The organism is Sporosarcina sp. Y1009, assembly GCF_057669865.1.
Window position 1 is genome coordinate 1 of record NZ_JBYHFO010000013.1, and the last position, 92,421, is coordinate 92,421.

Annotated in this window: 83 protein-coding genes, 1 tRNA gene, 1 riboswitch and 1 other annotated feature; of the genes, 64 read left to right on the plus strand and 20 right to left on the minus strand. The window is 40.0% G+C overall.

Annotated elements, in window-relative coordinates:
- Positions 1-58: 58 nt before the first annotated feature.
- Positions 59-265 (minus strand) — a binding site (T-box leader).
- A 91-nt stretch (positions 266-356) separates the two neighbouring features.
- Positions 357-1,055, minus strand: coding sequence for a DUF3169 family protein (locus AC25Y1_RS14440; RefSeq protein ID WP_488148702.1), 699 nt, complete (start codon positions 1,053-1,055; stop codon positions 357-359).
- A 2-nt stretch (positions 1,056-1,057) separates the two neighbouring features.
- A complete protein-coding gene (locus AC25Y1_RS14445; RefSeq protein ID WP_488148703.1) occupies positions 1,058-1,264 on the minus strand; it encodes a helix-turn-helix transcriptional regulator in 207 nt (68 codons plus the stop codon).
- Positions 1,265-1,582: 318 nt separating this feature from the next.
- Positions 1,583-1,766: riboswitch (cobalamin riboswitch) on the plus strand.
- A gap of 184 nt (positions 1,767-1,950) precedes the next feature.
- On the opposite strand from AC25Y1_RS14445, the gene AC25Y1_RS14450 reads away from it, so the two are divergent.
- The 14 genes from AC25Y1_RS14450 to AC25Y1_RS14515 all read left to right on the plus strand — a co-directional run bounded on the left by AC25Y1_RS14450 (position 1,951) and on the right by AC25Y1_RS14515 (position 18,800).
- A complete protein-coding gene (locus AC25Y1_RS14450) occupies positions 1,951-4,173 on the plus strand; it encodes a ribonucleoside-diphosphate reductase subunit alpha (RefSeq protein ID WP_488148704.1) in 2,223 nt (740 codons plus the stop codon).
- Positions 4,161-4,589 carry a flavodoxin gene (locus AC25Y1_RS14455; protein ID WP_488148705.1) on the plus strand — a complete coding sequence of 143 codons (429 nt, stop codon included), beginning with the start codon at positions 4,161-4,163 and terminating at the stop codon, positions 4,587-4,589. Before AC25Y1_RS14450 ends, AC25Y1_RS14455 begins: the two co-directional genes overlap by 13 nt.
- The gene (locus tag AC25Y1_RS14460; protein ID WP_488148706.1) at positions 4,577-5,614 is read left to right on the plus strand and encodes a ribonucleotide-diphosphate reductase subunit beta; all 1,038 of its coding nucleotides are present in this window, start codon (positions 4,577-4,579) and stop codon (positions 5,612-5,614) included. Before AC25Y1_RS14455 ends, AC25Y1_RS14460 begins: the two co-directional genes overlap by 13 nt.
- Before the next feature lie 616 nt (positions 5,615-6,230).
- The gene (locus AC25Y1_RS14465; RefSeq protein WP_488148707.1) at positions 6,231-9,917 is read left to right on the plus strand and encodes a nitrate reductase subunit alpha; all 3,687 of its coding nucleotides are present in this window, start codon (positions 6,231-6,233) and stop codon (positions 9,915-9,917) included.
- A complete protein-coding gene (narH, locus tag AC25Y1_RS14470; protein ID WP_488148708.1) occupies positions 9,907-11,514 on the plus strand; it encodes a nitrate reductase subunit beta in 1,608 nt (535 codons plus the stop codon). Before AC25Y1_RS14465 ends, narH begins: the two co-directional genes overlap by 11 nt.
- Entirely contained in the window at positions 11,507-12,076 is a 570-nt protein-coding gene (locus AC25Y1_RS14475) for a nitrate reductase molybdenum cofactor assembly chaperone (protein WP_488148709.1), read from the plus strand. Before narH ends, AC25Y1_RS14475 begins: the two co-directional genes overlap by 8 nt.
- Entirely contained in the window at positions 12,063-12,749 is a 687-nt protein-coding gene (narI, locus tag AC25Y1_RS14480) for a respiratory nitrate reductase subunit gamma (protein ID WP_488148710.1), read from the plus strand. Before AC25Y1_RS14475 ends, narI begins: the two co-directional genes overlap by 14 nt.
- Before the next feature lie 51 nt (positions 12,750-12,800).
- Positions 12,801-13,265 (plus strand): GAF domain-containing protein, encoded by a 465-nt coding sequence (locus tag AC25Y1_RS14485; RefSeq protein WP_488148711.1) that lies wholly within the window; start codon positions 12,801-12,803, stop codon positions 13,263-13,265.
- A complete protein-coding gene (locus AC25Y1_RS14490; RefSeq protein WP_488148712.1) occupies positions 13,262-14,341 on the plus strand; it encodes a sensor histidine kinase in 1,080 nt (359 codons plus the stop codon). The genes AC25Y1_RS14485 and AC25Y1_RS14490 overlap by 4 nt, the downstream gene beginning before the upstream one ends.
- On the plus strand, positions 14,338-14,985 hold the full coding sequence (locus tag AC25Y1_RS14495; RefSeq protein ID WP_488148713.1) for a response regulator: 648 nt from the start codon (positions 14,338-14,340) through the stop codon (positions 14,983-14,985). Before AC25Y1_RS14490 ends, AC25Y1_RS14495 begins: the two co-directional genes overlap by 4 nt.
- 18 nt (positions 14,986-15,003) lie before the next feature.
- Positions 15,004-15,531: a hemerythrin domain-containing protein gene (locus AC25Y1_RS14500; RefSeq protein WP_488148714.1), complete on the plus strand. Its 528-nt coding sequence runs from the start codon at positions 15,004-15,006 to the stop codon at positions 15,529-15,531.
- A gap of 129 nt (positions 15,532-15,660) precedes the next feature.
- Positions 15,661-17,151, plus strand: coding sequence for an MFS transporter (locus AC25Y1_RS14505; RefSeq protein WP_488148715.1), 1,491 nt, complete (start codon positions 15,661-15,663; stop codon positions 17,149-17,151).
- A gap of 95 nt (positions 17,152-17,246) precedes the next feature.
- The gene (locus AC25Y1_RS14510) at positions 17,247-18,266 is read left to right on the plus strand and encodes a ThiF family adenylyltransferase (RefSeq protein WP_488148716.1); all 1,020 of its coding nucleotides are present in this window, start codon (positions 17,247-17,249) and stop codon (positions 18,264-18,266) included.
- Positions 18,267-18,281: 15 nt separating this feature from the next.
- Positions 18,282-18,800: a MogA/MoaB family molybdenum cofactor biosynthesis protein gene (locus AC25Y1_RS14515; protein WP_488148717.1), complete on the plus strand. Its 519-nt coding sequence runs from the start codon at positions 18,282-18,284 to the stop codon at positions 18,798-18,800.
- Positions 18,801-19,028: 228 nt separating this feature from the next.
- Here AC25Y1_RS14515 and moaC read toward each other — a convergent pair whose 3' ends face one another.
- The gene (moaC, locus tag AC25Y1_RS14520; protein WP_488148718.1) at positions 19,029-19,523 is read right to left on the minus strand and encodes a cyclic pyranopterin monophosphate synthase MoaC; all 495 of its coding nucleotides are present in this window, start codon (positions 19,521-19,523) and stop codon (positions 19,029-19,031) included.
- 65 nt (positions 19,524-19,588) lie between these two features.
- Here moaC and AC25Y1_RS14525 point away from each other — a divergent pair, with 65 nt between their 5' ends.
- The 26 genes from AC25Y1_RS14525 (at position 19,589) to AC25Y1_RS14650 (ending at position 47,366) form a co-directional block, all read left to right on the plus strand.
- Entirely contained in the window at positions 19,589-20,836 is a 1,248-nt protein-coding gene (locus AC25Y1_RS14525; RefSeq protein ID WP_488148719.1) for a molybdopterin molybdotransferase MoeA, read from the plus strand.
- Positions 20,833-21,330, plus strand: coding sequence for a molybdopterin-guanine dinucleotide biosynthesis protein B (gene mobB, locus AC25Y1_RS14530; RefSeq protein ID WP_488148720.1), 498 nt, complete (start codon positions 20,833-20,835; stop codon positions 21,328-21,330). Before AC25Y1_RS14525 ends, mobB begins: the two co-directional genes overlap by 4 nt.
- A gap of 1 nt (position 21,331) precedes the next feature.
- A complete protein-coding gene (locus AC25Y1_RS14535) occupies positions 21,332-21,778 on the plus strand; it encodes a molybdenum cofactor biosynthesis protein MoaE (RefSeq protein WP_488148721.1) in 447 nt (148 codons plus the stop codon).
- A complete protein-coding gene (moaD, locus tag AC25Y1_RS14540; protein WP_488148722.1) occupies positions 21,775-22,008 on the plus strand; it encodes a molybdopterin converting factor subunit 1 in 234 nt (77 codons plus the stop codon). Before AC25Y1_RS14535 ends, moaD begins: the two co-directional genes overlap by 4 nt.
- Positions 22,005-22,574, plus strand: coding sequence for a molybdenum cofactor guanylyltransferase (gene mobA / locus AC25Y1_RS14545; protein WP_488148723.1), 570 nt, complete (start codon positions 22,005-22,007; stop codon positions 22,572-22,574). The genes moaD and mobA overlap by 4 nt, the downstream gene beginning before the upstream one ends.
- Before the next feature lie 4 nt (positions 22,575-22,578).
- Positions 22,579-23,589: a GTP 3',8-cyclase MoaA gene (moaA, locus tag AC25Y1_RS14550; protein WP_488148724.1), complete on the plus strand. Its 1,011-nt coding sequence runs from the start codon at positions 22,579-22,581 to the stop codon at positions 23,587-23,589.
- A 29-nt stretch (positions 23,590-23,618) separates the two neighbouring features.
- Entirely contained in the window at positions 23,619-24,581 is a 963-nt protein-coding gene (locus tag AC25Y1_RS14555) for a 2-hydroxyacid dehydrogenase (protein WP_488148725.1), read from the plus strand.
- Positions 24,578-24,865 carry a hypothetical protein gene (locus tag AC25Y1_RS14560; protein WP_488148726.1) on the plus strand — a complete coding sequence of 96 codons (288 nt, stop codon included), beginning with the start codon at positions 24,578-24,580 and terminating at the stop codon, positions 24,863-24,865. Before AC25Y1_RS14555 ends, AC25Y1_RS14560 begins: the two co-directional genes overlap by 4 nt.
- Before the next feature lie 687 nt (positions 24,866-25,552).
- The gene (gene ilvB / locus AC25Y1_RS14565; protein ID WP_488148783.1) at positions 25,553-27,268 is read left to right on the plus strand and encodes a biosynthetic-type acetolactate synthase large subunit; all 1,716 of its coding nucleotides are present in this window, start codon (positions 25,553-25,555) and stop codon (positions 27,266-27,268) included.
- Positions 27,265-27,780, plus strand: coding sequence for an acetolactate synthase small subunit (gene ilvN, locus AC25Y1_RS14570; protein ID WP_488148727.1), 516 nt, complete (start codon positions 27,265-27,267; stop codon positions 27,778-27,780). The genes ilvB and ilvN overlap by 4 nt, the downstream gene beginning before the upstream one ends.
- 35 nt (positions 27,781-27,815) lie before the next feature.
- Positions 27,816-28,844 (plus strand): ketol-acid reductoisomerase, encoded by a 1,029-nt coding sequence (gene ilvC, locus AC25Y1_RS14575; RefSeq protein WP_488148728.1) that lies wholly within the window; start codon positions 27,816-27,818, stop codon positions 28,842-28,844.
- Positions 28,831-30,381, plus strand: a complete 1,551-nt coding sequence (locus AC25Y1_RS14580) for a 2-isopropylmalate synthase (protein ID WP_488148729.1) — start codon at positions 28,831-28,833, stop codon at positions 30,379-30,381. Before ilvC ends, AC25Y1_RS14580 begins: the two co-directional genes overlap by 14 nt.
- 37 nt (positions 30,382-30,418) lie before the next feature.
- Complete coding sequence (leuB, locus tag AC25Y1_RS14585; protein WP_488148730.1) at positions 30,419-31,519, plus strand: 3-isopropylmalate dehydrogenase; 1,101 nt, start codon at positions 30,419-30,421, stop codon at positions 31,517-31,519.
- 17 nt (positions 31,520-31,536) lie between these two features.
- Positions 31,537-32,946, plus strand: a complete 1,410-nt coding sequence (leuC, locus tag AC25Y1_RS14590; RefSeq protein ID WP_488148731.1) for a 3-isopropylmalate dehydratase large subunit — start codon at positions 31,537-31,539, stop codon at positions 32,944-32,946.
- Positions 32,947-32,967: 21 nt separating this feature from the next.
- Positions 32,968-33,561, plus strand: coding sequence for a 3-isopropylmalate dehydratase small subunit (gene leuD, locus AC25Y1_RS14595; protein WP_488148732.1), 594 nt, complete (start codon positions 32,968-32,970; stop codon positions 33,559-33,561).
- Between the two features lie 15 nt (positions 33,562-33,576).
- Positions 33,577-34,587, plus strand: a complete 1,011-nt coding sequence (locus AC25Y1_RS14600) for a threonine ammonia-lyase (protein ID WP_488148784.1) — start codon at positions 33,577-33,579, stop codon at positions 34,585-34,587.
- 138 nt (positions 34,588-34,725) lie between these two features.
- The gene (gene nadX / locus AC25Y1_RS14605) at positions 34,726-35,523 is read left to right on the plus strand and encodes an aspartate dehydrogenase (RefSeq protein WP_488148733.1); all 798 of its coding nucleotides are present in this window, start codon (positions 34,726-34,728) and stop codon (positions 35,521-35,523) included.
- A 129-nt stretch (positions 35,524-35,652) separates the two neighbouring features.
- The gene (locus AC25Y1_RS14610) at positions 35,653-36,342 is read left to right on the plus strand and encodes a hypothetical protein (RefSeq protein ID WP_488148734.1); all 690 of its coding nucleotides are present in this window, start codon (positions 35,653-35,655) and stop codon (positions 36,340-36,342) included.
- Between the two features lie 19 nt (positions 36,343-36,361).
- On the plus strand, positions 36,362-37,387 hold the full coding sequence (locus tag AC25Y1_RS14615; RefSeq protein WP_488148735.1) for a hypothetical protein: 1,026 nt from the start codon (positions 36,362-36,364) through the stop codon (positions 37,385-37,387).
- Positions 37,388-37,531: 144 nt separating this feature from the next.
- The gene (locus AC25Y1_RS14620) at positions 37,532-40,816 is read left to right on the plus strand and encodes an ATP-binding protein (protein WP_488148736.1); all 3,285 of its coding nucleotides are present in this window, start codon (positions 37,532-37,534) and stop codon (positions 40,814-40,816) included.
- A 14-nt stretch (positions 40,817-40,830) separates the two neighbouring features.
- Complete coding sequence (locus AC25Y1_RS14625) at positions 40,831-41,532, plus strand: response regulator transcription factor (protein ID WP_488148737.1); 702 nt, start codon at positions 40,831-40,833, stop codon at positions 41,530-41,532.
- 91 nt (positions 41,533-41,623) lie between these two features.
- On the plus strand, positions 41,624-42,106 hold the full coding sequence (locus AC25Y1_RS14630) for a DUF4870 domain-containing protein (protein ID WP_488148738.1): 483 nt from the start codon (positions 41,624-41,626) through the stop codon (positions 42,104-42,106).
- 52 nt (positions 42,107-42,158) lie between these two features.
- On the plus strand, positions 42,159-43,160 hold the full coding sequence (locus AC25Y1_RS14635; RefSeq protein ID WP_488148739.1) for a hypothetical protein: 1,002 nt from the start codon (positions 42,159-42,161) through the stop codon (positions 43,158-43,160).
- 178 nt (positions 43,161-43,338) lie between these two features.
- Entirely contained in the window at positions 43,339-44,832 is a 1,494-nt protein-coding gene (glpK, locus tag AC25Y1_RS14640; RefSeq protein WP_488148740.1) for a glycerol kinase GlpK, read from the plus strand.
- A gap of 28 nt (positions 44,833-44,860) precedes the next feature.
- Positions 44,861-45,508 (plus strand): hypothetical protein, encoded by a 648-nt coding sequence (locus AC25Y1_RS14645; RefSeq protein WP_488148741.1) that lies wholly within the window; start codon positions 44,861-44,863, stop codon positions 45,506-45,508.
- Between the two features lie 28 nt (positions 45,509-45,536).
- Positions 45,537-47,366, plus strand: a complete 1,830-nt coding sequence (locus AC25Y1_RS14650) for an SEC-C metal-binding domain-containing protein (protein ID WP_488148742.1) — start codon at positions 45,537-45,539, stop codon at positions 47,364-47,366.
- Between the two features lie 262 nt (positions 47,367-47,628).
- Here AC25Y1_RS14650 and AC25Y1_RS14655 read toward each other — a convergent pair whose 3' ends face one another.
- Positions 47,629-48,504, minus strand: coding sequence for a TetR/AcrR family transcriptional regulator (locus AC25Y1_RS14655; RefSeq protein WP_488148743.1), 876 nt, complete (start codon positions 48,502-48,504; stop codon positions 47,629-47,631).
- 162 nt (positions 48,505-48,666) lie between these two features.
- On the opposite strand from AC25Y1_RS14655, the gene AC25Y1_RS14660 reads away from it, so the two are divergent.
- The 6 genes from AC25Y1_RS14660 (at position 48,667) to AC25Y1_RS14685 (ending at position 56,388) form a co-directional block, all read left to right on the plus strand.
- Positions 48,667-50,154, plus strand: coding sequence for a DHA2 family efflux MFS transporter permease subunit (locus AC25Y1_RS14660; RefSeq protein WP_488148744.1), 1,488 nt, complete (start codon positions 48,667-48,669; stop codon positions 50,152-50,154).
- 96 nt (positions 50,155-50,250) lie between these two features.
- Complete coding sequence (locus tag AC25Y1_RS14665; protein WP_488148745.1) at positions 50,251-51,285, plus strand: SEC-C domain-containing protein; 1,035 nt, start codon at positions 50,251-50,253, stop codon at positions 51,283-51,285.
- A 231-nt stretch (positions 51,286-51,516) separates the two neighbouring features.
- Positions 51,517-52,995 (plus strand): aldehyde dehydrogenase family protein, encoded by a 1,479-nt coding sequence (locus tag AC25Y1_RS14670; protein WP_488148746.1) that lies wholly within the window; start codon positions 51,517-51,519, stop codon positions 52,993-52,995.
- Between the two features lie 73 nt (positions 52,996-53,068).
- Complete coding sequence (locus tag AC25Y1_RS14675; protein ID WP_488148747.1) at positions 53,069-54,226, plus strand: saccharopine dehydrogenase family protein; 1,158 nt, start codon at positions 53,069-53,071, stop codon at positions 54,224-54,226.
- A 134-nt stretch (positions 54,227-54,360) separates the two neighbouring features.
- The gene (locus AC25Y1_RS14680) at positions 54,361-55,608 is read left to right on the plus strand and encodes a serpin family protein (protein WP_488148748.1); all 1,248 of its coding nucleotides are present in this window, start codon (positions 54,361-54,363) and stop codon (positions 55,606-55,608) included.
- Between the two features lie 81 nt (positions 55,609-55,689).
- Positions 55,690-56,388: an AIM24 family protein gene (locus AC25Y1_RS14685; RefSeq protein ID WP_488148749.1), complete on the plus strand. Its 699-nt coding sequence runs from the start codon at positions 55,690-55,692 to the stop codon at positions 56,386-56,388.
- An 87-nt stretch (positions 56,389-56,475) separates the two neighbouring features.
- On the opposite strand, the gene AC25Y1_RS14690 is transcribed toward AC25Y1_RS14685, so the two are convergent.
- Positions 56,476-57,357, minus strand: a complete 882-nt coding sequence (locus AC25Y1_RS14690; protein ID WP_488148750.1) for an SDR family oxidoreductase — start codon at positions 57,355-57,357, stop codon at positions 56,476-56,478.
- Positions 57,358-57,500: 143 nt separating this feature from the next.
- Entirely contained in the window at positions 57,501-59,156 is a 1,656-nt protein-coding gene (locus tag AC25Y1_RS14695; RefSeq protein WP_488148751.1) for an EAL domain-containing protein, read from the minus strand.
- Between the two features lie 105 nt (positions 59,157-59,261).
- Here AC25Y1_RS14695 and AC25Y1_RS14700 point away from each other — a divergent pair, with 105 nt between their 5' ends.
- Entirely contained in the window at positions 59,262-60,185 is a 924-nt protein-coding gene (locus AC25Y1_RS14700) for a DMT family transporter (protein ID WP_488148752.1), read from the plus strand.
- A 39-nt stretch (positions 60,186-60,224) separates the two neighbouring features.
- Here AC25Y1_RS14700 and AC25Y1_RS14705 read toward each other — a convergent pair whose 3' ends face one another.
- Positions 60,225-60,404 carry a hypothetical protein gene (locus AC25Y1_RS14705; protein WP_488148753.1) on the minus strand — a complete coding sequence of 60 codons (180 nt, stop codon included), beginning with the start codon at positions 60,402-60,404 and terminating at the stop codon, positions 60,225-60,227.
- 155 nt (positions 60,405-60,559) lie between these two features.
- On the opposite strand from AC25Y1_RS14705, the gene AC25Y1_RS14710 reads away from it, so the two are divergent.
- Positions 60,560-61,057: a YndM family protein gene (locus tag AC25Y1_RS14710; protein WP_488148754.1), complete on the plus strand. Its 498-nt coding sequence runs from the start codon at positions 60,560-60,562 to the stop codon at positions 61,055-61,057.
- A gap of 41 nt (positions 61,058-61,098) precedes the next feature.
- Here the strand turns inward: AC25Y1_RS14710 and AC25Y1_RS14715 are convergent, their stop codons facing one another.
- Genes AC25Y1_RS14715 through AC25Y1_RS14730 form a run of 4 tightly spaced genes read right to left on the minus strand, consistent with a single transcriptional unit; the run spans position 61,099 to position 63,827 of the window.
- Positions 61,099-61,815, minus strand: a complete 717-nt coding sequence (locus AC25Y1_RS14715; protein WP_488148755.1) for a hypothetical protein — start codon at positions 61,813-61,815, stop codon at positions 61,099-61,101.
- Positions 61,815-62,567, minus strand: coding sequence for a hypothetical protein (locus AC25Y1_RS14720; RefSeq protein WP_488148756.1), 753 nt, complete (start codon positions 62,565-62,567; stop codon positions 61,815-61,817). Before AC25Y1_RS14720 ends, AC25Y1_RS14715 begins: the two co-directional genes overlap by 1 nt.
- The gene (locus AC25Y1_RS14725) at positions 62,554-63,447 is read right to left on the minus strand and encodes an ATP-binding cassette domain-containing protein (protein WP_488148757.1); all 894 of its coding nucleotides are present in this window, start codon (positions 63,445-63,447) and stop codon (positions 62,554-62,556) included. Before AC25Y1_RS14725 ends, AC25Y1_RS14720 begins: the two co-directional genes overlap by 14 nt.
- Positions 63,444-63,827 carry a GntR family transcriptional regulator gene (locus AC25Y1_RS14730; protein ID WP_488148758.1) on the minus strand — a complete coding sequence of 128 codons (384 nt, stop codon included), beginning with the start codon at positions 63,825-63,827 and terminating at the stop codon, positions 63,444-63,446. Before AC25Y1_RS14730 ends, AC25Y1_RS14725 begins: the two co-directional genes overlap by 4 nt.
- 238 nt (positions 63,828-64,065) lie before the next feature.
- Between AC25Y1_RS14730 and AC25Y1_RS14735 the strand changes: the two genes are divergently transcribed.
- Positions 64,066-65,808, plus strand: coding sequence for an ABC transporter ATP-binding protein (locus AC25Y1_RS14735; protein WP_488148759.1), 1,743 nt, complete (start codon positions 64,066-64,068; stop codon positions 65,806-65,808).
- Positions 65,789-67,618: an ABC transporter ATP-binding protein gene (locus AC25Y1_RS14740; RefSeq protein WP_488148760.1), complete on the plus strand. Its 1,830-nt coding sequence runs from the start codon at positions 65,789-65,791 to the stop codon at positions 67,616-67,618. Before AC25Y1_RS14735 ends, AC25Y1_RS14740 begins: the two co-directional genes overlap by 20 nt.
- A 72-nt stretch (positions 67,619-67,690) precedes the next feature.
- Here AC25Y1_RS14740 and AC25Y1_RS14745 read toward each other — a convergent pair whose 3' ends face one another.
- Both AC25Y1_RS14745 and AC25Y1_RS14750 read right to left on the minus strand, forming a co-directional pair.
- The gene (locus AC25Y1_RS14745) at positions 67,691-68,173 is read right to left on the minus strand and encodes a YusW family protein (RefSeq protein ID WP_488148761.1); all 483 of its coding nucleotides are present in this window, start codon (positions 68,171-68,173) and stop codon (positions 67,691-67,693) included.
- 99 nt (positions 68,174-68,272) lie between these two features.
- The gene (locus tag AC25Y1_RS14750) at positions 68,273-69,289 is read right to left on the minus strand and encodes a DUF2804 domain-containing protein (RefSeq protein WP_488148762.1); all 1,017 of its coding nucleotides are present in this window, start codon (positions 69,287-69,289) and stop codon (positions 68,273-68,275) included.
- Positions 69,290-69,356: 67 nt separating this feature from the next.
- On the opposite strand from AC25Y1_RS14750, the gene AC25Y1_RS14755 reads away from it, so the two are divergent.
- The 3 genes from AC25Y1_RS14755 (at position 69,357) to AC25Y1_RS14765 (ending at position 70,893) form a co-directional block, all read left to right on the plus strand.
- Positions 69,357-69,429, plus strand: a tRNA-Ala gene (locus tag AC25Y1_RS14755).
- A gap of 242 nt (positions 69,430-69,671) precedes the next feature.
- On the plus strand, positions 69,672-70,160 hold the full coding sequence (locus tag AC25Y1_RS14760) for a DUF7878 domain-containing protein (protein WP_488148763.1): 489 nt from the start codon (positions 69,672-69,674) through the stop codon (positions 70,158-70,160).
- A 247-nt stretch (positions 70,161-70,407) separates the two neighbouring features.
- Entirely contained in the window at positions 70,408-70,893 is a 486-nt protein-coding gene (locus tag AC25Y1_RS14765) for an amidase domain-containing protein (RefSeq protein WP_488148764.1), read from the plus strand.
- Positions 70,894-70,935: 42 nt separating this feature from the next.
- On the opposite strand, the gene AC25Y1_RS14770 is transcribed toward AC25Y1_RS14765, so the two are convergent.
- Positions 70,936-71,781, minus strand: a complete 846-nt coding sequence (locus AC25Y1_RS14770) for a DegV family protein (protein ID WP_488148765.1) — start codon at positions 71,779-71,781, stop codon at positions 70,936-70,938.
- A 439-nt stretch (positions 71,782-72,220) separates the two neighbouring features.
- Positions 72,221-73,618, minus strand: coding sequence for a dipeptidase (locus AC25Y1_RS14775; RefSeq protein WP_488148766.1), 1,398 nt, complete (start codon positions 73,616-73,618; stop codon positions 72,221-72,223).
- Between the two features lie 174 nt (positions 73,619-73,792).
- Here AC25Y1_RS14775 and AC25Y1_RS14780 point away from each other — a divergent pair, with 174 nt between their 5' ends.
- The 3 genes from AC25Y1_RS14780 to AC25Y1_RS14790 all read left to right on the plus strand — a co-directional run bounded on the left by AC25Y1_RS14780 (position 73,793) and on the right by AC25Y1_RS14790 (position 77,226).
- Entirely contained in the window at positions 73,793-75,025 is a 1,233-nt protein-coding gene (locus AC25Y1_RS14780) for a hemolysin family protein (protein ID WP_488148767.1), read from the plus strand.
- A gap of 108 nt (positions 75,026-75,133) precedes the next feature.
- Positions 75,134-75,679 carry an RNA polymerase sigma factor gene (locus AC25Y1_RS14785; RefSeq protein ID WP_488148768.1) on the plus strand — a complete coding sequence of 182 codons (546 nt, stop codon included), beginning with the start codon at positions 75,134-75,136 and terminating at the stop codon, positions 75,677-75,679.
- Positions 75,680-75,789: 110 nt separating this feature from the next.
- A complete protein-coding gene (locus AC25Y1_RS14790) occupies positions 75,790-77,226 on the plus strand; it encodes a phospholipase D-like domain-containing protein (RefSeq protein ID WP_488148769.1) in 1,437 nt (478 codons plus the stop codon).
- A 259-nt stretch (positions 77,227-77,485) separates the two neighbouring features.
- Here AC25Y1_RS14790 and AC25Y1_RS14795 read toward each other — a convergent pair whose 3' ends face one another.
- Entirely contained in the window at positions 77,486-77,671 is a 186-nt protein-coding gene (locus tag AC25Y1_RS14795; protein WP_488148770.1) for an SE1832 family protein, read from the minus strand.
- A 26-nt stretch (positions 77,672-77,697) separates the two neighbouring features.
- The gene (locus AC25Y1_RS14800) at positions 77,698-78,726 is read right to left on the minus strand and encodes a PseG/SpsG family protein (protein ID WP_488148771.1); all 1,029 of its coding nucleotides are present in this window, start codon (positions 78,724-78,726) and stop codon (positions 77,698-77,700) included.
- Positions 78,727-78,894: 168 nt separating this feature from the next.
- Here AC25Y1_RS14800 and AC25Y1_RS14805 point away from each other — a divergent pair, with 168 nt between their 5' ends.
- Complete coding sequence (locus AC25Y1_RS14805; protein ID WP_488148772.1) at positions 78,895-80,763, plus strand: cation:proton antiporter; 1,869 nt, start codon at positions 78,895-78,897, stop codon at positions 80,761-80,763.
- A gap of 52 nt (positions 80,764-80,815) precedes the next feature.
- On the opposite strand, the gene AC25Y1_RS14810 is transcribed toward AC25Y1_RS14805, so the two are convergent.
- From AC25Y1_RS14810 to AC25Y1_RS14820, 3 genes are all read right to left on the minus strand, one after another.
- Positions 80,816-81,448 (minus strand): hypothetical protein, encoded by a 633-nt coding sequence (locus AC25Y1_RS14810; RefSeq protein ID WP_488148773.1) that lies wholly within the window; start codon positions 81,446-81,448, stop codon positions 80,816-80,818.
- The gene (locus AC25Y1_RS14815) at positions 81,432-81,935 is read right to left on the minus strand and encodes an RNA polymerase sigma factor (RefSeq protein ID WP_488148774.1); all 504 of its coding nucleotides are present in this window, start codon (positions 81,933-81,935) and stop codon (positions 81,432-81,434) included. Before AC25Y1_RS14815 ends, AC25Y1_RS14810 begins: the two co-directional genes overlap by 17 nt.
- Before the next feature lie 322 nt (positions 81,936-82,257).
- On the minus strand, positions 82,258-83,532 hold the full coding sequence (locus AC25Y1_RS14820; RefSeq protein ID WP_488148775.1) for a tetratricopeptide repeat protein: 1,275 nt from the start codon (positions 83,530-83,532) through the stop codon (positions 82,258-82,260).
- Between the two features lie 382 nt (positions 83,533-83,914).
- Between AC25Y1_RS14820 and AC25Y1_RS14825 the strand changes: the two genes are divergently transcribed.
- From AC25Y1_RS14825 to AC25Y1_RS14855, 7 genes are all read left to right on the plus strand, one after another.
- Complete coding sequence (locus AC25Y1_RS14825) at positions 83,915-84,160, plus strand: hypothetical protein (RefSeq protein ID WP_488148776.1); 246 nt, start codon at positions 83,915-83,917, stop codon at positions 84,158-84,160.
- Between the two features lie 247 nt (positions 84,161-84,407).
- Positions 84,408-85,085 carry an ABC transporter ATP-binding protein gene (locus AC25Y1_RS14830; RefSeq protein WP_488148777.1) on the plus strand — a complete coding sequence of 226 codons (678 nt, stop codon included), beginning with the start codon at positions 84,408-84,410 and terminating at the stop codon, positions 85,083-85,085.
- The gene (locus AC25Y1_RS14835) at positions 85,085-87,517 is read left to right on the plus strand and encodes an ABC transporter permease family protein (protein ID WP_488148778.1); all 2,433 of its coding nucleotides are present in this window, start codon (positions 85,085-85,087) and stop codon (positions 87,515-87,517) included. The genes AC25Y1_RS14830 and AC25Y1_RS14835 overlap by 1 nt, the downstream gene beginning before the upstream one ends.
- A 98-nt stretch (positions 87,518-87,615) precedes the next feature.
- Positions 87,616-88,374 carry a Fic family protein gene (locus AC25Y1_RS14840; protein WP_488148779.1) on the plus strand — a complete coding sequence of 253 codons (759 nt, stop codon included), beginning with the start codon at positions 87,616-87,618 and terminating at the stop codon, positions 88,372-88,374.
- A 309-nt stretch (positions 88,375-88,683) separates the two neighbouring features.
- Positions 88,684-90,843: a DNA topoisomerase III gene (locus AC25Y1_RS14845; RefSeq protein WP_488148780.1), complete on the plus strand. Its 2,160-nt coding sequence runs from the start codon at positions 88,684-88,686 to the stop codon at positions 90,841-90,843.
- Positions 90,844-91,017: 174 nt separating this feature from the next.
- Positions 91,018-91,515: a Cys-tRNA(Pro) deacylase gene (ybaK, locus tag AC25Y1_RS14850; protein WP_488148781.1), complete on the plus strand. Its 498-nt coding sequence runs from the start codon at positions 91,018-91,020 to the stop codon at positions 91,513-91,515.
- A 26-nt stretch (positions 91,516-91,541) separates the two neighbouring features.
- On the plus strand, positions 91,542-92,171 hold the full coding sequence (locus AC25Y1_RS14855; RefSeq protein WP_488148782.1) for a YczE/YyaS/YitT family protein: 630 nt from the start codon (positions 91,542-91,544) through the stop codon (positions 92,169-92,171).
- Positions 92,172-92,421 lie beyond the last annotated feature (250 nt).

Below are 92,421 nucleotides of genomic sequence, written 5' to 3' on the forward strand. Positions count from 1 at the left end.
TTGAGGTGGGCGTCTTACTGCCCGTTAATGCGGGATAAAAATAGCCTTCGCCTCAAATAAATGAGGCGAAAGCATAACTTCCGCGGTACCACTCAACTTCCCCGTGATGGGGCCACTTCCTCATAACGGCGAGACACCGACTTTTCCTAATGGATGCAGAAAAGCATCTCCGAAGTGCGGTTCACAAGCATCCTTTGCTAGGCTTTCACTGTCCCTAGTTCGCTAAAAAAGAAATGATTGCTACTCTCTTCATCCAAGATGTTGTAGTTGACTATAGCAAGCATTCGCTTTTACGTCAATATAGTTATTAGTCTTTTCTATAAACTCGATAGTTCTAAAACATATATTATGGGAATTTAGTGTGATTTTGCACCTTCGCGGTAGTAAATCATATACATGATGAACCAAAGTATACCGACTGCCAAGATTGCGACGTATTGTGGACTGGAAGCAATAGAGACAATAAATAGGGTGAGAAGTGTAGCGGGAAATAGTAAGTTCATGGCATAGAAGGCACTATACGCAACGCGATATTGCTCAAACTTTTCTCCTTCATCCAGATGTTCAAAAATTTCTTTGTATCCGTCTATTCGTTTCAAGTTTACGATTGCCGCAGGACTGTATTTGTTATGAAACTCAACAGCTCTCATTTGAGCAAAGATCGCAAAAATGAAAATTGTTAAAAATGAAGTAGTAATTACGCCTGCAAGTAAGTTATCACTTAAACCCCATTCTAGTCCGATGATGAAAAAACAGGTAGCCCCAACGATTAACAATAAAGAAGTAGAGCCGACAAATTTATGAGCAATTTTTTCCTTTCTAGCATCAAGTTCATCGATGTTGAATCCGGGACTTTCCTTTGCGTCGGCTTGATTCCAAATCAATCCGATACGAATGGACATGACAAGTAATATAGCGAACATTATAAAGGCCATCAATTCTTTTTCGAATGGCACGATGGGGCTAAGCGCATCCAATAATATAACAATCAAACCGAAAATAAACGCGATCCCAATAGCCGTAAAAAGGTTTAGTGAACCTTTCCTTTTCTTCATTTCTATTCCTCCCTTATTGAAAAAACTTCGTCCACAGGCAGTTGGAATACTTTCGCGATTTTCATCGCAATTAAAATTGACGGTAAATAATCGCCTCGTTCAATTAAACTGATTGTCTGTCTTGAGGATTCGGTTAACTTTGCCAACTCAGTTTGACTTAGCCCATCTCTAGCGCGTAATTCTTTCAAACGATTAAGTAATATCGCCATCGCATTTCCCCCTCTTACTTCAAATTGTATGCTTTTATAGTCATAATGACAACTATAATTGTCAAATTGACTATTTTAATAGTCGGATAGATGAAATGTAGAAGGACTTAATGCATAAAAAATAATATGAACAATTTTTTATGTGTTAATAACTATTATTTCTATGGCATCAAAGAGTATGTTGACAATTAACCAATTGTGGATAAACAACCTGTGGATATGTTGATAAGTGATTGACTTGCACACGAAAAACTTTTTGCCTATTTACGATTAAAACACCATATGTTAGGGTATATGTAGTTAACAAAGCACAACATATAGTACTTAACGATGGAATGGTACCGATATCGGTTTAAAAGGGAATCCGGAGAATCCGGAGCTGTCCCCGCAACTGTAAACGCGGACGACCGCCGAAAAAAGCCACTGTGGAGAAATTCATGGGAAGGTTTAGGCGGAAGTTTGATGCGTGAGCCAGGAGACCTGCCTTTCATCGTCAAGCAACACTTTCTTCGGGGGTTGAGAGGTGGAAGCGAGCGGGTTCCTTCCGTCTATCTTCTTACTCTTGAAGAATATACATGGGACCACATTCCGTTTCCAACTTAAAAAAATCCATGAGCGATAGCTCTGCCGAAGAGGCGGACCTATCGCTTTTTTATATGTACATTATTGGGAGGAGACGGAATATCATGACAACAAAAATTAAAACTACACAGATCGAACAATTACTACATGAATTGCAAAACGAGTATGGAGAGCAAAAAATAGCTCCGCTACTTAAAGTCAGTGATCGTTGGAATGCAAAACATCCTGAAGGACAACATTCAGAATGGGCGAAGGCAATGGTGCTGGAGGCAATCAGTTTTGTCGCAGAAGACGAAACCTATTGGACGTTTGTTGCTGCACGGATTTACCTTCATGAAGTCTATTCCGACGAAGAATTTCAGCGAGGCAAAGCGGTCTATTCCGATTTTGCTGGTCATGTAGAAAACCTGGTGGAAAAAGGCTTGTATACACCAGTTTTAACTGAAAAGTATACGACAGAAGACCTAAATCATCTTGGTAATGTAATCGATCCTGAACGAGACAAGTTATTTACATACATTGGTCTGAAAACATTTATTGATCGTTACGTTGCGGTTGATTTCAATAAAAAACCAGTTGAGCTTCCACAAGAACGTTGGCTCGTTATCGCGATGACGCTTATGCAGGACGAAACAGAAAATCGTCTTGAAAAAGTGGCAGAATCTTACTGGGCGATGAGCAATTTATATATGACCGTTGCCACACCGACATTGTCGAATGCAGGTAAACCACATGGTCAGTTGTCGAGTTGTTTTATCGACACGGTCGACGATTCTTTGCAGGGCATTTATGACAGTAATACAGATATCGCAAACTTGTCGAAATACGGCGGCGGCATCGGTGTTTATATGGGGAAAGTGCGAAGTCGCGGTTCCTCGATTCGCGGATTCAAAGGCGCGTCAAGCGGGGTCCTCCCGTGGATTAAACAATTGAATAATACTGCGGTAAGTGTCGATCAACTCGGTCAAAGACAAGGTGCAATTGCCGTTTATCTAGATGTTTTCCACAAAGACATTTTCACGTTCCTCGATTTGAAATTAAACAACGGGGACGAGCGCATGCGTGCACATGATATTTTCACAGGCGTTTGTTTACCGGATATTTATATGGAACAAGTCGAAGCACGCGGAGAGTGGCATCTATTTGATCCGCATGAAGTCCGAGAAGTTATGGGGTATTCACTTGAAGATTCCTACGATGAAAAACGCGGCGAAGGTTCATTCCGTGAAAAGTATGCGGAATGTGTAAATCATCCTGAACTAAGTCGAGAAACTGTCCCGGCAATTGATTTGATGAAGCGTATATTACGTAGCCAACTGGAAACCGGCGTGCCGTTCATGTTTTACCGCGATGAAGTGAATCGTGCCAACGCGAATAAACACGAAGGCATGATTTATTCGTCGAATCTTTGTACAGAAATCACGCAAAATATGAGCGCAACAGAATTTGAATCCGTCACACTTGAAGATGATATTGTCGTTACCCGTTCAAAACCAGGTGATTTTGTCGTTTGTAACTTATCTTCCATCAACCTTGGACGTGCAGTTCCAGCTGATGTCTTGGACCGTCTTATTAAAATTCAAGTGCGTATGCTTGATAATGTCATTGATTTGAATAAAATCCCAGTTGTACAAGCAGCGCGAACAAATTCAAGATACCGTGGAATCGGACTCGGGACATTTGGCTGGCATCATTTACTAGCACTTAAAAATATTCAATGGGAATCAAATGAAGCCGTAGATTACGCGGATGAATTATATGAACGTATTGCTTACTTAACAATTTCGGCTTCAATGGAATTATCAAAAGAAAAGGGGGCGTATCCTTTATTCGAAGGATCTGACTGGCAGACAGGGGATTACTTTGAAAACAAAGGATATACCTCAAAAGAATGGCGTGAACTGCGTTTCGAAGTTGCGATTAATGGCATGCGAAATGGCTATTTAATGGCAGTTGCTCCAAACTCATCAACGTCAGTCATCGCGGGTTCGACAGCTTCCATTGACCCGATTTTTAAACCATTTTTCCATGAGGAGAAAAAAGATTATAAGCTCCCAACAGTAGCACCTGATTTAGATCATAATACGTATGACATTTACAGACGATCGGCATATATTGTCGATCAACGTTGGTCAGTTAAACAAAATGCAGCAAGACAACGCCATATTGATCAGGCGATTTCCTTTAATATTTACGTCCCGAATACAATTCGTGCATCCGTACTACTCGACTTGCATATCCAAGCATGGAAGTCTGGCATGAAAACTACTTATTATACACGTTCAAGTGCGACCGATATTGCGGAGTGTGAATGGTGTCATTCTTAATCGCTTATGCAACTTGGAGTGGAAACACTGAGGAAGTTGCGGAACTTATTGAAGAGGTCTTCTTGAAATCGGATATCGAGGTAACCCGGTACAGAATTGGTACGGGACCGATTCCCGACGTAACCGAATTTGATGCACTCATTATTGGCTCATTTACATGGGACAAAGGTGCAACGCCAGATGAAGTGAAGGATTTCGTCGCTGAAGTAGGCTATAAACCACCGAATGTTTACGTTTTTGGAACAGGTGACACGCAGTTCGGCGGAGATGCATTATTTTGTAGTGCTGCAGTAAAGTTAGCACGCTTTTACGAGTCGAAATATGCAACGCTAAAAATCGAACAAAGTCCAAGAGGAACACAGGAAACCGATGTAATAAATTGGACGGAAGGGGTAATCAAACAATGGTCACACTAACACGAGTAAAAGTATTAAATCCAGCAAACCCAAATAAATCAACCGCTATTTTCGGCGGGAAAGCAAGTGGAATTCTAAATTGGAATGACCTTGCACATCCTCACTTTTATAAACTAAGACAACAAATCCGTTCCTTATTTTGGACGGCAAATGAAGTCGATATGACACAAGACGTCAAGCAGTTTTCCACGCTGACAACACGCGAACAGGATGCGTTCTTGAAAATAATCGGTTTATTGGCAACGCTAGATGGTCCACAAACGGATATCGCGCTAAAACTTTCACATTTTACAACCGATCCCTCCGTCAAATCACTAATGGCCACCATTGCTGATCAGGAAAGCGAACATAACCATAGCTACGCTTATGTACTTTCATCCGTAACAACGTTAGATAAGCAAATCGCGTCATTTGAAATGGGACGAACCGATGAGGTTTTAATGCGTAGAAATGAACGCATCGTCAACGTTTATAACGAGTTTGCAGAAAGACCAACGATTGAGTCTGCATTAAAGGCGATGGTGTATACGACTTTACTTGAAGGATTATTTTTCTATAGCGGTTTTGCATTCTTCTACAATTTAGCGCGCAACCAGAAAATGGTCGGAACATCAACGATGGTGTCGTATATTAACCGCGATGAACTCCAACACGGAAAAGCAATTAGCGACATATTCCGCGCAGCATTGGCGGAGAATCCAGAATACAATACCGACGAGTTTACCGAATGGATTTACGATCAATTCCGACACTCCGTCGAACAAGAAGTCGCATGGAGTCAATATGTGTTAGCTGATATCGAGGGGATTGACCTCGAAGAAATGGAAGGCTACATTAAATACCGCGCCAATAAAATGCTGCGCATGTTAGGACTCGACGAAATCTATCCTGAGTTCACCGACAACCCAATGAGATGGATTAAGGCTTATGTCGATAGTTTCGACGACACAAAAACAGATTTCTTCGAACAATCCTCTAGGCAGTATGTTAAAACTAGTGATTTAAACGGATTCGATGATCTGTAAAGCGACCTAATTGCAAAGGGCATCACTGTGCGAAAAGAGGACTTACTCTAGCAATGTAATGCAAAAACGTTGGACATGAACCGAATTGCGTCAAATTTTATAAACAACCGCCCTTTATTATTCTAGAGGGCGGTTTTTTGCATGAGAAGGAAACACTTCGTCCCGGCATGGCAACGCTTTAAGTGAAGAAAGAAACGTTCTCATGAGAAGGCGACGTTTCGACTAAAGAAGGAAACGCTCCATCCTGAGAAGGCAACGTTTTCCCGCCAGAAGGCAACGCTTTATGTAAAGAAGGAAACGTTCCCAAGAGAAGGCAACGTTTCATCCCGAGAAGGCAACGTTTTCCCGCCAGAAGGCAACGCTTTAAGTAAAGAAAGAAACGTTCTCGAATAAAGAACTTCCCACCACCACCACCACAAAATACCCCCGACTCGCTATCTACTATCAGTTGATAAGGAATTTTCAGTTATTTAAACAAAACTTGCATACTAGTAACCAAATAAGGGTATTCCCTATTAGAAATAGGACTTACCCTAATAGGAACCTGCTAGGTCATATCTTTATAATGAAAGATAGATGAATGTGTAAGTCATTCTAAAAGGAGTTGTTTGGTCCGATGCAAAAACAGAAAAAGAAAAGTTTTGGATTGAATTATTTTAAGCCGATTGAACGTTTCAATGGAAATTGGTCTATTTTAGAAGAAAAAAATCGTGATTGGGAAAACATGTATCGTCAACGTTGGTCCCATGACAAAGTTGTTCGAACAACGCACGGTGTCAACTGTACAGGCTCCTGTAGTTGGAAGGTATTTGTTAAAAACGGAATTATCACATGGGAAAACCAACAAATCGACTATCCTTCTTGTGGACCTGAAATGCCTGAATTCGAACCACGCGGTTGTCCACGAGGGGCATCATTTTCATGGTATGAATATAGTCCACTTCGTGTGAAATATCCATACATACGAGGAAAACTGTGGCGCATGTGGAATCAGTCTTTATCAGAACTAAAAGATCCTGTAAAAGCATGGGCAAGCATTGTCGAAGATCCACAAAAAGCAGTCGAATATAAAAAAGCTCGTGGAAAAGGCGGGCACGTTCGTGTGAATTGGCGTGATGCAACCATGCTGATTTCTGCCCAACTCATCTACACAATTCAAAAATATGGACCTGATCGCATCGCAGGTTTTACACCAATTCCAGCGATGTCAATGGTTAGTTATGCATCGGGTGCCAGATTTCTATCGTTACTTGGTGGAGAAATGCTTAGTTTCTATGACTGGTATGCAGATTTACCGCCCGCATCACCACAGATTTGGGGAGAGCAGACGGATGTACCAGAATCCAGTGACTGGTATAACTCCGGATACATTATCATGTGGGGTTCAAACGTTCCACTTACAAGAACACCTGATGCTCACTTCTTGACCGAAGTTCGTTACAAAGGAACAAAAGTCGTATCGGTTGCACCGGATTATGCAGAAAGTGTTGTCCATGCAGATGATTGGATTGCAGCAGATCCAGGTTCAGACGCCGCAGTAGCCCAAGCGATGACTCATGTAATTCTAGATGAGTTTTATGAAAAACGTCAAGAACCAATGTTTTTGAATTATGCAAAGCAATATACAGATATGCCTTTCCTAATTGCACTAGATGAATATGAAGACACGTATAAAGCAGGTCGTTTTCTACGCGCAAGTGATCTGGGAAGTAATTCCGAACATGCGGAATGGAAACCGGTTATTTTCGATGAAACATCAAATGAAATCATTGTACCGAACGGAACAATGGGGCAACGATGGGAAGAAGATAAGAAATGGAATCTGATTCTTGATAACGAAGATGGAACGCGCGTCGAACCAGCTTTATCGATTGCCAACCATGATGCAGAATGGACAGAAATAGTTTTTCCTTACTTCGATAATGTTGCGAATGGAACTTTCAAACGTCCAATCCCAGCGAAAAAAGTGAAAATGGCTGATGGATCAGAACGACTTGTAACAACTGTACACGATTTAATGTTAAGTCAATACGGCGTAAATCGAATTGGTAGCGAGCTTGAAGCATCGGGTTATGACGATGCGGAATCGTTTTACACACCGGCATGGCAAGAGAAAATTACAAATGTTAAACCAGAACTCGTCACGCAAATCGCTCGTGAATTCGCGCAAAATGCGCTAGATACTGGCGGTCGATCCATGATAATCATGGGTGCCGGGATTAACCACTGGTTTAATAGTGATACGATTTATCGTGCTATTTTAAACTTAGTCACATTAACTGCTTCTCAAGGTGTAAACGGCGGAGGCTGGGCTCATTATGTTGGCCAAGAAAAATGTCGTCCAATCGAAGGCTGGAGCACAATTGCATTTGCACGAGATTGGCAAGCACCGCCTCGACTTCAAAACGCGACATCCTATTTCTACTTCGCAACTGACCAGTGGAAATACGAGGAAATGGGCGCTGATCTTTTGATGTCACCAACAGAAGGAAAACCGCGTTATGAACATCCTGCAGACTACAATGTGCTGGCGGCAAGATTGGGATGGCTACCATCTTATCCGCAATTCAATAAGAACAGCCTAGCCTTTGCAGAAGAAGCGGCAAAAGAAGGGAAGACGTCTACTGAAGATATTGTCGCCCATACACTCGCGCAAATTAAATCTGGTGAAACGGAATTTGCAGTTGAAGATCCAGGCGCACCTGAAAACTTTCCGCGCTCTCTGTTCGTTTGGCGTTCAAACCTAGTTTCAAGTTCTGCTAAAGGACAAGAGTACTTCATGAAACATCTATTTGGCGCATCGGATGGTCTACTCGCTACGGTAAATGATGAATTAAAACCAGAGGAAATGACTTGGCGAGACGAAGTGGAAGGGAAACTCGATTTACTTGTCGCACTAGATTTTAGAATGACAGCAACACCGATGTATGCGGACGTTGTTCTCCCTGCTGCAACTTGGTATGAGAAACATGATCTTTCATCAACGGATATGCATCCATTTGTCCATCCATTTAATCCAGCTGTTGATCCATTATGGGAATCACGCTCGGACTGGGATATTTATAGATCGCTTGCGGAAACCTTTTCCAACATGGCAAAAGTTCATCTACCAGGCGTTTACAAAGATCTTGTAACAACGCCACTTGCTCATGATTCAATTCAAGAAATCGCGCAACCATATGGCGAAGTAAAAGACTGGAAAAAAGGCGAAGTTGAAGCAATTCCAGGGAAAACAATGCCAGCAATGACAATCGTTGAGCGAGATTACACACAAATTTACGATAAATACGTCACACTCGGTCCACTACTTTCAACAGGAAAAGTGGGTGCACACGGTGTAAGCTTCTCCGTTCAAGACGAATACGAACAACTAAAAGGTATCAACGGGGCCTATTTCGACGAGACAATAAAAAATGGACTACCGAAGCTTCACACTGCAAAACAGGCAGCCGAGGCCATGTTAACATTGTCTTCAGCTACAAATGGAAGAGTTTCTCAAAAGGCATTTATCGCTGCGGAAGAAGATACAGGTGTTGAGCTAAAAGACATCTCAGCTGACCGTGCTGCAGAGAAATTCACATTTGCCAGCATTACTGCACAACCGCGAGAAGTAATTCCGACACCTGTATTTTCAGGGTCCAATAAACTCGGACGTCGTTATTCACCATTTACGACAAATATCGAACGTCTAGTACCGTTTAGAACGTTAACAGGTCGACAACATTTCTATATCGATCATGAACTATTCCTAGATTTCGGAGAAGCATTACCTGTTTACAAACCGACGTTACCGCCAATGGTATTCGGACCGCGTGATAAACAAATTATAGGTGGAGTAGATTCGCTCGTATTACGGTATTTAACACCGCACGGAAAGTGGAATATCCATTCAACTTACCAAGATAACCAGCATATGCTCACATTATTCCGCGGGGGACCGACCGTCTGGATTTCAGATGTGGATGCAGCCGAACATGATATTGATGACAACCAATGGCTCGAAGTATACAACCGAAATGGTGTCGTCACAGCACGTGCCGTTGTCAGTCACAGAATGCCGAAAGGAACCATGTTTATGTATCATGCACAAGATAAACATATTCAAGTTCCAGGTTCAGAAATTACAGACGAACGCGGCGGAAGCCATAACGCACCAACACGTATTCACATGAAACCAACGCAAATGGTCGGCGGATATGCGCAACTAAGTTACGGATTCAACTACTATGGACCAATCGGAAATCAGCGGGACGTTTACGTCGCAGTCCGCAAGATGAAGGAGGTAAACTGGCTTGAAAATTAAAGCGCAAGTAGCAATGGTTATGAATCTAGACAAATGTATCGGATGCCACACATGCAGTGTCACATGTAAAACGACTTGGACGAACCGTGAAGGTGCAGAGTATATGTGGTTTAACAACGTTGAAACAAAGCCTGGAATTGGTTATCCAAAGAGATGGGAAGACCAAGAGCTTTATAAAGGCGGCTGGCAAGTCAATAAAAAAGGAAAACTCGAACTGAAATCAGGTTCAAAACTATCGAAAATTGCACTGGGGAAAATATTTTACAACCCGGATATGCCTGAAATGAAAGACTACTATGAACCGTGGACATATGATTACGAGAAACTAACGATGGCGGGCGATAGTGAACATACACCCGTAGCACGGGCAAAATCCGTCGTCACGGGCGAGTATATGGATTTGGAATGGGGCCCTAACTGGGAAGACCAGCTTGCAGGTGCGCATATTACAGGTCCGAAAGATCCAAACATCGAAAAAATTGAAGAGGAAATCAAATTCAATTTTGAACAAGCTTTTATGATGTATTTACCAAGATTATGTGAACACTGTCTCAATCCGAGTTGTGTTGCATCATGTCCATCGGGTGCGATGTACAAACGTGAAGAAGACGGAATCGTACTTGTCGACCAAGAAGCTTGTCGAGGCTGGCGTTATTGCATGACCGGCTGCCCATACAAAAAAGTATACTTCAACTGGAAAACAAATAAAGCGGAGAAATGCACATTCTGTTTTCCGCGCATTGAGTCAGGTTTACCAACAGTTTGTTCAGAAACATGTACGGGTCGAATTCGTTATCTTGGTGTCCTTTTATATGATGCGGACCGTGTTTTAGAAGCTGCATCAACACCAGATCCAAAAGATTTATACAAAGCGCAATGTGATTTATTCCTTGACCCATCTGATCCTGAAGTGATTGAACAAGCAAGAAAAGACGGGATATCGGAAGAGTGGATTGAAGCGGCACAAAACTCACCCGTTTATAAACTAGCAATTGAATATAAACTTGCGTTCCCGTTACACCCTGAATATCGCACATTACCAATGGTTTGGTATGTTCCACCACTTAGTCCAATTATGAATTATTTTGAAGGAAGAGATTCCATCAAAAATCCGGATATGATTTTCCCAGCCATTGAAGAAATGCGAATCCCAATTCAATATTTAGCTAATATGTTAACGGCAGGAGATACAGAAACCGTGAAACAAGCATTGCAACGAATGGCCATGATGCGTTCCTATATGCGCGCAGTTTCTTCGGGGAAAGACTTTGATGAAACGCGTCTCGACCGTGTTGGTTTATCTGCGCACCAGACGAAACAAATGTATCGACTGCTTGCAATTGCGAAATACGAGGATCGGTTTGTCATCCCGACATCTCACAAAGAAGGCCATATGAACGCTTATCGTTCACAAGGGTCAACAGGATACGAAGAAATGGGCGATTACAGCATGGGGAAAACGGATAGTCCATACAGCTATGCAGCGCCAATTAGTATAGAAGATGGAAGTTGTGATGGTTGCGGACCGTCAGAACCAACAAAAACAGGCAAACAAATTTATGAAGAGAACTTCTACGGGGGGATTTGGCGTGATTGATTTAGAGAGGCTGTATGATGAAAAACAAGCATTCGGCTTCTTCGCAAATCAACTTACGTATCCTGATAAATCCACTTATCATCCGTCGGTTTTGGAAGAGTCAATTGACTCTTCCCATCCGGCATACGCGGATGTAAAGAAGTATTGGGACTTAATGCATGAGTTCAGTTTCGATGAGATTCAGGAAATGTATACATATACTTTTGATTTCCAGAAGGAAACGACACTGTTTATGACTTATGTGAAATATGAAGATGCGAAAGACCGTGGGCAAATGCTTGCGAAGTTAAAAGTGCTTTATGAAATGTTTGGACTTGATATGCCTGGAGGTGAGTTATCAGACTTTTTACCGCTTATGTGTGAATTCATTTATGCAGCCGAGTGGATTGATGATGATAGAGCACCCAAAAGTTTCGGAATGCTTCTAGCTGTTATGGAAGACGGTTCGTATCATCTTTTAAAAGCGCTGGAGAAACATAATAGTCCTTATTTTCATCTGATTAAAGGAATGAGGGAAACCTTCAAGTCTTGTATTCGTCAGGAGGCGCATGAGCGTGAGTGATCAATTTCTATGGGTTATATTTCCTTACATTTGTATGGCGACATTTATTATCGGGCACATATTTAGATATCGAAATGATCAATTTGGTTGGACGGCAAAATCAAGTGAATTTATTGAGAAAAAACAGTTGATGATTGGGAGTTTGCTTTTTCATATCGGGATTATACCGGTTATAGCCGGTCATGTAGCCGGTCTTGGCATTCCGAAAGAATGGACACGCGCTGTTGGAATCAGTGACCATATGTACCATATGGGTGCAATTTGGGGTGGCGGTTTTTTTGGAGTTGTTACTTTTCTAGGGATGCTTATTTTAACTTCACGACGCTTTACGATTCGCAATGTCCGTAAATTATCATCGGCTTCAGATCTTATTGTTAACTCGTTACTTCTTTTTATTGTTTTTATTGGAATGTACAGTGTTATTGGAACGAGCATCACACAACCAGATTTCGATTATCGTGATTCGATTTCGATTTGGTTCCGATCGTTACTTATCTTCCGACCTGAAGCAGGTTTTATGTCAAATGTTCCGATGGCTTTTCAGTTGCACGTCTTATCGGGATTTCTCATTTTTGCAATGTGGCCGTTCACGCGACTTGTTCATGTTTGGAGTGTACCTTTGAATTACGTTGGTAGAAGCTATATTATATATAGAAGACACAAAAAGAAGTAATTACAATGGAAAAAGGGCATAACTGCCTTTTTTCTCATAGGGAGCATTACTATGAGCGGACATCAAATATATAACTTTCAAAAGGATATCGAACAGATAAAAAGCCTTTTTGATTTTGATTTTGTTGCATTGGCGCTAGTTCATCCAGCAGAAAAACGGTTTACAAGCAGATGGGAATATGTAACAGGGAATAACAGTAATCGCTATCAACGAATCAAATTACAAACAGGAAAAGGGGTCGCCGGCGTCGTATTAAAAACGGGTAAGCCATTACTGATTCGCGATGTGAAAACGGGGCTGAATGCAAGTTATTTATATAATTACCCAATTGTTGTTGCTGAAAACTTAAACAGTTTCGGTGCAATTCCTCTATATAAATACAATCGTGTTAAAGGTGTGCTGTTAGTCGCTTATCGAGATGACAAAGTACTAACTGAAGAAATATTTGAAGCGTTTAAAGAAACCGTAGGCTCGAGATTCGGCCCCTACTACAATAAGGAGATGGTGAAGCAGTGAACAAACTCGGGAGTTTTCAGTTAACGAATATGTTGATGAAAATGTACGACAATTCTGCTGAAGCCATCTTCTTTTTTAATCGTGAAGGGACAGTTATTGCGTTGAATGAATCCGCAAAACTCATCCTCAATCCGGATGTTTTAAGCCGCATGGCAGAAGGTGAAAAAAATGCTTTTTGTATTTCATGTCAAGGCTATACAAATGAACAGGAATTACTAACTTGTCAGTCTTGCTATCTCGTAAGCCCAGAAGATGATTTCAGCTCGTTTCAAGTCTATTTGGATACACATGGTAAAGGCATTATGCCGTATACAGCTAGCTTTCAGACAATTGATGAGGAAAATGGCATTCGCGTATTTATGCTGCGGGATTTAACGAAGCAGATTAAGACGCAAGTGAAGTTAAATGAAAATACCATGACGAAAAGCGTGATTAAAGCACAAGAAGATGAGCGGAAACGGATTTCTCGAGAATTGCATGACAGTGTTGCACAAGAAATGTTGAGTTCGCTTGTTGATTTAAGAGTGCTAAAATATATGAATATTAATGATGATGTGCTAAAGAAAATTCAACAAACAGAAGGCTCGCTTATGCGGTTACTAGATGATATTCGCTTTTTATCGGTTGAATTGCGACCTGCAACATTGGATGATTTGGGACTCGAGGCTGCATTCAGAACTCATTTTAAATGGATTGAAAAAAATTATGGATTTGTAATTGAGTTTACATCTGAACTACAAGCCAAAAGGTATGAAGATGAAATTGAAACCGTTGTTTATCGTGTTTGCCAGGAAGCTGTATTTAATGCTGTGAAATATGCAGGCGTAGATGTTATTACAGTGCGACTATTTGAAGAGTCTGAAAATCTAAATTTGACGGTCGCAGATAATGGAGTCGGGTTCGATTTAAATGCACGGAATTCAATTGGAACTGGCCTTGGATTATATGGAATGAGAGAACGTGCGGAATTGGTTGAAGGCAAGTTATCTATTCAAACTGAAATCGGAAAAGGAACAACTGTGTATTTGAAAATACCACTCACAAGTACTTTGATGGAGGAAGGGGGAGAATTGTGAAAATTATTATCGCGGATGACCATGCAGTGGTTCGTAGTGGCTTTATGCATATTTTAAATTTTCAAAGTGATATGGAAGTTGTTGCGACAGCTGCAGACGGACTTGAAGCGTATGAAAAAGTTGCAAAACACCGTCCTGATGTTTTGTTAATGGATCTAAGTATGCCGCCAGGAGAAAGTGGACTCATTGCCACTGGAAAGATTCATGAGGATTTCCCTGATACGAAAATACTGATATTAACGATGCATGACGATGAAGAATACTTATTCCACGTTTTGAAAAACGGCGCATCTGGATATGTCTTGAAAAATGCACCAGATGAAGAGTTATTATCGGCAGTACGAACAGTGTACAATGGCGATACGTATATCCACCCGACAATGGCAACATCGCTCGTTCGGGAATTTATAAAACAGGACACGACTGGTTCAGAGGACGATCCTTTTAAAGTTTTAACGAAAAGAGAACTTGAAGTGCTCCCTTTGGCGGCTAAAGGCTATGGGAATAAAGATATTGCCGAAAAGCTTTTTATCTCTGTAAAGACGGTAGAAGCGCATAAGTCTCGGATAATGGAAAAACTTAAATTAAAAAGTCGTCCGGAACTAATTGAATATGCTTTACGAAAAAAACTACTGGACTTTTAAGGGGAAGGTGTGTTTTCCATGGTGAATACAAAAAAATTCAAATTCGAATTGCCTGCGTTACGTGTATTGGAAAATGAGCATCAATATTTATCTTATTTGATGGATGGTTGGCACACGATTGTACTTGCGTTTGAGCGGGATATTTATACAGTTGAAGAGGGCCATGAGGCATTGCAATCATTGAGGAAACTGATTATTGATTTTATTGAACCGTTTAAGAATCACACAGACAAAGAAGAGAAGTATCTATTTCCAATGCTACAACAATACGTTGGGGATGAGCAGGGACCTGTGAATGCGACAGAAGAAGAACACGAAGAAATTGACGCATACATTGGGCATTTCCTTCATCATACACTTGGTGATGTGAGCCATTTATCGATGGATGAAATGAAAAAAGTGGTGAATGACGCAGCAGAAGCTTTCGAAGTAATTACCGTTCATTTCGTAAAAGAAGAATCGATATTATTCGCAATGGTTAACAATGTACTTCGGATTGAAGAACAAGACAAATTGTACGAACAACTTTATACACCGATTATCTAAAGTAAGGCATTATCCTTATAGGTTTAGGGTTTTCCCCTATTAATATAAGCATAGTAACAGCTTTATAATTAAATTAAGCAATCAGTCAAGACAGATTGCTCAAATCTATAGATAGAGTAGGTGGGTTGATTGATAAAAAAAGTACAACTACCATTACAAACATTAAACTGTATGGTCGGATTTATGGTTTGGGTTCTCATTTCTTCGTTACTTCCATTTATTGTGGAAGATATAACGATACCCCCTGAACAATTAGCAATTGTTACTGCAGTTCCAATTGTACTTGGATCTGTTTTGCGAATTCCATTTGGTTATTATGCAAATCTGATTGGTGCACGCTTGATCTTTTTAATTAGTTTTATTCTTCTGCTATTCCCAGTTTTCTACATAAGTGCGGCATCTTCAATGCTTGATCTTATCATTGGAGGAACTTTCCTTGGAATAGGAGGAGCGGTGTTTTCGGTGGGTGTTACATCTTTACCTAAGTATTATCCTAAAGAAAAACATGGGCTCGTTAATGGAATCTATGGTATCGGTAACATAGGAACTGCTGTATCAACTTTTGCAGCGCCAGTTATCGCAACACAAGTGGGTTGGTCAATGACTGTTAAACTTTATTTGATTCTATTACTCATTTTTGCAGCTTTGAATTTTTTTTTCGGTGATAAAAATGAAGTCAAGGTAGTCACACCGATTGGCGAACAAATAAAGGGCGTTTATAAAAATGAAAAGCTTTGGTTTTTCTCTTTGTTTTATTTCATTACGTTTGGTGCATTTGTTGCGTTCACAGTATTCTTACCCAACTTTCTCGTCAATTATTTTGGAATTGAAAAAGTAGATGCGGGTATGCGTACTGCAGGTTTTATCGCAGTCGCAACATTTTGTCGTCCAATTGGAGGATGGCTTGGAGATAAATTCCCACCATTAAATTTACTCATGGTAACTTTTGCTGGTCTAACGGGTGCCGCAGTCGTTCTTGCATTCTCGCCGTCTATTGGTTTGTATACGGTAGGAAGTATGATTATTGCAGTTTGTGCAGGGACAGGGAATGGCCTTATATTCAAGCTAGTACCGATGTATTTTAATAAACAAGCCGGTATTGTTAACGGAATTGTTTCAATGATGGGTGGATTAGGCGGTTTTTTCCCACCGCTTCTATTATCAGCTGTCTATTCCATGACAGGATCATACTCCATTGGATTTATGGCATTCTCTCAAGTTGCACTTGTCAGCCTTGTACTCGTCATCTGGCTATATTATATGGATAGACTCAAGGTTGCAGCAGAAGTATTCGATTCAACAGGTCAAGGTATTGTTGTAACAGATCCAACGGGTACCATTCAAACTGTGAACCCAGCATTTACGAGATTAACTGGCTATACGGAAGATGAAGTTGTCGGTAGAAATCCAAAATTTCGAAGTACTGGCAGGCAGTCCGCAGAATTTTACACAACAATGTGGGGGCAAATTGGTCAAGAAGGTCTGTGGCAAGGGAAGTTGTGGAATAAACGAAAAAATGGCGACGAGTATTTGGAGCTGTTGTCAATTAGCGCAGTGAAGGATGATTCAGGTGATGTCATACGTTACGTAGGGACATTTACTGATGTAACGCCGGAGTGAGTTTGATGTAGTTCAATATGCTTTGGTCCTATCAGATTTCCAAAGTGATTCTCTTAATTACCAAAACTTGAATTTCTAGAAAGGGGTGGGTGAGGATGCAAAACCGGTATTCAAGACAGACGCTTTTCAATCCAATTGGTGAAGAAGGACAACTCAAGATTCAACAATCGACGGCTTTGCTCATTGGATGCGGAGCGCTTGGGACGGTGATTGCAGAAACGCTCACTCGTGCTGGAATTGGGAAACTTATCATTGCGGACCGGGACTATGTGGAGCCTTCGAATTTGCAAAGGCAGCAATTGTTTACCGAACAAGATGCCATCGACGGAACCCCGAAAGTAGTCGCAGCAAAGCGGCAATTGAAAACCATACGACATGACATTGAAATTGAAGCGGTTCTTAATCACATCGATGGACCGTTATTAGAAGAACTTGCAGGAAATGCCGACATCATTCTCGATGCAACTGACAACTTTGAAACACGGTTAGTCATAAATGATATGGCATGGAAACTGAATATCCCATGGGTATACGGTGCTTGTGTAGGCAGTTCAAGTACTGTTTTCCCTTTTATACCAAGTGAAACAGCGTGTTTTCGTTGTCTTTTACCAGTGATGCCTGCAGTGAATGAAACTTGCGATACCGCCGGAATTATCGCGCCAGCTGTTCAAATTACAGCCGCACACCAAAGTGCAGAAGCGTTGAAATGGCTTTCGGGCAATTATGATGCGATGCGGAAAAAACTGCTTACATATGATGTTTGGAATAACACAAACGTCGAGGCGGGTATCGGGCGGCTGAAAAACGATCACTGTCAAACATGCGGCCCTAAGCCGATATTCCCATCATTAATGGCAGACAGCGGAACGAACTTCGCTGTGCTTTGCGGACGAGATACAGTTCAAGTAATTCCAGAGAAAGAGCGTGTTCTATCATTAGTAGATGCAGAAAGAGTAGCCAATCGACTGGGTAATCCTTATAAGAAAACGCCTTATTTCATTGAAATGACTTCAGACGGCTATCGCTGTATTTTATTTGCGAATGGTAGGCTTTTAATTCATGGATTGAAAGATATTCAGACTGGACGGAAGATGTATCATCATTTTTTCGGGTGAAGAGGAGAGGTAGTATTGGCAAAAGAGCATGAATATAATCAAGAAAAACAGCTCGTATTTTGCGTGCTAACGACGAGCGACACAAGAAACGTTTCAAACGACCGAGGCGGTTGGACGATTCGTCAAAAACTTGAAGCAGCGGGCCATAAGATTTTTGAAACGTGGATTTGTCAAGATGATAAAATGGAGATCGAGTCGATTATAGAGGAATGGTTACGGAATCCAAACGTCAATGGAATTATTACAACAGGCGGAACAGGACTTGGAATTCGCGACGTAACACCGGAAACCATCGAACCCTATTTCACGAAAAAAATTGCTGGATTCGGAGAACTTTTCCGCATGATTAGCTACACAGAAGACGTTGGATCGAAGGCATTATTAAGCCGAGCAGAAGCGGGGATTATCAATGACAAAGTCGTCTACATGCTCCCAGGTTCAGTAAAAGCAGTAGAACTAGCAATGGACAAACTAGTCATACCGGAATTGCACCATATTGTTCATGAAATTACGAAACACTTAATAGATGATTAAAAGCGACAGTCCGCTAAAATAGATTCGATGGAACTGCTTCCTTGAGGGTGAAGGATACTGAGAAACCCTCATTGTAAAGTGGAATCTGTAGTTGATTGGAGTGGAGGGCGGCGACGAGGAGGCTTGGCGCTCGCCCGCAGGAAAGCGTCCGCCCGCAACGGAAATCACCGATTTCGCACCGATTTTCAAGTTGAATAAAAAAATCACTTTACAAGCCTGATTAAGTTCTCAATCATCCAAACGCTTATAATCCCCGTTTTTACCACCCGTTTTTTCAATTAACATCGTTGGCCCAATCACCATTTCTTTACCAGCGGCTTTGCACATATCATAAATCGTAAGTGCAGCGGCTGAGGCGGCGGTCAATGCTTCCATTTCGACACCTGTCACCCCTTTTGTTTTCACTTCCGCGTAGATGATTACCTCATAGATAGATGCTCGTTCATTAATGACCCATTCAAACTGAACATCAATCCCTGTAAGTGGAAGTGGATGACACATCGGAATGATGGTTGAGGTGTTTTTAGCGGCCATAACAGCTGCAATCTGTGCAACACCCAAAACATCGCCTTTTTTATTAGTACCTTCTTTAATTTGACTGTAAATCGTTTCATTTAACATAATGGAAGATTTTGCGATCGCGGTTCTAACAGTGATTGCCTTATCCGAAACATCAACCATTTTAGCACGACCCTGTTCGTTGAAATGTGTTAGTTTAGACAAAATAATCATTCCTTTCAGCGTAACTTAACTTTATTATACCAGATGATAATTAGGGAGGAATTATAATGAGAAAACCTATTCCAGTAGCGAAAGCAATTGAACTCGTCATAGAACACGCACAACCGATGGGGGTAGAGAAAATTGCACTTGAACATACATATGGTCGGATTTTAGCCGAACCAATTATTGCAAAGCATGATGTTCCACCGTTCAATCGATCACCCTATGACGGATTTGCGGTGAGAGCAGCGGATACAAATGGCGCTTCGGGGGATAACCGAATAGCCTTCAATGTCATCGGTGAAATTGGCGCAGGGCATGTGGCAACACAGAAGATTAGCAAAGGCGAAGCGTATCGAATTATGACAGGCGCACCGATTCCGGAAAACGCGGACGCCGTTGTGATGTTAGAGCAAACAGTGGAGCAACAAAGCGGATTCACACTTCGAAAATCGTTTTCTTCGGGTGAGAATATATCGTATCAAGGTGAAGATGCAAAAGACGGTGAGACGCTAATTGAAAATGGCGCATTTATCCATCCCGGAACTATCGCACTCCTCGCAACGTTTGGCTATGCAGAAGTTCAAGTTGCCAAGCGTCCCGTAGTCAGTATATTGTCAACAGGCACTGAGCTTTTGCGTGTTGATGAAAATCTCGCACCCGGCAAAATACGAAATTCCAATGGACCGATGATTGCGGCTCAGCTAACGAGAATGGGACTCGAACATAAATCTTACGGCATGCTCGAAGACAATTTGGAAGCTTGTACGAATATGGTTAAGGAAGCGCTTGCCGAAACGGATATTGTCATCACGACAGGTGGTGTTTCGGTTGGGGATTATGATTATTTACCGGCTATTTATGAACGACTCGGTGCGAAGGTTTTATTCAACAAAGTAGCGATGCGTCCAGGTAGTGTAACAACTGTCGCCGTTCTTGAAGGGAAGCTGTTATTTGGGCTATCCGGGAACCCATCCGCTTGTTTCACTGGCTTTGAATTGTTCACGCGGCCAGCGATTCTCCGAATGATGGGTGCAGAAAAACCGTATATGCCGCGCATGAAAGCTGTACTCGGTGAAGATTTCACAAAGCCGAATCCATTTACACGTTTCGTTCGCGCAATTTGGGAAATGACCGAAGAAGGGCCTGTTGCAGTACCGGCAGGGTTTAATAAATCCAGTGCGGTTTCATCAATTGCACGCGGAAACTGCATGATTGTTCTTCCTAGTGGAACTCGAGGATATTCAAAAGGGATGGAAGTGGATGTCTTATTATTAGGTGTTGAACAAGGCGTCGACAAATGGGAGCTATGAAAACACTACACATCGTAGGCTTTAAAAACAGCGGTAAAACGACGCTCATCACGCGCTGGATTCGCTTGGCGAAAATGCAAGGGCTAACGGTTGCGGTGCTAAAACATCACGGGCATCCTAGCCCACTTGAGATGCCGAACTCGATGACTGATTCCATGCAATTCTTAACAAGCGGTGCAGACGTCTCAGCTGTCTCCGGCGGCGGAGCCGTTCAGTTTCATATGAATGAAGAACTCGATTTCCGGCGAATGAAAGAAATAGCGACAATCGGAAATCCTGACATTTTACTCATAGAAGGATATAAGGAAGAACTAGGAGAAAAAGTTGTGCTCAGTAGAAGTCAATCTGACTGGACTGAATTGAAAAACTTACCTAACATCCAACTTATTGTTGAGCAGAACGACACCAAAACTGATTTTCAACCAGTACTAGCTCGATCAGATAAAGAACAACTCGATAGCTGGTTCCTGAACTGGCTCGAGGAGGGGGTATAAAGTGAAACCATATGAAATTGTTGAAACACCAATTGACATACAAAAATATGCGGATTACGTCCTCCATGCAGGTGCAGGTGCCGTGACCATTTTTACTGGGAATGTACGTGAGTGGACACACGGGGTTCGGACCTTATACTTAGCTTATGAGGCTTATATACCGATGGCCGAGAAAAAACTAGCGGAAATTGGTGGAGAGATGGAAGAGAAATGGCCGGATATCAAAGTGGCTATTGTCCACCGCATCGGAGAACTGAAGATATCAGATATCGCAGTGCTAATTGCAGTCTCCTCGCCGCATCGAAAAGCAGCATATGAAGCCAATGAGTATGCTATCGAGCGGCTAAAAGAAGTCGTCCCGATTTGGAAAAAAGAAATTTGGGAAGACGGCGAAGAGTGGATTGGGTCTCAAAAAAAATATCCTAGTGAAGGGAAGATGCCGAATTGATTAATGTACATTATTTTGCACGTCTTCGTGAACTAACAGGGAAATCTGAGGAAACGATAAACCAGGAAACGATGACTGTTCAACAATTACTCGATTGGGCAGAAGACACGTATCCTGGATTTGGAAAAGACATGATCCATGTGGCAGTGAATGAAGAATACGCCTTAAAAGACGATGTCATTCAATCTGGTGATGTTTGTGCATTTATTCCGCCGGTGAGTGGGGGATGAAAACTGTAGGTATCGTCCTAGCGGGCGGATTATCCAGGCGTTTTGGTTCCCCTAAAGCATTCGCACGGGTTGAATCTAAATACTTTTATGAACGGGCAATCGAAGCTTTAGAACCTTTTTGTGATGAAGTCGTTGTTGTGACAAGGGAAGAACTGGTTGATCGTTTTCAAAGCGGTGTAAATACGATCACCGACTTGCCGATGGTAGCTGGATTAGGTCCGCTCGCGGGAATTTATTCAGCGATGGAAGCAATTGATGCAGACATATACGCAGTCCTTCCATGTGACATGCCTTTTGTGGATTATAGTATAATGAATAGAGTTAGACAGAATCATAAAGGGAGCGTAACGGCTGTTCAGGCAGCGGAAAAATATCATCCACTCGTATCGGTTTGGAATAAAGTAACGAAAAAACCGATACTGGACGCTCTATTAGCTGAACAGCTTAGTGTAATGAAATTATTGCAAGATCTGGATGTCACTTGGGTTAATGGAAATAACCTTGTAAGTAGTGGAAAACCTCTATTTACAAACATAAATAGGCCGATTGACTTGGAAAGGTGCTGAGAAGATGGAAGCAATTCTAGATAAGCTTGGCCGACCGATTCGAGATCTTCGAATTTCAGTTACAGACCGCTGTAATTTCAGATGCACGTATTGTATGCCGAAGGAAGTTTTCGGTGATGATTATGTTTTTTTACCGAAAACTGAACTGTTGTCATTTGAAGAGATTGAACGATTTGCGAAATTATTTGCATCGCTCGGCGTAGAGAAACTTCGTTTAACGGGCGGTGAACCTTTAATGAGAAGAGACCTACCAGTTTTAATTGAAAAGCTCTTAAAAATTGAAGGCATTAACGATATTGGATTGACGACAAATGGGGTTCTCCTCCGCCAATATGCACAGCCGCTATATGATGCGGGGCTGAGGAGATTAAATATGAGTCTGGATGCACTGGATCCTGAAATTTTCGGGAAGATGAATGGACGTGGCATTAAACCGGATTTCATTTTAGCGAATATTGAACACGCGCAAAAAATCGGGTTTGAAATTAAAGTGAATATGGTCGTACAAAAAGGTGTCAATGAAAGTGAAATCCTCCCAATGGCAGCTTATTTCAAAGCGCGTGGGATTATGCTCAGATACATCGAGTTTATGGATGTCGGAAATGATAATGGTTGGAGTTTTGAACAAGTCGTTACTAAAAAAGAAATATACGAAATGCTAAAAGAAGTCTATGAAATCGAACCAACCGACCAACATTATTACGGTGAAGTTGCAAAGCGGTATCGTTACAAAGACAATCATGCAGAAGTTGGTTTTATCACATCTGTTTCAGAATCATTCTGTTCATCATGTACGCGTGCGCGTCTTTCTTCAGACGGTAAATTCTTTACTTGTTTATTTGCTTCGGAAGGGTTTGATCTCCGTGAATTAATAAGAAATGGCCTAACAGATGACGAATTACTTGAGAAGATTACAAATGTATGGGAACGTAGAGTAGATCGTTATTCCGATGAGCGGACCGAACAAACCGCAAAAAACCGCAAAAAAATCGGTATGAGTTACATAGGCGGATAGAATATTTTAGAAAATAGGGGGAATATTTTTTGAAACCAATTATTTATATCACAAGAAAATTACCAGATGAAGCAGTTGCACCTTTGTTGGAAAAGTACACAGTTCGTATGTGGAAATCAGCGAGTGAGTCGGTTCCGCAGGATATCTTATTGAGAGAAGTTGCCGAAGCAGACGCACTATGGTCGGTTTTAGCCGATAATATAGATAAGGAAGTCTTCGAGGTAGCAACTAAACTAAAAGTTGTCTCTAACTTAGCAGTGGGCTTTAACAATATCGATGTTGAAGCTGCCAAAGAAAAAGGCGTCGTCGTAACGAATACGCCAGATGTTCTCACTGAAACAACAGCAGATCTAGCGTTTGCACTTATTTTAGCTACCGCGCGTCGAATTACTGAAGCAGAAACTGAACTCCGTAAAGGGAACTGGAAGTCATGGTCTGTTATGGACTTCACTGGCATGGATGTGGGCGGTGCTACATTAGGGATCATTGGTATGGGAAGGATCGGAGAAGCAGCTGCGCGCCGTGCAAAAGGTTTTAATATGCGTGTGCTCTATCAAAACCGTTCACGTAAAGTTGAAGCGGAAGAAGAACATGGTTTTGAGTATGCGGACTTAGATACACTACTAACAGAGTCCGATATCGTTCTTATTTTTGCGCCACTGACTCCGGAAACCAAAAACATGATCGCAGAAAAAGAACTTGCGAAAATGAAGAAAACAGCCATCCTCATCAACGTTGCACGAGGCGGCATCGTGAATGAAGAAGCCCTTTATCATGCGTTAAAAGAGGGGACAATTTGGGCAGCGGGTCTTGATGTATTTGAAGTTGAACCAATTTCAATGGATCATCCATTACTCACATTGCCGAATGTAACGGTCTTACCACATATCGGTAGCGCCAGCATCCGAACCCGCCACGCCATGATGAAAATGAATCTACAAGCCATTAAAGATGTATTAGAAGGACAAGAGCCGGAAAATAGAGTTGTTTGATTAGAAGTAAAAAATATAACCGAGTGCCTGAACGATTTATTGTTCAAGGTGCTCGGTTTTTTCTTGTTTACAACGTTTATTTTCGCGCCAATTATTCCCGTGAGCAATTGCTTGCACATTTAGGTAGTTTGCTTGCAGTAAGTAGAGACTTCCTTGCGCTCAAAGTATATTTCCTTGCAGGTAGTAGGGGTTTCCTTGCACTTAAATCAATTTGCTTGCAAGTCGTGACCTTCGACTCATCTGTAGCGCCACCACATTTGCATTGTTTTCTACATGACACTTAAATCTAATTAGGTATTCAACACTTATAACTCTCCGTCACAAATCATTCACAAAGTACAGCAACAATTCGAAATGAATACATTCCATTGGCCCAATCCTACAAAAAAGTGAAAAACATTGAAAAAAGATTGAAAATATTTAAGGGTGTCGCACCAACAATGAAAGCGGATACAGTCAGTTTTATTATTTAAAATTAACACGCAATTATAAAGAATCTGTTGACGTAATCAAAAATACGCGGTAAGATAACAACAATCCAATCGAGTTCGTGATTTAATTCACAAACAGTTGGGCCTTGAATTGTCAGGTAAGTCACTTAATTGAATAGTAAACCCAAATCGTTGATGAGGTAAAAGGAAATAGACCCATGTATTACTAGAGAGTCGGTATTGGTGGAAGCCGGCAATACATCTATTTGCGACATCCCCTCGGAGAGAACTGCTGAAAAGGAAACTGACTAGGTTGTTCCGGGCGTAATTTTACGCTCGTTATAAAAGGATAGCTACGGCTATTCAAGAGGTAGCGTTAGCGCTACGAACTAGGGTGGTACCATGAAAAGCTTTTTCATCCCTCGTAAAGAACATGTTTCTTTGCGTGGGATGAGAAAGCTTTTTTATATTAAATAAATTAGGTCAGGAGGAGTTTGGTAAATGAATACTGGAGGTCAAGCCATGCAAGAGCTTACTGAAATGCCAGCGGAAAAAGAAGTACAGCCAAAACAATTGAATGATGGGTCTGCAGTACTCATTCAAGCTTTGAAAGATCAAGGTGTCGAAGTGATTTTTGGTTATCCGGGTGGAGCAGTTTTACCGATATACGACGCCTTATACAAAAATCCGATTAAACATATTCTTGCCAGGCACGAACAAGGTGCAATCCACGCAGCAGAAGGATATGCGCGTGTATCCGGAAAAACCGGAGTCGTAATTGCAACATCAGGACCGGGAGCAACCAACTTGGTGACAGGTATTACAGACGCATATCTGGATTCATTACCTTTAGTCGTTTTCACTGGTCAAGTTGGGCAAGAAGTTATCGGAACAGACGCCTTTCAAGAAGCAGACATTATCGGAATTACACAACCAATTACAAAACATAATTATCAAGTAAACGATATAAAGGATTTTCCGAGAATCATAAAAGAAGCTTTTCATATCGCGTCAACAGGACGAAAAGGGCCGGTGGTCGTAGATATACCCAAAAACATCGCGGCCGGATTATTTGATGAAGAAAAGCATGTAGACGAGGAAGTGAACTTGCCGGGCTATCAACCGACGATAAGACCAAACTTCCTACAAGTTCAAAAAGCAGCACAGGCCATATCAAATGCGAAGAAACCACTTATATTAGCAGGTGCAGGTATTCTCCACGCTGGGGCGATGGATGAATTGAAAGAACTTGTTGAAAGACATCGCATACCTGTCACGAATACATTACTCGGTTTGGGTAGCATTCACGGAGAACATGAACTGTTTCTGGGAATGGCAGGCATGCACGGAACGTACACGGCGAATATGGCTATCACCGAATGTGACTTGCTTATCAATATCGGTGCACGATTCGATGACCGACTTACTGGAAACTTGAATTTATTTGCACCGAATGCAAAAGTTGTCCATATCGACATTGATCCAGCTGAAATCGGGAAAAACGTACCGACGGAAATTCCGATTGTAGCTGATGCCAAAGAAGCGCTAAAAGAATTAATGAAACAAGAAATTACATCACCGGTATCTGCAGATTGGATAGCTCATTTAAAAGGTGCACATAAAGAATATCCGCTTTGGTATATAGAAGATAAAGAACATCTTCTACCGCAGCAAGCGATTCAAATTATTCACCGTGTGACAGGTGGCGATGCCATTGTCACAACAGACGTTGGTCAACACCAGATGTGGACGGCACAGTATTATCCACTGAATAATCCAGATCATTGGGTGACATCAGGTGGGTTAGGAACTATGGGCTTTGGATTCCCAGCAGCAATTGGTGCACAGCTAGCAAAACCAAAAGAACGAGTTGTTGCAATTGTCGGAGATGCAGGTTTCCAAATGACTGCACAAGAACTATCTTTACTACAAGAACTCAGAATACCTGTAAAAGTCGTAATATTAAATAACCAAGGTCTAGGCATGGTACGCCAGTGGCAAGAAACGTTTTATGAAGAACGGTATTCCCAATCGCTAATCCCTGTACAACCTGATTTCGTTAAACTCGCAGAGGCATACGATCTAAAAGGGTATCGCATCAACACACTGGAAGAAGCAGAAGCCGTTTTCGAAGAAGCATTGTTATCCGACGAACCAGTTCTCATCGATTGTCGCGTGAAGCAATTAGAAAATGTATACCCAATGGTTATTCCAGGAACGGGATTACATGAAATGATTGGAGTGAGCGGTAAATGAAAAGAGTTATTGCTGTAACAGTCATTAACCAAAGCGGCGTACTGAACCGTGTGACTGGGCTGCTCATGAAGCGACAATTTAATATTGAAAGCATGACAGTTGGTCATACCGAACAAGAAGGAATGTCGAAGATGACCTTTGTCGTAAATGTTCCAGACGAAAGGAAAATCGAACAACTCGTTAAACAACTTCAAAAACAAATCGATGTCATTAAGGTAGACGACATAACGGACAAATCGATTGTTATGCGGGAACTAGCGCTTGTAAAAGTCATATCACCACCGCATATCCGAAGTGAAATGAACAGCATTATTGAACCGTTTCGGGCGACCGCCATCGATATCGGGAAAAACGTAGTGACTTACCAAGTGACTGGCAATCCTGAAAAGATTGAGGCATTTATCGATTTGATAAAACCGTACGGCATTAAAGAACTAACAAGAACCGGCGCTACAGCGTTTGTGCGAGAAACACAAAAGGTTCATTCACCTCAGTTATCAATATTAAAATAAAAAATAGAAAACAACCTACTAGGAGGAAATTTAAAATGGCTAAAATGTATTATAACAACGATATCGATGAGAGTGTTTTACAAGGAAAGAAAATTGCAGTAATCGGATATGGTTCACAAGGTCATGCACATGCACGAAACTTGAAGGATTCAGGATTTGACGTAGTCGTTGGTGTACGTCAAGGGAAATCTTTCGACCAAGCAAAAGAAGACGGGCTGGATGTTGCATCCGTTAAAGAAGCTGCAGAACAAGCAGATCTAGTGATGGTTTTACTACCAGATGAAAGACAAAAACAAGTATACGTAGATGAAATTGAACCAGCATTAAAAGCAGGAAAATCACTTGTCTTCGCTCATGGATTTAACGTCCACTTTGATGAGATTAAACCACCGGCAGACGTTGACGTATTCCTTGTCGCACCAAAAGGTCCTGGACATCTTGTCCGCAGAACATTTGAAGCAGGCGCTGGTGTTCCGGCATTGTTCGCAGTTTATCAAGATGCTTCAGGAAAAGCACAAGACGTAGCACTTGCTTATGCAAAAGGAATTGGTTCCGCGAGAGCAGGCGTTCTTGAAACAACATTTAAAGAAGAAACTGAAACAGATTTATTCGGAGAACAAGCAGTTCTTTGCGGTGGAACGACAGCACTTGTAAAAGCTGGATTTGAAATTCTTGTCGAGGCAGGGTATCAGCCAGAACTTGCTTACTTTGAAACGCTCCATGAACTAAAACTAATCGTTGATCTTATGTATGAAGGCGGTCTATCAGGAATGCGCTACTCGATTTCTGACACAGCGCAGTGGGGAGATTATGTTGCAGGTGACCGCATTATCGATGCAGGAACGAAAGACCGTATGAGAGAATTACTTTCTGAAATTCAATCAGGTGAATTTGCAAAAGGATGGATTGAAGAAAACGAAACAGGACGTCCAAACTTTAACGCAATCACTGAAAAAGAAGAAAAACATGAAATTGAGGTTGTCGGTCAAAAACTTCGTGAAATGATGCCTTTTGTGAACGCAGGTAAAAAAGAGAAGGAAGTGGTGACGAGTGCGAAAGATTGATGTATTCGATACGACACTACGAGACGGTGAACAAGCAGCGGGCATTAATTTAAACACAGCTGAAAAGCTAGAAATTGCTCGTCAGCTAGAAAAACTAGGGGTAACAATCATTGAAGCAGGATTTCCTGCTTCATCCCCTGGTGATTTCCAAGCTGTTCAGAAAATTGCGGATACGGTTAAGAACTCTACTGTAACAGGGCTTGCACGGACAATGAAAAGTGATATTGATACGACATGGGAAGCACTTAAAGGTGCAGAACAACCTCATATTCATACATTTTTAGCGACTTCACCCATCCATATGCAATATAAACTTATGAAAACACCAGACCAAGTGGTAGAGCTTGCGGTTGAAGCTGTCAAATATGCAAAGAAAAAGTTCCCGCTTGTCCAATGGTCAGCAGAAGATGCTTTCCGGTCGGATCCAGAGTTTCTTGTTCGAATTGTTAACAAAGTGATTGCGGCAGGTGCAACGACCATTAATATTCCAGATACTGTCGGATATGCAACACCAATGGAATACGGCGCACTGTTTAGATACTTGAAAGAGAATGTAACCGGAATCGACAAAGTTAAACTTTCGGCGCATTGTCACAATGATCTAGGGATGGCAACTGCGAATACAATCGCTGCGATTGAAAACGGGGCCGACCAAATCGAAGGAACAATAAACGGCATTGGTGAACGTGCTGGTAATGTTGCATTAGAAGAGATTGCGGTCGCACTTCACGTTCGAAAAGATTTTTATGGTTTTGAAACCGATATTAAGTTAAAAGAAATTAAGCGAACGAGCCAACTAGTTAGCCAGTTAACGGGAGTTGTAATTCAACCGAATAAAGCAGTCGTCGGTAAAAATGCATTCGCTCACGAATCGGGTATTCATCAAGACGGCATGTTGAAAAATCCAGAGACTTATGAAATCATTACGCCAGCATTAATTGGAGAAAGTGAAGTTCCATTGGCTCTTGGAAAACATTCCGGAAGACATGCATTTAAAGATCGCTCGATTAAAATGGGCTTCGAATTAAGTGATGACAAGTTAAACGAAGCATTTATCGAGTTCAAAAAGTTAGCTGACCGCAAGAAAGAAATTACAGAAGATGATCTATTTATACTCTTCACGGATCAACAAATTCAAAGTTCAGATACACCAGTTTATCAGTTAACAAATGTTCAAATACAATATGACAAAAACAACGTCCCAACGGCAACCGTATCAGCAATCGCGCCAAGTGGAGAAGAAGTGAATAAAGCAGCTACTGGTGCAGGATCAGTAGAAGCTATCTTTAATACCTTAGAAGAACTGGTTGAAGGTGAAGTGCACATACTCGATTATCGCGTGACTTCAATTGGAAAAGGCAGAGACGCGCTCGGAGAAGCAGTTGTTAACCTTAGTGTGGACGGTCAGGATTCAACGGGTCGTGATGTTGCGCAGGATGTACTTGAGGCATCTGCAAAAGCTTACTTAAATGCGATTAACCGTCAACTCATTAACGCAGGAGTTCGAGAAAAGAAAGAATCAGTTTCAATTAGTTAAAAATCTACGGACAAAAAAATAAGGAGGAGAGCTTGATATGAAAAAGAGAATAGCAGTTCTACCAGGTGATGGAATCGGTCCAGAAGTAACGGAAGCAGCAGTTAAGGTGCTACAAATTATTGGAAGACGATTTAATCATACGTTCGAGTTTGGCTACGGATTGATTGGCGGAGCAGCAGTCGACGAGCATAATTCCCCACTTCCAAACGAAACAATAGAGCTTTGTCAAACGAGTGATGCCATTCTTCTTGGTGCAGTAGGTGGCCCGAAATGGGATCAGCAACCCACTCATTTGCGACCTGAGAAAGGTTTGCTTGCCATTCGTAAGCACTTTGATTTATACGCGAATTTACGACCTGTAATGGCTGTTCCATCTTTACTTCATGCTTCTCCTCTAAAAGAAGAAGTGGCGAAAGATGTCGATATGTTAATCGTCCGTGAGTTAACGGGTGGTTTGTATTTCGGGCAACCGAGTCAACATAACGATAAGTCTGCGCTTGACACACTTGTTTATACAAGAGAAGAGATTGAACGTATTGTTGTGAAGTCCTTTGAATTAGCCAGATTACGACGTAGTAAAGTAACATCTGTCGATAAAGAAAACGTCTTGGAATCGAGCAAACTGTGGCGTGAAGTTGTAGAAGAAAAGAAAAAACAATATCCCGATATCGAAGTCGAGCATATGTTGGTTGACTCAGCGGCGATGCAGCTTGTCACAAACCCAAGTGCATTCGATGTAATCGTAACAGAAAATATGTTTGGCGATATTTTAAGTGATGAGGCATCTGTCATTACCGGTTCTTTAGGGGTACTTCCTTCAGCAAGTATTGGCCGCGATGGATTTGGGCTTTATGAGCCGGTTCATGGAAGTGCGCCAACGATTGCGGGCCAAGGAAAGGCAAATCCTGCTGCGACAATCTTATCCGCTGCAATGATGTTGAAATATTCTTTCGGTATGGAAACAGAAGCTGCAGCTGTCGAAAAAGCGGTCAATGTCGTATTTGAAGATGGATTCTACACAGCTGATTTGGCTTCAGAAGGTGATCGTGTTTTATCAACAGAAGATTGGACAAATAAAGTTGTTGAGGAACTTGATATACAGTCCGTCAGTAACAGCATCATGTTTACGTACAACTAATATAGAGGGGGAGCAAAATGGCTAAAACAATTATCGAAAAAGTTTGGGATCAGCACGTCGTTTACGAAGAAAGTGGTAAGCCGGACCTGCTCTATATCGACCTTCACTTATTGCATGAAGTTACGTCGCCTCAAGCTTTTGAAGGATTACGTATTGCAAATCGAAAAGTGCGTCGTCCGGACTTATGTTTTGCGACGATGGATCATAATATTCCAACACGAAATTTACCGACAATTAAAGATCCAATCGCGAGAAAACAGGTTAATACGCTACAAGAAAACTGTGACGAATTCGGAGTTCCGCTTGCCAATATGGATCATCCCGATCAAGGAATCGTACACATTATTGGCCCGGAGCTTGGCTTAACACAACCTGGAAAAACGATTGTTTGCGGCGATAGCCATACATCGACTCACGGTGCTTTTGGAGCGATTGCATTCGGAATTGGTACGAGTGAAGTTGAACATGTTTTATCCACACAGACATTATGGCAAGCTCGACCGAAAACAATGGAAGTACGTATTGCTGGAGAACTTGGATTTGGCGTAACCGCTAAAGATATTATTTTAGCGATCATTGCGAAATTTGGAATCGATATGGGAAATGGTCATATCATTGAATTTACAGGTGAAGCCATCCGTAATTTAACAATGGAAGAGCGAATGACAGTTTGTAATATGTCTATCGAAGCAGGTGCGAAAGCTGGCTTGATTAGCCCTGATGAGACGACAATTTCATATTTAAAAGGTCGTAAATATGTTCCGACAGGGAAAGAATTTGACGAAGCGGCAACGCAGTGGCTTTCATTCGCAACTGATGAAGGCGCACAGTACGATAAAGTCGTTGAAATCGATGCAAATGAAATCGAACCTTTCGTGACATGGGGAACTAACCCATCAATGGGTTCAGGTATTTCAAGTCATGTTCCTTACGCAACTGATTTTAGTTCGGATTCTGATAAAGAGTCATTGAAAAATGCACTTGAATATATGGGACTAGAAGAAGGAACGCCATTAACGTCAATCGCCATTCAAAATGTATTTATTGGGTCTTGTACAAATGCTCGGTTAAGTGATTTGCGTGCCGCGGCAAAAGTAATTGAAGGTCAAAAAGTTCATGAATCAGTGACGGCCATTGTCGTACCTGGGTCACGAACGGTGAAAAAACAAGCAGAAGACGAAGGGTTAGACAAAGTATTCCTTGAAGCAGGATTCGAATGGCGTGAATCGGGTTGCAGTATGTGTTTAGCGATGAATGATGATGTTGTTCCAGCAGGCGAGCGTTGTGCTTCAACATCTAACCGTAACTTTGAAGGAAGACAAGGCGCGGGTTCACGAACGCACTTGATGAGTCCATCAATGGCTGCCGCAGCTGCTGTAAAAGGACGTTTCGTAGATGTACGAGAAATGAATGCAGTTCATGCTTAAACTATAAAGGAGGTTAAACAAATGAAACCAATCAATAAAGTAGAAAGTGTCATTACACCGCTTGATCGAACAAACGTTGATACAGACCAAATTATATCTAAAGAATTTTTAAGACGAATTGAGCGAACAGGCTTCGGGAAATATCTATTTTATCACTGGCGTTTTGATGCAGATGGTAATGAAAAAAAAGACTTTGTCTTGAACGACAAACGGTTTAAGGATTCCAATGTATTAGTAGCTCACGAAAATTTTGGTTGTGGATCTTCAAGAGAACATGCACCGTGGTCTCTGTTGGATTATGGGTATAACGTTGTTATTGCACCGAGTTTTGCGGATATTTTTTATAACAACTGTATGAAAAATGGATTGCTACCCATTGCATTGTCAGTAGCTGAAGTTGAACAGATTCTTGAAAAAGGTCAAGATGCACCTTATGCAGTTCAAGTCAATTTAGAAAATCAAACGGTAACAACTGAGGACGGGGAAGCTTATTCTTTCTCAATTGATCCTTATTATAAACAAATGCTATTAAATGGTTGGGATGAAATTGAGTTAACTTTCCAATATGAAGACAAGATTAAAGCATATGAAGAGCAACAGAAGCAGTTGGTGTAAATCGGAACAAATAGCCTGACTAATAGAGGAGATGGTGTCGTTGGGGATTTATATAGCACAGCACGATTATTCGAGGCAGTTGAAAGATTAACGGACGTCGTTCATAGAACGCCCTGCAAAGAGTCACAAACCATAAATGAGTGGGCGGATTCTACGGTTTATATGAAATTAGAAAACCTACAAAGAACGGGTTCATTTAAAATTCGTGGCGCCTTTAACAAGATTTCACAATTAAGTGATGAGGACTGTGTGCGCGGATTAATTGCTGCATCTGCAGGAAATCATGCGCAAGGCGTTGCACTCGCAGGGCGTGAAAGAGGCGTACCGATAACTATTTTTATGCCTAAAACAACACCGGATACCAAAATTAATGCAACACGGAAATATGGCGCAAATGTAAAATTAGTAGGACAAAATTTTGATGAAGCCTATCTTGCAGCGCGCGAAGAACAATTGGTAACAGGTGCAAGTTTCATCCATCCATTTGATGATTTGGCGATTATTGAGGGGCAAGCGACTGTTGCCATGGAAATGCTGCAACAGCAACCTGAAATGGATACGATCGTCGTTCCGGCCGGTGGTGGCGGCCTACTCGCGGGAACAGCACTGGCAGTTAAAACAATCCGTCCTAGCGTGAAAGTAATAGGTGTTCAAGCATCCAATTCGCCAGCCATTGCTCACGTCTTCAAAGGGGTTCGCAACACGAACTTGCCATTCTTACCTACAATTGCTGAAGGCATTTGCGTAAAGGAACCTGGCAAGCTAACGATGGATATCATCCGTAATTATGTGGATGATGTCATTACAGTAACGGAACAAGAAATATCTTCAACGATTCTTTTCATGCTGGAAAGAGAAAAGTTACTCGTTGAAGGAGCTGCCGCTGCAGCAATCGCAGCAGTCGTGAACAAAAGACTGCCGGTTTCATCCAAGAAAACGGGTGTCATTGTAAGTGGTGGGAATTTTGATTTGAGTAAACTAAGTGAATGCATGGGGCAGCGTATAAGTATGGTTCAAAATTTTTAGTAGATGAATTGAAAACAAACTACCTAACAAAGAAATTATGCTAGGTAGTTTTTTTACGCTTATGAAAAATTGGAATTTAAGAATATATGATACACTAGACAAAGAATAGAATAAGCAGGTAGATGCAATCTAAAAGAGGTGTGTTACTTGAAAATCGGGTTGATTGGCTGTGGCGCAATTGGAAAGTTTTTATTGGAAAAGTTGAATCGTGAAAAAAAATTTTCTGGCTATCAAATCTGCGCAGTTTTAGATGAAAGACCTTCTTCGTCAGTGAAATTACAGCGTCTTTCTGAGACCTACGGCTTTACGAACTATCAGGATATAACTGAATTTCTACAATCAGATATTGAACTCGTTGTCGAATGTGCCAATATCGAAACAATCACAAACTATGCAACACAAATTATCAAGAAAAAAGATTTACTTCTAATCAGTATAGGAGCCTTGGCTGATTCATCGTTATACAGCGAATTAATAACAGTATCTAAAACAAATGATCGAAAAGTTTATCTTCCAGCAGGTGCAATTGGTGGATTGGACATTATAAAAAATGCGAATATTATGGGCGGCTTGCATAGCGTTTCCTTGGTGACACGGAAGCCTTTCACTGCTTTTTCAGATAAACTATTCGAAGAAGAATCAATATTGTTTGAGGGATCAGCTAAGAACGCGATTCGAAAATATCCACAAAATGCAAATGTAGCCATTGTCCTTTCTTTAGCGGGTATTGGAATTGAACGAACTTCCGTAACAATAATTGCGGACCCAAAAGTTACGAAAAATAATCATACAATCCATGCATTGGGTGATTTTGGTGAACTTGAGCTGACGGTTCAAAACAATCCTTCCCAAGACAATGCGAAAACAAGTTATTTAACTGCATTAAGTATATTTTCAGCGCTAAAATCATTAAATGACCAAATTGTCATTGGATAATAGGCATTCTTATACACCTTCAACGGGTGTATTTTTTTATCTAAAAATTAATTATAATATTCTTAACTTAACCGATTCTTAACCTTCATTGAATAGAGTAGGGATGAATAGAACTTTGGAGGTGCTTTTTTGAGGAAAATCAGTATATTATTAGCTGTTTTATTTTTAAGCATACTATTAGCGGGTTGTATATCAATTCCGCTTGGCGATGGTGGGAAATTAGAGGTGTCGAAAGACGGGGTAAGTATTGCAGAAGGTGAAGAAGAAGGAGTTGAAAGTGAAGTAGACGAGGTTGAAAGTGATGGAGGGGTGGACGCTGAAGCTGAAGTAGAAGGAACAAACGATGAGGAATCTACCGCAGATGGCGGAGAAACGGACGAAGGCGAGTCTGAAGAAGTAGTAACTGGTTCATCTAGTTGTGCTGAGCCGATTGAGGATACAAGAGGGAATGATAGGGCATTAAAACAACTTGCAGAATTAGCACCGCCAAATTTCCCGTTACCTGACTGTACGATAATAGGAACCATGACAGAGGGTTATTATGAAGCTTATGAGGCGGTCACCTTAGATGCCTATTTTACTGTGGAAGGTTACTGGGCAGACATATTTGACTTATATGTGGGTTATCTAGAGGATACCGGATTTGGACCCCTATCAAAGCATGAAAAGGCAGAAGCAATGACTGCATCGCTAAAAGGGAAATCGTCTGATTATGATGCGACATTAGAGTTCCGTCAACTAACTAGAGATGATGGAATAGAGTTGGTAGAGGTCAGATTGATACTTTATCATTACGACACACCGCAGGATGAAGAATGATGGATTGGAGGCACAGTAAATGAAAAGAATACTATCGTTAATGACGATATTTCTTGCGATTTTGTTAATAGCAGGTTGTGTTTCGATTCCAATGACTGACGGGGGAAGTATAGAAATTTCAGCAGATGGTCTTACAGTTATTCCAGGTGATGATAAAGAAGAAGAGGCTGATATTGTTGAAATCGAAGAAGAAAGTACTGGAGAAGCAAATGCGTCTACGAATGATCATGAGGGCACTGAAGATGAAGAGATAGTAGATGGAGACAACGGAAGTGAGAATTCAGAAACTAGTGATGAAAGTACAGAGTTTGCTAGTGGAGAAGGCTTGGGAGGTTGTGCACATGAATTCTATCTACTGAAAAACCGTCTTCCAGCTGGATTTCCAATTCCGGAGTGTGCGTATGTCACAAGTATCGGCATCGTTGAAGATCGAATGGATAACTCACGAGCGATTGCCGCTCAATATCAAAACTTTGGTCCACTTAAAGATGAACATGAGAATATGAAATCCTTTTTTTTAGGTGAAGGTTATACAGTTAAGACGGAAGAAGTCGGCGTTCTTTCTGTTGAAAAGAATGGTATAGAGATTACTGTCACCAATGAGGATGTAGGATCTGATTCCCTCTTAACAGGTATACAATATATCGAATCGCCTATTATCCAGTACCAAGTGACTGATTCTTTTCTAAATCTAACGTCAAAAGGGCATGGCAAATGTTCTGATGAATATTACACATCCTTAAGTTTGTTACCTGAAGGTTTTCCATTAGTGGAATGTGCCAAGACATTATTCATAGAAATCGAAAATTTCGATTCCGCGAGTAATCATGCAGCATTCTATGAAGTGGATGGGATGTGGGCAGACCATTACAATGCATTTGTAGCCTATGCAGAAGCAAATAATTTTGCAATCACTCAAAATGAAGGGGTAGCAACTCAAGGCGAATTGAATTATACAGACGGAAATACGAACGTAAATGTCGCTGTAGAGAAAATTGATAATACCAAAGCGAATATTCATCTGTTCATATCCAAAAGTCACTAGTCATAAGATTGAAAACCCTTTTCTAATTATAGGAAAGGGTTTTACTCATTAATATTTTAAATATTAGTTATTAAGACATCTGTTGTCATGTATAATAGATGTAACTTTCAGAATATTAAAATCAACTTGAGTGGGGGGGATTATATGTTTAGAAAAAGAATGTTTTCTATTCTTATGCTGTTTTTGATTGTCGCTCTCTTTACATTTAGTCACCCTACTTATTCATTTAATGGAGAAGAGCAACAGATTAGGCTAACTCCCAGTAGTAAAGAAGTAAAAGTTTACGAGAAAATGTTCATTCTACAGGACAAGGAAAAAGTATTAACAATTGATGATGTTGTTAAAGAAGAAACCTTTAGTCGGTTCACGCAAACAAAAAAAGGAATTCCGACCTTTGGGTATATCGATTCTGTTTATTGGGCGGCTTTTCAGCTAGAGAATACATCCGATATTGAAGATTGGTACCTAGAAATTAGTTATCCGCCTCTTGAAAAAGTGACTAGTTATAGCGAGACATCCGAAGGTAACTTTGAAGAAAATATACTCGGTCAAGCTTATCCCTTTCATCAACGTAAAGTATCCCATCGAAATCACGTCTTCGATGTGAAAATTCAACCTGGCGATTCAAGGCGAATCATCCTTCGAATCGAAACAGGGGGTTCCATGCAACTTCCTGTTATTTTATGGGGAAAAGATGAATTTATAAAGAAAACACAATTGGAATTTATTTATTTGGGTATTTTCTATGGTGCGCTAATCTCAATGGCATTGTATAACTTATTTCTATACTTAAGTTTGCATCATCGAAGTTATTTATATTATGTACTCGTAATCATGGGTTCAATCTTTGCGAATGCAGCAATGAACGGGCTAGGTTTTCAATATATATGGCCAGATATTCCTTGGTTTAATCATCGATCAGCCATTGTCTTTATAGGTTTCGGACTCATTTCGTGTATCTTATTTACCGAAAGCTTTCTCGATACGAAACGATATCTACCACAATTTAAGAAGATAGGTAGAATGCTTATCATATTAAATGCATTGAACCTATTTATCGTTTTTTTCATATCATATAAAATTGCGCTTAATGCAGTCATCCCACTTATGCTGATATCTATTTTTACAATTATAGGAGTCGGCTTAATTTGTATGCAAAAAGGAGCTAGACAGGCACGTTTCTTTTTGATCGCATGGATTATTTTTATTTTAGGTATAGCAATTTCTGCATTAGCTGACGGAGCCTATATCCCGCTAAACTTCTGGTCGAAATACGCTGTTCAAATCGCGGCCACGCTGGAAGTTATTCTATTATCATTAGCGCTAGCTGACCGTATTAATATTTTGCGACTCGAAAAAGAGACCGCTGAACTTCAAGCGAGAAGGAGCCAAGCAGAAGCTGTGGAAAGTTTAAAACGCGCTGATGCCATAAAAGATGAATTTCTTGCGATTACGTCGCATGAATTGCGAACACCCCTTTACGGAATTATTGGGATAGCAGAATCACTTCGAGACGGTGTAGAAGGAAAAGTAACAAATTCAATGGATCATCAATTGTCCATGATCAGTAGTAGCGGAAAGCGACTCACGAATCTTGTCAATGACATTCTTGACTTTGCGAAGTTAAAGCATAATTCAATTGAAATAAAAGTGCAGCGCGTCAAATTGCATGAAATGATCAATATCGTCCTTGCGATTTGTAACCCTTTAGTGAGAGGGAAGTCTATAAAGATTATAAATACCGTACAAGAATCATTACCTACTGTTCGAGCTGATCAAGATCGGCTTATTCAAATTCTATATAACTTGATTGGAAATGCCATTAAATATACAGACCATGGAATGATTACGATTACTGCGAAGCAGCTAGAAAATTACTTAGAAATATCGATTATAGATACCGGAAAAGGAATTCCAGAAAGCAATTTACCGTCAATTTTCAACTCTTTTCATCAAGTCAATAACACAGATCAGAGGGAGGTCGGGGGAACGGGCATAGGACTTAGCATCACAAAGCGACTTGTTGAGTTGTTAGATGGAGAGGTAATGGTGGATTCTAAACTAGGGGTTGGATCGACATTTAGCTTTACGCTGCCGATTTACGAAAAAGTAACGACGAATGACGAGGTTGCAAGTAGCCTTGCAGTCGACGGATTTGTCGCTGCATTTTTGCCGAGTGCCCCTATAGAGAAATTACCCTCCAAAACGGCTAAAGGAACCTTTTCAAAGATTCTAATTGCAGATGACGAACCCGTAAACTTACAAGTTCTGATTAATAATCTAACATTGGAAGGTTATGAAGTTGTCGCTGCATCAGATGGGGAAGAAGTCCTTTCGATTATGAGTAAAGGTGAATTTGATTTATTAATCGTCGATGTGATGATGCCGAAGCTTTCTGGTTTTGAAGTGACAAAAGAATTAAGAAAAAAATATAGCTTAATGGAACTCCCGATTCTCATGTTAACTGCAAAAACGCAGTTGTACGATAGGGTAACTGCTTTTGAAATGGGTGCCAACGATTATCTTGCAAAACCTTGTGATAAAGAAGAACTTCTTGCGCGAGTTGAAACACTTATTAGCCTAGGTAAATTGAATAATGAACTCACGGCTATTAATCGTTCACTCGAAGAAATTGTAAAAGAGAGGACATCTGCGCTTGAAGAAACGAATACGGATCTTATCCTTGTCAATGAAGAACTGAAAAATATGGAAGAGTCCAGAGCGTTGCTATTATCCAGTATTTCTCACGAGCTAGCGACTCCGATTACATTAATTCAAAACTATATTCAAGCCGTACAAGAAGGCGTTATTCAAGAGGATAATCCGCGCTATTTAGAAATGGTTCAAGAGAAATTAAATATGTTAAATCGATTGACAAAAGATCTATTTGAATTATCCAAGTTAAAGTCAGCGCACATCAGTATTAATTTGAAAGAGATGAGATTTGCTGAGTGGTTTGGACAGTTAACGAATGGGTTGTTATATGACTTACAACGAAGCGGGAGAGAATTCACGCACACGGAAATTGACGATAAAAGGGCAGTGATTACCGGGGATGTGGATCGATTAAGCCAAGCTTTTTCTAATATTATTTGGAATGCTGTAAAGCACACATTACCAGGGAAGGGCAAGATAACGCTCGTTGCAAAAATTATTGGAAACGAAATGATTGAATCTGATTGGAAAGTGTCTATTCGAATCTCGGACAATGGATTTGGAATTCCGACAGAAAGTTTGCCATTTATTTTTGAACGTTATTATCGAGGAAATGGGGGTCCGACAAGTTTAGATTCAAAGGGCACTGGATTAGGTTTAGCCATCACAAAGGAAATAATATTATTGCATAGTGGAACGATTGATGTCGAAAGTGAAATTGGGAAAGGGACCACATTTACTATCGAACTACCACTAAGGGCAAATAGGAAATGATTGGAGGGCTAGAAATGGCAGGGGAACGAATTTTAGTTGTTGATGATGAAGATGGAATACGTGAACTGATTCAACTCTACTTGATGAAAAAAGGCTATAGCGTCCTGGGTGCGGAGAATGGATCAGAAGCAATTGATGGGGTTCGCAGTCATGCTATTGACTTAGTATTACTTGACATTGAAATGCCTGGTATGGATGGTTTTGAGGCTTGTAAAGAAATTCGGACATTTTCTAATGTTCCTATATTATTTGTTAGCTGCAAAAAAGAATTGTCAGATCGAATTGAAGGAATTGAAATTGGTGCGGACGATTTTATCACAAAACCTTTTGACTTTCATGAACTGGAAGCGCGTATTGAAGCCGTCTTTAGACGAAAGAATTGGGTGAGAATGGATGTCGAAAATGTAGTCACTTCAATGATTCGGGTAGATGATATCCAAATTGACTTGTTGAAGTGTGAGTTAACTGTACGTGGCGAGAAAATTCCACTGTCAAATAAGGAATTTAAACTACTGGCCTTAATGGCGAAGGAACCAAATCGTATTTGGCCAGCAGAACAATTGTATGACCATATTTGGGGCTATTACTCAGATGGTAGTCCACAAACTGTAAAAGTGCATATTAGTAATTTGCGCAAAAAACTTGAGATTGACCCAACAAAACCGCAATACATTCAAACGGCTAGGGGTTTTGGGTATAAGTTCGCATTAGGTTGATTAAATTTAATAAAAGAAGTTTCGAGTCTTAACGTTAACTTAACCTTCAGACATTATACTTTTATTAAATGAACAATAAGGGGGAATTAAAGTGCCAGATAACGGACACTTTCAATCAGATGATGAAGTTTCTATCGGGAAACAAACCATTTTCAAAGAAGAAGCACCAACAGCTATGGAAGCAATTGCAGCCACCGCTGAAAAAAAATCAACGTCGTCAGGGCTTGAAGAAAATATTGCAGCTTTACTTTGCCATTTCCCAATCATTGGACTCATCTTTTTCTTTATGGAAAAGGAAAATAAGTTTGTTCGTTTCCATGCGTTACAAGTAATCATGTTGTCACTTGTTCTATTTGTTGCATCCATAGCAGTTGCGATCATTACAGGTATATTATCTGCGATGAAACTTGGATTATTGGGCTTAATCATAAGCGGACCCTATTACTTTCTTATTATGCCGGCCACTTTCATCTTGCTAATTTTCATGGCCTATCAAGCTTATCAAGGAAAAACATTCAAGCTTCCGATTGTTGGAAAGTTAGCAGAAGAGCACTCGGCACCGAAGCAACTATAAATGGAAAATTGTAAGTTGAAATTGATTTTGATGAGGAGAAGGAGGTTAATAGATGTCTGTCATGAAGTTAGTGAATCGGACATTGCCGTTTTTATTTGCCCGATTCGCTATCTACGGATTATTTGTTGTGGCAGCGATCATTTTTCTAGCGATTATGATCGGAATTGGTTTTTTGCTATTGAAGATATTTGGTGAAAGCTCGACTGCTTTTCTCATTGTGATGGTGCTGGCATTCGGTACGATCTATGGTGGACTAAAGTTTTTAGAGCGTTATGTATTATACATGGTGAAGGTGGCCCATATTTCTGTCGTTGTTGAACTCTTAAAAACGGGAACAATCCCAGAAGGAAAAGGGCAAATCGCATACGGAAAAGAACAAGTGAAACAAAATTTTGGTTCCGCAAACGTTGCCTTTGTGGTTGATAAAGCGATTCATGGTGCTGTTAAACAAATTCAAAGATGGACGTTACGCGTGGGGGAAGCGTTTAGTTTTGTCCCTGGCGCTAAAAATATCATCGGTATCATTAATGCAATCATGTCCGTGAGTTTGAATTATATAGATGAGGCTGTTGTTAGTTACATTATTTTACGGAAGAATGAGCAACGAGAAGAATCAGTTTGGAAATCAGCGTCAGATGGTGTTGTGTTGTATGCACAAAGTTGGAAAGGTATCCTAAAAACATCGACTGCTGCTGTCGTTTGTATTTACGCATTCAGCTTCATTACTTTTATCGTTTTCGCTTTACCATTCATGGGCATAACGAGACTAATTGCAGCCAATAATCCTGGTCTAGAAACCTTTCTTAGTTTTATCGCGTTAGCTGGAGCTTTTGTGTTTACCATATCTATTAAGCGGGCACTTGTAGATCCGATAGTCACCATCGCCATGGTTCGTTCTTATCAGATAAGTATTACCGGATTAGAACCTGCTATGGATTTACAGCAAAAATTACTAGGCGTTTCTGGACGATTTAGAAAATTATTTGAAAAAGGTAAAGAAACAGAAGTGCAAGTCCCACCGGTAGAAACTAGCCCAGTAGAAGTTCCAACATAATGGATTGTTCAAGTACTCACTGAGTTATCGTTTTTTAGGATCCCCCATATTATTGGTTTATATAAATGTAGCGACTTGGAATCTCCCATCCAAGTCGCTACTGTTTTTTTGTATTGTTGGACGAATTAGACGATAATAATAATAAGGTTTCTTATCCATGTGAAATGAGGGTGAAAATATGACGGAAAAATATATGCTAGCACTCGATCAAGGCACGACTAGTTCGCGGGCAATTCTATTTAATCAAAAAGGTGAAGTTGTCCATACTGCACAAAAAGAATTCAAGCAATATTTTCCTAACCCTGGTTGGGTAGAACATAATGCAAACGAAATATGGAGCTCTATATTGGCGGTAATCGCTAGTGTGCTATCAGAGAAAAATATTCTCGCAGAACAAATCGCAGGCATCGGAATTACCAATCAAAGAGAAACGACGGTAGTCTGGGATAAAAAAACAGGCAGGCCTATTTATCATGCAATTGTCTGGCAATCTCGGCAAACTGCAGATATTTGTGAAGAACTAAAAACTGCAGGTCATCATGATACATTTCGGAACAAGACAGGCCTGTTAATTGACGCCTACTTCTCAGGGACGAAAGTGAAATGGATCTTAGATAATGTGGAAGGTGCAAGAGACAAAGCCGATCGTGGAGAATTGCTTTTTGGAACGATTGATACCTGGCTTGTATGGAAATTATCCAGTGGAAAAGCACATGTCACAGATTATACGAATGCATCTAGAACGCTCATGTATAACATCTATGACTTGAAGTGGGATGAAGAACTACTGGAGATATTAGGGGTGCCAACTTCCATGTTACCGGAAGTTAAGTCATCGTCTGAAATCTATACGTATACGGACAACATCCATTTCTTCGGTCATGAAGCGCCAATTGCAGGGATTGCAGGTGACCAACATGCTGCATTATTTGGCCAGACGTGTTTTGAAAGTGGCATGGTGAAAAATACTTATGGTACTGGCTGTTTCATGCTGATGAACACAGGTGACAAAGCGGTAAAATCAGAACACGGCTTGTTAACTACCATTGCTTGGGGCATCGATGGGAAAGTTGAATATGCACTAGAAGGTAGTATTTTTGTTGCGGGATCAGCCATTCAATGGTTACGGGATGGACTGCGGATGTTCAGGAATTCAGCGGATAGTGAGCAATATGCCGAACGCGTTTCGTCAACAGAAGGTGTATATGTAGTGCCTGCCTTTGTTGGCCTTGGGGCACCTTATTGGGATAGCGATGTGCGGGGTGCTGTATTCGGATTGACACGGGGTACAACGAAAGAGCATTTTATTCGTGCGACATTAGAAGCACTCGCCTATCAAACGAAAGATGTGTTAGCTGCTATGGAAGCTGATTCAGGCATTACACTGAAAACTTTAAGAGTCGATGGTGGGGCAGTCAAAAACGACTTTTTGATGCAGTTCCAAAGTGATTTATTAAATGTTCCCGTTGAAAGACCGATGATCAATGAAACGACAGCCATCGGTGCAGCTTATTTAGCTGGACTCGCAGTTGGATTTTGGAAGGATCGTTCAGAAATAAAAAAGCATTGGCAATTAGATAAACAGTTCGAACCAGAAATGACGGACAGTTCCCGTGATGAACTCTATGCGGGGTGGCAAAAAGCCATTAAAGCTGCAACAGCCTTTAAATAATAATAGAAAATTGGAACGGAGGGGGCATATGATTTATTTTTTTGGCATTGGAAATTATTTCAGTAGGATGAAGAAACAATCCACTCAGATGGAACGCTACTATCCGAAAAATACATACGACCGTCTAGCCATACGGGAAATCAAAGTAATATTAACGAATTTTAATGATTTATTTTACAATGCATATCCAGAAGCATTACACAATGAAGAAAAGCTACTTGTACAAGATTACAATCCAACGCATCATTCAAGAAAGTACGATGTACAAAGAGCCATTAAACTTTGTAAAGCACAAAAAGTACGACGAAAAGATATCGTGAAAATTGAAGAGTACCTTAATCTACAGTATGTCATCGAAGAGCAGATAAAGTATTATGATCAGACTTTAAGAAAAGCAGAAAAGGTAGAGCGATTGCTATCAAATGAGACATACGCCTCATTCTTCCCAGAATTATATCAAGAAAGAATGAATGCGCTAAAAGAAGTTAAAAACGCAAGTAATAGGGCAATCGATAAACTGTATCATGACAAACAATTGTGTGAGAAAACCATTTATAATCTTATCCGTCGTGGAGAGGGTTTCTGGGGCGAAGCAAGTAAGTTAATCGGTAGCCTGGTTGCAGAATCTGTCAAGCAAGTTGTAGATGTTGCTGGCCAAACAATTAGACGAAAGTAATTAGGTGTACGCTGAAGGGGGAAGTTTTGTGATTGGTCGTAATGATCCCTGCCATTGTGGTAGTGGAAAAAAATATAAAAAATGTTGTGGTTCAAAGCAAACAGATCTAGTTGAATTGATTGTAAATGAAGAGCTAGACCGGATTTTGACCGGTTTTTTCGATAACTATCCAATTGGCTTGGAACGAGAAGAAATGACTACGCTGATGCGAAAATGGTCGACTCGACTAACCGATAGTTGGGAAAAAGAGGACGTAGAAGAGGCCTCTAGTGAGTTTTATTTATTCATCCAAAATAATAAAGGATGGTATTCGTATATTGGGCAACAACTTAGCTTGACCAAAAGAGAAGTTGTTCGAAACGTGTTGAAAGAGTGGGACGAGCCAATGATGTTGTTGGCAGAGATAACAGAAGCAGATGCGAAATTTATTTATGTAAAAACTCTTTTTGAAGAGAGTACTTTTAAAATGACACGAAACGAAGGCATGCCGACGGATATCGGCACGCTGTTATTTGGTGTTGTCCTACGTGATTCAAGAAAAGGTGAACAAGCCATCGCACCTGTTTCCTCTATGCTATTTCTAGCGAAATGGAGTAAACAAACGAAAAAGTCCTTGATTGAGCTACGGGATGCTGTGAGTGAGAAGACAATTGAACAATTTATTGTTGATCACACACTTGATATTTACGATTTGTTTATCAAAAGAAGTATGGCTTCGATGAATGAACTTGTAGAGGAAGTACTAGCGGACGAGCAATTAAATGCACTAACGATGTTAGACACTGCGCTTCGTACGTTAGAACAAACTGCAGACTCAAGAGAAATTATGCACAAACTAGGCGTGGCCTATTTTCTGAATGAAAGCCAGGGTGCTACAGTTGAGGAGGACTTTGTGGCAGCAGCCGTAAAAACAGGTATTGAAATCGGTGTCATACAAGGCACAGGCTTGGCCGATGAGGATATTATAGAGAAATTTGAGGCATCTGATCAGGGGACAACCGTTTATGCTAAAGAATTGGCTTCGTTATATGCGAATATGATGGACAGTGGTGATGAGCCAGTTGCTGCCCGCATTTATGATATTGGGACAGATCCACGACCAACTGAGAAGGCATTATGGGAAACATCAATGACAACAGGCGGCGTTGTTCAACCTGAAAGAAAACCAACAGTGTCGGGTAGTCGTGCGCAACTTCTTTCTTATGAAGCTTATCTAGCAGAAACCGAAGAAGCACGTCGAGCGCTTGCTAAAAGTGCATTTGAAATGGATAACAATAATGCTGACGCGTTGTTATTGAAGGCGGAGATAGAACAAGATCATGACCGTACTGTGGAGTTGTTCGAAAAAGCGATTAAGTATGCAAGTCGCACGTTTGAACCTGGTGAAAACCCGTGGCAAAACATCCCCAATCGTCCCTTTATGCGTGCAGCCTTTTCGTATGGTGTCAATTTGTTTAGTAACGGGGAATACGATGAAGCGGCTTCATTGTTTTTAGATTTATTGAAAATGAATCGCATTGACAATCAAGGTGCTCGGTACGAGGCGGTTGCTTCATTGCTACATGCAAAACGTTTTGAAGAAGCTGCCGAAATCCTGATTCGCTATGAAAAAGGGTCAGCGAATGATGCGGCGTACTTGTATCTTGATTGGAAACTGGAGCATGATGGGTCAGAAGGCGATTCATCGAATGCAGATGAAATGCTTCAAGCCGCGCGAAAGGCGAATGGTCACGTTTTACATTTACAAACTTTCAAAACAAAGCCGATTCCCTATCCAAAACTTCAAGAAGTCGTGCCAGGTAGCGAAGAAGAGGCGCGGTATATCTGGTTATTATTAAGTGGTGGGAATAAAAGATAGTTATTAATGGGTCAAGAAAAAAATATAGTAATTGCGATTACCTGAAAAGTCAGGTAATCGTTTTTTTAGAAAATTATAGCTTTTACGATGGGTGTAAGATCCCGACTTGCAAGCAAAAGCCGGGTAACTGCCAGCAAACTCCATTCAATTGCAACGAAAACACTCTAACTGCAAGCAAACCCCTGTGATGTGCAAGCAAAAACTTAGAAGTACTAACCTGAACATATTTAATAAGTGCAACCCCACTACATCCACAATTTATTTACTTCAATGTTTCCAAGTATCCCCAAATACTAGCTGCGAGTTCACGGGTTTCGAGATCATAGGGCGTTTTAATAAAAGATTGTCGAAAAGATCGTGTAATAGTTTCGAGCAGAACAACGCGCGGTTGTTCGCTAGAAATTTCCTCGATGATAAAGTCGATATACTGTTTTGAATCTGGATGAAGCGATTGGACTTTCTGATTGAACTGGACAAGTTTTTTTATTAACTGTTCCCTGTTAGGTGAATTTAATGTTCCGACATCAGCAAATGTAATGCCTGAAAGTAAATTATCGTTTTCTGCAATCATAGATGGAATAATTGAGTCGATTCGTCTTAATGCAAATCGTGAAAGGTCATTTGTATTGATATTTTCCACTAAATTAGCGGTTGTCCAAACATGAACCATATGGTGTATAATGCCAATTGTCATGACAGCACAATCGGTTGCGTAAGGGGCTGCTTTAGCTCCATATATATCGACAAAACGGTTCGATAGCCAGGATAACTCGGCTAGATGATATTTTTTCGCGAATTCGCGTAGCTCCGCGTCCCCCGAATGCAGAATCGCTTCGAAAATCGGCATTAGATTGAGATCCATGTTTACTTGTTGTCTTACCGAGATTTGATTTGCAAGGATTTCTTTATCTGCCTGATCTTTCCCCGCAAGTAATTCTTGTCGTCGTATGGCTGTTTCTTCTCTACCATTTTCTAAAATTGCTATTAAACATTCATTTTTCGAAGAGAAATAATTGTAAAATGTTCCTTTTGAAATTTTTGAAGCATCTAATATATCTTGAATGGATGTTGAATTGAATCCCTTTTCTGTGAATAATTGTTGAGCAACTTCAATCACTTTTCTTTTGCGTTCATTCATTATAACGACCACCTTTGGACTACGAGTATAATTTAAAATGAGTATCTAAATGCACTCATCACAGTAAATGTTTTATGTTGAAATGAAATGGTTGATATATTTATACAATGAGTATAACATATGTTAAGTGATTAAAAAACAAAGACATTGGGGGGAGAATAGATGGATATTAAAAAAATGCATGAGAAACCTCCATATGGTATGATTGCAATTCTTTTCGTAGGTGCATTTGTCGCATTCCTAAATAATACGTTATTGAATATTGCCTTACCTACCATTATGGATGAGTTTCAAGTTAGTCCATCTGCTGTACAGTGGTTAACAACAGGATTCATGTTGGTAAATGGTATTTTAATACCGGCAAGTGCCTTTTTCATACAAAAATTCACAAATAGAAGTTTGTTTATTACAGCGATGTCTCTTTTTTCAATAGGAACATTGATTGCAATAGTTACACCAACATTTGGTTTGTTAATCGTAGCGAGAATGATTCAGGCAGCGGGTTCTGCAATGATGATGCCATTATTAATGAATATAATGCTTGTCGCTTTTCCGGTAGAAAAAAGAGGTTCTGCGATGGGCCTTTTCGGTCTTGTGATGTTTACAGCACCAGCGATCGGACCAACGCTTTCAGGATGGATAATTGAGCAGTACTCATGGAGAACGTTATTTGGTATCGTTCTGCCGTTTGCGGTATTTACATTAGTTTACGCGATTATAAGATTAAAAAATATCACGCCAAATCGTGATGTGAAAATTGATCTATTCTCTCTTGTCCTTTCAAGTATTGGATTCGGAGGGCTACTATATGGGTTTAGTTCTGCAGGCGATAGAGGTTGGGCTGATCCAATCGTCTACGGAACAATTATTGTTGGGGCAGTTTCATTGATTACATTCGTCGTTCGTCAAATTCGTTTGGATGAACCCATGCTCGATTTTAAAATTTATAAACATCCGATGTTTGCATTGTCATCTGCAATCTCAGTCGTTCTTTCAATCGCGATGTTTTCAGCGATGATTCTAACACCTCTTTATGTTCAAAGCGTTCGTGGGATATCACCATTTGAAGCGGGGATATTGATGCTGCCTGGTGCAGTATTAATGGGGATTATGTCGCCAATTACCGGACGTCTTTTTGATAAATACGGTGCACGTACGATGGCAATTATTGGCTTAACGATCACAATCGTCACCACTTATTATTTAAGTGAACTTGGAATGGATTCAGGTTACTACTATATAATGATGCTTTATACAGTTCGAATGTTTGGGATTTCAATGGTTATGATGCCGGTTATGACAAATGGTTTAAACCAATTACCAATGATCTCCAATCCGCATGGAACTGCGATGAATAGTACGTTGCAACAAGTTTCAGGCGCAATCGGTTCTGCAGTTCTATTAACAGTTATGACTACAAGAATGGAGTCAACGGGTGATGCACTATTTGAAGAAGCGAAAGCAGCTGGTAACGTGCCAACAACCGAAGCAGGACTGAAAGTATTACAAGATCAACTTGAAAAACAAGCGATGCTCGACGGGATCAACTTTGCATTTTTCATTTCCACAATTGTTGCAGTAGGCGCATTAATACTAACGTTCTTCATTAAACGTGTCACACCACCTAAGGATGACTTAAAAACAAAATGAAATAGCTCATAGTGCTTCGCAAAGGTTGAGTTAACCAATGCGGGGCATTTTAAATTCTGTTATAGTAGGGTAAAGAGTGCAATAGGAGAGATTGGTATGACACAAAGAAATGAACCATGCCCGTGCGGTAGTGGGAAGAAATATAAGAAATGTTGCTTGAGTAAAAGTGAAGTGCCAATAGAGACGCTCGTTGAAGACGAGTTAAATCGTACGATTAGCGGAATGTATGAACAGCCAATCACATCTGCGATTAATGCAGAATACGAAATTTATAAAAGAGAGTGGCTGAGTAAACTCAGTGATTTTTGGAATGAAGAAGAGATAGATGTTGCAGCGAGCGAATACTACTTTTTCGTTGCCCGTAGAGATCTTTGGAAACGTTATTTAATAAAAGTATTAAATGCTCCTGTCCGAAGTGCAGTTCGTGAAATTGTAGAGAGTTGGCAAGAACCAATCGTTCTCTTTGGTAAAATAACCGAAGAAAAGAATGATTGGGTCGTAGTTAAAGAAGTGCTAGGAGAAGGAACTTATTACATCGAAAAAGAAAAAGATATGCCTGTCTATATAGGTGAGGCCGTGTTTGGTGTTGCCTTACCCGATAATCGGATTCATGAGAATGGCGTTCTGATAATTACTTCACTGCTTTTTGTTGAAAATGACAATAATAGCTTTACAAATGAAATGTCAAAACTAGCAGAATCAAGTGGTTTTCATAATAGTAATGATTTTTATAAAATGCATATGATTGATATCTATCATGGTATCCTTTCCGGATCTAAAGGTGCTACCGAAGATTTCGCGGAAACAGAATTGTCGGATATTCAACAAGAAGCATTGGATATCTATTATAAAAACTTAGCTTTTTTGAGTATTCAAGCAGTCCAGCCTGAGAAGGTTGAGAATATAATCCTCACTTATTTAGTTGAGAAACAACCTAAATTCAAGAAGCCAGAAGTAATGGCAGCCGCATTTTTACACGCATTCCTTGAAGTTTCTGCGTTTGATGACCACATAATGAGCCAAACAGAAATCGCGAAGTTATTTAATGTCTCCGTTAGCTCCATGACCAATCAATCCAATAAACTTCATGAATTTATCGTGGAAATGGATGGGGAAGTTGAAAGTAATTAAGGTTATTCAAATACTTGGCGGTTCCCACTTTAATCAATAAATTCAAGTCTGAACAGTAAAACCTTCTAGTCGTCGAAGTACGATGACTAGAAGGTTTTTTGATATTTAACGAATGATCACGAAGAAATTTCCAGTTAAAAAAAGGATTATCAGGAATGCTGTCGAAAGGGTATCGTTGTAAGCGTTTTCGAGAGACTGGGTCAAGATAGAAAAGAGAGGGGAATGTTTAACATGCAATTGAACAACTATATTAATGGGAAATGGCAAGAAGCGGGGAATGGAAACTACACGGCAGTAAAAAATCCCGCAAACAGTGAAGAAGTTGCACAAGTTAGGTTGTCAACTAGCGAAGATGTTGATCAGGCAGTAATGGCTGCGAAGAAAGCGCAAAAAGAGTGGGCGCTTGTCCCCGCACCAAAACGTGCTGATTTCCTATATGAAATTGGTCGGATTATGAAAGAGAAAAAAGAACATTTAGCCCAGGTGCTTACGACTGAGATGGGGAAAGTCATTGAAGAGGCACGCGGTGAAGTCCAAGAAGGAATTGACATGGCTTTTTATATGGCGGGTGAAGGTAGACGACTTTTCGGAGAAACCGTACCGTCAGAGCTGCAAGATAAATTCGCAATGAGTGTGCGCGCACCAATTGGTGTTGTGGGTTTGATTACACCATGGAATTTCCCGGTGGCCATTGCAACTTGGAAGTCGTTTCCAGCAATCGTAGCGGGCAATACATTTATTTGGAAACCTGCAACTGAAACACCGATGATGGCCTATGAGATGGGGCTTATTTTTGACGAAGTGGGACTTCCAGAAGGGGTTGCGAATATCGTCTTTGGCTCAGGGTTAGAAGTGGGAAGCGCATTGATCGAACATCCAGATGTACGCGTCATTTCATTTACAGGGTCAACGGAAACAGGTAGACATGTTGCTGAAACAGGTGGACGCCATTTGAAAAAGGTCTCGCTTGAAATGGGTGGAAAAAATGCGGTAATCGTCTTAGAAGATGCAGATATTGATCTAGCAGTAGAAGGTATACTTTGGAGCGCATTTGGTACAGCAGGTCAACGCTGTACAGCTTGTAGCCGAGTCATCGTGCATAAAGATGTCAAAGAAGAGCTTGAACGAAAATTATTGGAAGAAATGAAACAACTAACGATTGGAAATGGTTTAGATGAATCTGTCAAAGTAGGGCCGGTCATTAACGAAAAAGCTTTAGAGAAGATTTCAAGTTATGTAGAAATTGGAAAAGAGGAAGGCGCAAAGCTATTAGTCGGTGGGAATGTATTAACCGATGGGGATTTAGCGAAAGGGCATTATTTCGAACCGACATTATTCACAGATGTTAAGTGGGATAGCCGTATTGCGCAAGAAGAAATATTCGGACCAGTTGTTTCACTCATTGAAGTTGCGAGTTTAGAAGAGGCCATCGAAGTAAACAATAGCGTCATTTACGGACTTTCAAGTTCAATTTTCTCACGTGATGTCAATAAAATATTCCAAGCACAACGGGATCTTGACACGGGAATTGTCTATGTAAACGCCGGTACAACAGGTGCGGAGATCCACTTACCTTTTGGTGGGACAAAAGGGACTGGAAATGGTCACCGTGATTCTGGTGTAGCTGCACTCGATGTGTTCACAGAATGGAAAAGTATTTACGTAGACTTTAGTGGTAAATTACAACGAGCACAAATTGATAATTCATAACAGACGAATGAGTGTCGTTTTCTTGGTGGTTTGAATAGGGATACTAAACAGACAGACGTAAGGGGATGGGGAAATGAAAGTAGTCGTACTGGGAGCAGGTTTAATGGGGAAAGAAACAGCACGTGATTTGGTGAAAAGCGATGACGTGTCAAAAGTATATTTAGCAGATTTAAATGTTCGACAAGCGGAGGACTTTGCAGAAGAACTCATGTCTGACAAACTCGATATATTACTGCTCGATGCGACAAATGATGAGCAGTTAAGTGATGTAATGGCGCTTGGGGATGTCGTTGTAAACGCGCTTTTCTATACATTTAATGAAAAGGTTGCTAGAACGGCTATCGAAAGAGGCGTTCACTCGATTGACCTAGGGGGGCATATCGGAGGGGCGACAGAAGTTGTGCTTGCCTTAAAGGAAAAAGCGATTGAAAAAGGGGTGACGATTATACCGGATTTGGGTGTTGCTCCCGGTATGATCAATATACTTACAGGTTATGGTGCTGAAAAACTAGACAAAGTTAAATCGATTAAATTATATGTTGGTGGAATACCCGTCAATCCGGAACCACCTTTAAATTATAATGTCGTCTTTTCATTAGAAGGTGTTTTCGACCATTATACCGATTCATCACATGTGATTAGAAATGGTGAATTAAAGGAAATCGCATCGCTATCTGAAATTGAAATGATTGAATTTGACAAGTATGGGGAACTTGAAGCCTTTCATACATCAGGCGGTACATCAACGCTGACAGAATCTTTTTCTCATGTAGAAACATTGGAGTATAAAACGATTCGCTATAAAGGCCATGCGGAAAAATTCCAGTTACTTGTCGATTTAGGGCTACTCGCACGGGATAACGAAGTAACAGTTGAGGGCAAAAAAGTGAAAGTAAGAGATGTGATGAGAGAACATCTCTCTCCGCAACTTCGACTGGGTGATAAATCGGATGCAGTACTTTTACGGGTACTCGTTATAGGGGAAAAAGATGGTGTCATGGTGACCTATGAATATGATTTAATCACCGAAAAAGATACGTCGAAAAATGTCACGGCAATGGCACGTGCAACCGCAAATACAATGTCGATTGTTGCGCAAATGATTGGAACGGGTAAAATTACAAAACGTGGGGCTTACCCGCCAGAAAAAATGGTGCCTGGTGACCTTTATATTGCAGAACTGAAAAAACGTGGTGTTGTAATTGAAGAGTTCGTAAAGGAATTTGTTTAAGAACACAAACTATAGGTAATTGAATAATTACAGCTGATCCTAATTCACCTCACTGGTATTGGATCAGCTTTTCTATTTTTATGTAACTTTTCCAACTGATAACAGTCTAATCGTCAAAAGGGAAGGTGAATACAGTGAAAAAAATACTGATTCTATTTATAGTAAGTTTGCTAGTAGTGATTACAGGATGTGGAACAGAAAATAAGTCAGGGGGACTAGAAATTTCAAAAGACGTGGCGTTTGAGGAAAAAGACTATGAAAAGATTGTTTCACCGAATAATGAACTAGGTTTCAAGCTTTTACAAGAAGTTGAACCTGATGAAAACAATAATATGTTCATCTCGCCTACAAGTTTATTTATGGCGTTGTCAATGATCTATAACGGTGCGGATGGTACAACAAAAGAAGAAATTGCTGAGGTTCTACAAGCAGAAGGGATTTCAGTTGAAGACCTAAATAAAGCGAACGCTTCAATAATGTCTAGTCTTGATAAAGAAGAAGATGACTTACAGTTAAACATCGCAAATTCTATCTGGCTTAGTGATCAATTTTCATTTCAAAAAGAGTTTTCCAGCAACACGACAGATTACTTCAATGCAGAAATCACTGAAATAGACATAACAGACAGTAAATCACCTGATCAAATCAATGATTGGGTGAAAAAATCAACAAACGACAAAATTGAAGAGATTGTAGATTCTCCGTTAGATGCTAATTTAGTGGCAGTTCTGATTAATGCCATTTACTTTAAAGGCAGTTGGACGCAAGAGTTCGATAAGAACGAAACAACAGATCGACCATTTCAGCTACCAGGGGGTTCTGTAAAAGACGTCCCATTAATGACGATGAAAGCTGAATTTGACTATCTTGAAAATGAAGCGTTCCAAGCCATTCGCTTGCCGTATGGAGACGGTGAAATGAGTATGAAGGTATTCTTACCGAAAGAAAATTCAAGTCTCGAAGAATTTAGGTCAACACTAACGAACGAGAACTGGACAGCTTGGCAAAATGAATTTGAAGTGGAAGAAGGCACAATTTACCTGCCAAAATTTCAATTGGAATTTGAAGCTTCTTTAAACGAGGCACTCAAAAGCTTAGGCATGAATTCAGCATTTGATGGAAATGCAAATTTCTCAAAGATGATCAACGAAGATGACCAATTATCCATAACAAACGTAAAACAAAAAACTTATATTGATGTTAGTGAAGAAGGGACCGAAGCGGCGGCTGTAACGGGTATCGAAATGGGGATTACGTCCGCACCGATTAATGAACCATTCGTTATGGAAGTGAATCGACCATTCTTTTTTACGATAACGGATGACGAAACGGATACGATTCTATTCATGGGGTCGATTTCCAATCCAGAGCAAGCAAAGTGATTTAACTTATTTTTGCATGAAACTAACCCGTCAATGAATACGTATGTAAAGGTAGACGTTTCTTGAAAGGGGATTGGGTTGATGAGCAAATATACGATAGATGAATTTATTCGTCAGACAAAGCAAGATGAACGGGGCAATGAATTCTTTGAACTTGAAACACCTAGAATATTAGAAGTAAATTTGAATGACCTAGTATGGGCAAAAACAGGCTCAATGATTTCATACGCCGGGCAAATAAAGTTTGAACGCGAAAGAATGTTAGAACATGGCCTCGGGAAGATGTTCAAAAAAGCATTTAGCGGGGAAGGTACATCGTTAATGAAAGCGACAGGAAACGGTCGACTCTATTTGGCGGACCAAGGCAAGAAAATCACAATATTCGATTTGAACAATGAATCCATCACAGTGAATGGGAACGATTTACTTGCCTTCGAACCGACCATTGAGTGGGATATCAATTTAATGAGAAAAATGGCTGGCGTCATGTCCGGCGGCTTATTTAATGTGAACTTAAGAGGCCGAGGAAAAGTGGCCATCACATCACATTATGAACCGTTAACATTGCTAGTCAAACCCGGGGAACCTGTTATCACAGATCCGAATGCGACGGTTGCATGGTCCGGAAATTTAGTTCCAGAATTCCGTACCGATATTAGTTTTAGAACATTATTAGGGCGGGGGAGCGGTGAGTCTTTCCAAATGGAGTTTACCGGAGAAGGATTCGTCATCGTCCAACCATTTGAGGAAGGACTCGCGACACCACAAACAACTTCATAAACTAAGTTTAGAGCCAATCGCATATACCATCAAAAAAATCTCACTTACATGTATAACAAAACGTGTAAGTGGGATTCTTCACTAAAATTAAGATCCTACATAATTCCCGCCATCAATATGAATGGTTTGTCCAGTCATATAACTAGAATCATTTGCGGCCAAAAACACATAAGCCGGTGCATTTTCAGCAGGCTGCCCGCGACGTTTCGCTGGCGTGTCTGTACCGTGCTGTTGGACTTTCTCACCATCAAATGTCGCAGGAATAAGCGGCGTCCAAATTGGTCCTGGGGCAACTGCATTGACGCGTATTCCTTTGTCCGCTAAATTGAGCGCAAGAGAGCGGGTGAAAGAAGTAATCGCACCCTTTGTTGCCGAATAATCAAGTAATCCTGGGGAGCCGTTATAGGCTGTCACGGAAGAAGTGTTGATAATGGCATCTCCATCTGTCATATGTTTTAAAGCTGCTTTTGTTAAATAAAACAAACCAAAGAAATTTGTTTCAAACGTTTCGCGTAGCTGATCCTCAGAGATATTAGCGATGTCATCCTGCGGAAATTGTTTTCCGGCATTATTTACTAGAATATTGATCCCACCAAATTCATTAACAACATCACTAATAATCTGCTCACAATTTTCTTCTTCGCTAATGTCGAGACGAATTTTAATGGCCTTAACCCCAAGTTTTTCAATAAGTTCTATCGTTTTATTCGCATCGACATCTTCGTTTTCATCAAGATAGCCAATTGCGACATTAGCGCCTTCTTTCGCGTATGCGATGGCAACGGCACGTCCAATTCCACTATCGCCTCCAGTGATTAAAGCGTTCTTTCCTGTTAATTTCCCGGAGCCTTTATAATTTTCATCATCATAAATGGGTGCTGGTTCCATCTCAGCTTCAATACCTGGCTGCTGATCCTGTGTTTGTTTCGGAACTTGTTCGTCAATTTTGTCGTATTTATTGTTTGTCATTAGAATCCTCCTTTTATAGAATTATTCCCCGAAATAGTTAGGGTAAACAGGTCCCTTGAAAACACAAATAGCGATCAGGAAATTTCACACCTGACCGCTAGGTAACAATTCTTATACTCACTTGAATCTAAATGCGTGGAAATCTATTCGACAGAAGGTAGAATTATATTTTGTACAGAAGTCGGTACACCAAGATAATAGCCTTGAACGGCATCGATGCCAAGTTCTTTCAATATACGATACTGTACTTTTGTTTCGACACCCTCTGCAATCACAAAAATCCCCATTGATTTTCCGAATTGAATCATGCCTTGGACCAGTTTTTTTGTCTGTTCGTTCATCGTGATTGATTGAATAAATAATTTATCAATCTTTATCTTCGAAATAGGTAAGTGTTGCATATAACGAAACGAAGCGTAGCCAGTTCCGAAGTCATCCAGTGCAAATTCAATTCCTTCACTTTGCAGGTCATTCAGTTGTCGGGAAATAGAACTTTCTTCTTCTGCTTTAAATGCGAACTTCTCGGTAATCTCTAACTGTATTAAAGAAGGCGGGCAAGAAGCATCCTTTAAAATTTGTAAAATCTCATTTTTATAATTGAGATTGCTAAATTCGCGGACGGAAGAGTTTACTGAAATGCGGAGATTATGTCCTTGTGCATGCCATTTCGCTGCAAGCTGTGCTGCTTCTGTCAGGACAAATGCACCAATCCGATTAATTAAACCATTCTCTTCTGCAATGGGAATAAGTTCATCGGGAGAAACAGTGCCAAGCTCGCTATTATGCCACCGGACAAGTGCTTCGTATAATATCACCTTTCCGGTAACTGCATCTATTTGCGGTTGATAAACGACCTGCAACTCATTTTCATCTAAAGCAGTCCGCAGTTTTTGATCAATTAACGCTTTCCGATTCAACTTTTTATGTGAAGCTGCAGATAGTGTTCTAATTCTTCCACCGCCTTCATTAATCGTCTCGCGTGTAGCAGTTAAAGCTGTATTCATCAAATGCGAATAGGTAGATTGATCTTCTGGGAAGCGGACGATCCCGCCACTAATAGATAAGTCAATGGCTGTATGATTAATATAGATGGGATGCAATTTGATGAAATCTAGGAAACTTTCAACAAACCAACTACCAAACTGTGTAAGAACAACAAATTCATTGATTGTAACACGCGCAATTGAATCATCTTTGAAAAAACGCTTCAGCCGGTTGGTGAACGCCTGAATAATCTCCTTTGCTTCCTCTTCAGAATGAATGTCTTTAAGTGTATAAAAACGATCAATAGTTATGTATACGAAAGTAAAGTGTTCTTGATTTTCGATGAGCTTATTAACACTAGCCTCCAAATTATGTCGGCTCATTAACCCAGTTTCATGGTCAATATAGGCGATCTTTTTAAGCCGATCTCGAAGTTGCACATCTTCTGTTATGTCAATTTCAAACAAGATAGCTGCAACAAGTCCTTCTTTTTCGCGGTGTATCGGAATAGCAGTCAAATTAACGAAATAGGAATCGCCAAATCGATTTGCTTTTTCAACAGCACCGGACCAAGTGTTTCCGGACAACAGCTGGTCGAAAATTTGATGTGCTTGATCTTGCCCCGCTTGACTGTCAGGGAACATTTGCCAAATTGTCTTTCCTAACACACGCTTGGGGGTCCATTTGCTTGTGCTTAAAAATAGCTGGTTTGTATATGTAATCGCCCCGCTCGTATCCAAATAAGTAGTCATATAATGTTGTTCGAGTCCTTTTAAAATATCAGGTAAATCTTGAGGAAGTTTTTCAAAGTTCAAAGTCTATTTACCCCTTTCCTTAGTGCTATACTATTATTATCATTATAAAGAAGATTTACAATAAAATCATTTAATTTCTTAATGTTGTAAAAAGGAGGGGATAGGATGAAGCGGTTAAAAGGGATAGTAATGATCATTGTGGGTGCTATGCTATGGGGCGCAACAGGGCCAATGATGGAATGGTTACTAGACAACACGGAGTTAACCGTATCATTTATGCTGGTCATTCGACTTCTTCTGGCTGGAATATCATTGTTACTGATTTTGAAAATCCGAGGTAACCAAATCACGCGACCTTGGCGATTCAAAATTTGGGCACGTCAATTGGTTATATTTGGTGTTGTAGGAATGCTCGGCGTTCAATATACTTTTGTGGCAACAATTGACGTGAGCAGTGCTGTAATCGCCACGCTATTTCAATTCCTAGCACCCATCTACATTATTTTATTTGTTTCCTGGATGCACCGTAAATTCCCACCAATCGCTCAAGTAATCGGGATGTTTATTACGTTAATCGGATTGTTTTTCTTGTTAACTAATGGGACATTTTCGGGACTTTCGATGGGAAAGGAAACGATTATATGGGGCGTTCTACTGGGCTTTACCTTTTCATTCTACACACTTTATCCGGCAAGACTTATGCAGGAGTGGGGGGTCCTCGTTTCCGTTGCTTGGGCAATGCTGATTGGTGGACTTACATTATTCATCCTAAATCCTATGGTCGTTGTTAGACAGCTCGTTTTATTAGCAGACTGGCAAACCTCGCTCATGTTATTTTTTACTATAATTATTGGAACCGTAGCATTTATATTATTTCTTTCAAGTATGAAATATATCACAGCGATTGAAACGAGTATCTTATCCAGTTTTGAACCATTGACGGCCATTATTATCTCCATGTTTTGGTTTGGACAAGTCCTAGGCATTTGGCAACTAATCGGGGCAGCTGTCATGCTGGTGGGCGTTACTCAAATTTCCATTGCGGGAAGTAAAACCGCAAATGATGCGGATATGCCGCCAAATTCATAAAAAAACCGACCGAGATCTTTACTCTGCCGTAAAATGGGCTTAATCATTAAAGCGGTTGTCACGTGGATCTAAATTTGTACTGCTCATTTTTTTGTTCGTAGCTTGGTTCACTTCAATATCATCAGTGCCAAATTTCACGTGATTAACGTTCTCGCTTTGCTGATTCCTTTTCGGATTTTGCTTCAGTTCATTATCCAAGTTTCCATTCGAACTTGTCATGAATATTCACCTCCGTACTCTATACTATGTACCTAAATTAGTTATTTCATCCCAATTATGACATCAGGAAAATAAAATAGAAACGCTATAAACGTATAGAATCCCTCGTATAGTGAACAATATTTACATATTGTTAAAAAGGAGGGATTTTGCATTTGGATACGATAAGAGCAATCGTCATCAAATTTATTATGATTACCGCGATTTTATGGATTGTCTTTGGGCTTTTCGGTTATTCATTTGGAGAAGTATTGGTATCCAGTGTACTATTAACCGGTGTTTCATATATAGTTGGCGATAGAATTATATTACCGAGATATGGGAATGTGGTCGCGACCATTGCTGATCTTGCACTTGTGTTTATCATGCTCTGGTTCTTAGGCAACTATTTGTTTGAACCTCTGGAAGGTTTGGTTACAGCTTCTCTCATCTCAACAATCATTATTGGAATTGGGGAAGCCCTGTTCCATCGCTATTTGGAAAGGGAAGTCCTAGAAGACGAGTTTATAGTGGGTAAAGAATACGACAGTTTTCGACATTCGATGCAAACTGAATTCGGATCTGAAGAAGATATTCAATTTGATGGAAGAAATATGCGCGAAGAGGAAAAAGCCTGGTTGGAAAGAGAAAAAGATGATTACTACAGTGATTGAAGACATAGAGAAACCGGTACCCATGTAGGTACCGGTTTTTGTCATTCATCAATAAAGTAAGGGTGTGCATCTTCTGAAAAAAGAACTTCTAAATCAGCTGGAACCTTTAAGTGAATGATTAGGGGTCTGTATTCGCTAGAAAAGCCGTAGTCATTCGACTGTAATTGCTGGGTTTTTGTTAGTTGTTGCAGTAAAGCAACCTCATGATAAGACGTGAAAGTTATCGTTTTATTTACTGGCTTTTTAGGAATGACCATTTTATTTTCAGACCAAATTGGTTTTGGCACATTTAGCACATGGGAGAAATCAAACTCATTGGCTATAAGTATTGGTTTATAGATAAACTCTTCAATCGTTTGATCACCCGGTGCTTTCCGTTCAATGTAAATGGATTGGTGATAGTTTTCATAGGAATCATCTTCCCATTGAATCGTTAACGTCTTTCCAGCGGGATGCGTTCTTTTTTCGAGTAATAAATCGGGATCGACGACTTCATGGTTGATGATCTTATCCTCAATTGAATAATATGCCTCGTATTGATTTTTGGCGATCTCGGGCATTATGGCTGAATCTATCTTAGAATGATAGGCCTCGGCAATAACAGTAGTCACAATTAGGGCTGCGATGAAAATAACGACAATCTTAAAATGTATATTTCGCCCAATCATGATAGCCCCTTTTTTATGATTCATCATTTGATAGCCAAAGAGTAAAATAATGACAATGAGTAATATTGGAAGGAATATTATATTGTTCATTAATTTCTCACCTCTAATCGATTCGTAATAACCGCAGAAATCGTAAATAAACTAAGAACTGTAGTACTAATCTTTAAGATAAATAGGAGTAATGAGCGCTCAGAACCAAAGAATTGAATCATAGCCAAAACATATTCTTCGCCGTTCCAATACTCAGTCGTAGATGTAAACAGTATCCAAATCAGTACGAATAGGACGATTACAAGTTTATTTGCTTGAATAAGTGAACTAATGGAGTACCCAATGATAAAGAATAATATTATATAAGCAATCGCTGTTATGATGCGTACGATAAAGTCGGATGGACTTTCAATAAGAGAAGTTGAGTGGACAATCATCTCTCCGTGAACTAAAAAGCCAAATAACTTTAAAGCGGAACTGGCTAGCACTACACTAATCCCTGCGAATAATGATGCGAAAAGCATAAAGAGCAAATTGGAAAGATGATTACTAAGTCGAGATGACACGAACGAGAATGTTTCGCTTTGTTTGGTCCGGGTAGTAAGCATGATTCCAAGAATGAATGCCCAAAGTGAAGCGATTCCCATGTTGTTATCATTGGAAAGCATAACGATGGAAACAACAGATTCATCAGAGGAATAGAAGAAATTATGGCTATTTCCGATAACTGCTAATACAATCGCACCGACTTGTAAAAGTACAAAAGTAAAGAATGAAGCACCATTTGCGTTCAATTTGAAACGAAATTGCTTTTTCACGATATCCAGAAGGTTAGGCTCATTCAAATACATCATCAATTCCCCCTTTTGGTTGACCGGTTAATGCGATGTAAGCATCGTTGGCGGAAACGGGTGCAACCACGATACCGTTTGCTTTCATTTCATTGACTTCTTCTGGTGTACATGTATTTTCAAGGATCCATTCCGAATAAGGACCGACATTGTTCATACTCACTACAGTTTGTTCATTCGTATATTGGGCAAGTTTTTCTCTACTTCCTTTAAGGGTGATAAACATTTCCTGCAACTTTGTAATCGGGCCATGAAAATGAGCAACGCCTTCGTGGACAAGAAGAACATCCTCAAGAAGATCTTCAATTTCTTCAATATGATGACTCGACAATAATATGGTTCTCGGATGGGCGAGATAATCTTTTAATAGCGCGCGATAGAAATCTTTCCGTACGGATGAGTCCATGCCAGTCGTTGGTTCATCGAAAATCGTAAGCGCACATCGAGCAGAGATGCCGATAATTGCATTAAAAGTACTTTTTTTCCCTTTTGATAATTGGGCATGACGCGCATTCGAATGAAAACCAAAATAACTGACAAGTCGTTGTGCCAGTCCGGCGTCCCAATTGGCATAGAAGCGATTGCATTCATGTAAAATATCAGTGATTGTCATCGCAAGTGGGAAATTCATGCCATCATCCACTAAAATTGAATTCCCAGATACTTTTAAACTATTGAATGGCTTCTCTGAGAAAACCTCCACTTGACCTGACGTTTCTTCTATAAATCCAACCACTAATTTCATAAGCGTTGTTTTGCCGACGCCATTCCGACCGATGATGCCTGTTAGCACACCTTGTTTAATGGCGAAATTCATCTCTTTTAGCACAGTATGTGTTCGGTATGATTTTGTTACATTCTTAAATTCAATAACCGTCATTTTATTCCCCCCTCTTTTTTAACGCGTTCTGCTTCAATCATTTGAAGTAATTGGTGATTATCGACACCGAGTAGTGCTGCTTCATCAAGTAATGTATGGATTAGTTTTTGCAAGGTTTCACTTTTACGTTTAGCCAGTAATTTTTCTCGACCGTCGGAAGATACAAATGTACCGAGCCCGCGTCTTTGATATACAATCTCTGCTTCTAACAATCGTGTCAACCCCTTCCCAGCAGTCGCCGGATTAATGTTGAAGAGTTCAGCAAGCTGGTATTGAGAGTAAACTTTCTCATCGGCAGCAAGGGTACCATCGATGATTTCTGTTTCGATCCATTCCGCAATTTGAACGTAAATTGGTTTTGTGCCATTTACTTCAAGCAATCGCGTCACCTCCTGTTTCTAAGTTAGTGCATTACTGTTGTAATGTACTATATGCTATTGTGGGAGAAAATACAAGTGTTTTTATACGAATTTCGGGAAATATTAGACTAGTTATCCTTTGTTTCTGAAAAATTATTGTATTCAGCATGGATTGTGTATACAGAACAATCCATGGTATGGCATAATAGGGCTATCGAGTTTAATTCGAGAGACGAAAGAGTTTTTGGGGGTTTGGAAGATGAGAACAGTTTTTTCACATGCGTGGCCTTATAAATGGCCAATCGCAATCGCGTTATGTTTAATGTTAGTCGAACTGAGTGTGGAACTTATTCAGCCGCTTCTCATTGCTAAAATAATAGATGACGGTATCGTTACGGGGGATGTAGATGTAATTTGGACCTACGGAAGTGTTATGATGCTTCTTGCTTTTTTTGCCTTTTCTTCGGGTATTGTCAACTCGTATTTTGCAGCGCATGCGGCACAAAGTTTTGCATTTGATTTACGAAAAGCTTTGTTTCGTCAAGTCCAAGCTTTTTCGATGGCAACCTTTCTTCGGTTTCCAACAGCAGGACTCATTACACGCTTAACAAGTGATGTGACGATGGCACAAAACGTCCTATTTATGTCGCTACGTATTATGTTGAGATCTCCGCTTACGGTCATAGGTAGTATTATTATGGCTTTTGTTGTAAGCCCTAAATTAGCGGTCTATCTAGTCATTGGTGCACCAGTTTTACTTGTTTTTCTGTATTTTATGGGACGAACTGGCGTTAGACTTTTTATGCGTATTCAAGAAAGATTAGACGGTGTAAACCGTGTAATCCAAGAGAATTTACAAGCGGTAAGATTGATCAAAGCTTATTTGAGGGGAATGTATGAAGCAAGTCGATTTTCAAAAGTAGCTGGCATGCTTCGAAATGACACAGTAAAAGCCATGCGCTTGATGGAATTAATCTTACCGATTTTATTACTTATTATGAACATTAGTTTGATGGCTGTTCTTTGGTTTGGTGCCATTGAAGTCCGTGACGGGGGAGCTAAGGTAGGGGAACTAGTTGCAGTTGTTAACTATGCCATGCGCTTAACGGGTGCCTTTTCAATGTTTGCATTTATTATTATTGCGTTTTCACGTGCCAAAGCATCATCGGAGCGAATGGAAGAAGTCCTTCTTGCTAATGAAGATCTAGAAATACATAGTTCTGGGCAGTCGAAAACGAGAAAACTTGAGGGTGATCTTCGTTTTGAAAATGTTTCATTTAACTATCCAGGTAAAGGAGAGCCAATCTTAGATAATGTTTCTTTCCATGTTGCCTCAGGAGAAAAGCTCGCCATTATGGGCGCAACAGGTGCTGGAAAATCAACATTATTGAACTTAATCCCTCGTATCTTTGAATCGACTGAAGGGGAAATCTTTGTCAGCGGTAAAGAGGTTAAGGAATGGCCTTTAAAAGAATTACGGGACACGATTGGACTTGTACCACAACAATCCATACTCTTTACAGGATCGATATTGGAGAACTTGTCTTGGGGCGATACAGAAGCGTATGACGATGAATTGATTGAAGCGGCTAAGAAGGCACAAATTCACGAATCTATCGATTTGTTTCCAAAAAAGTATGAGACGCGAGTTGGACAAAAAGGTGTGAATTTGTCGGGCGGACAAAAACAACGTTTGTCAATTGCAAGAGCGCTTGTTCGAAAGCCATCTATCTTAATCCTGGATGATAGTACGAGTGCACTTGATGTGAAAACAGAACTGGAGCTATGGGATGCGCTTGAAAAAGAAGAGGCCACGATGCTCGTTGTCACACAAAAAGTTTCAACAGCAAAAGGCGCTGATAAAATACTGCTTCTGGATGACGGACGAGTTGTTGGATACGGAACGCATGCGGAACTATTAAAACAGTCTGGGCTCTATAGACGAATTGAAAAGTCTCAATCGGAAGGGGAGGTGGAGGCTCATGTTACGCGCAATTCGTAAACCATTTGGCTATGAACCGATTTTGACGAAAGAAGATATAAAAGGACCTGGTAGAAAAAAAGGAGAGCGGGCAAGTAACTGGAAATCAGTGCTCTCTCGAATTTGGAAGCTTGTAGACGAGCAACGTGGATTGCTCATAACTGTTTTGGCGCTTGTTTTTGTTAGTTCTGGGTTAACGCTTTTAGGTCCATTCATGGTGGGTCAAATAATTGATGTACATATTGTCACCTCACAGTTTGATGGACTAAGCGTTAAAATTGGGATTCTGATTGCAGTTTATCTTGGTTTATCATCCGCTACGTATTTTCAAAACTACTGGATGGTCGGAATTGCCCAACAAACGGTCTATCGTTTGAGAACAAATCTATTTACGCATTTACAAAAGCTACCTGTTACCTTTTTTGATAAACGACAACATGGTGAGTTAATGAGTCGGATGACCAATGACATCGAAAATGTCAGTCAGACGCTTAATACCTCTTTCATACAGGTGTTTTCAAGTATTCTCACATTGACAGGAACGATAGCGTTAATGTTGTATTTAAGTCCTTTGTTGACACTGTTGACGATGATCATCATACCAGTTATGTTCATAGCGCTTCGTTGGATTACGCGCAGAACTGGTAAATTGTTTAAAGAACAACAGCAAGCAGTTGGTGCGTTAAACGGAATGATTGAAGAGACCATTTCAGGTCAACGTATTGTTAAAGCGTTCTCTCAAGAAGAGCGGGTCATGGAAGAATTCACTGAAAAAAGTGATCGGCTTCGACGTACTGGTTTTTGGGCATTGACGTATTCGGGATTTATCCCTAAAGTCATGAATATGCTTAATAACGCTAGTTTTGCAGTCATTGCAGGAGTCGGTGGGTTATTGGCCTTAAAAGGGGATGGACTTGTTACGATTGGAACCATCGTTATTTTTTCTGAATTAGCGCGTCAATTTACACGTCCACTGAATGATTTAGCGAACCAATTTAATACTGTACTCTCTGCATTAGCAGGTGCTGAACGTGTATTTAATATTATTGATGAATCGATTGAAGAAGATGATGCAACGGAATATAAAGATACAGTTCTAAAAGGGGATGTTGAATTTAGAAATGTATCATTCGGATATGCGGTTGATACGGATGGCTACACGATTAAAGATGTCTCGTTTCATGTAAAGGCTGGAGAAACCGCGGCGATGGTCGGGGCGACTGGTGCTGGGAAAACGACGATTATGCAATTGCTTGCACGATTTTATGAGGTGGATAAAGGCGAAATCTATATCGATGGCATTCCAATTAGTGATTTGCCTAGACAAACACTTCGTAGTCAAACTGCTTTCGTTTTACAAGATCCATTCTTATTCGAAGCGACTGTTTTTGAAAATATACGTTACGGTAAACTTGATGCCACTGATGAAGAGATTATCGAGGCGGCTAAAAAAGCCAATGCACATAGTTTCATCAGTCGTTTGGAAGACGGATACGATACGGTCCTTACTGCTGACGGAGGCGAAATTTCACAAGGTCAGAAACAACTCCTGTCAATTGCACGTGCATTAGTGGCAGACCCTGTCATTCTGTTACTTGATGAAGCAACCAGTAGTATTGATACAGTCACGGAACTCGAGATTCAAGAGGCACTTGACCGATTGATGGAAGGTCGAACGAGTTTCGTAATTGCGCATAGACTGAATACGGTTCGTAAAGCAGATACAGTTTATGTGATGGAACAAGGGAAGTTAATTGAGTCTGGCAATCAAACAGAACTCATTGAACGTCGGGGTATCTATTACGACATGCTTATTGATTCTAAAATTTGATGAATAGCAAAAAAATCTATGGAAATTATTTCCGTAGATTTTTTTGTATTTATTCGCTATATGAATGAGCCGTCAATTGGTATCCTGAATAGTTAGCGTTGTATCGTCATTGTAAATTATTTCTAGGTCGAAATTCGAATAACCTTCTAGATTTAAAGATTCGAGTACTTCTCTTATTATTTTTTCTTTGGGCTTTTCATTAGAAATTTGTGCTTCCATAAAGAACTCATGAACCGCACTCATAGCATCTTCATCCTTATGATGGAAACCCTGAATGTTATTCTTGTATTCCACCTCGAATGTATCATTCTGCGTATTAACTTCGTAGTCAATATCAATGGCGTCTTTCCCATCGACTTCGATTTCAAGATCAAAGTCTGAAAAACCATATCCTGCGCCAAATTGAAGTGAACCTTCTCGGTCTTCAATTTCAGCGGATATGACAGGTTCATCTCTGCTATCAGCAGAACGCTTATTATTCTCGTTATTTCCGCAACCAGCAATTACTAAAACACTTGTACAAAGAGCAATGATAAGGAATTTGGATTTCTTCAATGGTATCGCTCCCTTTCGTGATAATTCCTCTATTAGTATTTTACCGCTAATTTGAGAAACTAATCATAAACAAATCGAATGAGCGAGTGGGAATTTTTGCTATTTCGTTTTATGTTCTTCCGTGCAACCAAGCATTTGACGAATTTTTAAAATTGAGTTATCTTTCAATCTTATATAACCATCAAAATAACCAACCAGCTGATGCACTTCTGATCGAGCCAATTTAACATCTGTTTTGGAAGTTCGTTGGAAAAATGGTGTGAAAGTTAAATTTACATCATTTGTGAACTTCGTACGAATTTTCCAAGGCTTCATATAAAATTCAGGGTCATAAGTGAAAACGACATCTTCATGTAGTTTAGTCATCTGGCCGTCAATAAAAATGGCATTTTCAGTCATACCAGTGCCATCGGTCCACTGGCCACCAAAGTTCAGTCCAATTCGACGTCCCCCGAGGCGTTGGGAAGCCATTGCCGAATTCCAATTCGCAGTGCGTGGCCAAATACCACGTCCAAAATCAAGTACTGAGAAACTGTAGTCCGCGTTAAAGTCAAAGCGTTGGTCGCCTATTTTAACGAATCCATTCGTCGGTAAAGTATGATGTTTTGCGGTGAACTGAAAAACTTTCCGGCTTTTTGGAATGACGACATTTAGTGTTTCATCTTCTATTGGATGAAGAATGTGCAAATCAGCATGAAGAACGTCGTTATCAAAATCTGGTATCGAAACAGATAAATGCGTTTCATTTTGAAGGTGAATCATTTGAATTGACATCGTATCGTCGACGAATTTAATGCTTTCAAGCACATCTTCTGACATTTTTACTTTTCGACCACCTGGTATTGTAATTTGCTTTTCGAAAAATCTTTGGGTTTCAAAATTGATTACATATACGAAGCAAACAACCGCATAGTCGAGGTGTGTAATGGTGGCAGAGAACATAATTTCTTCTCCGTAAACACACCAGTGGTTCCGTTTTTTCTTTTTCAAAAAGTTTTTTGTTAAATTACTTGTGATGAGAGGATATCTTGAAAAACCAATTGCTTCAGGATTCAGCAATCCTTTATCATCACAAAGAAGAACAGGTTCTGTAATTTCTCTTTCCAAATGTTGCATTGCCACAACTCCCAGCCTATTGTCTTCAATCTGAAATTCTGCTATACTCTCATTGTACCAAATTTACGGGGGCTTAGCTCAGCTGGGAGAGCGCTTCGCTGGCAGTGAAGAGGTCGTCGGTTCGAGCCCGATAGTCTCCATAATAGCCACAGTATCAATGTCTACAACGATTGTGGCAACATTACGGCAATAATTCAATTGTATTTGCATTTGGTTATAGACATCATCTAGTGTGGTTGTTGCAATGCTGGTCATAACATTGCTAAACAGAAGATGATAATATTTTAAGGATACTGTCGCAGCATGCAGTATCCTTTTTTACATTTTGTTCGAGTATTACTGCTCAAATACTTTTGAAAATGATAGGATATGATGAGAATATATGGACGGCTTTTCCGGTAAAATAATATTTGAATACGATTTTGTAAATAATCCGAACTATATTTCTGATGAAAACCAGAGGGATATTCCTTTGATTTTGGGCGTCGAGGCTATTTTTAGGATTGAAATTAATGGTGAGTTATACTTTGAAGAGGAACTAGCTTTATTAGAATTATACAAGTCTTTATTTAGGTGGAAAGAAAAAATGAATGAAAATGAGACATCAGAATTCCATTATTATTCAGTCGAGCATGCCGATTACGATGATGGATCTATAATTTCTTTGATGCCTTTTTCTGATAAAGCTAGAATAAAATCCATTTGGGGAAAACCTAATATTAATAACGTTTTTGATGTAACTTATATTGTAAACGAATTTTTAGTTTTAGAGCAAAAAATGAAAGAAGACATTGAAAGTCATTTTAATATTGAATTAAAATACTTTATAAAACATATTCCATACAGCACCAACAGTTTGTTAATCGATTAAAAAGAAAAAAGAGGCGGAGACAAAACCCTGTGAAATAGAAAAAGAACGGTAGCTTGAATGCTGTTTTGCATTTCACACGCTAATTTTAAAAGAGGGAACAGTCATCAAAAATGGTGACTGTTCCCTTTTTGGACTACTATCGGCTAGTTATGTCCTAGCCTATTTGTTTATATTAATTTCATGTGTGCAATCCAATATTCATGAGGTCTCTAAAATACTCATAGATTAGGGTAGGAGGAGATTTGTGTTGTACGACCGATTAGCAGCTGTTCAGTACGCCGATGAATGGTGGAATAGTTATAATCCGGCTTATCCGAAATTCGATGTTGACTGTACAAATTATGTTTCACAATGTCTGCGGGCAGGCGGAGCGCCAATGTGGGGATATCCAAACCGCGAAAGAGGATGGTGGCTTGGCGGAGGAACTTGGAGTTTTAGCTGGTCAACATCTCATTCGCTAAGATGGTATCTTGCCGGATCGACACAAGGCTTGACCGCAACACAAGTGAGTTCGGCAGATCAATTGGATCTTGGTGATGTGATTGTTTATGACTTTCAAAACGATGGAAGATTTGACCATTCAACGATAGTGACAGCGAAAGATGGTTCAGAGCCACTCGTCAATGCACATACGTATAATGTGAAACATCGGACTTGGGACTATAAAGATTCGTATGCATACAGGCCCAATGCCAAGTATATTTTTTTCAAGATTAATGATAACTTCACATGAAAAATGCAGCCCGTCACTTAACTACGGGCTGCATTTTACTGTTCACTCATACCATAAAACGGCTAGGGTACCTTCGCCCGCATGAACTGCGAGAACGGTACTAATATCGCCGATTTCAACTTCAACTTCGGGAACTTGTTCCTTAATAAGGTTTTTTAAATGCTCAGCTTGCACAGGAACATTTCCTTGCATTAAGAAGATTTTATTAACACCAGCGCGGTGGCCGTCAGCTACTTTGTTGACCAAATATTGTAAGGCTCTTTTTTCTGAACGCACTTTATCAATCGCTTTAAGTTCACCTTCCGTGGAAATTTGAACAATTGGCTTCACTTTTAAAATACTACCTAAGTAAAACTGAGCGGCACTCATTCGCCCGCCCTTGTACAATTGATCGAGCTTACCGATGAGGATAAAGTTTGTGCATCGCCCTACCATTTTCTCTAACTCTTCTTTTATTTCCGAGACCGATGAACCGTTTTCATGCATTTCCATCCCGCGGTGGATTAAACCTGTGATCCCATACGAAAGGGACAGTGAGTCGATGAATGTAATCGGAAAACCTGCAATTTCAGCTCCGCCACTAGAAGATGTTAATGTGCCACTCATTTTTTTGGAGACGTGGACTGCAATTGCTTCATCGTAATTCTCTGCGATTTCTTTATATCGCTCGGAAAACTCACCTGCGGATGGTTGCGAGGTCTTAGGAAACTCTTCAGCATTCTTAATCTTTTCATATAGTTGCTCTGGTGTTAAATCGATTCCATCAATATATTGCTTTTCACCAAAATGTATATTGAGGGGAACCGAAAAGAAATCTGGGTGTTGTTGTAGTTCTTCAGGAACATAGGCAGTACTGTCTACAATCCATGCTAATGGTTTTTTAGTCACTCGTAAAATCATCCTCTTTTGTCATTTTTTCTGTTAAAAATATTATACCATGGAAAGTAATTTCCGTGTAGGTGAGTATTATTTACTATTCTCATAATAAAGAAGTCATAGTCATTGTATTGGAACAGATAAAGTAAAACCACTGTCAAACCCTGTACGGGAATAAACCAACGAGCAACGGGAATAACATCACGCAGAGCGAGAACAACGGAGCACGCACCGATCATAAAACCACCGTTAAACCCGATACGGGAATAAACCGACGAGCAACGGGAATAACGTCATGCAGAGCGAGNCACGCAGAGCGAGAACAACGGAGCACGCACCGATCATAAAACTCCCGCCAAACCCGGTACAGGACCTTATCCGGGGTACAAGGATAATATGAAAAATCGGGTACTGAATAATGGATTATTCAGTACCCGTTTTATATGACAACTTATTTCTTCAATTCATCTTTCGTAAAGTTCTCAATCTCATAATAATAATCGCCAATCACGCGAAGTCCTTGGTCGAAGTTTTCTAAATGGAAGTGCTCGTTAGGTGCATGGAAGTTCTCAGTGGACAATCCAAAGCCCATGAGGACAACTGGGAGTTCCAATATCTCATCAAATGCTGCAACGATTGGAATCGAACCGCCGCCACGCGTATAGGCAGTGGGAACGTTGTATACTTTTTCGTACGAACGGCCTGCTGCTTGAATTGCAGGGTGGTCGAATGGTGTTATAAACGGTTTACCTTTGTCGAATTCAGTCACAGTTACAGTAACACCAGCCGGTTTATATTTGTCAATATGCGCTTTTAGTTTTTCAACAATTTCATCTGGATCCTGATCTGGAACAAGTCGACATGTAATCTTTACACCAGCCTCGGCTGGTAACACAGTTTTAATGCCTTCTCCTGAAAAACCACCAAAAATGCCATTAAGTTCTAGCGTTGGCCGGGCCGATGTGCGTTCTAAATGTGAAAATCCTTTTTCGCCAAATAACTCAGGTACATCAATCTCTTTTTTCAAATCATCTTCATCAAATCCGAGCGCTTCATAAGCTTCACGTTCCTCATCACTTAAAGAACGCACATTGTCGTAAAAACCTTCTACTGCGATTGTTCCTTCTTTGTCCCGGAACGATGCCAGTAACTCGACCATCGCGTGAAGTGGGTTTTGAACCCCTCCGCCGTATAAACCAGAATGCAGGTCGCCTTTCGCGCCTTTGACATCGATTTGAACACCGCAAAGACCGCGCAGTCCATAACAAACAGCTGGTTGCCCAGGTCCTTGCATGCCAGTATCAGAAATGACAATGACATCTGCCGAAAGTTTATCTTTATTGTCAATAATATAACTTTCTAGACTTGGGCTACCGATTTCTTCTTCGCCTTCTATTAAAAACTTCACGTTAACCGGTAGACTTCCTGATTCTTTCATTAGCGCTTCAACAGCCTTGATATGCATGAAGACTTGTCCTTTATCGTCACTTGCACCGCGAGCAAATAACTTATTGTCGCGAATTTCAGGTTCAAATGGCGCACTTTCCCATAATTCAAGTGGGTCAACCGGTTGTACGTCATAATGACCGTATACAAGAATCGTCGGTTTTCCTTCTGCGTGAAGCCAGTCAGCGTAAACGACAGGATGCCCACTAGTTTCATCAATAGAAACGTTTTCAAGTCCAGCCTTTGTCAATGAATTTAACAACCACTCTGCAGCTTGTTGCATATCTTCTTTGTGTTCAGATAAAGCACTAATACTTGGAATGCGTAAAAATTCATTTAACTCTTCAAGATGTGTTTTTCTTTGATCTTTGAAATACTGATCTAATTTTTTTAAATGTGTCAATCGAATCCCTCATTTCAATAAGTTTTCCTGCTGAAAATAGTATAGCAGAATTGTGCGAAATGAAGTTAAATTGTCATGTGTTTGATTGGAATTATGGTATGATATGGGGAAATAACTAAAATCTAATGATACATAGATTGAATGAAGAAAAACATCCATAGGAGGAATGTAATTTTGTTTTTCGCACTCGGATTCTTTTTGTTTATGTCGTTTTTTCTTTCTGGAAGCGAAACGGCACTCACTGCAGTAAATAGGATGAAGGTCCAGCTTCGAGTGGATCAAGGCGATGAAAAGTCGGAAAAGTTGCTCAAGTTAATTTCGAAGCCGGACCGTATGATTACTGCAATACTAATTGGAAACAATATTGCCAATATAATGATGCCAACAATTGTCACAATGATAGCCATCGAAAGTGGTTGGCAAGTCGGTATTGCAACGGGTATTTTAACAATTATTATCATCGTCTTCGGTGAAGTATTGCCAAAAACCATTGCAGCAACTTTTGCTGATAAAGTTGCCTATGTTGTTGCGCCGCCTATATCACTGTTCGTGACAGTTCTGAGACCACTTACGGCACTTTTAGGCATGTTTACGAATGTTTTTATTCGCATTATTTCAAAAGGTGCAGTTACGGAAGCGACTTTGACAAAAGAAGATCTTAAATCAATGATGGATATTGCAACGATAGAAGGAACTTTTGAAAAAGATGAAACGCTTCGTTTGAAAGGCGTACTTGATTTTCGTGACAAAGATGTATCGGATGTTCTTGATACACATCGTACGGATGTTGTTGGTTTACCACTCACAGCTACCTACGAAGACGTCCGCGATACGATTCTGGAGTACTTTTACACACGTTATCCTGTTTATGAAGAAAATCTGGATTCCATTGTCGGTATGTTTTATTCAAAAATGTTCATTGAATGGTCTTTACAGCCTGAAAGAAAACTAGGGGAATTCATTGACCGTGATATGATTTATGTTGTTCAATCAGCTAGTGTTGATACTGTATTCGAAAAGATGCTTTTACAGAAAAAACATATGGCAGTGGTACTAGATGAATACGGAGGAACGCTCGGAATCGTCACACAAGAAGATATTATTGAAGAAATGATTGGACAAGACATTGAAGACGAAACAGATATGGACGATGAAGTCCTGATTCATGAAAAAACCGATGACTCACTAACATGCCATGGTCGACTAGAAATTATCGATGCAATGGAACTAATTGGAATTGAATTGCCGACGGATCATGAAACAATTGGTGGATTTGTTTTACAACAATTAGGTCATTTGCCGGAACCAGGGGAACGCTTTTCATATGAAAACTTGCGGTTTGAAATTGAGGAAATGGACCGTACGCGTATCATTCGTATGACCATTACTGCGGAAAGAGATAACTAAATTCGAACCTTACAAGATTGTAAGATTCCTGAAAGAGAATACGATGGCTCCATTTGTCTTTATTGCTGATAATAAGGTTAACAGTAAAAAGACAGGGGCGAAATACAGATGACAAATAATTTAGATGACTTGTATGAAGAATACGGTCGGTATATCTATCATCTATGTTTAAAACTAACGAGAAATAAAGAGGAAGCCGAAGATGTCATGCAAGACGTCTGGGTAAAAGTAATTCGTTACAGTGACCGATTGGATAATATTGACCATTTAAAAGGGTGGTTAACGACAATCTGCATGAATACATTTCGTGATCGCTACAGAAAAAATGTAAGGCATAGCGAACATGTGATGAATCAACCACCTACTTTAGACGTTCCATTACTTGATTTGGTTGCAAGTGATACACTAACACCGGGTGAAATCGTTGAACAAAACGACATTCAAGCGCTGGTTCGCAAAAAAATCGAGCAATTAGATGATATTTATAAGACAACAATTGAATATTTCTATGTCTACCAATATTCGCTTAATGAAATTGCGGAAGAAATGAAAGTGTCCATTGGAACGGTTAAATCACGACTATTCCGCGCAAGAAAATATTTAAAAGAACTGCTGATAGACGATAAAGCAGCTTACGAATATGTTATTGCCTAACTAACAAACACAGCCTACCAATAGCTGTGTTTTTTTGTGCGCAATTGTTTAAAAAACTTGCCAACGGGAACATACCTTTGTCTTAGTTGTTCTGAAGTGGGGTTGTTTAAATGAAAACAAAGAAGAAGAAAATAGTAATTGGAAGCATTGCAATCTTGCTTCTTGTATATATAGCAATGATTGTATGGCATACTTATAAACCGCTCCCACCTGGTCTCTCGTACGAGGGGAAATTGCATAAAACAGATGATGTTCAGATGATTTATGATTTGACGTTTGCGCAGAACGAGAACGGAGACGACATGCAACATGAACTACGTATCTTTGATGAAGTGAATCAAGTCATTGAGAACGCAGAAGAATTTATCGTACTCGACTTTTTTCTGTTTGATCATTATTCTGATGAAGACATTGAGTTTCCAAAAAATGTAGAAACGATGACCACGAATTTAGTGAAGAAAAAGCAAATGAACCCGAAAATGTCGATCACTTTCATTACAGACCCACTCAATATAGGATACGGTTCCTATGAAAACAAATGGTTCGAACAAATGGAAGACGCTGGAATTGAAGTGGTCTACACGGATCTTGACCCACTTCGCGATTCAACGCCTATATATTCTGGCCTCTATCGAACAATTTTCAGATGGTTGGAAATTAAAGGGGAGGGTTGGATCCCGAATGCAATGGCAAGCGAAGCGCCCAAAATGACACTCGCATCCTACATGACATTATTAAATATAAAAGCAAACCATCGAAAAGCAATTGTCAGCGAAAAAGAAGCCATCGTAACATCTTCAAATCCGCACAATGCCAGCGGGTTTCATGGAAATGTTGCAATGAAAGTAACGGGACCGGTCTTAAATGATATTTTAGAAGCTGAAGAAGCGGTAGTGAAATATACGAACGGCGGCACATTACCGAGAGCAGACGTAGATGAAATAGACGACGGGACATATCAAGTCCAATATGTAACAGAGAAAAAAATACTCGATACGATGTTAGCTGATATCGGGAAAGCACAAAAAGGCGATCAAATATTTCTCGGCATGTTTTTGATTGCCGAAGAAAATCTGGTCACGGCGTTTCTTGATGCGGCAGATCGTGGGGTGGATGTAAAAATGATTTTAGATCCCAACGAAAACTCATTCGGCAGTGAAAAAACGGGTTTGCCTAACCGACCAGTTGCACAAAGAATGAAAGAAGATTCAGAGGGGAATATCGATATTCGCTGGTACAATACAGCAATCGGTCAATACCACACAAAGCTAGTAGTTGTCCAAACCGCTGATGAAACATACATTTCCAACGGGGCTGCAAATTTAACTGAGCGTACTTTAAATAATTATAACTTAGAATCTAATCTTCGCATCATTGCGCCTAATGACAGCGAACTCACTCAAGACATCAACGCATATTTTACAAGACTATGGAATAACGAAGACGCTCTATACACGGTAGACTTCGAAAATTATCAAGATGATTTTACATTTTACCAACGAAGTATTATTTGGCTGCAGAAGTTGTTTAAGATAACGACTTACTAAGAATTTTATTTCAGGTGGGTGCTTTCCAGCGGGAGTCGCCACCATTGAATCAACTAATTTCATTAGATAAAGTAGGTTTATGTATGAGTAGAAGGTCCCGACTTGCAAGCAAACTCATTTAAGTGCAAGCAAAACCTATCAAACTGCAAGGGAATTGTATATGACTGCAAGCAAATTAAAAAGAACAATAATAAAAAGGAAAAGTCGCCTACTTTGGACGACTTTTCCTTCATTTTTATATTTAGTTGACAGGACAACCTCACTCAATTTCCGCAAGCATTTTATTCAACATCGCAAGTCTTTCTTCCATAGCGCCTAGGCGTACTTCAGATTTTGCGACGAATTTATTTTGGCCAACGGACTCAAGCTTTTCGATGTCGCCTTGTAAATTAATATACTCCATTTTTAGTTCCGCGATTTCTCGTTCGATTTGTTTTTTATCCAAGGGGAAAACTCCTATCTTTTTCCCCACTATATCATATCGGAGGTACTTTTACCTGCCTTGCTAGTAGACTCACGCCTCGGGTATTCAAGATAATAGAGAATCGCTTCGCATACCATCTTTTGCCCTTCACCTAGCTTAAGCGCAACTTGACGATCAATCGATTTCCGCCTGAGCGGCTCATGAAGAAGTGGTTCCATAATGGCGTTTAAGAGACTAGATTGCTTGATTTTGCGTCCAGGTCCGAGGTGGATAAAACCATGTTTTTCTTTCGGGAAATCGAGTGCCGTTTCAAAGTCGTTTTGCGTCAAAACAATACAGGGTATACCCATAACCGCAATCTCATAAGGCATATAACCCGATGCACAAAGAATGACATCTGCAGTCGATAAAAATTCAGGGAGCGACTCAGGCTGCTCTTGGATGAATGTATTCCGCCGTCCCAAAGCCATGATGCGCAACTCTGTTTTATCGTGTTTATAATTTTCACCTAAAAGCACAGTTACTTTAAGAGGGATTTGCAACTGCAACATATGACGAAGTGCACGGTACGTTAAGTTTCCTAAATCTTCGTCACCAAAAGTAATGACAAGATGGGGAAGGGGACGAGTTTTTGCTTTTCTCAAACCGATATGTTTTAAAGCAGATAGCTGATCATCTGCGATAAAACTCTCATGACCTATGACGTAATGTTCATGTGGTTTTTCATTGGTCTCCGTATAAAGTGTTTGAATAACGAGCTCCGCAAATTCTCCCCCAGCACCGAAGTCATCAAAATGAATAATAGCAGGGACAATCTTTCGAATCCTTTCAACCTCTTCTTGTGACGTAGAGCCACTATCGCGAACGAGGAGATTCGGTTTAGTTTTTTCGAGAATACTTAACAACTCGGAGCTATGCTTAAACGTTATGGTTTTAAATCCTTCAGGGGCAGTGTAAGTCCCTTGTTTAAGAATGAAAATAATTTCAATTGTATCGGGTAATGCCTCGGCAATTACTTTTGCCCGTCGAATAGGGTATGTCCCTTTTCCTTCCGTGTCCTGAATGTAAAATGCCAACATCATTTGTGGTAGTTTGTCTATTAGAATCATCCTTCCTAATCCAAACGTTTTTATTATCTCTTTATCGTATGGTTAGAAAAAATAATTTATGTATTTTTTGGGTTGTACAGAACTTATAGTGTGATAAACTAGTTATTTCAATTAAGGACAAGAGGAGGGGACCCGTTGTTTGACTCGTTATTGTTTGATTTAATGCTCGTCGTTTTGATTGGGGTATTGTCGCAATGGGTAGCGTGGCGATTCCGAATGCCGGCAATTGTAGTTATGTCTGTGGCGGGACTTCTAGTTGGTCCGATTTTTGGGCTAATAAACCCACAGGAAAGTATGGGAGATCTATTTGGTCCGATTATTACATTTGCTGTAGCGCTCATTCTATTCGAAGGAAGCTTAAACCTCGATTTTAAAGAAATTAGAGGATTCAATAAACCAGTACTCAGAATCATTACAATCGGAGCGTTTATCGCTTGGATTGCTGGGTCACTTGCAGCACATTATGTAGCAGGATTGTCCTTATCTGTTTCATTTATCATCGGGGGCTTATTCATAGTAACCGGTCCGACGGTAATTTTACCGCTATTGAGGCAAGCGAAACTGAAACCGCGTCCTGCAGCAATTTTGAAGTGGGAAGGGATAGTTGTTGACCCGTTCGGTGCGCTTCTCGCCGTTTTTGCTTTTGAATTTATTCGATATGTGGACGGGGAAGTGACATTAAACTCATTTCTATTGTTCTTTGCAGCATCCATCTTTGCAGTTCTTTTAGGATGGGGTGTTGCCCGTATTCTTGGGATGGCCTATGAACATGGAAGAGTCCCGGAGTTTTTAAAATCACCGGTAATATTCGCAGTTGTTATTTTTACATTCGTATTTTCGGATGAAATTATGCCGCAAACAGGACTACTAGCGGTAACGGCAATGGGTATGACGATGGCCAATATGCATCTAACGTCAATCCGAGAAATCCGACATTTCAAGGAAAATATTTCGGTGCTCTTAATCTCAGGAATTTTCGTTATGTTGACAGCTTCATTGAATCCAAAAGTACTCATTGAAATCTTCAACTCAAATATTATTTTATATGTTTTGACGATGTTATTTATCGTCCGTCCATTGTCAATCTGGATTTCGACGATTGGCACGGACTTGACAGTGAAAGAAAAGATACTTGTCGGTTGGATTGCACCGCGTGGAATTGTAGCACTCACTGTATCTGGTTATTTTGCAACGATATTATTAGATCATGGGTATCCCGATGCCGAACTACTGACTGCGTTAACATTCGCGCTCGTTTTTGCGACGGTTGTGCTTCACGGCTTTACAATCGGACCACTTGCGAAAAAGTTGAATTTAACGACAACAGACGAATCGGGAATTTTAATTGTCGGGGGAAGTCGATTTGTAGCTGAATTTGCGAAATCAGTCAAAGAAACAGGCAATGAAGTGCTCATTATCGACCGAACTTGGGCTGGCCTAACGCATGCTAGAAAATTAGGATTGAATAGTTTCGTTGGAGATATTCTCACGGAACAGCTTGATTATGAATTGGATTTGACACCTTATCGGTTCATATTGGCGATGTCTAAAATTGACACGTATAATGCACATGTCTGTGAAGAATTTGTGCCGGATCTTGGCCGGGACCATTTGTATCAAACGGCATTTCATTTCAAAAATGAAAATATATCGATGCCAGTTTCAGGCGGCCAGTCACTCTTTACACCTGCCGTTTCCATCTACGATCTTGAAGAGCGAATGGACTCGGGCCATGTCATCCGAAAAACATTCATCACAAAACAATATAGCTACACACAATATTTACCCGAACGCGATGACAAATCAATTCTGCTTTACATTTTGCATGCGGATCGTGCGATAGAATTCTACACACCAGACGTCGAATTACAGGCACAAGCGGGGGATGCAGTGATTTCACTAACGTCACCTGCAAAAACAATCGAGAAGGTAAAAGAAAGACTCGATGAAAACAGCGAGTCACAAATTCCGATTGAAAAAATAGAGGAAATGTTTACGAAATGATGATTTTAAAAGCTGTCAGACCTTGAAAAAAGGGATGACAGCTTTTTTAATCTTAATCCACATAAGTTCCAGTCGAATATTCAATGCCTTCTTCACCAACAAACTTCCTAGGGGCCACTTTTTTCAAGGTATACGTGAATTTTTGCTTACCAGTCACTTCAATCGTATACATATCGTTATTTTTTTTAACTACTTTATATTCGGTAAACTCTCCTACCACTAAAGGAGATTCTTTTATCTTATATTTCGCTAACGCCTCTTCGTAACTTTGATCCAGATCTGAGGTATACGCCGCCCCAACGTCTTGGAATCGATCATAAATGACAAGTGATTCTTTACTAAACATAATTTCAAAATTGGTAGGGCTTGTTGTACTCGTTTGTTTTAATAAGGTTTTATCCCAGGAAGCCGTGACATCCGTGATAAGCGCCCCATTTCCAGCTGACTCGCCTGCACCGCTATAACTTTCGTTGTTGATCAAAACAAAAGTACCAATGCCAATTGAGAGTAAAACGAAAAGTGAAACGATGGTTGGAATCCATTTTCGGAAGTGAAATCCTGTTTTACGCTGGTTCGTTTGGAAAATCTGGCGGCGTGAATTTTCTTTTTGTGTAGCAGAAGGCTGGAATGATTGACCGAGCGTTTCCAACCCTTTTGTCATGTCATCATCAGATAAGTGATTCATTAGTAAATCCTCCTTTCTCTAACTCCTTTTTAAATGCGGCAAGTGCCCGCGACAGACTCATTTTTACTTTCCCTTCTGACCAATTCAAAATGGACGATGTTTCTTTTGTGGAAAAGCCCTGTATCCTTCGCAAGATAATCACTTGCTGATAGCTAGACTTTAATTCACGTAGCGCTTCATAAAATTGTTTTTGTTGCGAATTAAGAAGCGCAATTTTCTCAGGAGATGTATCATCTTTGAGCAAATTAAAATCGATAAAATACGTTAAAGGATTTTTCTTTCTGAAATAACTCATCGTTGTCGTATACGCAATCCGAAAAATCCATGTTTTGATGGAAGACTGTCCCTTGAATTGGTGTTCATTCGCAACTACTTTCAAAAATGTCTCTTGTGTTAAATCTTCGGCAGTATGCGGATCTTTGACCTGAATCAGGATGTAACTGTAAACCGATCCAAAATAGTCATCAAACCACTTCTCACTCGACATCTCTTTCACCTCACTCTACTTACTTAGACGCAATCTATAAAACTTCGTAACGGTTTAAAGAATTTATTGTTTCATGCATCAATTTATTATGTAAATGAAAAGAAGCTTGCCACGGATTGAAAATTTGGCAAGCTAAATGTAGCATTTCGTATTTTGATGTTGAACTCTTTTATGTATTTGTATAAAAAACTTTGTTATCCGCGATTATTTGGTAGTGCGCATCAGCACGTATGCCATGAAAGGAATACTATCAGTTAAATAATTTAAATCGTTTTCCATGTTAAGTAGATAATTTAAATTTTTTGATTGATTTTCGTGGTATTCAGAACCCGCTTTGTATGTTTTTTGTTGCCAGTAAGCATAATTTATTAAGTTCGTATGCTTTTTTATACTGACCTTTAGCAGCATAGTAATTTGAAAAGTCTTCGGCTGCATCTTTCAAGTATTTGCGGTAATCATGTTTTACAAAGTAGTCAATAGATTTTTGTAAATGCTTTTCATATTCACCATAACGATTTTGAAGAAGATAAAACCGACCTTTAATTACTAATAACTGAATTTCATCTAATTTGGTTTTGCACACACTCTCTGCTAGTTTTATACTTTTTTGTATCGATTTTTTATCACCCAACTCCAATAACACGTTGAGCTTTGCACGATAAGAAATGAACAAATCATTGGGGTTATGCTTTTTTTTCTGCGATATACATTGATCTATAACTTCGATTGCTTTGTCGTATTGTTTTCGATCTTTATAAATGAGTGCAAGATTATGTAGAAGTTTTGAATGAGTTGCTTCAGTATCGTCTTTTAAAATATGAAGTCCTTTATTCACATAAAACTCAGCGGACTCGAGATCATTCATTCTCTGATAAAGCACCGCCATTAAATTATAGCATTGGGAGGTGTTACGCCAATTATGTAAATTGAGATAGTGAGATTGTGATTTTTTTACATAGTCAAGTGCTTTGGTATATTGATGGAGGTAATAATAAGCTAAAGCAATATTAAAAGTAAGTCTTGCATGAAGTAAATCATCATCATTCATTTTCAATAATTCTACAAATGGTTGGATGCTTTCTTTGTGCTCTCTCTTGATATAATGATTCAAACCAGAAATGTAATGATACTTTTCAAGGATCTGGTTACCAAGTGAACTAAGTAATTCTGGGATAATATAAGGAACGATTTCCTCTTTATAATGTTTTCCGAATGCATGATAATCACCAGCTTGAAAATAGCCGTTACACATTAGTAAATTGAAATATAATTCCTGATTTAAAGAAGGTATATATTCAAGGTTTTTTTCATTTAACTTTAAAAAGGATTTTATCCCCTCTGTATCTTTCGTTTCTATAAGACGCTCATATTGAATTAATAATACTGCTATTTCCGCGTCCTCTTCATAGCCATTAGTTAAGTATTTGACAGGAATGGATAGGCGATCCGCCAATACACTAAGTGTATCCGTAGGTGGGATAAAACGTGTATTTTCAATATTGCTGTAATGTGGGGCGGAAATGATACCATGACTTACTTCCTCTTGTGTCATCCTTTGATTTTTCCTGATTATCTTCAATCTTTTGCCGATATGCAAAGAAAGTCAACTCCTTCAGTTTTAAATTATAAAAAAAACTGCTTCTATGTTTGTTCTAAGAAAAGTAATTGTAATAAGCACTCTAATTACTGAATTTCATAAAATCTTTGTCTAGGCACAAAGGTTATTGTCAAATAGTTAGGTTTTATGTATTCTAACCATTCAATCTTTGTTGGAAAACATACTAACTATTCCATATGTTGTGTGATAAGCTTAATCTATGTTGTACAGCATAGATTAAGCTATTGCAAGTAGGTAAGAGATTACCAATAATAAAAAGAAAAGCATGAGGAAATTGTTTTTCACAAGAAAATGTTTATTGAAGCTGAATAAACACTCGGAAGGTTAATTAATTTTAATGATATTGGAAGGAGGGGAACTAATGAAGAAAAAATATTATGTATTTATGATTCTTGGAATCGCTTTCGCAACGTTTATCGTCCCAGGCGTATCTATGTGGTTAGGAATTGCAACACCTGCTAATATAATTGCAGATGGTTTCACTGCTGTTTTTGGCGATTCAAAAGGGATTAGCGGTGTATTGGCATTTATGACAGCTGGAGCACTTATTGCCTTAATTTTTTTGGTGGCAACCAGGATTACGAAGAAGATGGAAAAGTCTGCCTAGTACGAAGTATAGATTTTGTAAGTGAAATGTTAATTATAAACATTAAAAGGAGCCAGAAACTGAATATGGTTTCTACTCTTTTTTGTTTTAACTGTTATAAATAATATCCTCCTACAATAGACAAGTTTAGCGATAACTAATCATTGTGCGGGTGTCCATTCATTACTATTTCTGTAGTTAATAAAAGTTGAATCGTTTTACATTACTTTTTACTCTAATAGATGCTTTAAGAATGGGAGGGGTTATGATGATACGCATTAAAAGTTTAAGTAAGTCATTTGGAAATGGGGATGAGTCAAAGGTAATTTTAGAGGATATAGATATCCATCTACTGCCAGGAACGTGGTGCAGCGTAACAGGACCATCGGGGACGGGGAAGTCTACACTATTGAATTGCTTATCTGGTTTATTGAAACCGGACGAAGGATCCGTACATATTGGAAATGATGATATATATAAATTAAATGAAAATCAGTTAAGTGATTTTAGACGGAAGAATATTGGTTTTGTCTTTCAAGACTTTAAATTGCTCCCACATTACTCAGTATTGGATAATGTCATGCTCCCACTGCTTTATGATGAAGATTCGAAAGAGTTGGCACTCAAAGCTAAATACCTATTGACGGAAGTGGACATTCAGGAACACTTATTTAACCGGCTGCCTGCTAATTTATCGGGTGGTGAAAAACAACGTGTGGCAATTGCACGGGCTTTAATTGCGGAGCCAGATATTCTGCTTTGTGATGAACCGACGGGTAATTTAGATGTACATAATCGAAATCAAATAATGGATTTACTAGGTCGAGTAAAACAACGTGGCCAAACGATTGTTGTTGTGACGCATGATGAAGAGGTGGCAGCTCTTGGAGATATTGAGTTCCAATTGAGACATGGGACTTTACGAGAAGTCGTGATCACGAAATGATGAAAATGGCATGGAAACGAATTTTTAATCGCAAAGCAATTTCGATGATGACTGTATTAGCGATGATTTGTATTTTTACCATTGTCCCTTTGGGCATTCATTATGCCCAGGAGTCTAGATTGACAGTCAAGGAAACAATTGAACAGTTTGGAAGGGGCTCGTATGACATACTAGTTCGTCCAGCTGAGTCACGTTCTGATATTGAGAAAACACTTGGGGTTGTTGAGGAAAATTATATTGGTGATGGACTTGGTGGGATATCGCTTGTAGAGTGGGAGACTATTAAAAAAAATGAAGATGTGGATATTGCAGCTCCTGTTGCTTCGTTGGGATATTTTTCTGGTGAGCAAACCGCTGTCCGAATTCCAACATTAGAGCATCCTGCAAGAATTACTTGGCAATATTATACTTCTGACGGGATAAATAGTTATCCGATTGGCGAAGAAAATAAACTTGTCTATTTTGAATTTATCGACACACAAGAGCTTTGGTCCATTCAAACATTTGCCTTAACGGATGGAGATTTTGGACATGACATGATATTACCACAAAACTATTACTTGCTAACAGCTATTGATGTCGAAAGTGAAGAGAGATTGACGGGTATTGACTTTACAGATTTAACGCGAGAGTTGAATGGTGGAGAAGCCCAGGAGTTGGATATGTTTTTAAGTTATCGTGAAAACCCGCCTGTTATCCCTATATTGCAACGAAGTGAACTGACTATTCCACTCTTTTTAAATTTGGAAGTTGAGAGATTGGATATTTCACTTGAAGAATATGGCGAGAAACACGGATTCTCAGTTGATTACTCAATCTATCATCATGAGAGGGAAGATGAGGAGATAGAAGAAATCGCAAGTGCGGTTAGAGAGGAGCTACTTGCTGAAAAAGCGATACTAATAACAAATCATAAATTAAATTTAAGTAGTTATCAAAGCCCATTTAACGGATCCTATTTGGAAATAACCAATGATTTTCAACCTAAGACGGTCGACTATGGCGGATATGGATCGAACGACACGGGGGTTTATTATTCGGCTTCAAAAACCCAATACGAGGTGGTTGATGAAAAAATAACAGTCGCAAAAATTGAAGAGGGTCAACCGCCGTTGTATAAAGAGATTGTCCAGCAAGGATATAGTTATTTGGATGTCTACCCATTTAAAGCGGATTTTATGCTTTGGCAAATGGGTACGTTCTCTCCGAATCAAGAAGAAAGTCAATTGACTTCAAGTCCGCTTGGTATTTATACGACGGAAGAAGTAATAGCCGCTGATGGAACCGTTATTACACCTACGATTAGTCCTGGAAGCTTCATCGCAACACCAGCTGCGGGGGTCACGACACTTGAGGCGGCGGAAATTATTAAAGGCGAAAAGCCAATTGATGCCATTCGGATTCGTGTAGCGGGAATTGAGTCTTACGATGCGGCAGCGCAGTTAAAGATTGAAAATCTAGCGACCGATTTATTGGATCAAGGATACGAAGTTGATATCGTTGCAGGTTCTTCATTCAAAAAGATGGAAATGGATGTTGAGGGAATCGGGCTTGTTACTGCACCTTGGACGACATTAGGTGTAGCGCAATCATTAACGTCTAGCTGGAATATGATTGCACTACTGAATACGGCATTATTTGCACTGTTCGGAGTGGCTTGGTTTGCGTCCCGTCTTTTATTTGAACGGAGTGCACTTGCGGCTGAAAATGATGTGTTATATACGTTAGGTTGGCGAAAAAATAAAATCAGATTCCGGAATTTCAGTGAACAACAAATCTTAATTTCTTCTGCATTTATAATTAGTATGATTATCCTTTTAAGTTTTAAATCTAGCGGATCTCTTTTCATAATTCCCGCCGTTCTTTGGTTGATTACACTTGGTTTAGCAGGGGTTTTATTCAAAAGAGAGAGTAAACCTGTTGAAAGAATCGAAGCATATAAAAGGTGGTCAGGTTTATTTCACTACCGCAAATTAATCGTCCCGACGATGCTTGTTTTAACAATTTCTGTCGTATTGATTTCAATTCAATCGGCGACACTGCTAGCTTCAATAGCTGAGTCTCTTGAAACGAGTTTAGGGGAATTTACAATTCAAGTGACGCTTTATTTACAACTGGTCGTTTTAATTGCGACAGTGGGATTAGCGTTAATTAGCGTCAGTGAAGCAATCAATGCCATTTTGAATGCACGAAAAACAGAATTCCAAATGTATCATACGATTGGCTGGACAAGAGGGATGATTCGAAAACATTTCAGCAAAGAAGTGGCGTTATGGGCTGGAGCGTCTATTATTGTCGGCTGTGTGATTAGTGTTGTTATCCTTTTAATAATGGGTATTTCGGCAAAATGGATGATGGCTGGTGCAGTGGGTGCCCTTCTGTTGATAGTAATCCCGATGACGATTATGGTTAGGCTAAGAAAATATCGATGAAGTAATCCCTAGTGTCGAATAATTGATTTCATTTAGATACTGTTGGGCAATACTTAGAGGACTAGAATCTAAATTATCCAGGTTGGAAGGGGGATTTTATGAGACTTCAAGAATTAACCTATCTAAAAGAAGAAATCAATCGTAAACGTCCAACTGCCGCTGATTTAATGAAAACAATCGCCCAGAAGTTCCGCGAAGAATGGACGTATCATACGAATGCCATTGAAGGAAATACGATGACTCTACAAGAAACTTCCTTTTTTCTTCGCGAAGGCCTAACTGCAAAAGGGAAAACCTTGCGTGAACATTTTGAAGTGATTAATCACAGTGAAGCTGTGTACTATCTTCAAGACGCGATTCATGACAGAGAACTATCTGAAGGGCTCATCAAAGAATTTCACGCGATGTTGTTCGAAGGGGTAAAATTTTGGGAATCAAAATTAAAAGTCACACCGGGTGCATATAAAAACCAAGACAATCATGTTCTTACACCAAGCGGAAAAGTTCACTACTATGCCCCGGCAGTTCAAGTGCCGTTAGAAATGGAAAAATTAATGGAATGGTATGAAGAACAAAAAAACGTTGAGCATCCAATTATGATTGCAGCAAAGTTCCATCATCTCTTCGTCGGTATCCACCCTTTTCAAGACGGCAATGGAAGAGTAGGTAGATTGTGTATGAACTTTATTCTCATGAAAGCAGGCTATCCCCCGGCAATCATCAGACAGGAAGAGCGATTGGACTATTATTTAGCGCTTGAACAAGCCGATAATGGAGACATCACTCCTTTCGTTGAGCTGATAAAGTTAGGTGTCGAGCGTAGTTTGAAAACAATGGCAGAGGTTTTAATTCGTTAATATGTTTTATTTAACTCCCTTTAATCGATAACGTCGATTATGGGGATTTTTACTAATTTGTTGTAAGTTCCAATTTGCTTGCACTTGCACCATGTTTGGTTGCACTCAATCTGGGTTTGCTTACACCAACATGCCATTTGCTTGCACTCACCCCAGCTTTCCTTGCACTCAAAAGATTTTGCTTGCAAATCAGGACTTCTGAACCATCTTCCCGACGCAACAATTCCCCCAACAACCCATTCATTCGCCCGACATGCACCAAACTGCATTCTGCTCTATAATAGGGATATGTAGAAAGGGGATTTACCTATGTCTAAATCACTTGTATTAGCCGAAAAGCCCTCTGTTGCGCGTGATATTGCGCGAGTGCTTGGCTGCAATAAAAAAGGAAACGGGTTTTTAGAAGGAACAAAATATATCGTCACATGGGCGCTTGGCCATTTGGTGACGCATGCCGATCCAGAAGGGTATGGCAATGAATATAAGGAATGGAAGCTTGAACATTTACCGATTATTCCAGATCCATTCAAACTCGTTCCGATTCGGCAAACGACGAGACAATTCAATGCGGTGAAAAGCCAGTTACGTAGAAGCGACGTGTCCGATGTCATAATCGCGACGGATGCAGGACGTGAAGGTGAACTTGTCGCACGTTGGATTTTGGAACAAACGAAATGTAGAAAACCTGTCAAACGCTTATGGATTTCATCCGTGACAGACAAAGCCATCAAAGATGGATTCAATAATTTGAAACCAGGTCGTGCCTATGAAAATCTCTACGAAGCGGCGGTTGCTCGTGCAGAAGCAGACTGGGTTGTCGGCATTAATGCGACGCGGGCACTAACTGTAAAACATAATGCCCAACTTTCAACAGGGCGCGTTCAAACGCCAACGCTTGCGATGATTGCGGAACGTGAAAAACAAATCAACGGATTTAAACCGAAAGCTTATTACGGCATGCAGGCGATTACTGAAAAAGCCACATTTACGTGGAGCGACAACGCCGGTCAATCTCGTTCTTTTGATAAAGAAAGCATTGAAAAACGACTCGAAAACTTAGACGGCGTTCATGCCGGGAAAATAAGAGACGTCAAAACATCACCGAAATCACAGCCGGCACCTCATTTATTTGACTTAACAGAGCTTCAAAAAGAAGCACATAAACGTTGGTCTTGGTCAGCAAAAGAAACACTTTCGACACTCCAAAATTTATATGAACATCATAAAGCTGTGACCTATCCTCGTACAGATTCAAAACATTTAACGTCGGATATGGAAGAAACGTTGAAAGAGCGCATTAAAGCAGTTGATTTTGGTCCATTCCGTAAAACGACGAATGCACTTCTTCGTTCCGGTAAGATAAAACCGCAAAAAGGCGTCATTGACGATAAAAGAGTTTCAGATCACCACGCGATTATTCCGACAGAGGAAACGCCGATTTATCAAAAGCTATCAGATCGTGAACAACGACTTTATGAATTAATCGTCAACCGTTTCCTCGCAGTTTTCTTTGGTCCATTCCGTTATGATCAAGTAACCGCTGAGCTTGTCGTTGGGAATGAAACATTCAATGCAAGAGGGCGGACGGTTACGGATGAAGGCTGGAAAAAAATATACGCGTCAGACAATGATGCTGTAGAAACACTACCTTCATTCAAAAAAGGCGAAGACGTAAAAGTTCGCGCAGTGACGATGACAGAGGGTAAAACAACGCCTCCTGCTCGTTTCAATGAAGGAACACTTCTTGCAGCAATGGAAAACCCAACGCAATTTATGCAAGGTGAGTCTAAAGATTTGATCAAAACAATTGGTGAATCGGGCGGACTGGGGACAGTTGCGACCCGCGCAGATGTAATCGAAAGATTGTTCAAGTCATTCGTGATTGAGAAAAAAGGAAATGATATTTTCACGACATCAAAAGGACGCCAACTTCTTGAATTAGTACCGGAGGATTTGAAATCACCAGCACTCACGGCAGAGTGGGAACAAGGCCTGACGAAAATTGCCAATGGGAAAATGAAAAAAGCAGCCTTCATGAAAGATATGATCGCCTTTTCAAAGCAAGCCGTCACTGAAATTAAAACGGATGATAAGAAATTCAAACACGATAATGTCACGGGAAGAACTTGCCCGGATTGTGGAAAACTTCTTCTTGAAGTGAACGGAAAACGTGGGAAAATGCATGTTTGTCAAGACCGTGAATGTGGTTATCGCCGCAGCATTTCTAGACAGACCAATGCGAGATGCCCTGTATGTAAGAAGAAATTGGAGCTACGCGGAGAAGGCGATGGTCAAATTTTCGTTTGTTCTTGTGGCCATCGAGAAAAACTGTCGGTATTTGAAAAACGACGTAAAGAATCGGGCGGCAAGCGAGCGGGTAAAAAAGACGTCCAAAATTATATGAAAAAACAAGAGGAACCAGAAAATACAGCAATGGCAGATGCATTGAAAAAACTTTTCGATAAATAATAACTGGCTGCCTGGAAATGGCAGCCGATTGTCTGAGGAAACTCTTTTACCGCATAAAAGAGGAAATTCTTTTACTGTATAAAAGAGGAAATTCTTTTACTGTATAAAAGAGGAAACTCTTTTACTGTATAAAAGAGGAAGCTCTTTTAACTATATAAAAAGTGGTGACTACATATGGCAAAACCCAATAAAGCAGCCAAAACGAATGCTGTCCGAATACTAGACGGTGAAAATATCCAATACCAGCTGATGGAATACGATGTGAGTGACGGTCATGTGGACGGGGTCTCCGTGGCGAAAAAAACAGGACAAGCAGACGAAGCTGTTTATAAAACACTTGTTACAAAGTCAAACCCAAAAGAACTTTTCGTATTTTTAGTACCAGTCGCCCTCGAACTTGATCTTAAGAAAGCAGCAAAAGCAGCGGGCGTTAAGAAGTTGGAGATGCTTCCCTTAAAAGATTTAACGAAAGAGACCGGGTATGTCCGCGGAGGTTGTTCGGCAATCGGCATGAAAAGAAAATATCCAACGTTTATTGATGCATCCGCGTTGGCGTTGTCAGAAGTTATTGTAAGTGCGGGTCGACCAGGTATGCAAATGAAACTATCGCCTAAAGATCTAGGGGTGGCATCAGAAGCTATATTTAAAGATATTGTTAAAACTCAGCAGTAGTTTTAACATTGGAAAGAAGGACTTAAATGAAGATATTTTTATGGAGATGGGCTTTTTTCTTATTCGGCCTGTTAGTCATGGCACTAGGCGTCACAATGACGATAAAAGGGCATCGTCTTGGAATCGGTCCATGGGACGTACTCCATGTCGGCTTCTTTAGAAAGTTTGGTTTAACAATTGGTACTTGGAACGTACTTGCAGGACTTATCATTATTATAATCACGGCAATTGCGCTCAAAAGATTTCCGAAAATCGGTACTTGGCTCAATTTAATATTAATTGGCGTATTCATCGATATGTTCAATTGGTTAATCCCAGAAATTGAAAGCCTCGGTGCACAAACTGTGATCTTTATGTTAGGTGTTGTCGTCATGAGTTACGGCGCCGGAATTTACGTATCACCTAATGTTGGAGCTGGCCCACGCGACAGCCTAATGCTTGTCATCGTCGATAAGTTCGGAATAAGTCTCAGAAAAGCACGTACCATCATCGAGGTACTTGCCGCAATCGCAGGCTGGCTCCTCGGCGGCCCAGTAGGTATTGGAACAGTAATCGTCGCCATCGTAATCGGCCAAATCGTCCAATATGCACTACCACAAAGTCGAGCAATCCTAATGAAAATTATCGGTGAAACAGATATAAAAGTTTTGTTGTAATACGTAAATTTAATTAAGAAAAAATAAAGTATAGGATGAAGAGTTTTTTATAATTCTTTTCCTGTGCTTTTTTTATATCCTTTTATTCCTCCTGTGTCTTGGCTTGTTTCAGAGAACAACATTCATTATTAACAATAACCCGATAGCGGGAAAGGTTACTGGAATTCTCTCTATCTATAGTGGAATTTATAGTTGATTGAAGTGTAGGTCGGCGACCATACGCGTCAACTTAAGAAAAATTAATGATTAA

Coding starts and splice junctions, on each gene's coding strand:
- AC25Y1_RS14735 (WP_488148759.1), top strand. CDS start 64,066: ATGAGAACAGTTTTTTCACATGCGTGGCCTTATAAATGGCCAATCGCA.
- AC25Y1_RS14500 (WP_488148714.1), top strand. CDS start 15,004: ATGGTGAATACAAAAAAATTCAAATTCGAATTGCCTGCGTTACGTGTA.
- AC25Y1_RS14845 (WP_488148780.1), top strand. CDS start 88,684: ATGTCTAAATCACTTGTATTAGCCGAAAAGCCCTCTGTTGCGCGTGAT.
- AC25Y1_RS14785 (WP_488148768.1), top strand. CDS start 75,134: ATGACAAATAATTTAGATGACTTGTATGAAGAATACGGTCGGTATATC.
- AC25Y1_RS14815 (WP_488148774.1), bottom strand. CDS start 81,935: ATGTCGAGTGAGAAGTGGTTTGATGACTATTTTGGATCGGTTTACAGT.
- AC25Y1_RS14700 (WP_488148752.1), top strand. CDS start 59,262: ATGAAGCGGTTAAAAGGGATAGTAATGATCATTGTGGGTGCTATGCTA.
- AC25Y1_RS14450 (WP_488148704.1), top strand. CDS start 1,951: ATGACAACAAAAATTAAAACTACACAGATCGAACAATTACTACATGAA.
- AC25Y1_RS14465 (WP_488148707.1), top strand. CDS start 6,231: ATGCAAAAACAGAAAAAGAAAAGTTTTGGATTGAATTATTTTAAGCCG.
- AC25Y1_RS14615 (WP_488148735.1), top strand. CDS start 36,362: ATGAAAAGAATACTATCGTTAATGACGATATTTCTTGCGATTTTGTTA.
- AC25Y1_RS14525 (WP_488148719.1), top strand. CDS start 19,589: ATGAGAAAACCTATTCCAGTAGCGAAAGCAATTGAACTCGTCATAGAA.
- AC25Y1_RS14830 (WP_488148777.1), top strand. CDS start 84,408: ATGATACGCATTAAAAGTTTAAGTAAGTCATTTGGAAATGGGGATGAG.
- AC25Y1_RS14715 (WP_488148755.1), bottom strand. CDS start 61,815: ATGAACAATATAATATTCCTTCCAATATTACTCATTGTCATTATTTTA.
- AC25Y1_RS14620 (WP_488148736.1), top strand. CDS start 37,532: ATGTTTAGAAAAAGAATGTTTTCTATTCTTATGCTGTTTTTGATTGTC.
- AC25Y1_RS14690 (WP_488148750.1), bottom strand. CDS start 57,357: ATGACAAACAATAAATACGACAAAATTGACGAACAAGTTCCGAAACAA.
- glpK (WP_488148740.1), top strand. CDS start 43,339: ATGACGGAAAAATATATGCTAGCACTCGATCAAGGCACGACTAGTTCG.
- AC25Y1_RS14740 (WP_488148760.1), top strand. CDS start 65,789: ATGTTACGCGCAATTCGTAAACCATTTGGCTATGAACCGATTTTGACG.
- AC25Y1_RS14645 (WP_488148741.1), top strand. CDS start 44,861: ATGATTTATTTTTTTGGCATTGGAAATTATTTCAGTAGGATGAAGAAA.
- AC25Y1_RS14460 (WP_488148706.1), top strand. CDS start 4,577: ATGGTCACACTAACACGAGTAAAAGTATTAAATCCAGCAAACCCAAAT.
- AC25Y1_RS14665 (WP_488148745.1), top strand. CDS start 50,251: ATGACACAAAGAAATGAACCATGCCCGTGCGGTAGTGGGAAGAAATAT.
- AC25Y1_RS14445 (WP_488148703.1), bottom strand. CDS start 1,264: ATGGCGATATTACTTAATCGTTTGAAAGAATTACGCGCTAGAGATGGG.
- AC25Y1_RS14685 (WP_488148749.1), top strand. CDS start 55,690: ATGAGCAAATATACGATAGATGAATTTATTCGTCAGACAAAGCAAGAT.
- narI (WP_488148710.1), top strand. CDS start 12,063: ATGAGCGTGAGTGATCAATTTCTATGGGTTATATTTCCTTACATTTGT.
- AC25Y1_RS14655 (WP_488148743.1), bottom strand. CDS start 48,504: ATGAATGAACGCAAAAGAAAAGTGATTGAAGTTGCTCAACAATTATTC.
- AC25Y1_RS14675 (WP_488148747.1), top strand. CDS start 53,069: ATGAAAGTAGTCGTACTGGGAGCAGGTTTAATGGGGAAAGAAACAGCA.
- AC25Y1_RS14840 (WP_488148779.1), top strand. CDS start 87,616: ATGAGACTTCAAGAATTAACCTATCTAAAAGAAGAAATCAATCGTAAA.
- ilvC (WP_488148728.1), top strand. CDS start 27,816: ATGGCTAAAATGTATTATAACAACGATATCGATGAGAGTGTTTTACAA.
- AC25Y1_RS14625 (WP_488148737.1), top strand. CDS start 40,831: ATGGCAGGGGAACGAATTTTAGTTGTTGATGATGAAGATGGAATACGT.
- AC25Y1_RS14825 (WP_488148776.1), top strand. CDS start 83,915: ATGAAGAAAAAATATTATGTATTTATGATTCTTGGAATCGCTTTCGCA.
- AC25Y1_RS14760 (WP_488148763.1), top strand. CDS start 69,672: ATGGACGGCTTTTCCGGTAAAATAATATTTGAATACGATTTTGTAAAT.
- leuC (WP_488148731.1), top strand. CDS start 31,537: ATGGCTAAAACAATTATCGAAAAAGTTTGGGATCAGCACGTCGTTTAC.
- ybaK (WP_488148781.1), top strand. CDS start 91,018: ATGGCAAAACCCAATAAAGCAGCCAAAACGAATGCTGTCCGAATACTA.
- AC25Y1_RS14510 (WP_488148716.1), top strand. CDS start 17,247: ATGCAAAACCGGTATTCAAGACAGACGCTTTTCAATCCAATTGGTGAA.
- AC25Y1_RS14705 (WP_488148753.1), bottom strand. CDS start 60,404: ATGACAAGTTCGAATGGAAACTTGGATAATGAACTGAAGCAAAATCCG.
- AC25Y1_RS14670 (WP_488148746.1), top strand. CDS start 51,517: ATGCAATTGAACAACTATATTAATGGGAAATGGCAAGAAGCGGGGAAT.
- leuB (WP_488148730.1), top strand. CDS start 30,419: ATGAAAAAGAGAATAGCAGTTCTACCAGGTGATGGAATCGGTCCAGAA.
- AC25Y1_RS14720 (WP_488148756.1), bottom strand. CDS start 62,567: ATGTATTTGAATGAGCCTAACCTTCTGGATATCGTGAAAAAGCAATTT.
- ilvN (WP_488148727.1), top strand. CDS start 27,265: ATGAAAAGAGTTATTGCTGTAACAGTCATTAACCAAAGCGGCGTACTG.
- AC25Y1_RS14725 (WP_488148757.1), bottom strand. CDS start 63,447: ATGACGGTTATTGAATTTAAGAATGTAACAAAATCATACCGAACACAT.
- AC25Y1_RS14440 (WP_488148702.1), bottom strand. CDS start 1,055: ATGAAGAAAAGGAAAGGTTCACTAAACCTTTTTACGGCTATTGGGATC.
- AC25Y1_RS14750 (WP_488148762.1), bottom strand. CDS start 69,289: ATGCAACATTTGGAAAGAGAAATTACAGAACCTGTTCTTCTTTGTGAT.
- AC25Y1_RS14485 (WP_488148711.1), top strand. CDS start 12,801: ATGAGCGGACATCAAATATATAACTTTCAAAAGGATATCGAACAGATA.
- AC25Y1_RS14660 (WP_488148744.1), top strand. CDS start 48,667: ATGGATATTAAAAAAATGCATGAGAAACCTCCATATGGTATGATTGCA.
- ilvB (WP_488148783.1), top strand. CDS start 25,553: ATGCCAGCGGAAAAAGAAGTACAGCCAAAACAATTGAATGATGGGTCT.
- leuD (WP_488148732.1), top strand. CDS start 32,968: ATGAAACCAATCAATAAAGTAGAAAGTGTCATTACACCGCTTGATCGA.
- AC25Y1_RS14835 (WP_488148778.1), top strand. CDS start 85,085: ATGAAAATGGCATGGAAACGAATTTTTAATCGCAAAGCAATTTCGATG.
- AC25Y1_RS14810 (WP_488148773.1), bottom strand. CDS start 81,448: ATGAATCACTTATCTGATGATGACATGACAAAAGGGTTGGAAACGCTC.
- AC25Y1_RS14635 (WP_488148739.1), top strand. CDS start 42,159: ATGTCTGTCATGAAGTTAGTGAATCGGACATTGCCGTTTTTATTTGCC.
- AC25Y1_RS14790 (WP_488148769.1), top strand. CDS start 75,790: ATGAAAACAAAGAAGAAGAAAATAGTAATTGGAAGCATTGCAATCTTG.
- mobA (WP_488148723.1), top strand. CDS start 22,005: ATGAAAACTGTAGGTATCGTCCTAGCGGGCGGATTATCCAGGCGTTTT.
- moaA (WP_488148724.1), top strand. CDS start 22,579: ATGGAAGCAATTCTAGATAAGCTTGGCCGACCGATTCGAGATCTTCGA.
- AC25Y1_RS14855 (WP_488148782.1), top strand. CDS start 91,542: ATGAAGATATTTTTATGGAGATGGGCTTTTTTCTTATTCGGCCTGTTA.
- mobB (WP_488148720.1), top strand. CDS start 20,833: ATGAAAACACTACACATCGTAGGCTTTAAAAACAGCGGTAAAACGACG.